Origin of the sequence: Photorhabdus namnaonensis, from assembly GCF_001684335.1 — a bacterium.
Taxonomy (GTDB): Bacteria; Pseudomonadota; Gammaproteobacteria; order Enterobacterales; family Enterobacteriaceae; genus Photorhabdus; species Photorhabdus namnaonensis.
The window spans coordinates 57,672-170,438 of the sequence record NZ_LOIC01000082.1; the positions used below are offsets into that span (position 1 = coordinate 57,672).

98 protein-coding genes and 1 pseudogene (1 of these 99 cut by a window edge) are annotated in these 112,767 nt (G+C 41.3%); 45 read left to right on the forward strand and 54 right to left on the reverse strand.

Annotation, left to right across the window (positions count from 1 at the left end; all coding sequences use genetic code 11):
• Positions 1 to 599 carry the 3' portion of an adenosine deaminase gene (gene add, locus Phpb_RS16960; RefSeq protein WP_065391376.1) on the forward strand. Its footprint begins 391 nt before the window's first position, so only the last 599 of its 990 coding nucleotides appear in the window; its start codon lies off the left edge, out of view; it ends in the stop codon at positions 597 to 599.
• A 324-nt stretch (positions 600 to 923) separates the two neighbouring features.
• Positions 924 to 1,604 carry a Crp/Fnr family transcriptional regulator gene (locus Phpb_RS16965; RefSeq protein WP_240492595.1) on the forward strand — a complete coding sequence of 227 codons (681 nt, stop codon included), beginning with the start codon at positions 924 to 926 and terminating at the stop codon, positions 1,602 to 1,604.
• Positions 1,605 to 1,685: 81 nt separating this feature from the next.
• Here Phpb_RS16965 and asnB read toward each other — a convergent pair whose 3' ends face one another.
• The 4 genes from asnB to Phpb_RS16985 are packed head-to-tail and all read right to left on the reverse strand — an operon-like array spanning position 1,686 to position 6,391.
• The gene (asnB, locus tag Phpb_RS16970; protein WP_065391378.1) at positions 1,686 to 3,218 is read right to left on the reverse strand and encodes an asparagine synthase (glutamine-hydrolyzing); all 1,533 of its coding nucleotides are present in this window, start codon (positions 3,216 to 3,218) and stop codon (positions 1,686 to 1,688) included.
• Positions 3,219 to 3,253: 35 nt separating this feature from the next.
• Positions 3,254 to 4,609 carry a 3-phosphoshikimate 1-carboxyvinyltransferase gene (gene aroA, locus Phpb_RS16975; protein WP_065391379.1) on the reverse strand — a complete coding sequence of 452 codons (1,356 nt, stop codon included), beginning with the start codon at positions 4,607 to 4,609 and terminating at the stop codon, positions 3,254 to 3,256.
• A gap of 28 nt (positions 4,610 to 4,637) precedes the next feature.
• Positions 4,638 to 5,942: a 3-phosphoshikimate 1-carboxyvinyltransferase gene (locus Phpb_RS16980; protein WP_065391380.1), complete on the reverse strand. Its 1,305-nt coding sequence runs from the start codon at positions 5,940 to 5,942 to the stop codon at positions 4,638 to 4,640.
• A 50-nt stretch (positions 5,943 to 5,992) separates the two neighbouring features.
• The gene (locus tag Phpb_RS16985) at positions 5,993 to 6,391 is read right to left on the reverse strand and encodes a RidA family protein (RefSeq protein WP_036805111.1); all 399 of its coding nucleotides are present in this window, start codon (positions 6,389 to 6,391) and stop codon (positions 5,993 to 5,995) included.
• A 451-nt stretch (positions 6,392 to 6,842) separates the two neighbouring features.
• Between Phpb_RS16985 and Phpb_RS16990 the strand changes: the two genes are divergently transcribed.
• Positions 6,843 to 8,117 (forward strand): ATP-grasp domain-containing protein, encoded by a 1,275-nt coding sequence (locus Phpb_RS16990; protein ID WP_065391381.1) that lies wholly within the window; start codon positions 6,843 to 6,845, stop codon positions 8,115 to 8,117.
• A gap of 15 nt (positions 8,118 to 8,132) precedes the next feature.
• Positions 8,133 to 8,978 carry a DMT family transporter gene (locus Phpb_RS16995; protein ID WP_065391382.1) on the forward strand — a complete coding sequence of 282 codons (846 nt, stop codon included), beginning with the start codon at positions 8,133 to 8,135 and terminating at the stop codon, positions 8,976 to 8,978.
• Positions 8,979 to 9,228: 250 nt separating this feature from the next.
• Here the strand turns inward: Phpb_RS16995 and ppx are convergent, their stop codons facing one another.
• From ppx to purM, 5 genes are all read right to left on the reverse strand, one after another.
• The gene (gene ppx / locus Phpb_RS17000) at positions 9,229 to 10,761 is read right to left on the reverse strand and encodes an exopolyphosphatase (protein ID WP_065391383.1); all 1,533 of its coding nucleotides are present in this window, start codon (positions 10,759 to 10,761) and stop codon (positions 9,229 to 9,231) included.
• Positions 10,762 to 10,764: 3 nt separating this feature from the next.
• Positions 10,765 to 12,834, reverse strand: coding sequence for a polyphosphate kinase 1 (gene ppk1, locus Phpb_RS17005; RefSeq protein WP_036805124.1), 2,070 nt, complete (start codon positions 12,832 to 12,834; stop codon positions 10,765 to 10,767).
• A 63-nt stretch (positions 12,835 to 12,897) separates the two neighbouring features.
• Positions 12,898 to 13,467 carry a spermidine N1-acetyltransferase gene (gene speG / locus Phpb_RS17010; RefSeq protein WP_065391557.1) on the reverse strand — a complete coding sequence of 190 codons (570 nt, stop codon included), beginning with the start codon at positions 13,465 to 13,467 and terminating at the stop codon, positions 12,898 to 12,900.
• 126 nt (positions 13,468 to 13,593) lie between these two features.
• The gene (gene purN, locus Phpb_RS17015) at positions 13,594 to 14,232 is read right to left on the reverse strand and encodes a phosphoribosylglycinamide formyltransferase (protein WP_065391384.1); all 639 of its coding nucleotides are present in this window, start codon (positions 14,230 to 14,232) and stop codon (positions 13,594 to 13,596) included.
• A complete protein-coding gene (gene purM / locus Phpb_RS17020) occupies positions 14,229 to 15,269 on the reverse strand; it encodes a phosphoribosylformylglycinamidine cyclo-ligase (protein ID WP_065391385.1) in 1,041 nt (346 codons plus the stop codon). The genes purN and purM overlap by 4 nt, the downstream gene beginning before the upstream one ends.
• A gap of 225 nt (positions 15,270 to 15,494) precedes the next feature.
• On the opposite strand from purM, the gene upp reads away from it, so the two are divergent.
• Together upp and uraA are read left to right on the forward strand one after the other, a co-directional pair.
• Positions 15,495 to 16,121: a uracil phosphoribosyltransferase gene (gene upp / locus Phpb_RS17025; protein ID WP_036805138.1), complete on the forward strand. Its 627-nt coding sequence runs from the start codon at positions 15,495 to 15,497 to the stop codon at positions 16,119 to 16,121.
• A 68-nt stretch (positions 16,122 to 16,189) separates the two neighbouring features.
• Positions 16,190 to 17,482 carry a uracil permease gene (gene uraA / locus Phpb_RS17030; RefSeq protein WP_065391386.1) on the forward strand — a complete coding sequence of 431 codons (1,293 nt, stop codon included), beginning with the start codon at positions 16,190 to 16,192 and terminating at the stop codon, positions 17,480 to 17,482.
• A 185-nt stretch (positions 17,483 to 17,667) separates the two neighbouring features.
• On the opposite strand, the gene Phpb_RS26110 is transcribed toward uraA, so the two are convergent.
• The 6 genes from Phpb_RS26110 to Phpb_RS17060 form a co-directional block, all read right to left on the reverse strand.
• The gene (locus Phpb_RS26110; RefSeq protein ID WP_160297038.1) at positions 17,668 to 17,838 is read right to left on the reverse strand and encodes a hypothetical protein; all 171 of its coding nucleotides are present in this window, start codon (positions 17,836 to 17,838) and stop codon (positions 17,668 to 17,670) included.
• A complete protein-coding gene (locus tag Phpb_RS17035) occupies positions 17,822 to 18,190 on the reverse strand; it encodes a hypothetical protein (protein WP_065391387.1) in 369 nt (122 codons plus the stop codon). The genes Phpb_RS26110 and Phpb_RS17035 overlap by 17 nt, the downstream gene beginning before the upstream one ends.
• Before the next feature lie 443 nt (positions 18,191 to 18,633).
• A complete protein-coding gene (locus Phpb_RS17045) occupies positions 18,634 to 19,941 on the reverse strand; it encodes a 6-phospho-beta-glucosidase (protein ID WP_065391389.1) in 1,308 nt (435 codons plus the stop codon).
• Positions 19,938 to 20,285, reverse strand: a complete 348-nt coding sequence (locus Phpb_RS17050; protein WP_205634797.1) for a PTS lactose/cellobiose transporter subunit IIA — start codon at positions 20,283 to 20,285, stop codon at positions 19,938 to 19,940. The genes Phpb_RS17045 and Phpb_RS17050 overlap by 4 nt, the downstream gene beginning before the upstream one ends.
• Before the next feature lie 18 nt (positions 20,286 to 20,303).
• The gene (locus tag Phpb_RS17055) at positions 20,304 to 21,632 is read right to left on the reverse strand and encodes a PTS sugar transporter subunit IIC (RefSeq protein WP_065391390.1); all 1,329 of its coding nucleotides are present in this window, start codon (positions 21,630 to 21,632) and stop codon (positions 20,304 to 20,306) included.
• 29 nt (positions 21,633 to 21,661) lie between these two features.
• Positions 21,662 to 21,967, reverse strand: a complete 306-nt coding sequence (locus Phpb_RS17060; RefSeq protein WP_065391391.1) for a PTS sugar transporter subunit IIB — start codon at positions 21,965 to 21,967, stop codon at positions 21,662 to 21,664.
• Between the two features lie 490 nt (positions 21,968 to 22,457).
• Between Phpb_RS17060 and hda the strand changes: the two genes are divergently transcribed.
• Entirely contained in the window at positions 22,458 to 23,165 is a 708-nt protein-coding gene (hda, locus tag Phpb_RS17065) for a DnaA inactivator Hda (protein WP_011146972.1), read from the forward strand.
• Positions 23,166 to 23,204: 39 nt separating this feature from the next.
• On the opposite strand, the gene arsC is transcribed toward hda, so the two are convergent.
• Entirely contained in the window at positions 23,205 to 23,561 is a 357-nt protein-coding gene (arsC, locus tag Phpb_RS17070; protein WP_065391392.1) for an arsenate reductase (glutaredoxin), read from the reverse strand.
• Between the two features lie 9 nt (positions 23,562 to 23,570).
• Positions 23,571 to 25,034: a beta-barrel assembly-enhancing protease gene (bepA, locus tag Phpb_RS17075; protein ID WP_065391393.1), complete on the reverse strand. Its 1,464-nt coding sequence runs from the start codon at positions 25,032 to 25,034 to the stop codon at positions 23,571 to 23,573.
• A gap of 136 nt (positions 25,035 to 25,170) precedes the next feature.
• On the opposite strand from bepA, the gene Phpb_RS17080 reads away from it, so the two are divergent.
• Positions 25,171 to 26,250 (forward strand): AI-2E family transporter, encoded by a 1,080-nt coding sequence (locus tag Phpb_RS17080; protein WP_065391394.1) that lies wholly within the window; start codon positions 25,171 to 25,173, stop codon positions 26,248 to 26,250.
• Between the two features lie 126 nt (positions 26,251 to 26,376).
• Here the strand turns inward: Phpb_RS17080 and bcp are convergent, their stop codons facing one another.
• Together bcp and Phpb_RS17090 are read right to left on the reverse strand one after the other, a co-directional pair.
• Positions 26,377 to 26,847 carry a thioredoxin-dependent thiol peroxidase gene (bcp, locus tag Phpb_RS17085; protein ID WP_065391395.1) on the reverse strand — a complete coding sequence of 157 codons (471 nt, stop codon included), beginning with the start codon at positions 26,845 to 26,847 and terminating at the stop codon, positions 26,377 to 26,379.
• A 26-nt stretch (positions 26,848 to 26,873) separates the two neighbouring features.
• Positions 26,874 to 27,419: a glycine cleavage system transcriptional repressor gene (locus Phpb_RS17090; RefSeq protein ID WP_065391396.1), complete on the reverse strand. Its 546-nt coding sequence runs from the start codon at positions 27,417 to 27,419 to the stop codon at positions 26,874 to 26,876.
• A 272-nt stretch (positions 27,420 to 27,691) separates the two neighbouring features.
• On the opposite strand from Phpb_RS17090, the gene dapA reads away from it, so the two are divergent.
• From dapA to Phpb_RS17130, 9 genes are all read left to right on the forward strand, one after another.
• A complete protein-coding gene (dapA, locus tag Phpb_RS17095; RefSeq protein WP_065391397.1) occupies positions 27,692 to 28,591 on the forward strand; it encodes a 4-hydroxy-tetrahydrodipicolinate synthase in 900 nt (299 codons plus the stop codon).
• 16 nt (positions 28,592 to 28,607) lie between these two features.
• Positions 28,608 to 29,657 carry an outer membrane protein assembly factor BamC gene (gene bamC, locus Phpb_RS17100; RefSeq protein WP_065391398.1) on the forward strand — a complete coding sequence of 350 codons (1,050 nt, stop codon included), beginning with the start codon at positions 28,608 to 28,610 and terminating at the stop codon, positions 29,655 to 29,657.
• Between the two features lie 504 nt (positions 29,658 to 30,161).
• Positions 30,162 to 31,142 carry a glycosyltransferase family 2 protein gene (locus Phpb_RS17105; protein WP_065391399.1) on the forward strand — a complete coding sequence of 327 codons (981 nt, stop codon included), beginning with the start codon at positions 30,162 to 30,164 and terminating at the stop codon, positions 31,140 to 31,142.
• 300 nt (positions 31,143 to 31,442) lie between these two features.
• Positions 31,443 to 32,156, forward strand: a complete 714-nt coding sequence (gene purC / locus Phpb_RS17110) for a phosphoribosylaminoimidazolesuccinocarboxamide synthase (protein ID WP_065391400.1) — start codon at positions 31,443 to 31,445, stop codon at positions 32,154 to 32,156.
• A 622-nt stretch (positions 32,157 to 32,778) separates the two neighbouring features.
• Positions 32,779 to 34,494 (forward strand): ABC transporter ATP-binding protein, encoded by a 1,716-nt coding sequence (locus Phpb_RS17115; protein WP_240492596.1) that lies wholly within the window; start codon positions 32,779 to 32,781, stop codon positions 34,492 to 34,494.
• The gene (locus Phpb_RS17120) at positions 34,491 to 36,137 is read left to right on the forward strand and encodes an ATP-binding cassette domain-containing protein (RefSeq protein WP_065391402.1); all 1,647 of its coding nucleotides are present in this window, start codon (positions 34,491 to 34,493) and stop codon (positions 36,135 to 36,137) included. The genes Phpb_RS17115 and Phpb_RS17120 overlap by 4 nt, the downstream gene beginning before the upstream one ends.
• 176 nt (positions 36,138 to 36,313) lie before the next feature.
• Positions 36,314 to 36,514, forward strand: a complete 201-nt coding sequence (locus tag Phpb_RS17125; RefSeq protein WP_065391403.1) for a hypothetical protein — start codon at positions 36,314 to 36,316, stop codon at positions 36,512 to 36,514.
• Entirely contained in the window at positions 36,507 to 36,662 is a 156-nt protein-coding gene (locus tag Phpb_RS26115; RefSeq protein WP_165603314.1) for a hypothetical protein, read from the forward strand. The genes Phpb_RS17125 and Phpb_RS26115 overlap by 8 nt, the downstream gene beginning before the upstream one ends.
• Positions 36,663 to 36,767: 105 nt before the next feature.
• Entirely contained in the window at positions 36,768 to 37,940 is a 1,173-nt protein-coding gene (locus Phpb_RS17130; RefSeq protein WP_065391404.1) for an alpha/beta hydrolase family protein, read from the forward strand.
• Between the two features lie 11 nt (positions 37,941 to 37,951).
• Here Phpb_RS17130 and Phpb_RS17135 read toward each other — a convergent pair whose 3' ends face one another.
• The 9 genes from Phpb_RS17135 to Phpb_RS17175 all read right to left on the reverse strand — a co-directional run bounded on the left by Phpb_RS17135 (position 37,952) and on the right by Phpb_RS17175 (position 49,783).
• Positions 37,952 to 38,182: a phosphopantetheine-binding protein gene (locus Phpb_RS17135; protein WP_065391405.1), complete on the reverse strand. Its 231-nt coding sequence runs from the start codon at positions 38,180 to 38,182 to the stop codon at positions 37,952 to 37,954.
• Positions 38,183 to 38,216: 34 nt separating this feature from the next.
• On the reverse strand, positions 38,217 to 39,440 hold the full coding sequence (locus tag Phpb_RS17140) for an ABC transporter permease (protein WP_065391560.1): 1,224 nt from the start codon (positions 39,438 to 39,440) through the stop codon (positions 38,217 to 38,219).
• A gap of 2 nt (positions 39,441 to 39,442) precedes the next feature.
• Positions 39,443 to 40,108, reverse strand: a complete 666-nt coding sequence (locus Phpb_RS17145) for an ABC transporter ATP-binding protein (protein WP_065391406.1) — start codon at positions 40,106 to 40,108, stop codon at positions 39,443 to 39,445.
• Positions 40,092 to 41,249, reverse strand: a complete 1,158-nt coding sequence (locus Phpb_RS17150) for an efflux RND transporter periplasmic adaptor subunit (RefSeq protein ID WP_065391559.1) — start codon at positions 41,247 to 41,249, stop codon at positions 40,092 to 40,094. Before Phpb_RS17150 ends, Phpb_RS17145 begins: the two co-directional genes overlap by 17 nt.
• A 24-nt stretch (positions 41,250 to 41,273) precedes the next feature.
• Positions 41,274 to 45,665 (reverse strand): condensation domain-containing protein, encoded by a 4,392-nt coding sequence (locus tag Phpb_RS17155; protein ID WP_065391407.1) that lies wholly within the window; start codon positions 45,663 to 45,665, stop codon positions 41,274 to 41,276.
• A gap of 17 nt (positions 45,666 to 45,682) precedes the next feature.
• Entirely contained in the window at positions 45,683 to 46,177 is a 495-nt protein-coding gene (locus Phpb_RS17160) for a hypothetical protein (RefSeq protein ID WP_065391408.1), read from the reverse strand.
• Complete coding sequence (locus tag Phpb_RS17165) at positions 46,174 to 47,184, reverse strand: hypothetical protein (protein WP_065391409.1); 1,011 nt, start codon at positions 47,182 to 47,184, stop codon at positions 46,174 to 46,176. The genes Phpb_RS17160 and Phpb_RS17165 overlap by 4 nt, the downstream gene beginning before the upstream one ends.
• Before the next feature lie 525 nt (positions 47,185 to 47,709).
• Positions 47,710 to 48,714 (reverse strand): hypothetical protein, encoded by a 1,005-nt coding sequence (locus Phpb_RS17170; protein WP_065391410.1) that lies wholly within the window; start codon positions 48,712 to 48,714, stop codon positions 47,710 to 47,712.
• Positions 48,715 to 48,718: 4 nt separating this feature from the next.
• Positions 48,719 to 49,783 carry a radical SAM protein gene (locus tag Phpb_RS17175; protein WP_065391411.1) on the reverse strand — a complete coding sequence of 355 codons (1,065 nt, stop codon included), beginning with the start codon at positions 49,781 to 49,783 and terminating at the stop codon, positions 48,719 to 48,721.
• A 402-nt stretch (positions 49,784 to 50,185) separates the two neighbouring features.
• Here Phpb_RS17175 and Phpb_RS17180 point away from each other — a divergent pair, with 402 nt between their 5' ends.
• The 5 genes and pseudogenes from Phpb_RS17180 (at position 50,186) to Phpb_RS17200 (ending at position 55,857) form a co-directional block, all read left to right on the forward strand.
• Positions 50,186 to 51,820 (forward strand): (2,3-dihydroxybenzoyl)adenylate synthase, encoded by a 1,635-nt coding sequence (locus Phpb_RS17180; RefSeq protein ID WP_065391412.1) that lies wholly within the window; start codon positions 50,186 to 50,188, stop codon positions 51,818 to 51,820.
• Positions 51,821 to 51,842: 22 nt separating this feature from the next.
• Positions 51,843 to 52,463, forward strand: a pseudogene (locus Phpb_RS17185) (isochorismatase family protein); the annotation flags it as partial.
• A gap of 70 nt (positions 52,464 to 52,533) precedes the next feature.
• Entirely contained in the window at positions 52,534 to 53,304 is a 771-nt protein-coding gene (gene dhbA / locus Phpb_RS17190) for a 2,3-dihydro-2,3-dihydroxybenzoate dehydrogenase (protein WP_065391414.1), read from the forward strand.
• Between the two features lie 103 nt (positions 53,305 to 53,407).
• Positions 53,408 to 53,860 carry a DUF441 domain-containing protein gene (locus Phpb_RS17195; protein WP_011146947.1) on the forward strand — a complete coding sequence of 151 codons (453 nt, stop codon included), beginning with the start codon at positions 53,408 to 53,410 and terminating at the stop codon, positions 53,858 to 53,860.
• A gap of 5 nt (positions 53,861 to 53,865) precedes the next feature.
• Positions 53,866 to 55,857, forward strand: coding sequence for a tRNA(Met) cytidine acetyltransferase TmcA (locus Phpb_RS17200; protein WP_065391415.1), 1,992 nt, complete (start codon positions 53,866 to 53,868; stop codon positions 55,855 to 55,857).
• A gap of 7 nt (positions 55,858 to 55,864) precedes the next feature.
• Here the strand turns inward: Phpb_RS17200 and Phpb_RS17205 are convergent, their stop codons facing one another.
• From Phpb_RS17205 to Phpb_RS17225, 5 genes are all read right to left on the reverse strand, one after another.
• Complete coding sequence (locus Phpb_RS17205; RefSeq protein ID WP_036779759.1) at positions 55,865 to 56,053, reverse strand: YpfN family protein; 189 nt, start codon at positions 56,051 to 56,053, stop codon at positions 55,865 to 55,867.
• Complete coding sequence (locus Phpb_RS17210) at positions 56,053 to 56,730, reverse strand: M15 family metallopeptidase (protein ID WP_065391416.1); 678 nt, start codon at positions 56,728 to 56,730, stop codon at positions 56,053 to 56,055. Before Phpb_RS17210 ends, Phpb_RS17205 begins: the two co-directional genes overlap by 1 nt.
• On the reverse strand, positions 56,727 to 57,854 hold the full coding sequence (gene dapE, locus Phpb_RS17215) for a succinyl-diaminopimelate desuccinylase (protein ID WP_065391417.1): 1,128 nt from the start codon (positions 57,852 to 57,854) through the stop codon (positions 56,727 to 56,729). Before dapE ends, Phpb_RS17210 begins: the two co-directional genes overlap by 4 nt.
• Before the next feature lies 1 nt (position 57,855).
• The gene (locus Phpb_RS17220) at positions 57,856 to 58,239 is read right to left on the reverse strand and encodes an ArsC family reductase (RefSeq protein WP_046394792.1); all 384 of its coding nucleotides are present in this window, start codon (positions 58,237 to 58,239) and stop codon (positions 57,856 to 57,858) included.
• A 212-nt stretch (positions 58,240 to 58,451) separates the two neighbouring features.
• The gene (locus Phpb_RS17225; RefSeq protein ID WP_065391418.1) at positions 58,452 to 59,087 is read right to left on the reverse strand and encodes a response regulator; all 636 of its coding nucleotides are present in this window, start codon (positions 59,085 to 59,087) and stop codon (positions 58,452 to 58,454) included.
• A 589-nt stretch (positions 59,088 to 59,676) separates the two neighbouring features.
• On the opposite strand from Phpb_RS17225, the gene maeB reads away from it, so the two are divergent.
• The 5 genes from maeB (at position 59,677) to Phpb_RS17250 (ending at position 68,606) form a co-directional block, all read left to right on the forward strand.
• Positions 59,677 to 61,956, forward strand: coding sequence for an NADP-dependent oxaloacetate-decarboxylating malate dehydrogenase (maeB, locus tag Phpb_RS17230; protein ID WP_065391419.1), 2,280 nt, complete (start codon positions 59,677 to 59,679; stop codon positions 61,954 to 61,956).
• A gap of 101 nt (positions 61,957 to 62,057) precedes the next feature.
• Entirely contained in the window at positions 62,058 to 62,933 is an 876-nt protein-coding gene (locus Phpb_RS17235) for a ChaN family lipoprotein (protein ID WP_065391561.1), read from the forward strand.
• Positions 62,934 to 63,210: 277 nt separating this feature from the next.
• Positions 63,211 to 64,011, forward strand: a complete 801-nt coding sequence (locus Phpb_RS17240) for an energy transducer TonB (protein ID WP_065391420.1) — start codon at positions 63,211 to 63,213, stop codon at positions 64,009 to 64,011.
• A 131-nt stretch (positions 64,012 to 64,142) separates the two neighbouring features.
• The gene (locus Phpb_RS17245) at positions 64,143 to 66,200 is read left to right on the forward strand and encodes a S9 family peptidase (RefSeq protein ID WP_065391562.1); all 2,058 of its coding nucleotides are present in this window, start codon (positions 64,143 to 64,145) and stop codon (positions 66,198 to 66,200) included.
• Positions 66,201 to 66,329: 129 nt separating this feature from the next.
• A complete protein-coding gene (locus tag Phpb_RS17250) occupies positions 66,330 to 68,606 on the forward strand; it encodes a TonB-dependent receptor domain-containing protein (RefSeq protein WP_082302624.1) in 2,277 nt (758 codons plus the stop codon).
• 31 nt (positions 68,607 to 68,637) lie between these two features.
• Here the strand turns inward: Phpb_RS17250 and xseA are convergent, their stop codons facing one another.
• On the reverse strand, positions 68,638 to 70,011 hold the full coding sequence (gene xseA, locus Phpb_RS17255) for an exodeoxyribonuclease VII large subunit (RefSeq protein WP_065391422.1): 1,374 nt from the start codon (positions 70,009 to 70,011) through the stop codon (positions 68,638 to 68,640).
• Positions 70,012 to 70,183: 172 nt separating this feature from the next.
• Here xseA and guaB point away from each other — a divergent pair, with 172 nt between their 5' ends.
• The 3 genes from guaB (at position 70,184) to Phpb_RS17270 (ending at position 75,635) form a co-directional block, all read left to right on the forward strand.
• Positions 70,184 to 71,650: an IMP dehydrogenase gene (gene guaB, locus Phpb_RS17260; RefSeq protein WP_065391563.1), complete on the forward strand. Its 1,467-nt coding sequence runs from the start codon at positions 70,184 to 70,186 to the stop codon at positions 71,648 to 71,650.
• A 73-nt stretch (positions 71,651 to 71,723) separates the two neighbouring features.
• Positions 71,724 to 73,301 carry a glutamine-hydrolyzing GMP synthase gene (guaA, locus tag Phpb_RS17265; protein WP_065391423.1) on the forward strand — a complete coding sequence of 526 codons (1,578 nt, stop codon included), beginning with the start codon at positions 71,724 to 71,726 and terminating at the stop codon, positions 73,299 to 73,301.
• Positions 73,302 to 73,688: 387 nt separating this feature from the next.
• Positions 73,689 to 75,635, forward strand: a complete 1,947-nt coding sequence (locus Phpb_RS17270) for a tetratricopeptide repeat protein (protein WP_082302625.1) — start codon at positions 73,689 to 73,691, stop codon at positions 75,633 to 75,635.
• Positions 75,636 to 75,994: 359 nt separating this feature from the next.
• Here Phpb_RS17270 and Phpb_RS17275 read toward each other — a convergent pair whose 3' ends face one another.
• From Phpb_RS17275 to Phpb_RS17285, 3 genes are all read right to left on the reverse strand, one after another.
• Positions 75,995 to 76,255 (reverse strand): helix-turn-helix domain-containing protein, encoded by a 261-nt coding sequence (locus tag Phpb_RS17275; protein ID WP_065391425.1) that lies wholly within the window; start codon positions 76,253 to 76,255, stop codon positions 75,995 to 75,997.
• A gap of 348 nt (positions 76,256 to 76,603) precedes the next feature.
• Positions 76,604 to 76,996 (reverse strand): DUF2335 domain-containing protein, encoded by a 393-nt coding sequence (locus Phpb_RS17280; protein ID WP_065391426.1) that lies wholly within the window; start codon positions 76,994 to 76,996, stop codon positions 76,604 to 76,606.
• Complete coding sequence (locus tag Phpb_RS17285) at positions 76,956 to 77,207, reverse strand: hypothetical protein (protein WP_240492597.1); 252 nt, start codon at positions 77,205 to 77,207, stop codon at positions 76,956 to 76,958. The genes Phpb_RS17280 and Phpb_RS17285 overlap by 41 nt, the downstream gene beginning before the upstream one ends.
• 279 nt (positions 77,208 to 77,486) lie before the next feature.
• Here Phpb_RS17285 and rlmA point away from each other — a divergent pair, with 279 nt between their 5' ends.
• Positions 77,487 to 78,305: a 23S rRNA (guanine(745)-N(1))-methyltransferase gene (rlmA, locus tag Phpb_RS17290; RefSeq protein WP_065391427.1), complete on the forward strand. Its 819-nt coding sequence runs from the start codon at positions 77,487 to 77,489 to the stop codon at positions 78,303 to 78,305.
• Between the two features lie 64 nt (positions 78,306 to 78,369).
• Here the strand turns inward: rlmA and mntP are convergent, their stop codons facing one another.
• The 8 genes from mntP to pabB form a co-directional block, all read right to left on the reverse strand.
• Positions 78,370 to 78,951 carry a manganese efflux pump MntP gene (mntP, locus tag Phpb_RS17295; protein WP_065391428.1) on the reverse strand — a complete coding sequence of 194 codons (582 nt, stop codon included), beginning with the start codon at positions 78,949 to 78,951 and terminating at the stop codon, positions 78,370 to 78,372.
• Positions 78,952 to 79,377: 426 nt separating this feature from the next.
• On the reverse strand, positions 79,378 to 79,836 hold the full coding sequence (locus Phpb_RS17300; RefSeq protein WP_065391429.1) for a DUF986 family protein: 459 nt from the start codon (positions 79,834 to 79,836) through the stop codon (positions 79,378 to 79,380).
• Positions 79,837 to 79,902: 66 nt separating this feature from the next.
• Positions 79,903 to 80,769 (reverse strand): PTS mannose transporter subunit IID, encoded by an 867-nt coding sequence (locus tag Phpb_RS17305; protein ID WP_065391430.1) that lies wholly within the window; start codon positions 80,767 to 80,769, stop codon positions 79,903 to 79,905.
• A 13-nt stretch (positions 80,770 to 80,782) separates the two neighbouring features.
• Entirely contained in the window at positions 80,783 to 81,583 is an 801-nt protein-coding gene (locus Phpb_RS17310; RefSeq protein ID WP_036781969.1) for a PTS mannose/fructose/sorbose transporter subunit IIC, read from the reverse strand.
• Between the two features lie 75 nt (positions 81,584 to 81,658).
• The gene (gene manX, locus Phpb_RS17315) at positions 81,659 to 82,642 is read right to left on the reverse strand and encodes a PTS mannose transporter subunit IIAB (protein ID WP_065391431.1); all 984 of its coding nucleotides are present in this window, start codon (positions 82,640 to 82,642) and stop codon (positions 81,659 to 81,661) included.
• A 622-nt stretch (positions 82,643 to 83,264) separates the two neighbouring features.
• On the reverse strand, positions 83,265 to 84,629 hold the full coding sequence (locus Phpb_RS17320) for an L-serine ammonia-lyase (protein ID WP_065391432.1): 1,365 nt from the start codon (positions 84,627 to 84,629) through the stop codon (positions 83,265 to 83,267).
• Positions 84,630 to 84,788: 159 nt separating this feature from the next.
• Entirely contained in the window at positions 84,789 to 85,352 is a 564-nt protein-coding gene (locus tag Phpb_RS17325) for a CoA pyrophosphatase (protein ID WP_065391433.1), read from the reverse strand.
• Complete coding sequence (gene pabB, locus Phpb_RS17330) at positions 85,349 to 86,719, reverse strand: aminodeoxychorismate synthase component 1 (RefSeq protein WP_065391434.1); 1,371 nt, start codon at positions 86,717 to 86,719, stop codon at positions 85,349 to 85,351. Before pabB ends, Phpb_RS17325 begins: the two co-directional genes overlap by 4 nt.
• Positions 86,720 to 86,858: 139 nt before the next feature.
• On the opposite strand from pabB, the gene Phpb_RS17335 reads away from it, so the two are divergent.
• From Phpb_RS17335 to pip, 3 genes are all read left to right on the forward strand, one after another.
• Entirely contained in the window at positions 86,859 to 87,038 is a 180-nt protein-coding gene (locus tag Phpb_RS17335) for a YoaH family protein (RefSeq protein ID WP_036781980.1), read from the forward strand.
• 107 nt (positions 87,039 to 87,145) lie between these two features.
• Positions 87,146 to 87,520: a protein YebF gene (yebF, locus tag Phpb_RS17340; protein WP_065391435.1), complete on the forward strand. Its 375-nt coding sequence runs from the start codon at positions 87,146 to 87,148 to the stop codon at positions 87,518 to 87,520.
• A 73-nt stretch (positions 87,521 to 87,593) separates the two neighbouring features.
• Complete coding sequence (gene pip / locus Phpb_RS17345) at positions 87,594 to 88,547, forward strand: prolyl aminopeptidase (protein WP_040153326.1); 954 nt, start codon at positions 87,594 to 87,596, stop codon at positions 88,545 to 88,547.
• Positions 88,548 to 88,596: 49 nt separating this feature from the next.
• On the opposite strand, the gene Phpb_RS17350 is transcribed toward pip, so the two are convergent.
• Positions 88,597 to 88,827 carry a DNA polymerase III subunit theta gene (locus Phpb_RS17350; RefSeq protein ID WP_065391436.1) on the reverse strand — a complete coding sequence of 77 codons (231 nt, stop codon included), beginning with the start codon at positions 88,825 to 88,827 and terminating at the stop codon, positions 88,597 to 88,599.
• 318 nt (positions 88,828 to 89,145) lie between these two features.
• Between Phpb_RS17350 and ftnA the strand changes: the two genes are divergently transcribed.
• The 4 genes from ftnA (at position 89,146) to Phpb_RS17370 (ending at position 91,620) form a co-directional block, all read left to right on the forward strand.
• A complete protein-coding gene (gene ftnA, locus Phpb_RS17355; RefSeq protein ID WP_036782010.1) occupies positions 89,146 to 89,649 on the forward strand; it encodes a non-heme ferritin in 504 nt (167 codons plus the stop codon).
• 194 nt (positions 89,650 to 89,843) lie between these two features.
• Complete coding sequence (gene yobA / locus Phpb_RS17360; RefSeq protein WP_065391437.1) at positions 89,844 to 90,230, forward strand: CopC domain-containing protein YobA; 387 nt, start codon at positions 89,844 to 89,846, stop codon at positions 90,228 to 90,230.
• Between the two features lie 2 nt (positions 90,231 to 90,232).
• The gene (gene copD, locus Phpb_RS17365) at positions 90,233 to 91,126 is read left to right on the forward strand and encodes a copper homeostasis membrane protein CopD (RefSeq protein WP_065391438.1); all 894 of its coding nucleotides are present in this window, start codon (positions 90,233 to 90,235) and stop codon (positions 91,124 to 91,126) included.
• A gap of 152 nt (positions 91,127 to 91,278) precedes the next feature.
• Positions 91,279 to 91,620 carry a YebY family protein gene (locus Phpb_RS17370; protein ID WP_065391439.1) on the forward strand — a complete coding sequence of 114 codons (342 nt, stop codon included), beginning with the start codon at positions 91,279 to 91,281 and terminating at the stop codon, positions 91,618 to 91,620.
• A gap of 227 nt (positions 91,621 to 91,847) precedes the next feature.
• On the opposite strand, the gene Phpb_RS17375 is transcribed toward Phpb_RS17370, so the two are convergent.
• Positions 91,848 to 92,090, reverse strand: coding sequence for a DUF1480 family protein (locus tag Phpb_RS17375; RefSeq protein WP_036781993.1), 243 nt, complete (start codon positions 92,088 to 92,090; stop codon positions 91,848 to 91,850).
• Between the two features lie 664 nt (positions 92,091 to 92,754).
• Here Phpb_RS17375 and Phpb_RS17380 point away from each other — a divergent pair.
• From Phpb_RS17380 to htpX, 4 genes are all read left to right on the forward strand, one after another.
• Positions 92,755 to 93,252 carry a GAF domain-containing protein gene (locus tag Phpb_RS17380; protein WP_065391440.1) on the forward strand — a complete coding sequence of 166 codons (498 nt, stop codon included), beginning with the start codon at positions 92,755 to 92,757 and terminating at the stop codon, positions 93,250 to 93,252.
• A 95-nt stretch (positions 93,253 to 93,347) separates the two neighbouring features.
• The gene (proQ, locus tag Phpb_RS17385; protein WP_046397544.1) at positions 93,348 to 94,055 is read left to right on the forward strand and encodes an RNA chaperone ProQ; all 708 of its coding nucleotides are present in this window, start codon (positions 93,348 to 93,350) and stop codon (positions 94,053 to 94,055) included.
• Positions 94,056 to 94,074: 19 nt separating this feature from the next.
• Entirely contained in the window at positions 94,075 to 96,126 is a 2,052-nt protein-coding gene (gene prc / locus Phpb_RS17390; RefSeq protein ID WP_065391441.1) for a carboxy terminal-processing peptidase, read from the forward strand.
• A gap of 350 nt (positions 96,127 to 96,476) precedes the next feature.
• The gene (gene htpX, locus Phpb_RS17395; protein ID WP_065391442.1) at positions 96,477 to 97,364 is read left to right on the forward strand and encodes a protease HtpX; all 888 of its coding nucleotides are present in this window, start codon (positions 96,477 to 96,479) and stop codon (positions 97,362 to 97,364) included.
• Between the two features lie 80 nt (positions 97,365 to 97,444).
• Here the strand turns inward: htpX and Phpb_RS17400 are convergent, their stop codons facing one another.
• Both Phpb_RS17400 and Phpb_RS17405 read right to left on the reverse strand, forming a co-directional pair.
• The gene (locus tag Phpb_RS17400; protein WP_065391443.1) at positions 97,445 to 98,836 is read right to left on the reverse strand and encodes an L-cystine transporter; all 1,392 of its coding nucleotides are present in this window, start codon (positions 98,834 to 98,836) and stop codon (positions 97,445 to 97,447) included.
• A gap of 187 nt (positions 98,837 to 99,023) precedes the next feature.
• A complete protein-coding gene (locus tag Phpb_RS17405) occupies positions 99,024 to 99,572 on the reverse strand; it encodes a metal-dependent hydrolase (protein WP_065391444.1) in 549 nt (182 codons plus the stop codon).
• Positions 99,573 to 99,995: 423 nt separating this feature from the next.
• Between Phpb_RS17405 and Phpb_RS17410 the strand changes: the two genes are divergently transcribed.
• Positions 99,996 to 100,538, forward strand: coding sequence for a YniB family protein (locus Phpb_RS17410; RefSeq protein ID WP_065391445.1), 543 nt, complete (start codon positions 99,996 to 99,998; stop codon positions 100,536 to 100,538).
• Positions 100,539 to 100,595: 57 nt separating this feature from the next.
• On the opposite strand, the gene Phpb_RS17415 is transcribed toward Phpb_RS17410, so the two are convergent.
• The 5 genes from Phpb_RS17415 to Phpb_RS17435 all read right to left on the reverse strand — a co-directional run bounded on the left by Phpb_RS17415 (position 100,596) and on the right by Phpb_RS17435 (position 105,150).
• Complete coding sequence (locus Phpb_RS17415) at positions 100,596 to 101,462, reverse strand: fructosamine kinase family protein (protein WP_065391446.1); 867 nt, start codon at positions 101,460 to 101,462, stop codon at positions 100,596 to 100,598.
• Positions 101,463 to 101,580: 118 nt separating this feature from the next.
• Entirely contained in the window at positions 101,581 to 102,432 is an 852-nt protein-coding gene (locus Phpb_RS17420) for a metal ABC transporter permease (protein WP_205634802.1), read from the reverse strand.
• Positions 102,433 to 102,464: 32 nt separating this feature from the next.
• Positions 102,465 to 103,340 carry a metal ABC transporter permease gene (locus tag Phpb_RS17425; RefSeq protein WP_065391448.1) on the reverse strand — a complete coding sequence of 292 codons (876 nt, stop codon included), beginning with the start codon at positions 103,338 to 103,340 and terminating at the stop codon, positions 102,465 to 102,467.
• Positions 103,337 to 104,233, reverse strand: coding sequence for a manganese/iron ABC transporter ATP-binding protein (locus Phpb_RS17430; protein ID WP_065391449.1), 897 nt, complete (start codon positions 104,231 to 104,233; stop codon positions 103,337 to 103,339). The genes Phpb_RS17425 and Phpb_RS17430 overlap by 4 nt, the downstream gene beginning before the upstream one ends.
• Positions 104,230 to 105,150 (reverse strand): metal ABC transporter substrate-binding protein, encoded by a 921-nt coding sequence (locus tag Phpb_RS17435; RefSeq protein ID WP_065391450.1) that lies wholly within the window; start codon positions 105,148 to 105,150, stop codon positions 104,230 to 104,232. The genes Phpb_RS17430 and Phpb_RS17435 overlap by 4 nt, the downstream gene beginning before the upstream one ends.
• Before the next feature lie 222 nt (positions 105,151 to 105,372).
• Between Phpb_RS17435 and Phpb_RS17440 the strand changes: the two genes are divergently transcribed.
• A complete protein-coding gene (locus Phpb_RS17440; protein WP_065391451.1) occupies positions 105,373 to 106,044 on the forward strand; it encodes a transglycosylase SLT domain-containing protein in 672 nt (223 codons plus the stop codon).
• Positions 106,045 to 106,946: 902 nt separating this feature from the next.
• The coding region (locus tag Phpb_RS26370; protein WP_205634799.1) for a non-ribosomal peptide synthetase at positions 106,947 to 112,767 on the forward strand (5,821 nt) is incomplete at its 3' end.

The following is a 112,767-nucleotide window of genomic DNA, read 5'->3' on the forward strand; positions in this document are numbered from 1 at the left end:
TATTGTGTACATTGCGGCATTTTTCAGAAGATCAAAGTTTGAGAACTGCATATCTAGTCAATGAATATGTTAAATATGGTGTTGTTGCTCTTGATCTTGCTGCCGATGAGGCAAGATATTCACTCAATGCGCATTTGAAGGCGTTTAGAATGGTGTTGGAAAATGGTGGAAATGTTATTGCGCATGCAGGTGAAGCGAAAGGGGCTGAGAGTGTGCGTGAGACTATTAATAAATTAAATATCTCTCGTATAGGACATGGCGTCAGGAGCATTGAAGATCGAGATGTTATTGATCTTATTATAGAAAGAAATATACATTTAGAAATATGTCCTACATGTAATATTGTTTGCGATATTTATGATATCTATGAAAATCATCCAGTTAATCTTTTAAAAGAGATTGGTGTCAATATTGGGATTAATACGGATGCCCGGACAGTTGCAAATATAACTTTATGTGAAGAATATTTGAGGATTAATCGATATTTTGGTTGGCAATATAGTGATTTTTTTGAAACAAATTTGAATGCATTACAGGCTTCCTTTTGTAGTAATGAACTGAGAAGTCGATTGGAAAAGGAAATAGTGAGATTATCATAGTGAAAAATTTTATTTTATTCATCTTTATGTACAATTGAAAAAGTTTATATTAAATCTGTAATCTGTAATCTGTAATCTGTAATCTGTAATCTGTAAATATCTTAGTGGGGAAATTTATGGAGAATAAATGGAAAGATCGGAAATATTTAAATATACTTAGTTATATACCCTATGGATTTCAAGTTGCATCGCGACGGCAAGGGAGCGAATCCCCGGAAGCATAGATAACTATGTGACCGGGGTGAGTGAACGCAGCCAACAAAGAGGCAGCTTGAAAGATAACGGGTATAATGTGATTTAAGATATAGTGGGTTAAATATGTGTGTGGATAAACAGAGGAAGCTGAAAAATTATATTGATAAATATCATCTTGATAGTATTTTCCCATTAGAGTTTATGCAAAAATTAGATTTGGTTGATGTTAAGAAAAATACTTATCTTACACATCAGTCATCGAATTTTACTCATCTCTATATTTTGGTTGAGGGGAAACTTAAGGTTGAATTTTATAATGTTAATGGCAAATTCTTTGTTTTTGCCTTTGCTACTCCTCTTTTTCTTATTGGAGATTTAGAACTTTTTCATTCCCAAGAGAATAACATAATTAATACTATTTTTGCTCAGGAGCAGTCAGTACTTCTATCAATACCGTTAGAGACGGTGAAAACATTTGGCTTAACGGCTCCTGGATTTCTTGAATTTGTTTGTAAACAACTCAGTAATAAGCTTTTCGAGTCTTTTTTGTTTCGGTCGGGAGTATTTTTGACTGTTGAGGATAAATTAAAGCGATTTCTTTATTATAATTCGGAAAGAAATGGATTTGTACAGATATTAGAGAGAAGGGAAGACTTAGCATCTATTTTAGGTGTTTCAGTTAGGCAATTAAATAGGGCTATTAAGAGTTTGAATGAGAAAGGAATCATTATGTCAAAGAATAAGAGAGTTGAAATTATTGATTATGATTTTTTAAAAAAGGATATTGAATTCCAGTTTGATGTTAAGTGATGTAAATAAGAAATCCTATTTTCTCAAATAGCTGCATTGTTAGCAGGATAAACAATGCAGCATATCAACACAATGGCGAAATTATGATATGAAATTAAAGTAACCAGATTCTGAAAAATCTTTACCAGATTCTTTGAAACGTTCCTTTGGTAGTGGGTAGCCTAAAGAGAGATATTTTTCAGCGAAATAGAGAGCGCTTTGGTTGGTTAAGCCGATAGTATTAAGGTTGTCAACAACGCTCTTTGGTAGATCGCATTTAATATCTTTAATGTAATCTATGATAGTATTTTTTACCCCACTGCCATCTGGCATTCTTATTTTTGGTCTGTCAATGATATATTCGGGTATTTTTCCTCTGAATGCTTCACGTAAGATATGTTTTTCTACCCCGTTATTGAGTTTGTAAGAGAAATCCAGACTTAAAACATAAGGAACCAGTGCTGAATCCATAAAGGGAACTCGTGCTTCAACCGTATTTCTCATGCTTGCCCGATCGACTCTTTGTAAATCAGTTCTATGAAGATTATTTAATCGATATAGGGAGAGATAATGGGGATCGGGATATGTCTTAAATAGATCGTAGCCAGCAAAAATTTCATCACTGCCTTCTCCACATAGCGCGATTTTAAAGCCGAGGCGGTTAGCGATATAATAACCAAAGTGAGCAATATTCGAATCAATTGCATCAATTTGTTCGAAAAACTCACCATAATAGATAGCATCTTGGATGTTATTAATTAATTCTTCCTGAGTAAAGGTATAGATAATGTGCTTTATCTTATTCTCAGAACAATATCTTTGGGCAATTTCAATATCTTTTGAGCCGGGTAATCCAAATGAAATTGCTGTAACATCGTGGTGATATTTGTGTGCAAGATAGAGCACAATGGTGCTGTCTATACCGCCGCTAAACATAATTGATATTGGCAGATCTGTATCAACCCTCTTTTTGACCGCATTATCTAAAAGTGAATAGACTTTTTCTTTTGCCTGTTCGAAATTATCATTGCTTGCGAAAATATTTGTGTCGTAGCTAATATATTTTTCATTGGTAAAGCCGTCGAAAATTGAACCGGGTTCAACGGGTTTAATTTCTGAATTGAATTCGATCAATGATTTTATTTCTGATGCTACATACCAGTTACCCTCTTTTTGTGTGTAATAGAGTGGTTTTATTCCGACATGATCTCTTCCTAATAAGAATTTATTATTTTTATTATCAAATAGAATAAAGCTAAACATTCCATCTAATTTTTTAATAAATGACTTGCCATAGCAAATGTAGGCAATTAGGGCAACTTCTGCGTCGCCGCCATTTTTAAATTGATAGCCTTGTTTAATTAATTCATTTCGAAGAGACTTATAATTATAAATTTGACCATTTAGAACAAGATGAAGATCATGTTCCTGATTCGATATGGGTTGATAGGCTGAATCACGTTCGACAATAGCAAGTCTGTTGGTTGCGATTGCAAAATTATTTCTGACAACCTTTTCATTAAACCGAGATGAATCACCTCGATGTGCTATTTTTAACATTATAGTATGTAGCTTATTCTCAATATCATCAATAAGCCTGTTTTCTGTATTAAAAATACCACCAATTCCACACATAGTGAATTCCTTTGGTTAAGAGTTATCAATGATATTTAAACGTCTTCTGGTATAGGGCCAGAATATTTTAATTCATTCACGTTGGCGCCTAATGTGGATATTTCGGCGAAATATTCTGGATAGGTTTGACCAACATGATATGGCTCACTAATAATGAGAGGTTCGTCACAATGTAAACCTATTGTTGTGAGCGCCATGATTAATCCATGATCGTAATGACCATCAACAATAACACCGCCTTTATATCCATATGGATTACCATAAATCATTAATTGATCTAGTTTCTCTTCTGATCTAATTCCTATTTTGTCTAATTCTCGCCGAAAATCGGAAATTCTATCTGATTCTTTATAGCGAATATGTTCAATGTTATAGAAAACGCTTTTACCATCGGCAAACGCGGCTAATGCAGCAAGTGCAGGTACCGCATCTGGCGCCAGTGAACCATCGAAATCTTGCGCTTTTAGGCAGCCGTCAGAGCGAATATTGAGACAATCTTCTTTGATAAAGCTGATTTTCGTTCCACTGTTAATTAAATAATCCACCACCGCGCCGTTACCTAATTCCTCCTCAAAGAAACCGTTTAGAGTGACGTCAGAATTCAGTGAGGCGCAAAGTGCAAGGATCGCTGCCGTGCTAGCGGGATCAGCGCCGACGCTAAATTCTGATGGGATAAATCGACTTTTTCCTGTGGTAAAGAAATTGCGGAATTTATCGTCATATTCAATATTGATGCCGGCTTTGCGCAAATTATTAATTGTCGTGTGAACCATCGATGGCGCGGTAATTGTATCAGTGACTTTTATTTGCAGATCTCGTTCACTGATAGCACCTAAGTAAAGTAGTCCACTCAGGAATTGGGAGCTTTTTCTGCATGAAATCTCAGTGTAATTACCGATGTTTCTATTTGATTTCATGCTTATTGGTAAAAGTGAATCTGGCCCAACGGCGGTACACTGAATATTGAGTAATTTGAGTGCGTTGACCATTTCTGATTGTGAACGTGTACCTAGGGAGTGACGGTACTCTGTAATAAATTCAGTATCAGGTAAATAACCGGATACACCCATTAAGAGTCGTAATACAACGCCAGAATTACCTGGATTAAAGATGATTTTTTTATCAATTTTTCTGATATCTATGCCTTTTACAGTTGTCCCTGTAATATCATTATTGAATGATGCTCCTAAACGGGAACAGTTTAATTTCATTGCTGTTGTATTGTTCCCTGATGCCATGTTATTTATTTTACTTGTACCTTCCGTTAATGATGCAGTCAGAATGGCGCGAGTTGAAGAACTTTTTGAGGCAGGTAAAGTTATTGAACCATTTATTGATTTGGTTTTATTGATTTCGATAAATGGCGGATGATTATTACCATAATACTTCATATTTTTATCTCGCTTATTATACTGTTAGCTAACTTATTCTAGCCCCGAGAGAATTTAAGGATTGGATAAATCCAGGAAAACCATCATCTAATTTATGTATATGATTAACTGTTGTTGGTTCTCTTGCTCCTAGCGATGCAATAATATTGGATGCGCAAATCCGATGATCATAGTAGCTGAATATTTCAACGCCTCCATTTAATGGTCCGTTACCGTTAATCCTTATTTTGTTGAAAGCCCCGGTATCATTAAAAATTAAATAACTTTTTCCTCCCATCATGCGTATGTTTTCGTTGATAATAAATGCACGTTGGCATTTATGATTATTTATAGCATTAAGACCGGAAAATGTGATATCTCCATTACCATTAATCGCCGCCGCGATGATATTAGTGGCAACGGAAGGGAGTTCATTTAAATGGATTTCATCTTTAATGGCGTTATATTCCCCCTCCAGGCTGATATTAAGTTCATTCTTAATTGGATTATAGTTTAAATTCATACCAAATTTTTTATATATGTCGAATAGTACTCTTTCGTTAATGGTATTCCCCAGATAATAACTTTTTATGGTGACTTTGCTTGGTCGGTTAATACTTAATATTGATGAAGCAATGTAGCTTAGTGATGTGAAATCCGAAGGGATATTAATAGTAATATCTTTTGATTGATATTCAGTTGAAATAAATGTACTGCCTATGCGGGTGATTTTGCTCCCCAGTAACGCCATCATGTTAATTGTTATATCGACGTATCCATTCTTAATTTCACCATTGTTGTTAATGATAAGACTTTTTCCTTTAATAAATGGTGAAACAAGAAGAGAGAATGATAGGAATTGAGTGCTTTTATTGAAGTTTAATGGTGACTGTGATGGATAGATTCTCCTGGAAACCATGACGATATTTTCTTTTTGCTTTTCTGCAAATACATTTAGATATGAAAAAAATGATTCATCATACAGGCTTTCTCTGTTAAACAATGAATCATTGCATTTTATATAAACTTCTTTTTCCGTCAGTGAGGCTAACGCGACACTGATTCTAAATAACATACCAGAGCCATTAGCATTAATAATCCCATTACAATGATATATTGGACGTGCTCCTTTCAATATGATGTGATTTTTACCTCTGTCCAGAATTTGCAAACCAAACTGTTGTAAAGCAATAAGGAGATCTTCTGTTTCGGTACACCACGATATATTATTTACGGTAGTTGTTTCTTCATTCAATAGTGCTAATAGTAGCGCTCTTTGGATATGAGGCTTAGATAATGGTATGACTATTTCCCCATTAAGAGTGGAGCCGGGGAGCACGCTAATTTTATTCATGCCAAGCCTCCAGGTAGATCAATTACCATTGGTATTATTCTTTAATTTAACTATTTGCTGTCGATAGCAATAGTTGTAATTTCTACGTAATGTTCTGGTTTCACCATTGATTTAACGGCAATAGTGGTATTGACCGGACGTATATCGCCAAATTTCTCATTAAATGCTCGACAATAATCATCAAAATGTTGGAAATCTGTTAAATGTGTTACTGTGCTAACAACATCAGTCAGTTCTGCACCAAGTTCTTTTAAATATTTCTCAATTTTTTCTATGATAAATAGAGTTTGCTCGTAAGCATTTTCCCCCATAACATTTCCATCACCATCTGAGGCGACACATCCTGCAATAAAGATTTGATTGCCAACTCTTTTTCCTCTCGAATATCCCATTTTATTTTCCCACGGGGAGGGGCTGAATACTGTTTTTCTAACTTCATGAGATGACATAAATACTCCTATAAATGAAAATATATAAGAAGAAGATTTGGGAATAATAAATTAATTTAAACAATTTATTCTATTAACTAAAAAATATCCGTAAATCAATGTAGTATTAATAAAAGTATATAAATTCTGATATGTCAAATAAAACTAATTATTAAAATGGAATAATTTTTTGTTTTTTTATTAAAAAAATGAATAAATATTTTCTCTTGACAGCAAAGTTATTTTTTATAGAAAAATTTCTATTATTATTGAATTGGTTATGTATTAAAGACTTGAATCTGGCTATGTTCTGGCTATTCTTGTATTTGAAAGTCACCTTAGTTAGAACTATACATGATGATTAGGTTGTCTTAATTTTGATGAAAATTTTATTTATTAATAAAAATAGATAATTTAAAGAGTGAATAAAATGGGTATAAAGTAATAATTGTTAACTGATGATGGGGTGGATATGGGCGTTTTTATTTTTATTGAAGCAAGACCAGTTGAGTGTTCAGCGATTGATTATATTAGAAATTTAGGATTTTCTCCTGTATTGTTTACTTCGATGGAATCAATGAATAAAGGATTATATGATGATTTGAAGAAGGAATTATTCGATAATATTTATTATTTAAATACGAGAAGTAGTGTAGATATCATTAATTTAATTAAAGATAACAACATTCCTGTTGTAGCGATCTTGGGCTGCTATGATGATTTTATGATTGTAGCGTCTGAAGTGGCGTTAGAATTCGGTTTGCCTCATTCGGATATAGATGGTTTGAGGAACGCATTTAGTAAGAAGAATGTTAGAGATATCCTGGCACAGCACGGTTATGAACAACCTGCCTACGAGGTTTTTCCTTATAATAATATGCCAGAAAATCCTAAAGTTCCTTTCCCATTTGTTATTAAACCACTTCGTGATGCTGGGGCTTATGGAGTATCGCTTTGTAAGTCTCAAGATGATTACCGCCATGTGATTTCAGAAATTTCATCTAATGGCACGATGTCGATGCTCGGTGAAGTTAATGAGGAGTTCTTGATAGAAGAATTCTTGCAAGGAAATTTTTATGGAGCGGAATTAATTTATAATAATAATGCATGGCATGTAATTGGTATCAATAGAATTTTCGTTTCTCCTAATGATGACCTGTGTATGATAGGTTTATCTCATCCTGCTGAGCTATCTGAACTTGAGTTTACAATAGCTTGTAAGCTTGTTAAAGAGTGGGTAGCCGTTTTGGGATTACGAGGTGGGGCAATAAATGTAGAATTTATTTATACCTCTAGCGGACCAGTATTAGTTGAAATTAATTTACGTATAGCGGGTGCCAGAGCCGCTCAACAGATCTTCATGACCTCTGGAATTAATATGGTCAAATACTTAGTCGATTTTGTTTGTGGTATCGAGAGTTCTATATCACCGGAGTCAGAAATAGTTTATCCATTTGTTGCTGATGCATTTGTTTTTTATCGTGATGAGGGGATGGTAAATGATATCGGGGTAGATACTGATATCCCTTATTTTATTTCCGCTGGGTTTAAAAAAACGCCTTTTACTATTTCACCTAAAAATAAAAGTTCGTCCAAAAATAGAAGTTCGTTTAAAAATAAAAGTTCATCGAAAAATAAGAATTTTGGTTCTATTGTTGGTTATGTTCTGGCTTATGGTGATAGCTGCGAGGAAGCGATGGAGAATGCGACACGTATTGCTAACAGTGTTCGGTTAACAACAAATTAATAAGAGATCATCATTATGGCTATCCTGATGGGGTTGATTTCAGCATTGTGCTGGGGAAGTACTGATTTTCTGGCAGGGCAAGTGGCAAGAAAAGTTGGCGTTGCTAAATCTTTATTCTACAGCCAGCTATTTGGTTTTTTTGTTTTATCGTTGCTGCTGTTTTTTTATTTTGAGATGTCGTTTGTTAATGCAAACTTCTTGCAACTGACTATATGTGTTGTTGCTTCGGTTTGCAATTTAATGGCAATGGTGTTTCTGCTTAAAGCGTTATCGATCGGCAAAGCCTCTATTGTCGCGCCGATTGTTTCGCTTTATGGGGCCGTTACCACGATTTTGTCATTGATAAATGGGAAACCAATGACCGCTTTGGTTTTGTTTAGTCTATTTATTTGTGTTGTTGGCGCTTGTCTAACCAGTATACCGAAATCAAAAGATGGACAACGAGAATCATCCGGTTCAATTTTCTTCGCGCTTTTATCTTCATTAATGTTTGGTTTAGGCTTCTGGCTGCAAGGGGAATTTGCTGTTAAAGATCTGGGTGTTATCAATGCATTATGGGTTTATTATTTAACCGCTGTGATTCTTTTGTTCCTCACGTTGTTAAAAAAAAGGAATTTATCATTACCGCCGATTTCAATTATCGCTCTGGTTTTTTCAATTAGTTTTTTTAGTTTGATAGGGTTTGCTTCATTAGCTTACGGTTCTGCTACGGGACATGTCGCCGTTGTTACCGTTCTGAGTTCATTGGCAAGTGGCGTCACCGCTTTATTAGGCTTTTTTATTCGCGGAGAACGGTTGAGCCGAATTCAGTGGATGGGCATTGTGGTAATAATTGTGGGTGTTATTCTTTTGAAATTATGACGTTTATGATAGTTTGTTTCCCCGAATTCTTCGGGGAAACAGTGAAGTAATTACATTGATTTAGGTGCTAGCTTAATTATTTCATTTGATGATTTTCACTTTTCTCTATTATGACCTTCTTATTTTGCTGATGATGATCTAATGCCGCTATGGATGAGTAAATGAAACGGCCAAATAAAATCAGAAAGCTGATAAGTAAAACCAATTTAATTATCTGAGATCGCTTCTTTTTTTTCATAGTTTGAAATCGCTATATTGATTCCTCGGCTATTTCTAATTGCCAACCTGTAACGTTATGCCAGTAACCTTGCTCTTTTTCCAGATCAAGCTGCATCAGCGTGTTTTCTGATAAATAATTATAAGGCAGGTAGAGCGCCCAATGACCATCATCAGTAATTAGTCTGAGTGATTCAGGGGTAGTTGTGGATTGACGTTGATTATTGAGTAACGTTGCCAGACGTAGGATTTGAATTAATGGCAGATACTGCTTTTTCTTGAATAAATTGAATCTTGGCAAATCATCCAGTTTTATTGTTTTGCGATGACAGCGAACCAAGGTTGCCAACAGTAATTGTTGTTCCTGATTAAAGCCGGGTAAGTTGGTATTTTGTAGAATGTAGGCAGAGTGTCGTTGTAATCCGCTTAAGTTAATACTTAATCCAACTTCATGTAACATTGCAGCCCAGTGTAAAATCGTTTCGAGTTGAGGTTGCGCCAGTTTGGGGTTCTGGATTGCCCACTGTTGGTAAAGTGTTTCAGTCGTATTAAGTACACGCTTTGCCTGCTCTCTGTCGATATTATAGTGTTCAGCCAGGCTTCTTGCGGTTCTCTGGCGAATATCTTGATGACGGAAACGGCCTTCCATTTCATATAAAACGCCTTCACGTAGCGCACCATCTGAGAGTTGTAACGCTTTTATATGCAGAGTATCGAATATACCGCATAAGATAGCTAAACCAGGAATAAAAAAGTGTTTACGATCATCCGATAGCCCGGGTAAGTCGAAGGTTTTTAATTTCTTGAATTTGAGTATTTCTTTGACCAACATCTCCAGTCGTTCAGGGGTGATTAATCCGTCCTTTTCTCCCATTGCGACCAGTACTTCGTAAACCGCTTTAATTGTCCCGGATGCCCCCAGCGCTGAATTCCAACCCGTGATGCGGTATTGCCATGAGAGATTTTCTAGTTTTTGTGCGGCTTCAAGCCGCGCTCGGCGGAATTTTTCTGCGCTAATTTCGTCATCGGGAAAAAATTGGTGGGCGAAACTAATGCATCCCATTCGGCGGCTTTCTACTAATAATGGTTCAAAATTTTCACCAATCACCAGTTCAGTGGAGCCGCCGCCAATATCAATCACCAGTTTACGGTCTTTTTCTGGTTGCGTATGTTCCACTCCCATATAGATTAGACGGGCTTCTTCATGGCCGGAAATAATTTCAATCGGGTAGGGGATAACGTCTTTAGCGCGTTCAATAAATTCTTTTGCATTACTGGCTTCACGTAGGCTGTGAGTGCCCACCAGACAAACATTATCAGCAGGAAAGCTTTGTAATCGTTCAGCAAATAGAGCCAGACAGGCGAGACCGCGCTCCATCGCTTCTTCGCTTAATTGGCTGTTGTGGTCAAGGCCGTCGGCGAGATGGACGCGTTGTTTTAAGCGGCCCAGGATCTGAAATGCGCCGTTAACAATTCGTGCGATAATCATATGAAAACTGTTTGAACCCAGATCAATAGCCGCAATTTCTATTGGTCTGGGTGTTGGCTTGTCGTGTGTTAGCGGCATAAATTAAGCTCTTGGTTCAGGTTGTTCGAGGGCTTTTATATAGTCATAAATAGCCAGTTGCGCCCGGATTTTCCGCTTATTTCCTCGTGGCACATAACTATTGCTCAGTTCTTTATCAACGTAACGGGCTTTAACCGTATCATTGAATTGTAATTCGAGAATATCCAATACCCGTTGTTTTAATTGTGGATCAAGTAGGCAAACCGCAACTTCAATTCGGTAGTCGATATTACGGGTCATCCAATCGGCAGACGACAGAAAGACTTTTTCATCTCCGTCATTAGTGAATACGTAAACCCGATCATGCTCGAGGAAACGGTCAACGATACTGATGATCTGAATATTTTCGCTAAACCCTGGCTGATTGGGCACTAGTGAACACATACCACGTATCAGCAGACGTATTTTTACCCCCGCTTCGGAAGCGTCGTATAAGCGGTCCACCAGTTCTTTATCAACCAGATTATTAATCTTTAACGTAATGCCTGCGGGTTTATTTGCTTTGGCGTTGGCGATTTCCTGTGAAATAAGCTGGTTGAGCATCGCGCGGGAATTTTGCGGCGAGACCATCAGGTTTTCAAATTTAACTGGACGGTAGGGATTTTCAATGAAGTTGAATACTCGACGTACTTCGTTAGTAATTTGTGGATTGGCTGTCAGCAAGGAGTAGTCGGTGTAGAGGCGAGCGGTTTTTTCATTAAAATTACCCGTACCAATATGAGCATAGCGAACAATTTCTTCGCCTTCCAGACGGGAAATAAGGAACAGCTTTGCGTGAATTTTTAGTCCCGGTGCTGAGAAAATAACATGTACACCCGCTTCGGTTAGCCGTTTGGCCCAATGAATATTGGCTTCTTCATCAAATCGGGCCTGTAATTCAACCACGACGGTCACTTTTTTACCGTTATGGGCAGCGTGGATCATGGAATCAATAATGCGGGAGTCTTTCGCTACCCGATAAATATTGATCTTGATGGAAAGTACACTTGGGTCGAAAGAAGCCTGACGTAATAATTCCAACACATGTTCAAAGGTGTGATAGGGATAATAGAGCAGCACATCTTGTTCACGAATCGCATCAAAACCATTGCGGAAATTATCAAACCAGGTGTGTCGTAATCTCGGCAAAGGTTTATTGAGTAGATTTCTCTTCCCTTCATTGGGGAATTTAATGAAATCTTTAAAATTGTGATAACGTCCGCCAGCAATCACCGAGTCATCGTTTGACAGACCAAGTTTGCTACGCAGTAATTCCACCATTTCATCTGGCATTTCTCGCTGGTAAACGAATCTTACCGGTTCCGCTGTCAGCCGTTGTTTCAGCGTGGATGACATCAGTTCGAGCAAGCTTGATTCCATCTCTGTGGCTAGATCATATTCAGAATCACGGGTCATTTTCATTGAGTAGGCGTTCAGTGAATCATAATCGAAAAAGCCTTTGAAAATTTCATCAAGACAATAACGCATAATATTATCTAGCAGGATCATTGACTTGCGGCGATGCGGCATTTCAGGCGGCAAGTTAACAAAACGTGGCACCTTATCTGACGGAATTTCCAATAGTGCATATTGAATATTCTGTCCGTGGACAATTTCAACGGCCAGATAAGTGTAGTCATCTTTCAGAAATTCAACCAGGTTGGTTTCTGGATTGATTAAGATTGGCGTAGTGTGTGGCCGCAGATGTTGACGAAAATATTGACGTAACCAGATTTGTTGATTGGGTGAAATTTGTCGTTCATTGATTAGAAAAATTTGATTACGAGCGATTTCTAATAGCAATTCATTATAGAGTACATCAAATTCTTGATCGGTTTTAGCCACTTTAGCTTGAATTTTTTTCAGTACATTTCGAGCGCTGGTGGCCGATCCTCGTTCTTCATTAATTAATATCCGCCGTTTTACATCAGCAAAACGGACTTTGTAAAATTCATCCAGATTATTGGAGTAAATACCAAGGAACCGCATCCGTTCTATTAATGGATTGCTCTTATCCGCCGCTTCTTGAAGCACACGTTCGTTGAATGATAACCAACTAAGTTCTTTCTCGGTATAGAGCCTGTCTTGGGACATTGTTACTCCAGGTGTTAAGGTAAAAGTATTAAAACTTTGAATACGACAGGGCGTCGTTTGTCGCTATATTTCTGTCTGTAATTGCTGACTCATTTTTTCATCTTCCTTGGATACAAAATATTGATGTTGGAAAACGCACATGCGAATGGCTGTGTGGTAACGACCATTCATAAAGAATTCGTCTATTAATTCGCCTTCAGTATAGAAACCTAGCTTATTATAGATGTGAATGGCCTTGGCGTTCTCTTTATCAACAATCAGGTAGAGTTTATACAGATTAAGGACGGAAAATGCATATTCCATTGCCAGTTTTGCCGCTTTGGTTGCATGACCTTGGCCTTGATGTGCAGGAGCGATAATAATCTGAAATTCTGACCGGCGGTGGATATAGTCGATTTCGACTAATTCAACTAAACCCACTTTGGCGTCAGAGCTTTCGATAATAAACCGGCGCTCGCTCTGGTCGTGAATATGTTTGTCATAGAGATCGCATAGTTCAACGAAAGCTTCATAAGGTTCTTCGAACCAGTAACGCATAACGCTGGCATTGTTATCTAATTGATGGACGAAAGGCAGATCTTCCCGCTCAAGGGGGCGTAACCTAACAGGTGGGGTATGAGAACCACCAGACATTTGACACCTCAGTGTTTTTAGTAAAAAAGGAGCATAATTAATAATAGTTCGCAGTGCCGGGTATGCTACCACAGCACTGTAATTAGCCGTTAATGCCGTTAATATACCCATTAGGGTATAAGTAAATTATTCTGCGGCATAGCCTTCTGGAGGGAGAATCTTTCCATCCAGATACGCTTTGCCATTAACCATACTTAGGCGCTCTTCGATAAACCAGTTGATAACTAACGGATAGATGTCGTGCTCCTGAGTCTGAACCCGTTTAACAACCTCATTTTCCTGATCACCGGCAAAAATAGGAACTTTAGCTTGCAGGATCACCGGACCGCCATCCAGTTCTTCTGTTACAAAATGGACGGAAGTACCGTGCTCTGTATCACCATTTTCTATCGCTTTGCGGTGAGTATGCAGGCTAGGATATTTGGGCAACAGAGAAGGGTGAATGTTTAATAGGCGGCCAAGATAGTGTTGCACGAAATCTGGCGTCAGAATACGCATATAACCAGCAAGGACCACTAAGTCTGGTTGATATTGATCAATGGCATGTTTCAACGCTTCATCATAAGCCGGACGATCTGCATAGTCTTTCGGGCTAACAACATGAGCGGGAATATCCGCCTGTTTAGCGCGTAACAGACCGTAAGCATTTGCTGTATTACTGAATACCGCGCAAACTTGCCCATGAATTCTGTTCTGCTGGCAGGCGTCAATCACCGCCTGGAGATTGCTGCCGCTGCCAGAGATGAGTACAACGATATTTTTCATTTAATAATGACCTGTTGTTCACCCTCTTGCAGTGTCGCGATAGAGCCGATACGCCAAGCTTTCTCACCGGCGGCAGTGAGCAATTCAATAGCCTGTTCAACGGCTGTTGGTGGTAATGCAATTACCATCCCGACACCACAGTTGAATGTGCGGTACATTTCATGGCGGCTAACATTGCCTGTCTGTTGCAGCCAATTAAATATGGCCGGCCACTGCCAACTGGATTCGTTAATCTGTGCCTGGGTATTTTCAGGTAGAACACGCGGAATATTTTCCCAGAAACCGCCGCCGGTTAGATGAGCAATAGCGTGAACATCAACGTGTTCGATTAAGGATAAAAGGGATTTCACATAAATTTTTGTCGGGGCGAGCAGGTGATCTGCCAGTGATTTACCTTCAAGCTCGGTTGCTTCTGGATCGGTGTTGCTGACGGCCAGAATTTTGCGTATCAGAGAATAGCCGTTTGAGTGAGGGCCGCTGGCGGCAAGGGCAATCAAGGCATCACCCGCTTGAACCTTACTGCCATCAATGATTTCTGATTTTTCAACCACACCGACGCAGAAGCCGGCGACATCATAATCTTCGCCGTGGTACATCCCCGGCATTTCCGCAGTTTCTCCACCAACCAGGGCACAGCCGGATAATTGACAGCCTTCCGCGATACCGGTGATAACGCTGGCGGCAGTATCAACATCCAGTTTTCCGGTTGCATAGTAATCGAGGAAAAATAGGGGTTCCGCGCCTTGAACAACCAGGTCATTAACGCACATTGCAACTAAGTCAATGCCGATAGTGTCATGGCGTTTGAGATCCATTGCCAGACGTAACTTGGTGCCGACGCCATCAGTACCAGAAACCAGAATGGGTTCGCGGTATTTTTGTGGTAATGCGCATAAAGCGCCAAACCCGCCTAAACCACCCATAACTTCCGGGCGACGGGTCTGTTTTACAACACCTTTAATACGGTTGACTAAGGCATTACCGGCGTCGATATCGACACCGGCGTCTTTATAACTGAGAGAGGTTTTGTTGGTCACTCGAAGCCCCCAAGGCGGTTGCGTTTGATAAATTAAGACAGAATAGTAACAATTCTAACAGTCTAAGCAAACGTTTGCGAGACTCTTGTTTAGGATCAAAATTCTCGCAAGTAGGGCTATGTTTGATGAAAATCAACGGATTGGTAGTGGTGTTATGGTTAAAAGAGGGTATAATCTCGCGGTTTTTTTGTCTGCTGGCGACATGACATACAGTAGGAGAAGTCCATGAAGATCGTTGAGGTGAATCACCCACTTGTTAAACATAAACTCGGTCTGATGCGAGCGAATGATATCAGCACCAAACGCTTTCGTGAACTGGCCGCAGAAGTTGGAAGCCTTCTGACTTATGAAGCAACTGCTGATTTAGAAACTGAAAAAGTCACTATTGATGGCTGGTGTGGTCCGGTGGCAGTTGAGCAGATTAAAGGTAAAAAAATAACTGTCGTACCTATTCTGCGTGCGGGGTTGGGGATGATGGATGGTGTATTGGAGAATGTTCCCAGTGCCCGGATCAGCGTCGTAGGGGTTTATCGTAATGAAGAAACCTTAGAACCTGTCCCTTATTTCCAGAAATTGGCCTCCAATATTGATGAACGTATGGCTCTGGTGGTTGACCCTATGTTGGCAACCGGCGGCTCTATGATTGCAACTATCGATTTACTGAAAAAAGCCGGCTGCCAGTCGATTAAAGTTCTGGTTTTGGTGGCCGCTCCTGAAGGTATTGCTGCGTTGGAAAAAGCCCATCCTGATGTGGAACTGTATACAGCTTCTATTGATGAGAGACTCAATGAACAGGGATACATTGTGCCTGGCCTGGGGGATGCAGGTGATAAGATATTTGGTACGAAATAATAAGTTAGCCGACTTTTGAGTCGGCTTTTTTTTGGTTCTAACGCAAGAAGATTAAGAGGATAAAGAAAATGACCCGTCGTACGATTGGTGTAGATGAGCGGCCTCCTTTTTTACAGACCATTCCACTCAGTCTCCAACATCTTTTTGCTATGTTTGGTGCGACGGTATTGGTGCCGATTTTGTTTAAAGTCAACCCGGCGACAATTTTGCTGTTTAACGGTATCGGTACATTGTTGTATCTGGTGATTTGTAAGGGAAAGGTTCCGGCGTATTTGGGATCGAGTTTCGCTTTTATTTCACCGGTCTTATTGCTGTTGCCACTGGGATATGAATTAGCCTTGGGTGGCTTTATTATATGCGGCGTGCTGTTTTGTCTGGTTTCACTGATTGTCAAAGTGGCGGGGAGAAGTTGGATTAACGCGTTGTTTCCACCTGCGGCAATGGGGGCGATTGTGGCTGTTATCGGTCTGGAACTTGCTGGTGTTGCGGCTGATATGGCGGGTTTGCGTCCGGTGGAAGGCGCCGGTGTTGATCCAACAACATTGACAATTTCTCTGGTAACGCTGGCGGTAACTGTCCTTGGTTCAGTGATGTTCCGTGGATTTCTGGCTATTATCCCGATTCTCATTGGCGTATTGGTAGGTTATGCGTTGGCGTTCTTGATGGGGGTGGTTGACCTGACGCTAATACGTGAAGCGCCGTGGTTTGCATTGCCAACTTTTTATACCCCACGTTTTGAGTGGTTTGCCATTATGACTATTTTGCCCGCGGCGCTGGTTGTGATAGCGGAGCATGTTGGTCATTTAGTTGTGACGGCGAATATTGTGAAGAAGGATTTGTTAAAAGAGCCGGGGTTGCATCGTTCTATGTTTGCAAATGGTTTATCAACTGTAATTTCCGGTTTCTTTGGTTCAACGCCGAATACGACTTATGGTGAAAATATTGGTGTCATGGCAATTACCAAAGTGTACAGTACCTGGGTTATTGGCGGTGCTGCGATACTGGCGATTTTGCTCTCCTGCGTCGGTAAATTGGCGGCGGCAATTCAGGCCGTACCGGTTCCAGTCATGGGCGGTGTCTCGCTGCTGCTTTATGGGGTTATTGGTGCGTCAGGTATTCGGGTGTTGATTGATTCCAAGGTGGATTACAACAAAGCACAAAATCTTATCCTGACTTCCGTGATTCTTATCATCGGTGTCAGTGGGGCAAAAATTAATATCGGTGTCGTTGAACTTAAAGGCATGGCGTTGGCAACGATTGTAGGTATTGGTATGAGTTTGATTTTCCGTCTGGTTACTGTTTTCCGTCCCGAAGAACGATATATTGAATCTTCCGTTGAATCTGTTAATCGGAATCATTAACTGAAGCAATAAATTCGATTCATTACCCCCGCTTTGAATGATTTAATCAGGGAAGAGCGGGGATGATGGTTATCATTTTATCTGTAAGGGAGATTTGATGCGAAATTAAGTAAGCCATAAAGTATCAGCATGTTTAGGCGTAACATTCAGTAATAAAAAAGGAGCGAAAAGCTCCCTTCAAGTGTTTATCGGACTACGTACCAGTTTCGTTTTTCATTGAGATACTGAACAGTACCCTCTCTTTCGGATTTTTTTAGGGCGCTGTAAGCGGCTCTCATACGTTCCGCTTTTTTAGCTACCGCTTTTTCGAGTTCAAGCTTTTCTTTTTCAGCTTGTTCGTTATGTATGTATGACATAACCCCTCCCGTTTGGATCTAACTTATCTATTATGGTAAAGCCGTTTTGTGTCACAAATCGATTAATATATCGTTTATAGACCCTGTTCAGGCGCTCATCCGCAGCAAGCAAAATGTACCCGCTAGGGCTGACCGCATTATAGTGCTCATTAATCAGCCTTTCAACTGCGTACATAATCCCTATCATCTGATTATGGTTATTTGTAGGACACCTCTCAAATAGCGTGTTATTGTCTAAATTGTTTTTTGCATCAAATGAGACTTCAAAAAAATTGTTTAGATCGAAGCTGTAATTTTCAGGTAAAACGACAGAAGGATCTCCCTTTGAAATAATCTCCATTATCCCCGTCATCTTTCAAGTTGCCTCTTTGTTGGCTGCACTCGCTCACCCCGGTCACATAGTTTGCTATGCTCCCGGGGATTCACTCCCTTGCCGCCGCGATGCACCTTGAAATCCATAGGGTATATAATCAAGGTATATTCCACGCCAGACACCTCAAAATCTGAGATATGTGCTTCACCATATCCGAGATTCTCTATTTTAAAGGGCATAGATTTTCCTAAAATTTCAACGTATTGAAACTTTATATTCCAATGTTCTTCAATCAATTGATTTCAGCGCAGTATAATACAGAATCTCTTGTTCAAGCTTAATGTGAAAGATAAATGCGTGCGGCGCCGCAAAAAAAGAGGTTACAAAGTCAGTTAGCGATATCTGTTAGTTAGAAGTAACAGGTATCGCTTATAATTTTATGCTTGTTCTGATTTCAAATTAATTAATCAGGTACCGCTTATTCATTGAAATTGCGGTAGATAATCACAGTTTATTGTTAATACGTCATTCAACAGTGGTGAAGCAATGTCTACATCGGCAACCAGTGGGTTGGTGATCAGTGCCAATAGTGCGGCGTGGCGGTCGCCATGAACTGCTGCTTTGATCGTTAAGCGTTCATAGGTTTTTATCTGTTGTGTCAGAGGATACATACTGTCAGGCAGGCGGCCGAATGTCAGCGGGCGGGCGCCTTCTGCATTAATAATACAATTGGTTTCAATGACGGCATCATCCGGCAAACCCCGAATAGCTCCGTGGTTTGTGGTATTGACTACCAATTGGCTATCGAGATTGTTATGAATGGCGCAAATCAGATCCAGTGCAACCTCAGAATAGAATGAACCACCGCGGAAACTGAGTTGCTCAGGCTTGTGATCAAGTTCTGGATCAGCGTACAGTTCGAATAGTTTCTGTTCTACTTTCATCACTTGTTCTGCCCGGGTGCCTTGTGCGACAGCGGCTTTGTGCTCTTCTTGTAACATATTGCGGGTTTGGTAGAAGTAGCGGTGATAAGGGCAAGGGATTGCGCCTAGTGCCTTAAGGAGTGGCGGAGGCCAGGGCGCTTCTTGAATATTATTCATGGTTAAGACTGCACCATTGCATAGCATATCAAGTACCTGTTGAGTTTTATCCTGACCAGCAACCAGTACTTGATGTACCCAGACCATATGATTCAGCCCGGCAAAGTGTAACTGCACGTCCTGATAAGGGCGTTGTAGCATATTAGCTATCATGTGATGCATTGTGACCGGGACATTACATAGGCCAATGATTTTTGCTTTGCTATAGCGGGAAATTGCTTCGGTAACGATCCCTGCTGGATTGGTGAAGTTAATAATCCATGCGTCCGGTGCAAGTTGTTCAACTTTATGGGCAATATCCAGCAAAATGGGGATGGTGCGTAGTGCTTTGGCAAAGCCGCCTACGCCGGTGGTTTCCTGACCGATCAAGCCATATTTTAGCCCCAGACGCTCGTCCGCGGCGCGAGCCGGAAGCTGGCCGACACGCAATTGAGTTAAAATAAAACTGGCGCCGCGAATGGCGTTATCTGGTGTGAAATGGACGCTGACAATAACGTGTTCCATGCCATGACGAGCTAACATACGGCGAGTAAGCGCGGCGATAATTCCTACTTTCTGTTTTCCACTGTCAATGTCAACTAATGCCAGCTCGGATAGTGGAATGTTTTTTTGGTGTTGAATAAGCCCTTCGACTAATTCAGCTGTGTAGCTGCTACCGCCGCCAATAACGGCTATTTTGATTCGTTTCATACCTTTTCCTCTTCATCTTGTGATGGTATTCGGCGATAGAGTTCAATCATATCGCTGGCAAGATCTTGAATAACCATTGCGTTCATTAAATGATCCTGCGCATGAACAGTGATGAGATTGACAGGTAATTTACCGCAGCCTTCATCCAATCCGATGAGGGTGGTTTGAATCGTGTGTGCTTCTTTGATTGCCTGTTGGGATTCAGTCATCAGTGTTTGTGCCGTTTGAAAGTCGCCGTTTCTGGCATGTTGTAATGCCATTAGGGCATGACTGCGTGCGCTTCCGGCATGAACCAGTAGTTCTACAATAGTTTTTTCTAAATCAATGGTTTGTCCTAAATCCATGTGTAAATTCTCCGAAAATTAGGGTTGGGATTGAGTTTCTACACCGGTGGATGCTGTGTTTTCTCGCTGTTTATTTTCTTCGTTGACCAACTGTTTTTCATAAATTTTGAAGAAGGGATACCAGATAAAGAGGTCGATTATCATTAGTATGAACACGAGCACAGCCGCACGATAATCCCAGGCGGCGGAAATCATTGCGCCGAATGGCGCTGGCGCAGTCCAGGGGGAAAGGGCGACCATTTTATGCACTAGGCCAAGATGCAGAGTGCTGTAGGACAATACTGCATTGACCAATGGCACAACCAGTAGTGGAATGAATAAGGTTGGATTCATCACAATGGGTGAGCCAAACAGTAGTGGCTCGTTAATATTGAACATGGACGGAACCACGCTCAGTTTTCCGATAGTACGCAAATGTATAGAACGGCTGCGCAGATAAAGGAACGCCAGAACCAGTGTGGAACCAGAGCCGCCAATACAGATATAAAACGACCAGTAAGGGTCAGTAAAAATTTGTGTTGTAGCTATATCTTGAGCCATTAGTGTTGCATTAGTAGCAATATTTGCCATAAAAATAGGAGCCATCAAACCAGTGACAATGTTGGCGCCATGAATACCGGCAAACCACAGCAGGTTGGCAATGAGTAACGCTAATATAATGGCGGGTAGAGTATCCCCAACGGAAATGAGGGGGTGGAATATTTGCATTATGGCTGCGGGAATAAGTAGATTGAATTCACTCTGTAATAGCAAGCTGGCAGGATAAACTGTCAACAAGATGCCTATGACTGGGTACAAAAGTTCAAAAGAACGGGCAATTGCTGGCGGCACTTGTGTTGGCATTCGGATGGTAATGTTATATTTTTTTAGCAAACGAGTTAGTTCAACTGACCAGATAGCGCAAATTAATGCGGTAAATACACCCGTGCCGCCGAGGAAATCGAGTGCTATTTTGTTTTCTATCTGTGGTGCGGCGGCTAGCAAAAACGCCATTAGTGATAGTAAAGCAGAAGTTAGCCCATCCAAACCGTAAGATTTAGCTAAACTGTAGGCGGTGCCGACCGAAACAAAGACACTCATTAATCCCATAGTCATAAAGTAAGGCATAGTGATGGTGACCCAGTGAGTTTTGGCAAAGGACAACCAGGCTTGGCCGAATGAGGATGCAGTCTGTAAATCGAAGGGTGGGTTTGCCACAATTAACATCATGCTGCCGATGATCAAAAATGGCATGGCTGAGATAAAGCCGTCACGCATTGCAATAATATGCCGTTGGTTACCGATTCGCCCGGCAATCGGGATAATATAGCTTTCTAAGACGCGCGTAAAAGAGGTGTAGAGACTCATGAGGGGACTCCGCGTGGTGGTGAAATGGCTTATTCCAACAGGCTTAATGCTTTATCGAGAACCTTATCGCCACGAAGAGTGCCATAGTCCGTCATGTCAATAACGTCGATTGGTTTGCCGTGTGGTTTGGCGATAGCGGAAAGATGGGCCAATTGATACCTCACCTGTGGGCCGAGTAGAACAACGTCAGCGTCGGCTATCAGGTGTTCTAATTCAGCCGTGGGGGCAGCTTTGATCTCAATGTCCAATCCCCGTTTTATCACTTCTGCTTGCATGCGTTGTACCAACATGCTGGTGGACATACCGGCCGCACAACACAATAGGATTTTTTTCATTGCTTAGTCTCCAGTTTGTTATATTGTTTCTTATGGGATAAGTGGTTAATGAAAGCTTTCACCTTTTATTAAGACTAGCAATTTATGTTAAATATGTTGCGATTTTGTTCGCATATTAATCAAGAATAGTTTAAGGAATAGAGACAGAATGTGATCTGCATTTATAAGGAGCTATTACATTGATCTTTGCTAAGAATGAATAAAACTCACTATCTGATGGCTTTTTCTTAAATAATATAGCTCTTAAATAACATGATTCTTAAATAACATAGGACTAAAAACTTAAATTTTCCTGTTCTTACATGCGGAATATTTTATAGGAGTTTGCAGTCCGTTCTGTGCTATGACGAAATATTATGCGCTTCTGGGGCTGAAATGGATTTAACTTATTGAATCCTAAAAATAGTTTTTTTATTCTTTACCTATACAGTTCATTTACAACTATTTTCTGTGATAAACTTGTTGGCGTTTATTACCAGCTCTGTTTGAGGTGCTTCTGAACACACCATCGCAGCTTTCGTTACCTTTGTATCTTCCCGATGATGAAACTTTTGCCAGTTTCTTTCCGGGGGAAAATGCCACCCTGTTAGCTGCAATCAAATTGGCCATTAATCAGCCGCATGGCAGCTATATTTATTTTTGGTCCCGTGACAGTGGGGGCCGAAGTCATTTGCTGCATGCCGCCTGTGCTGAGTTGTCCCTGAAAGATGAAGCTGTGGGTTATGTTCCGCTGGATAAACGTGCCTATTTTATCCCTGAGGTGCTTGATGGCATGGAACATTTATCACTGGTTTGTATCGATAATATTGAGAGTATTGCTGGTGATGAAGAGTGGGAAATGGCGATTTTCAATCTTTATAATCGCATTCTGGAGATTGGTCGCACTTGTTTGCTTATTAGCGGCGATCGTCCACCTCGCCAGATTAATCTTAAGTTACCTGATTTGGCTTCTCGTCTGGATTGGGGGCAAATTTATAAATTACAACCGCTTTCCGATGATGAGAAATTACAAGCTTTGCAATTGCGAGCGAAGTTACGCGGCTTTGAATTGCCAGAAGATGTAGGGCGCTTTTTACTGAAAAGATTGGACAGAGAAATGCGGACTCTGTTTATGGCGTTGAATCAGTTAGATCACGCTTCGATAGTTGCCCAGCGCAAGCTGACGATTCCATTTGTGAAGGATATTTTGCACCTTTGAAGATGATGGTGGCGTCACCATCATCATGTCTATTCTTAATCAATCAAGAATTTCTTTTACTTTTTCCGGTGGGCGCCCAAGTCTAGCTTTATCACCGCAAACGACGATTGGGCGTTCAATCAGTTTAGGATTGGCAATCATCGCTTTCAGTAAATCATGCTGAGTGAGTTTTTCATCAGCCAGATTCAACTCCTTGTAGAGATCTTCTTTTGTTCTCATCAATTGGCGTGCGTCATGGAAACCAAGCTGTTCTAGCAGAACGGATAATTGCTCTACAGTGAGAGGAGCCTCCAGATAGAAAATAATCTGTGGTTTAATTCCCTGTTCTTCAATAAGAGCCAAAGTTTCACGGCTTTTGGAGCAGCGGGGATTATGATAAATCGTCACCTGTTGCATGAGAATTCCTTAACGTTTGTATTGACTGTAACGCTGTTGTAGCTGGCGTAATTGATCGATACGAGCATCATAACGTGCTTGATCGTAACTGCCTAATTTTACGAGTGCGCTGGCACTACTGAGATACTTGATGGCATTGTCAAATTGACCGCGAAGTGCCATTTCTTCAGCATACGCTGATAGTTCTTCATGGCGTTTGCCTTGTTTGGCGGCGGCTTCGGCCATCAGGCGCCAACCGTTTGGATCATCTGGGTTATTGAATGTATAGCGATGGAGCAGCTTTAAAGCTTGTTGATATTGTTTTGCGTGAATAAACGCATTAGCGAGATTAATTTGTAATATCAAATTGTCCTTTTGTTTTTGCAAGGCGTTCTGTAACCGGGTGATAGCTTGAGCAATTCGGTTCTGTTCAATGTCGATATCAGTCATTGTGTCAATAAACCAGACATTATCCGGCTGTTTTGCTAATAGTGGTTCCAGAATAGCCCGTGCCTCAGTGTATTTTTTATCTTGAGAAAGCAAGATTGCCCGGCCATAAGCGGCGGCAAGTTGCTCTTTAGCGGTGCCTTTACGGTAATTTTCTAAAATTTGCTCAAGATAGCCGCGTTGCTCTGTGGTATACATGCCCATAACCCGGACTCTGGCGAACAGAAAATCTTGAGATTGTGGAATGTTCTGGGCCGGATATTGATTAGCACGGTTACGCGCATCAGCAAGACGGCTGTCAGGTAACGGGTGAGTGAGTAACATTTCCGGCGGCTTAGAACTGTAACGGGTTTGATCTACCATGATCTGCATAAAAGCCGGCATCCCTTGAGGATCAAAGCCAGCTTTACGTAATGTCTGCATGCCAATGCGATCAGCTTCTTGTTCGTTGGATTGAGTAAAACTGATCATGCCTTGTTGTACACCGGCAAGAGTACCACTGAGGGCTGCCATTCCCGCTTGCGGGTTAGCCATTAGCAAAAGGATGGAACCCAACGTGCCTGCCCAGGCTAGCGGTGCTGTGCGCTGCTGATCTTCCATCATTCGTGCCAGGTGGCGTTGAGTGACGTGAGAAATTTCGTGAGCCATTACGGAGGCAAGCTCGCTTTCATTACGGCTATAACGAAAAAGGGCGGCATGGAGTACCACATTACCGCCAAAAAAAGCGTAAGCGTTGATATTCGGGTTATCAATCAGATAGAAATGGAAAGGCGTTTTAACCGAGTCCGCATGAGCCACTAGCCTTTGTCCAATGGCGTTAATATATTGTGTCAACAATGGGTCATAAATCAGCGGAGCGCTGTCACGCATCTGGCGAACGTAGAAATCTCCCATTGCCAGTTCCTGATTGATGCTCAGGACTGAACCTGCCGTGGTGCCGATATCCGGCAATGAATCTTCAATAGAGGCGCCAAGAACAGGGAGACTTGTGAGCAATAATGTACTGATTAATATTGCTGTCAGAGATTGATTAGACATTATTTTCATAAAACAAAAGTGCTCTCATTTGGCCATCGTCTTAGATAATGCGTGTATGATAAACAAGGGTACCTTAAAATTAATCAATTAGTACAATTTTTAAGAAAAATAGAAATATGAATATTGCTATCAAGGAGCCTGGTCAATGCTGGATATGATTATACAGTGGTATCGCCGTCGGTTTACTGATCCGCAAGTTATTGCGTTATTTATCATCCTTTTAGCAGGGTTTTGCATTATTTATTTCTTACATGGCATTTTAGCGCCTTTGCTGGTAGCGATTGTTCTTGCCTACTTGCTGGAATGGCCAACTGCTAAACTGGAAAGATTGGGATGTTCGCGCACAGTGGCTGTTTGTATTGTGCTGATTATTTTTTCCGGTATTAGTTTGTTGGTTATCTTTATTGTCGCGCCAACCGCATGGCAGCAGGGGATTAATCTGTTGTCAGATATACCCAATATGCTTAATCGGTTTAATGAATATGCCCAAACATTACCGGCTCGTTATCCGGTTTTGGTTGATGCTGGCATCATTGATATGATGGCTGAAAATCTGCGTAGCAAAATTTCAACGGCTGGGGAATCTGTGGTGAAGTTTTCGGTGGCTTCATTGATTGGTTTATTAACGCTGGCTATCTATCTGATTCTTGTGCCGCTGATGGCCTTTTTCTTGCTAAAAGATAAAACCCAGATGCTGCAAGCATTGCAACGGGTCCTGCCACGTAACCGCATTTTGGCCGGACAGGTCTGGCGCGAGGTGAATCAACAAATCACTAACTATATTCGGGGTAAAGTCACCGAGATGGCGATCGTTGGTATTTGTACCTATGCGGTGTTTGCATTTCTTGGATTGGATTATTCGTTACTGCTTTCTGTTTTGGTTGGGCTGTCAGTATTAATTCCTTATGTGGGGGCGCTGATTGTCACGATTCCTGTTGTACTGGTTGCTCTATTTCAATGGGGAGTCGGGACAGATTTCTGGACTTTGATTATTGCTTATCTGGTCGTTCAGGGGCTAGATGGTAATTTGCTGGTGCCGATTTTATTCTCCGAAGCTGTAAATTTGCATCCTCTGGTAATCATTCTTTCGGTGATTACTTTCGGAGGTTTGTGGGGATTCTGGGGGATATTTTTTGCTATTCCGTTGGCGACGCTAATTAAGGCGGTGATTCATGCATGGCCGGAAGAGATAGTTATAACAGAAAACGATGAAATAAAAGAGTAAATCTATTTTTAATGATACTGGTACCCGTATTTAGAGGAAGCACGGGGAGGGAATATCCCTCCCGTACTTGCCCCAAGCATCTTAAGATGTTAAATGAGCGTGATTAAATTTTGAATCATTTTCTATTTAAGGATGCTGTTTCAGATAATCCACCACCACTTGGTGATGATCACTGGTCTTAAATTTATCAAAAACGTGCTCAATATTGCCGTTGGCATCGATCAAGAAACTGATACGATGGATACCATCATAGGTTTTTCCCATAAACTGTTTCTCGCCCCAGACACCAAACTGTTCAGCAACTTGATGATCCTCATCGGACAACAATGTGAAGTTCAGCATTTCTTTCTCCACAAAGCGTGACAATTTACTTGGGGTATCTGTGCTGATGCCTAGCACTTCAACACCGGATGCCTTTAATGCATCCATTTCATCGCGCAGACCACAGGCTTGTACAGTACAACCAGGAGTCATTGCTTTAGGATAAAAATAGACTAAAACACGCTGACCTTCGAAATCAGATAAATTGATTGTTTCTCCATCTTGGTCAGGAAGGCTGAACTGAGGGGCCTTATCACCGGCTTTCAATGGGTTCATCCCGTATTCTCCGTTTAATCTTTCAACTAAAGTGGTTCAAGAATACTAATACTGCCTTGTGCGTTTAGATCTGTACATAACTTATTAAACGCCTGCTTAATAATTATGCCGTCGTCCTCTAATAGGCTATGGGCGGTAATCTGGATCTGCAACCGAGCAGGGATATCGCCTTCTGGCGGCTGTGTTTTTGATACCAGTTCAGCAATATTAAAATCCTGTGTGGTAAACAGATTGGTAAACTGCTCGACAATACCGGGTGAATCATCAACATCAACCTTAACGGAAACCGTGGAAGGAAATGTTATATGGGCATCGCACTTTGTGCGTTTCATGACGATAAGAAGATCGAGCTCGGCTCCTTTCTGTGGCAGTGAAGATTCAATCATTGTGATAGCGTTCCAGCTACCGGAAAGCAGCATAATGAAGGTGAATTCCTCACCAAACATGGCTAAGCGGCTGTCTTCAATGTTACAACCACACTCACTCACAAGACGAGTAATGGTATTGACGATACCAGGACGGTCAGCGCCTAAAGCGGTTATAACGAGAAAATGTTGTTCTGATTGTGGCAAAGTCACTTTTCCTTCTCTGCTATGGTTTCGCTAAGGTAAACATAAAAAGGCTATACTGCCAAGGCCAATTGCACCAAAGTTGTTCTATTGTGTTCCTAATATTGTGTTCCCATTCACTGATATTGAATTTCAATAAATAACTTTAATTATCACTTCTTTTTAATGGAGGTTATCTGGTATTAACAAAATTCATTGAAATTCCGTGTTAAATAGTTTCCTTCTGGATGACTAAAAAGTACCATTGAGTTCTTGTTTGTATAGGGGGTAATGTAATGTCTAGCGGGAGATTTGAATTTACAGGTAGCATTGTTGCGCTGGTAACACCAATGGATGCAAATGGTCAGGTTGATAAGGCCAGTTTGAAAAAGTTAATCGATTACCATGTTGCTAGTGGGACATCAGCGATAGTCTCGGTAGGGACAACCGGAGAATCAGCCACATTGAGTCATGATGAGCACGGTGATGTTGTTTTGACAACCGTAGAATTGGCTGATGGGCGTATTCCGGTTATTGCCGGAACAGGTGCAAATGCGACTGCTGAGGCAATATCCCTAACGAAACGTTTTGAAAACAGTGGCGTTGTTGGTTGCCTAACGGTAACGCCTTATTATAATAAGCCGTCGCAAGAAGGTTTATATCAGCATTTTAAAACGATTGCTGAAAATACGGATTTACCACAAATTCTATATAATGTGCCTTCTCGTACTGGGTGTGATCTGTTGCCGTCAACTGTAGCGCGTTTGGCGAAAATTAAAAATATTGTCGCAATTAAAGAAGCTACAGGGAACTTAAATCGTGTCAGTCAAATCCAAGAATTGGTTAATGATGATAGTTTCATCTTATTGAGTGGTGATGATGCAAGTGGGTTGGATTTTATCCAGCTTGGTGGCAAAGGGGTTATTTCTGTTACTGCAAATATTGCAGCGCCTGATGTTGCTAAGTTTTGTGAATTGGCATTAAACGGCCAGTTTGCAGAAGCGCGTAAGGTAAATAATCGCCTGATGGATTTACATCGTCAGCTATTTGTTGAACCTAATCCGATTCCAGTTAAATGGGGATGTTACAAATTGGGTTTGATTGCTGATGACACCATGCGTTTGCCGATGACGCCATTGACAGACGCAGGAAAAGTCTCAGTTGAAAAAGCCTTGAAAACGGCCGGATTACTGTAAAATTTAGGGAATTTTAATGGCAATATTGTTGCAAAAATCGAAGGTGATAAAGGTTGCTGGTATGTCACTTGTCGTGTTACTGGCAGCCTGTTCTAATGACCAGAGCTATAAGCGCCAAATTAATGATGATGACACATATCTCGAAACACCTCCCCTGAAAGCGTTGAAAGTTCCTGCGGGTATGGTACTGCCATTGCAGAATGGTGAATATGATATTCCAGCAATAGCCTCTAAAGGGCAGGTTGGGAAAGCGCTTGATATTCGCCCGCCATCTCAAACATTAGCCCTGTTGGGTGGTTCCCGTACTGAAAACAGTGCAAAGAGCAGTAAATTGCTACTTGAAAGCACTCCTGAGAATAGCCATTTGTGGTCACAGATCAACAATGTTCTGTTGAAAAAAGGTTACCAAGTTAGCCAACGCGATGATGCTAGCCAGACATTGACAACTGATTGGATCGGTTGGCAGCGTGCAGATGAAAATGTTCCCTATCAGACTCGTCATCGTATTAGTGTTGCACGCCAGAGCTATCAGATTGAATTATCCGTTACTAATGAAGGGCTGAGACAAGGTGATAAACAGGTCTCTGATCCTATTGAAATCCAGCGTTATAACTCACTGATGCTCAATGAATTAATTGAAGGTGTGAACCAGCAGCGCGAACGTATTAGCGATGATGCTGTGGCGCGTAATCTAGGTCCATTGGATGTACAGAGTGGCGGTGATACATCTGGATTACCTCAGATAATTGTTCGTGCGCCATATAATATTGTCTGGGATAGATTACCGGCAGCACTGGAAAAAGTAGGTATGAAAGTGGGTAGCCGCAGTCGTTCAACAGGTTCTATTACTGTAACTTATAAAAGCCTCAGTTCATCTGGCTGGAAATCAATGGGTGTTAATGAACCATCCATTAGTGAAGGTGATTACAAATTACAGGTTGGTGATTTGAATAACCGGAGCAGTTTACAGTTTATTAGTGATAAAGGTAAACCGTTGACCCAATCACAAAATGATGAATTAGTTGCAGCGTTGAAGGCCGCTTTTAGCCAGACAACGGGATTATAAGCCTAATAAAGGGGTGAAAGTCCTTAAGATGATTGACAAAACGCTGGCTGTTTATTAGCTAGCGTTTTGGTTTTTATATAAAAAACGAGTTTGGCGCGAGATTAAGAAGACCACCAACGCAATTTTTCCTCGAATCCTCGATAGTCAATTTTGAATCTATCTGTAACTGCCTAATACTGGTTGCTAATATACAAAAGATAGACTAGATCTGACAGCCATCATATTACTGAAAGCTTAAAATCCCGTCATCAAAATGATTGGGTCTCCTTTCTCCACTGACAGAACTAAGAATGGGTCAATTCTGTCAAGCAAAGTCTTTTAATCTGTGATACTGAACTGTCGATGAGATCAATAAGACTGATCGAATCAAATTATTTCATTGTCAAAACATCTGTACTATTGGGGGAATTGATAGATATCCTAAGAAATGAACCAAATTAATATGATTCAATGGAAGCTCGTGGTAAATTAGATTATCATAAATAACCAGCCGATTATACTATTATGAACAGTAATATATTAGTTTCGATTATTATCCCTGCCTTTAATGTCGAAGGTGTGATAGAGGATGCTATTAATAGTGTTTTAAATCAGACATATAGAAACATTGAGATCATCATTGTCAATGATGGATCAACGGATGGAACAATAGACATTCTTGATCAATTGTCTCAACAACATCCTAATATTATGGTTTTTTCTCAGGAAAACAGAGGAATTTCCGCAGCAAGAAACGTTGGTTTAAGTCAGGCTAAAGGCGATTATGTCACCTTTTTAGATAGTGATGACACTTTTGAATCTTCGTTTATCGAATCAGTATTACGGAAAAATAGTGAGACGAAAAGTGACATTACTTTTTGTTTATTCAAGGAAGTTTATCCAGGAGAAAAAGAAATTTATTCTAAAGATTATTGCGATTTAAATAAGTTGGCATTTAATCTTTTGAATTTTAATTATTTTGGTATTTGTTGCATGTTAATTAAACGTAATTTTTTGCTAGAAAATAAAATTTTGTTCGATGAAAATTTAATTGTAGGAGAAGATATTTTATTCATTTTGTTATGTATTTGTAAGGCGAAATTCTCTTACACGCCAGAATATCTTTATAATTACTTTTACAGAAATGACTCAATAATGAATAAAAAGTGGGGTGTAAAGAATTATATGGATGAAATCCAGGCTTGGGATAAGATTAATCAAGATATGGATATAAAATACCATAAAGAAGATCGCGTAGCCTTGATGAAAAAGATTAAATCAAAAGCCCTGAGTTTGAAAATTCAAATAATGTGGAAAATGTTAGCCTCCAAAAGGTTTGATGAACTTTCTTCTTTTTTATCTGATTTCTCTTATCAGAAACAAGATGCTGAATTTATTCGGAAGAGAAATAAGCTCTTATTTAGGCTACAAATAATTAATTCTAAAAACAAAATAATTTGGCTGCTGGCTAATTTATTTTTAACTAAAGAAAAAGATCGAATTTGATTCTTAAGTCGTTATGAAGATAATTTAAATGGTCTGAATAAACAGGTCATCTCATGTTTTAGGTAACATTTTGTGAAGCTAATCTTACTGGGGGATCTTGGGGGGACAGTTTCTCACAGGTTGTTAACTTGCTTTGAGAGCGATAGAAGGGCGGTTTTTTAGCATGAAAGTGAGTTGTTTTTTTATACTAATCCGGTAACGATAGAAAAAATCGACCTTTTGGGCAGGATTTTGTCAGCAATCTGTTTTATTATTTATCTATGGTATTTATACAATAGTAATATCTCTGGAGTATATAAAATGCAAAAAAAAGCTGAGTTGTATCGTGGAAAGGCAAAAACGGTGTACACCACGGATGATCCTGATTTACTCGTGCTGGAGTTCCGTAATGATACATCGGCATTGGATGGCGAACGTATTGAACAGTTTGATCGTAAAGGGATGGTGAACAATAAATTTAACCATTTCATTATGAGCAAATTGGCGGAAGCAGGGATTCCGACGCAAATGGAACGGCTGTTATCGGACACTGAGGTATTAGTTAAAAAGCTGGATATGGTGCCGGTTGAATGTGTTATTCGTAATCGGGCCGCGGGTTCATTGGTCAGACGCCTTGGTGTTGAAGAAGGTTTGGTATTGAATCCTCCTCTGTTCGATCTGTTTCTGAAAAATGACGCTAAGCACGATCCAATGGTGAATGAATCTTATTGTGAAACTTTTGGTTGGGTTAGCAAAGAATATCTGGCTGAAATGAAAGAGTTGAGCTACAAGGCCAATGAAGTATTGAGCAAATTGTTTGATGACGCGGGTTTGATTCTGGTTGACTTTAAATTGGAATTCGGTTTATTCAAAGGGCGGATAGTTCTGGGAGATGAATTCTCTCCTGATGGCAGCCGTTTGTGGGATAAAGAGACGTTGAATAAAATGGATAAAGATCGTTTCCGCCAAAGCCTTGGTGGCCTGATTGAAGCGTATGAGGAAGTCGCGCGCCGTATCGGTGTTATTTTGGACTAATTACGCAAACGATTACTTGGGCCGCAAGGCCCTTTTTACTGGCTCAAGTGATGTTGGTTGTGACTTTTTCATTGGTCTTTCATAACCAAATATTATCCGACAAGTGAGTAGTTAATATGAATTAATCCAATTATAGAATAGACTACCGCTTGGTAAGAAATAATTTGCTTAAATTACGAACAAATTAAGACGCGTTAATATTGGATAGGAATTCATTTATATAGTTGCTGTATATTTGTAAAAATCATTATAATTCATTGGAATTATTGCTATTTCTTACTCCATTTATGATTCATTGTTCGGAATAAGTTATTTGTTATTCATGTTGATGATATATTTGCCAATTAGGTTGTTAAATAACCTAAAAAAGGTGTTGACATTGTAGAATAAGGCGTAAATTTTATTTTTCGGCTATTTTCTTGTGATAGCGTTTATAAACATTTCAATCAGATCGTGATAAACGCGGGTATTTTGCGATAATTACATTTTGCTAAATTTGGACCCGATCTTACTGTTGCGATCGATCTGGTATTAATAACCTCGATGTTGGCTGCATACACTGATATTGCAAATAACATCGCCAATTTTAATGAGGTGCCATAACCTAAAGATGAAAAGCGTGATGTCAAAGAAGTTAACTGTATGGCGGATATTGCTACAGAGCGCCATACCATTTAAGGGGACAGTTCTATGTGCGTTTTTGGCCTTAGCCGTTACATTATCGTGCGATCTAAGCGGTCCTTATATTATTAGGAATTACGTTGATAAGGCGACATCAGGGACGACTGTTGATCAACTTATCATGTTGGCAATCATTTATGTTTTTATTGCGTCGATTGGTGTTATCGGTAGTCTGGTCTCCAGTTACATGAGCACCAAGGCCGGTTGGGGTATTGCTGATACCATTAGATATAAGCTCTTTCACCATGTGATGACAGTTTTACCTGTATTGGAAATAGAGCGGCGATCACAGGGGGAGTTGCTGGAAAATATCGAAGGTAACGCTGATATTATAGGAAAAACAATTTCTAAAGCAGGCTTCAAGGCCATTGCTAATTTAGCGCTGACATTAGGGACATTGATAATTATATTCAGTGTCATGCCTCAGGCAGGTATTGCCATCGCAATCGTCGTCATATTGGTGGCGTATGTATTGATTCAGTTAACCAGACTTTCTGTCCGTCGTTGGTTAATTGCGCGAAATGAAAAAGCTCGAATCTTTGGTTTTGTTGGTGATTCATTACATGCAATGGATGATTTGCAGCCATTGTCGCAGGCGCATTGGCCAGCCATCGCATTTCGAAAGATGTTGTCAATATTGCTTAAATTTGAACGCAGCGCTTATATTGGCGGCCGGGCTTTTTGGCCAATTACTCAACTTTTCTTTGCTCTCTGTTTCGGTATAGGCTTTGGTTTTGGGCTTCAATTGCTTGGCGAGAACAGCTTAAGTATCGGTACATTAACGATGGTTTATCTCTACGTTGATAAGCTTCGTGAACCGGTGGAGGAGATGTCGTCAGAGATAGAGCTGATACAGAAATTATTTGCTGCTTTATCACTTGCGGCAACAATGTTAAATCAAGGTACGTCAAGTAAATCATCAGATAATTTGTTGCCTGATGGTCCTCTCTCTATTCATTTCGATAATGTTGATTTCAGCTATAACGGAGAAGAAACGCAGGTTTTGCATGGCGTTAATTTTTACGTCGCTCCGGGGAGCAAAATTGGCATTATTGGTAGAACGGGAGCGGGGAAAAGTACCATTCTTAATTTGATGTGTGGATTTGCGCGACCTGATTCAGGAAGAGTGACCATTGGCAATGTCGATGTTTCAACGATTAAACCTGAAGAGTTTGCGAAAAAGATTGCTGTTTTAAGTCAGCGTTCTCATCTGTTTTCCGCAACATTGCGGGAAAATTTAACGCTTTTCAGTAATGAAATAGCTGATGATCAAATTTGGGAGGTACTCCAAGAATTAGACGCGCTTGAATGGGTTAGGGCGTTACCTAATGGTCTTGATACACAGGTTGGCGTTAATGGTCAGACGCTATCGGCAGGGGAGATTCAAATGATAGCGGGCGCCAGAGTGATGTTGCAGCATTGCTCGTTGGTGATCATTGATGAAGGCACTTCTCAACTTGATCCCCGAACGGAAGAGAGCTGGCTGAAATTACTTGAAAAGTTAAGCCGCGATTGCACAGTAGTGATGGTTGCACATCGCCTTCATACGCTTTCGGTCGTTGATGAAATTATCATTATCGATGATGGGCGGATTCAACAACGAATCCCTGAAACAGAAATCGCAATGTTAACGAGTAATCATGGGCTCATGGTATGACTATATCCAATGTATCAACTAAACTTAAAATGTTACCGGCCTTGATTGAGCTGATAAAAAAGTTTGCTCCTCTCTATTTCATTACCATGTTTGTGTGGACATTGATGCATGGTTTTCCTCTGTTGATTGGTTACCAAATCAGCAAATTACTCGATAGAGCGATGAATGAGCCAACTAACCCTGTCGTCTGGTGGTTGCTGGCCTCTGCGATTGCGACTATGGTCTTGCGATCACTATTTCTATTCTTGGGATTAACCTTTGATTTTACGTTGATTTTTAAGGTCAGTGCTTACCTGAAAGAGCGAGTTTTGTGGGGAGTGAGCCATTGTTCCCATAATCAGAGACAGGCTTTTTCTCAAGGCGATATTCTGAACCGTATTCGTGATGATAGTGATGAAATTGCGGAATTTCTGAGTTGGACCTCTGATTTTATTTACCGTGCATTACTTTTAATTATCGCATTAGTTGTACTTATCAACACTGACATAATAACCACACTTGCTCTTATGCCTATGATTGTGGGCCTTTGGGTCGGGGCGATACTTAAACGCAAGGTAGGGAATTTACAGAAGAGCAAACGTCAATCGCAAGGGGACATTGCCGGCAAGATTACTGATGTCTTAACGGGGATACGCGACTTGCGCCTTGGCAACAAAATGGAGGGGCAGATTGAGCGGTTATCGCAGAAATTTGTCAATCGACGTGCGATTCAAGCCAAACATCAGGTATTTACTGACCTTCTTTCTGGGCTGTTCAAAAATATTGTCATACTTGGGACGTCGGCTGTTTTACTGATAGTAAGTAAACGGATCGTTGATGGCAGTTTTACTGTCGGGAATCTAGCATTATTTTTGACCTATATCGGCTGGATCAGTGAACAGATACTTTTCTTTGGTCGGTCAGTCGCCTATTACAAAAATGCTGATGTGTGTTATAGCCGAATCAGGCAGTTTCTGGCAAATAGTAAAAAAGAAACCAAGGAATATGGGCAAGATGAAATCCTACATAAGCTAAGTGTTAATCATCTAGCTTACTCAAAAACTCAGCCTCCTGTTTCGTTTGAGGCAACGGCTAATCAGGTTATTGGCATTGTCGGTGATATTGGTTCGGGTAAAACCACCTTTTTGCGTTACCTGATTGGTCTGGAAAAATCCAGTTCCGGCAGTGTACTTTGGAATAACAGAGAGGTTCTGGGCAATGAAAACTGGTGGCGGAATCCACGTATCGGATATGCCAGACAGAAAGCGGGTTTTTTTGGTGGAACTGTAAGGCAAAACCTCGCGTTGGGTGATAAGGATATCGATGATGATGTCATGGTGCGGGCGCTGGAGGCGGTAGGTTTGACGCCCGGATCATATGAATTGCCAGAAGGACTTGATACCGTCATTAACTCTGGCAGTGCCGGTCAATTATCTGGCGGCCAGCGTCAACGTTTGGCATTGGCCCGGATGTTATGTCGTCCTGCTGACGTTTATATTGTTGATAACTGCGATTCGTCATTAGATACAGATACGGCCCGTCGTTTATGGACTGTTTTACCTGAACACTGGCCTGGTTTGTGGATTGTTGTCTCGCATAATGCCGATCTTCTCGCTAAGGCTGATCATATTGTGATGGTTCAACGGCAGAAGAAATTAGCATAATTTACTTGATATCCACTCTTGGCTAAGTCGCTAGGAGTGGGTGTCAATAATGAAACCTGAATCAGATCTGCATGATTACTTTGTGACTGTTACTGCGGTTAATGTGTGGATATTTGCAATAGGGTTGAGTTGGTAGTTCACTCTGCTATATTGTGAATATGAAAAGAGAGGTTGTTATGGTAAAAATTGCTGATTATCCACAAATGAAAAATTGTGCTTGGTATTTGGCTGAGGATACTGAGCTAACTGATCGTGATGCGCTTGTATTTTATGAACGCAATTGGAAATATATCGAAGAAGATAAGTTTGAACCGAAAGAGCGTCAGTTGATTGAACGACTCATCCATGAACAGGGGCATGGCTTTTTGAATGTCTAATTTTCGTCTTAAGCATCATAATCGTGCTTTCCTTCAGGAAAAGGTTGATATCGCACGCCAATCTGTAAAAGAGGGTAATGGTGTTGAACATCGCGACGTAAAAGCGATTTTTGCGGCTCGAAGAGAACAGGTTAAGGCTCGTAAGTGAACGTGATTTGGACACCTCAGGCGCTATCGATTGGTTTATGAGGACTATCTGGATTTTATTTAGTATATACATCGCGGTTGTGGCCGCAAGAAGTTGAGTAATTGCATGCTTATTAAGAACTTAATTGCCACATTGGAAGGTGAAATACAGATATTAATAACCACATTGCTTAATGAGCAATGGGAAGCAGCCAGGGAATTAATGCATGAATCATTGCGTATGGCGGCTGATGATTTGGCTTTAACTGTATTAGCAGACAGTCTGTATAATTCAGATATCGATATTATTTACCAACAGCAAGGTGCTTGTCATCTGCGGTTAAATACTCTCAATGGAAAGTTCAATCTTTATATTGGGATTAAAGATCGGCAAATTGATTCTCTCACGTTATCTCGATGCCCAATACCTGACGCGTATGCAAAACAGGGTATTTTTATCGAAAAAACGTTAAAGACGTTTGGTCTTAGAGATGTCCCGGATGGTTTGGTATGTTTGCCATCACCACATAATGTCAAAGCACTTGTTTTATTGCTTGCGGGTTCTGGTCCGCATTCGATGGATTATGATGTTGGGCCTAATCCACTGTTTCGTATGTTGGCACATGAATTAAGTCAATATGGAATTGCGAGTGTACGTTTTGACAAACGTTATTACCGTATACGGCAGCGAAATATGGACCCTGAGGTTGTCGATCTCAATACGGAAATTGTTGACGATGCTTGTAATATTCTGACCGGTTTAATGGGACATATTGAATTTCACGATATGCCAGTATTTCTGGTTGGGCACAGTTTCGGCGGATATGTCAGTCCATTAATTGCAAAGAGCTTACAGCAAAAATCGGGTTTAAATGTTACGGGTATTGCGATGTTGGCGGCGCCTTTCCGTAATTTACTCCGGGTGATTTTATCCCAATTACCCAGTGGGAAAGAGCAAGATACAGTATCTCTTGAGAGCTTTTTGTCAGTGCCGGAGAGTTATCTCAAACAGATTGAGAATTATCATGCATTTGACTGCTTAAACAGCTTGCCTGCAATGCCGTTATTTTTTGCCCAGGGGGATCAGGATTTTCAGATTTTGCATAATGTTGATTTCACGATGTGGAAAACGGCACTGAAAAATAATAGGAAGGCAGAGTTTAAACTCTACACTGGATTGAATCATATTTTATTGCCCGCAATGGGGTGCGATGGTGGAGAGGATTATCTGCAACCAGGTCAGATCCCGGTGCAGGTAATTGCAGATTTGGCTGCGTGGATCATCCACCATTCGTCGTGAAATAGACAGCGCTATTCATCTTTTGCGAGCAGTTTGATCCAATCGTTGATTGTCGGCCAGCGGGCTAAATCTGCAAAGTTGATTGGATACCCCGCATCATTTAGCCGATCAACCAGCATCAGCATTTTTACCGAATCGAAACCGATATCAAAAAGATTTTCATCCTCCGGTATGGTCTCTACTTCCGGGTGAAGCGCTCTGATTTCTCGATGTAAAATTTCATGGATAAGCTGATTTTTCATTGTGTCTCCAAAAAGTTTGATGAAACAAAACAAGTTACAATTCTTTAATACCTTCGATTGGCGTTGATGCGGCTGCGCGATGTGATGGATATACACCAAATACTACGGTAATAAAGCAGGCCGCGAGGGAAGCGAGTAAAAAGGAATAGAAAGAGAAACCCACCGCGATATCAAATAGTAATAAAATTCTGAAACCGATAAATGAGAATAACAATCCTAATAGTGTTCCCAATAGTGAAATCAAAAATGCTTCGGTAAGAAACTGGTAAAAAATATCGGAATAACTTGCTCCTACGGCAAGCCGTATACCAATCTCTCTTCTACGTTCTCTGACACTGATGAGAATGGTATTCATGACACTGACACCCGCGACAAAGAGGGTCACTGATGATATTGACAGTAGGAAAAGGTTAATTTTTGATTGGGTTTCATGCAACGTTTTCAACAATTCCGTGGTATTACGTATCTCATAGCTTTGTTGATGTTTAAACCGTGACAACCGTTGTTCAACAGCGTATTTAACCGGTTCAATGTGAGAGGCGTCTTTGGCTTTCAACACCATACCATTAGGCGGTGTATGGCCGAACAGCCGTACCAAATAGCTGTTGCTTGGCAAAAACGCGGCATCATCGACACCGGCATCCATGCCTTCGCCTTTCTGTGTCAAGATACCGATAACTTGCATTGAGATATCATTGATTTTGACGCTCTGCTCGAATGCGGTTTCTTTTTGTGGAAAAAGTCGTTCGGCCAGAGATGCTCCCAAAACAACGACATTTGCCAGAGCCGCATCGTCTTGTGGTGTGTAAAAGCGCCCACGATCAATCATCAGATGACGAATAATCGCGATATCCGCATTGGCGCCAATCAATTGAACATCAGTGGAGCCTTGTGGAGAAACTATTGTTCCTGGCGCGGTGTAAAACAGGGTGCTGTGGCTAATATGGGGATGACCCGCAAGTGACGTTATATCCTCTTGCGTCAAATAATTATTATGTGAATCGAAAGCGCCATTTTCTTGCCCTTTGTATTTTACTGAAATGATATTACTTCCCATTGAAGAAACCATCTTAACAATATGATGCTTGGTTTCTGTGCCAATTGCTTGCATGATCACAATCGAAGCTACCCCGATGGCAATGCATAATAGGGTCAAGAAGACTCGTGTTTTATGAGCGGTAAGAGAGCGTGCCGCCATTTTGAGGTTGAACAGGATAACGGTTAAATACGCATTGAATTTTAAGGTTATTTTACTCATGCTCATTGAGTCACCAAACAACCATTATCCAGATACAGCTTGTGTTTGGCATATTCGGCGACAGCTTGATCATGTGTTACCAGGATGATACCGCACCCATTATGATGTAATTCAGTAAAAAGCCGCATGAGATTGGTCGCATTAGTGGTATCTAACGCGCCGGTAGGTTCATCGGCAATAATAAACTTTGGACTGTTAATCAAAGCGCGAGCGACAGCAACCCGTTGCTGTTCTCCCCCTGATAAATGACGCGGGTATTTATTTAATAAATTGTTAAGTTGGAGGCGATCAATTAAGTAACGGAAATGTTCTTTGTCATAATCGAAGTTTCTTTTTAAATAATACATGGGCATCAAGATATTTTCATCAATGCGGTAGTTTTCCAACAAATTATAATTCTGAAAGACAAAGCCAAAATATTTTCGCCGTAAAAACGCCAATGAGTGAATCTTTTGCTGAGTCACCGTAAGATCGTTAATAAGATATTCACCCGTACTGGCGATATCCAAAAGCCCGATGATATTCAATAAGGTACTTTTCCCTGAACCGGAGCGACCAAGAATAGCGACATAATCGTTCTGGTTTATGGTTAAGCAAATATCTTTCAGGACAGGATGCCGTTTATTCTCATTGCCATAGGTTTTGCAGATATTATTTAGCGTTATCATTGTGACTACCCCTAAAGTTATCTTGTTTAGAAAGTACAACGATCTGCTCGTTATTCTGCAATCCGCTGACAACAACTGAACGTCTTCCGTTATTATGGCCGATCAGTAATTTTCTTACTACGATATTTCCATCTTTCATCTCACGTAAAAAATAGGTAGTTAGATTATCATTCAAAGGTTGATACCGTTTATTATTCAGTATGTCACTGGGAATAGTCACTACGCCGGTACTTTCGTGGGTCACAATAGTGACATCCGCACTCATACTGGGTTTAAGCAGGAAATTATTATTAGGGACATCAAATAGCACCGTATAATAGACGGCATTATTAATGAGATCGGGTTTATACATAATCTTCTTAACATTACCGTGCCATATATGCTGATTTGCCCCATAGATCTTAAAGGAGGCTTTTTGCCCCGTCACAATTTGATTAATATCCGCTTCGGAAACTTTTGCATAAACCGTCATATTTTTGAGGTCGGCAATTTGCATAAGAACCGGAGTCTGTTGATTGACATTCAGCGTCTGCCCCGGATCAACATGGATTGCGGTCACCACCCCGGCAATAGGTGAATAGATTTGAGTATAACTGAGACTGACTTCTTCGCTATGCAGAATATGTTCATTTTGCCTGATATCTGCTTTGAGGCTTTCAATTCTTGCCTGACTTTTTTTGACGCCGAAAGCCGCTTCATCCAGTAATTGCTGGCTGGTTGCGGAGTGCAGGTTAAGTTGTCTTTGGCGCTTTTCAGTAATAACCAGAAGCTGGTAAGCGTATTGTTCCTCCTGCAACATGGCTCGCAATTTTTCTAGCCGCGCTCGGCTGGCCTCAACTTTAGTACGATAAAAAGTGTCATCAATGCTGGCGACCAGTTTACCTGCTTCAACGATATCTCCGACTTCAACATATAATTTGGTTAGCTGGCCTGAGATTTGGCTACCAACATTGACCTGTCTGGTTGGTTGTATAACACCGGCGGCACTCACCGTAGTAATAACGTCACCTAATGTTCCGGTGACAATTTGTTCTGCCATAACCGCAGATGTCTCTTTTTGGCGAAAGTTGTTATAAAGCACGGCAAGAAAAACGATCATGACGATGGTGATAACAACCCATTTCTTTTTTTTAACCAGCACAATCAGCATCCATTTTAATACTTGTTATCGTTCCGTATCGCCAGGCATCAGGTCATGCTGAGTGCCCATGCAATCCAATAAATCAATCAAAAATAGCCCCATATCACTGATGATATCTTCTGAGAAAATATCATCATCGTAGAGCCATTCCAGCCCTATTCCGGTTGGCAAATTGATCAGTTCGAGCGCAATATCTCCTTTAGGTTTGAGTCCCTTGATTTTTTCCTTGGTACAACGGGTTTCACCAAGATATAAACTGGTTTCAAATCCTATTTGAGAAGAAAAATAGTAGATAACTTCCGGCAATTGCATACCGTGGTGGTGGTGAAGGTGTTGTTTTAAATACGCTAGTGAGATATTGGAATGAGTATTCGCGTCTGCCAGAAAATCGCGGACATACCGGGATACGTTAATCAGCGAAGTTTCCGCAGTAACGTAGGGCAGCAGTAGTGTTGTCGCGAAGCTACCAACACTGTCAAACGATATGGGAGGAACGCGGTTGGCGCAAGGAATACCGACGATAATCTCATCTTTATTGAGTAATGAATTAATGGTCATCAGAAATGCGCCAATCACAATATGTTCCAGAGTCACCGCATATTTTTTTTGCATGCTGGATAGCGCGGTAATTAATTGAGGAGATAACGGCATTGAATAACGTCGGCCCCGGCTCCTCTGATGAGCTTCTGATGTATCATTGCGCTGTCCGACAGCCGAAAGTACATTGAATAATTTTTCTGTCCAAAAATTTAATGTTTCATCCGACATGCGCTGATTGATGACATTAATACCTGTTTTCGTAGCGGCTTCAATTTTTGGTACATTATCGGCGTAAGCGGAAGATAATTTTTGCAGCACATGAGCAATCGACATCCCGTCACAAAATGCATGGTGGAAATTTAATAAAAGGTAGTGTTCATGCTCTGCTATTTTTAATAATTTAAAATATACCGGTGGATTATCTTGCAATGCCATCGGCTTGAATGCCATATCATTTAATATTTTGCGTAATGAAATCTCAATATTGATGCCGGTAGCATGAGTTAAATCAATATATTCGAAAGGCAGATTCTCTTCGGCAGCAGGTGAGAAGGTTAAAGAGAGTTGCCCATCTGTTATGGTGACTCGTTGGCAGAGGGCAGGAAAATATTGCATGATATACAGCAAAGCGTAACGTAATTTCGTTAAATCAATCTCGCCAGCCAGATGATAATATAGCGGGATATTATGAGCGCCGGAACGATTAGAGATAGTATCGATAATCCAATAATATTGGTCGTGTTGTTCTGTCAGGCAAGTGCTATTTTTATCGGTTAAAACCGGTATTTGCCCTTGTTGAATGATAGATTGTAATAGATAACCTAATCTTGGGGCGTGATAGAAATCTTCCAAGTGGAGAGAACAATTAAAGCGTTGCTGGATCTTATTAATTAACAATAATGCTTTAAGAGAAGTGCCGCCTGCGTCAAAGAAATTAGTCTCTTCATTAATAACGCTATCACTATCGCCAAAAACTTCCCGCCATAAAGTAAAAAATATTTCTCGTTTTTCCCCTTTAATCTGCGAAATATTGTCTTCTTTATTCAACTCCGACACTGAAGCAACATCGTTGGATGCTGCTAATTCGACAATAAAAGGTACCTGCAATTTTGGATAACATCCACGCAAGAATGAGACGATTTCGTGACGCGTGATTGAGTAGGAACCATCAGGTATAAATATATTAATATATTGGTACCCAGTTTCATTTTCTTTTATCGTTAAATGAATGTCATCAATATTAATTGCCGTTGTAAGTAATCTTTGCATTTCATCCAGATCAACACGTTTCCCGTCAATTTTACGCTCTTTATCCAGGCGGCCAATGAAATTTAAATTCCCTTGGTTATCGTAAAATCCACGGTCTCCGGTTAAATAATAGATTTCTCCATCGTTCAACTGTAAGAATTTACGTAAAGTTGACTGATTATCGTTAATATATCCGGTACAGATAGAATCGCCACGAATGCATATTTCTCCACTACTGCCACTAATGATTTTATCAGTTCCATATTCCCGAATAACGATAGTGCTATTTGCTAGTGCTTTACCAATGATATTGCCGGGTTGAAATTTATCATCTATGTTGTGACAGCTAGCTACAACGCAACATTCTGTTGGGCCGTAAGAATTAATCAGGGAAATACCACATCCTACTTTTTCCAACCAATGATGAATGGCTTTATCCATTGCCAGATCGCCACCGATAATTGTCATTCTAATCGAAGGGGCGAGTTGTTTAATGGCTGCATGTAGGAAAAAGACAATTTGATGCCAATAATTGGTAGGAAAGTTAACTATAGTGACTGATTGTGCGTGGCAAAATGAAAATAGTGTCTCCAGTTCAACGATCATATTATCGTTAGCAATCGCCAATGTAGCGCCTTGATAAAAACAGCCAAACACCTCTTCAATATAAGCATCAAAAACCGGGGTGCTGAAATTGAGAATAACGTCATCTTGTTTAATACCATACTGCGCTGTCATCGCAGCTAAATAGGCATAAAGCCCCTTAAACGTTATTGGTACTGCTTTCGGTGCGCCAGTAGTGCCTGAGGTAAAAAAGATATAGGCTTCGTCTTCTTGAGTCGCGGGACGTTTTATATCATTCCCCAGGAATATTTCAGAAGGGCGAGTTTCTATATCTTCAATAAAGAGAAGATGCGTATTATTAATACCGTTTACTTTTTCATGATAGCGCCGGGCAGTAATTAATAAAGAAACATTCAGGCCATCTAATATGCTGTTAATTTCCTTTTGACTGAATGTCATATTGATTGGCACAAAACATAATCCCGCAGTATGGATTGATAATATAGATAATAATGACTCTATCCCTCTGGGTAATAATACAGCTACCCTTCGGTTTTGTAGCGGGCAGGATAGTAGTAGTTGGCTGAAAGTTAATAATTTGTGGTAAAGTTCGCGGTAATTGAGGCGATGCACACTGCTTATTTCTGCTTGATCCCCATAAATGACGGATTTTTTATCCGGCGATATTTCAACGATTTGTGCTATTCTGGCAAGAATACTCTCTTTGAACGGCTGATAAGCGACAATATTTTCTGAATTCCACAGGATAGAGGTAATATTGTCCATTGGTTCAATTTCTTTATATTTTTTCCAATATGTCTCGACCGTTTCATTAATATTTTCTGCAATAATGCTATAAATACGTAAATAATCGTCGATCAGAACATCAGCGGCAAAATGACTGTACAATCGGCTCCCCACATCCAATTCAACTAATGCTGATTTCTCATTAGGAGAAAACCGGATGTTAATACCATAATTATTGACTGCGCCGGAAGTCATACAACCGCGAATAGCGCGATTATCTTTCATGAGATCATGTTCAAGCTCATGCAGCAAATTAACATAAGGAGCGGCAGTGAATTGATCTGCTCGACTGATTGCCTCATCGTTTAAATCGTTTATATCAATACGGCTATGCTTGCTATGCAGACTCATTTGCGATTGCATTGCTACAAGGATCTGTTTTATTGTTGCCTGCGGAGTTAAAGAAACCATCAGAGGTAACGTGTTCATTGCCGGGCGATAATAACAGTATTCTCCTTTGTCGCGTCGGTTAGAGAAAGGTAAATTGATGATACTTGTTGATAAGCGACCTTGTTTGCTCATTTGCAGACATAAAGCCAGGATCATCATGAATTTATCATTAAAGGTAAAACTACCGTTGTTTGCAGTGAGCGGCCGGCTTACCTTAATTGCTTTTGAAGGAAATAGGCGTTTACGGGCGTAATCCTCTAATTTAGGCAGTTGGTTGAGGTAATTATTCCAATACTCTTTATTGTTGGCATAATGCGCGTTTGCTTTATATTTAACATCGTTAAGGTAAGCTTGATAGGTAAAAACAGGCGCTGATGTTGGGTGGAATGTTTGCCGTTCATAGCAAGACAAAACATCGTGAATCAACTGACCTATGCCCCAATAATCTGTGGCGATATGGTGAGCGATAATTCCCCAAAAACAGCACCCAACATCATTAAAGTAAAGATAATGCCTTATCGTCACCCCCTTTTCAGGCGCTAGCGGCTGAGTTGTTCTCTTTGCAAAATCAGCTTTTGCCGCTGGTTCTACTGCGGGATCTGACAGTTTTATTGGTATAACTTCGACCGGCGTAGCGCTTTTTTCCTGAAAAATATTGTGTTCGGCAATACGGTAACGTAAGGAAAAACCATCATTGAATTGATGAATGGTAATAATGGCCTGCTTCAATTTTGCCAGGCTAATATTATCACTGAAGCTGACGAATTCACCGACATTGAAGACAGATTTATCGTCAGCAACAGTATTAGCGATAGCTAAGCGGAGCTGTGTATAATTCAACGGCCAATGATTGTCACGGTATTCCATTATTTTGTGGCTCCACGCTATATTTTATCTTGCAACTCGCCTTTTATTTTTTCAAAAACAGATTCATCTATGCATAACCCAATATTACCTTCTGAGTTAAAGCAAATCAGAGGGCGTTTGCTTACACGTAGAATGAAATATTTATTTTTTCCCTTGTGATAGTATCCAGACGAATAATGGATGATATGTATACCATTACTGCGACTAAAATCTTCCAGGGAAACGCCTTCTTCCCGGCGCAATGAGGAGATAACCCATTCGTGTGAATATACCCCGGACTTCATCAATAATTTTTCTTCCTTGACCACGGCTTTATTTGATAACAGTTGATAGCCTACAAATAAGGCAATGATGACAAAGAGAGTCGTCGCGATACTTGCCGCCAGCTTATTGGGATTATTGTTACTGAGCCAGTATGGTACAGGTAGAAAAACTAAAGCGATCAGGACGAGCATAGCGACATTCATTAATATGACTTTGAAGTCTGGATTTAATCCCACGATATTATTCATGCTGCTGCCATTCCTAAAGATAATTCGGTAAAGAGATGAATCACTTCTTTGCGTTCTTCACGTGTTGCGGGCAGATTGATATAACCACACTTTTGCGCTGCAAACAGGCAAGCGGTGATCTCCCTTCTGACAGCTTCTTTGACCAGTGTATCGACCATTTCTTGGTTGTTATAGAGTCTGGCAAGATGAAGAGAAGCCGTGCCGGTTGAAAGGTCGCTATGATCAATTTTGGGTAAATAATTTGCCATACATACAGTAACCGCTGTTTGTACCGCCAGGCTTAAGTAGGCTACTACGTTAACTGCCGCCGCCGCATTCACTGCTGCGACAACTCGGGTGCCGACAGCCACGTTGACCGCAGCGACGACATTGGCCCCTACCGCAAGGCGAGCAATCTCAATATTGGTGTCATCTTCACGGTTTAAGGGTTCCAGAATTTCCTTCAGCCGGATAAGAGGAGGAGTGTTTGTATCTTGGAGCTGATAGGATTCGATGTTTTCTTTAAAATGTGCGAACAGGCTGGCGTCTTGATTGAGATGGTGATTGATTCGGCTTCTCAGACTTGAGCCCCTTTCGTTTAAACCATAGGTTTTTAGGTGGGAAAAGAGCGCTTCATAGTCGTTGGTTTTTACCGCATTCATTAAGTCTTTATCATAAGTGATAAATAGCAGTAATTCCTCCGCGGAGCCGGGGCTAACGACATCTTTGTCTATGCCAAATTCAGCCAACACTTTTTCCGGTGACTCCCGATATTCTAATGCCAAATTGGGCTGCTGTTGCAGGGTTTCCCAGAATCGGTTATAGGTGATAATCTCTTCCCAGACTTCAACCGGAAGTTTGGCGTTTGACATTGACAACCTTAGCTTATTTTCTTCAACCTCTCCCGGAGAGAGTAATGAGCGTGGCACGCCAAAGAGGCGGTTACTATCAGTGCGAGCGTTAACGGTGGGTATAACACTGCCAATAGCCGCGCCGGCAGCCACGCCAATAAATGTACGTCTTTTCATAATTCATTCCTTTATAAGTTAACGGAATTCTTTTTTTATTGAGCGTTATATAAGATAAGATGTAACCTTTCCTTATTAAGTTTCTTCATTACTGAAATAATTATCTAATTGATATTTCTTACCTGCGATATTCATTGTAAGTATATATTATAGTGACTATAACAGGATTTGAGTATCGTTCCTGATACTCAATGGAAAAACATTCAATAAGAAAACATAGAATAATTTGCCCTCCGTTAGATTAAAGGTCAGACGATACTAACTATTGGCTGGATGGTGACATTTTGCAATAGCTTAGTGGATTAAATTTATATTTTGAGCGTTTAGACTAAATGTATTTAGCGACAAAAGGCACTTATTTAGAGTCCGATCACAAAATAGTAAATAAAAATATTCCTAAAGAAGAATAAGACCTTTCCTTGATTACCACCTCATTCAATAAAAATTTCCTAGCCGAAAAAGAGTTATTTTGGTGATATTCGTTAGTAATAACGTTAAAGTTTCGATTCAATCTTGTTGTATTTTTCATGTTGTCATCGTTTTTAAGGACAATTCAGTAAGAAGCTGCATGACTTCTTTGCGCTCTTCACGGGTCGTCGGCAAATTAATATAACCACATTTTTGTGCGGCAAACAGACAAGCAGTGATTTCTCTCTCGATTGTTTCTTTGACCAGTGTATCTACCATTTCTTGGTTATTATAGATTCTGGCAAGATGAATGGAGGCAGTATTGGCGGAAATCTCATTATAATTAATTTGAGGCTGATACTGCGCCACGCATTTTCCAGAGACCGAGACCGCTGTCAATATCAGGACATGTGCTATCACACTGGTTGTTGTTGATACATTGACGGTAGTAGAGGTGTGTGCGGTAACTACGGCCGCCATGTTAATGGTGGCTACGACACTTGCTCCTACCGCAAGATTAGTATCGTCTCCGTTGTTCAAAGGCTCCAAAATTTCTTTTAACCTGAGAAGAGGGGGAATATCTGACTCTTTGAACTTATCTGGTGCAATGTGTTCTTTAAAATGCGCGATCAGATTGGCATCTTGATTAAGGTAGTGATTAATTCGGCTTCTCAGGCTTGATTTCCTTCTATTTAAGCCGTAGCTCTTTAGCCGGGAAAATAATTCTTCATAGTCGTTGGTTTTTACCGCATGCATTAACTCTTTGTCATAAGTGATGAATAACAGTAATTCCTCTGCGGAACCGGGGCTAATAATCTCTTTATCTATACCAAATTCATCCAACACTTTTTCCGGTGATTCTCGATATGATAATGCCAAAGCCGGTTGCTGTTTTATCGTTTCCCAAAATCGGTTGTAGGTAATAAGCTCTTCCCAAACTTCAATGGGGAGTTTGGCGTTTGACATTGACAACCGCAGCCTATTTTCTTCGACTCCTCCCGGAGAGAGTAGTGAACGTGGTACGCCGAAGAGACGGTTACTGTCAGAGCGGGCGTTAACAGTGGGTATGATACTGCCAACGGCGGCTCCCGCCGCTACGCCAATAAATGTACGTCGTTTCATCAAGTTATTCCTCAGTTAAGTTAACCGCATTTTTCTCTGCTGAGTAGTAGATGAGATCCAGTCTTTCTTTAGCATTAAATTTCTTCATCACGGGAATGATTTCTTTGTGGTAATTATCTAACAGATTCCGGCGTGTTCCTTCGTCTTTATGTAAATGAGCACAGGCTTGGCAGGGATGAACGATTTTTTCCAGATTAATGTTGCTATCCAGTGGGCGATATTTTTTTAGGATCTTGTATGGTCCTTCTGTTCTTAACCATACTTTCATAAAGTCTTCTTCCTGACCTTTAAAAAGTTGAGATACATCGCTTCCTTGCAAACGACCAAGTTTCATTTCGGGAATATGCTCTAATGTCAGCCCACAACAAGCGGAAATTTCACCGTGTGGTGTTAGTACAATATTTTCAAAGACCTGATCGCACCCTTTTGCCAATTGCTGATCCCGGTTTGGCACATCTTTTCGTTCTTCACTGGTGTCATAGAACGGCATCCAGGTATTTCGTTGTAAATTAATCTTGTTTTGTTCTTTCAGGCGTTTAATGACTGGGTTCTGTGTGATTTGCGTCGCGATGGCGGAATCAGCGGTATCCTGTTCTACGGTAATCAGTGTTGTAATATTTTGTTCAGCTAATGCTTCTGCCGCTGTAACTACACTGTCAAGAGGAATCCATTCACTGTGATCTTTCCCGGTGCTGATGTTTATTTCTGTGATGCCGGCAGCTATTAAATCTTGGGCGATTTTTTGCGCTTTCTCTCTATTTTTTCCCCAATAACCATTAGTCACGCAACGGGTCAATAAGCCATGATCTGAGGCAAAGCGAATAGCTTCAATCAGATCTTTACCCAGTAGGAAACATTCACCACCACTGAAAACGATGAGCTTTAGCCCCGGAAAATTCGCTTTTGAGTGTGTAATAAATTGTTTGATTTCATCCAGGCTTAAACGTGCTTTTACCGAGGGATTACATTCAAAACAACATTCTTTGCAAGCTGCATTGCAAGTATATGTTGTGATCACAGTGGCAGTATTCGGATATTGCTCCCAATACCCGGGAGGAAAGCATGACATAATCTACCCCTTTTAAATTAAAGGTTATACGCTACTAACTATTAGCAGTATGAGTTTATTTTGCAATATATTTAGTCATATAAATTTGTATTTTGAGCGCTTGCACTAATTACCTATCCCAATAGGGCTATTTTATTTGCCATTTTGAACCTGGGCAGTGCTCAAAATCCTCACGTACTACGTGTACGCTCCGGTTTTTCCGCGCTGTCCGTGTTCAAACTGTCTCCAACAATTACGCCTATTTGGATAGGCTGTAAGTATGACTTGTTATGAAATGTATTTATTTAGAGGCGGCTCACAAAATAAGGATCGAAATATTTCTGGTTAAGGATAAAGTAAATATGTATAAACAGTCGTTGACGATTGTTCAAGGTATTGAATATTCATATAAGGAATAAAATCATGTCTATTGAATTTACACATTGGCCGGTTGAATTAGCAGAACGTTATCGTGAAAAGGGTTATTGGCTTGGAAAACCCTTAACTGACATACTTTATAAACAATGTCAGATACAACCTGAAGCTATTGCTATTATCTGTGGTGATCGTAAATTTAGTTATCATCAACTTGATCAACAATCCTCTGCATTAGCCACAAATCTCACTTTAGCGGGAATAAAGCGAGGTGATACTGCTATCGTACAATTACCGAATATAGCTGAATTTTATATTACGTTTTTTGCGCTCCTAAAAATGGGAGTAGTACCTATTAATGCATTATTTAGCCATAATAAACTGGAGTTACTTTCTTATGCACAGCAAATTGATCCAAGTTTGATTGTACTTTCGTCAGAGCATTCACTTTTGCAGAATAGTGATTTCCTAGAGCAATTAAAAACAGATTGCCCACGGCTGAGAAATATCGTCATTGATGGTCGGAAAATACAATATACCAATGAGTTATATACTAATGAATTAAAGCCGTGGTTAGAGTCAACAGATTTATCTTTGAATTTTGAAGCGACATGTTCGGATGAGGTCGCTTTTTTTCAACTGTCAGGTGGGAGCACAGGAACACCTAAATTAATTCCAAGGACGCATGACGATTACTATTATAGCGTTAGACGCAGTGTTGAAATTTGTGAGTTGACACAACAAACTCGTTATCTTTGTGCTTTGCCGGCGCAACATAATTATCCGTTGAGTTCTCCGGGGGCGCTTGGCGTATTTTACGCTGGCGGTTGTGTCATATTAGCGACAGATCCTGGGTCTGCGACCTGCTTTCCTCTAATACGTGAATATCAAGTCACAATGACCTCGCTGGTGCCATCGGCCGTCGCATTATGGATTCAGGCGATTAGAAAATACGAATATTCACTGGAAAGTCTTCAACTATTACAAGTCAGTGGAGCAAAGTTAAGTGAAAGTGTGGCGCGAGTGATACCGAAACTTTTTTCATGTAAGTTGCAACAGATTTTTGGTATGGCCGAAGGGTTAGTATGTTATACCCGGCTTAATGACGATGATGAACGTATATTTACCACTCAGGGGTGTCCAATGAGTGAAGATGATGAGGTGAGTATCGTCGATGATAACGGCAATATACAAGCGCCAGGTTCGACGGGTATGTTAATCGTTCGTGGGCCATATACATTCCGGGGATATTATAAAAGCCCGAAGCACAATTCGAAGGTATTCGACAAAGAAGGTTTTTATTATTGCGGTGATTTAGCTTATATGACTAAAGAGGGTTATGTATGTATTGTCGGACGTGAGAAAGATCAAATCAATCGCGGTGGTGAAAAAATTGCTGCGGAAGAAATTGAATCTTTGCTACTCAAACATGAAGGTGTTATCCATAGTGCTCTAGTTGCGATGCCTGATCCTTTGTTGGGGGAAAAAAGTTGTGCTTTTATCGTGGCGGCTGATCCGAATATAACCGGGTTGCAACTGCGGAAATATTTAAGGGGGTTAGGAATTGCTGAGTATAAATTGCCTGATCGCTTTGAGATGATTGATGTTATGCCTGTTACACCGGTTGGCAAGATTAATAAACTATTATTAAGAAAACTCATTCGAGATAAATTAGAAAATTAATTAATGATATGAAGGTATTGAAATGACCATTCCATCATTGAAAAATTATAAGCTACCTCAGCCGAAAGATTTTCCAGGCAATAAAGCCTCCTGGTTATTCGAGCCCCATAAAGCAATTTTGCTTATTCATGATATGCAGGACTATTTCTTGCAATTTTTCGGTAATAATAGTCCTTTAGTTAATAAATTAATTGAAAATATTCATTTGTTGAAACTATTTTGTAAAGAAAAAGAGATTCCCATTATATATACAGCGCAACCTAAAGTACAAAGTGATGAAGAGCGCGCATTACTTAATGATATATGGGGAGCTGGCTTAAATAGAACACCTCATTTACAGAATATCAACCATGCTTTAGCCCCTAATAGCGATGATATTGTGATAGTTAAGTGGCGTTATAGTGCATTTCAACGTTCTTCGCTGGAAAAAAATATAAAAGAGTTAGGGAGAGATCAATTAATTATTTGCGGAGTGTACGGACATATTGGTTGCATGATTACTGCGGTTGACGCATTCATGAGAGATATAAAGCCTTTTTTAGTGGGTGATGCGATAGCGGATTTTACGCTGGAAGATCACTTTATGGCTTTAAAATATGTTGCTGAAAAATCAGGAATGGTTATGAGTACTAAAGAAATAATTTCATCAGTAAATTCTGATAAATAGAATTTATAAAAAGTGAGTAATAAATCGCTATCAAAGAAGAAATAATATGCAAAATAAACAAAATTTACAGATGGATTTTAGCCGTAAAACCGTCTGGGTAACGGGAGCGGCACGTGGCATTGGTGAACAAATTGCCCGTGATTTTACCGCGCTTGGTGCTAATGTAATAGGTTTCGATCGCGTATTTGAGCAAGATAATTTGCCTTATCAATGTATACAACTCGATATTAGTGATCCAGAAAAGGTCGAAATGATTTGTTCCCAACAACTGTCTATCTCAGCCAAATTAGATATTTTGGTTAATGCTGCCGGTATATTGCAATTGGGAAATATTGATGAGCTAAATATAAGTGACTGGCATCGTTGTATTAATGTCAATGCTTCAGGGGCTTTTTATCTATTTCATACTGTGGTTCCCCATTTTAAACGTCAGCGCAGTGGCGCTATTATCAGCATTAGCTCTAATGCGGCACATGTTCCACGTATGCGAATGGCGGCTTATTGTGCATCAAAATCAGCACTGACAAGTTTAACGCATTGTGTTGGGTTAGAACTCGCGCCGTTTGGTGTACGTTGTAATGTTGTATCGCCGGGTTCGACGGATACGCCTATGCAGCGTTCCATGTGGAAAACTGATGATGATGAAAAAAATACGATTAACGGGTATCCTGAGCAATATAAATTGGGTATTCCCCTGGGTAAGATTGCAAACGTTAATGAAATTTCACATACCGTACTCTTCTTGTCTTCTGATTTGGCAAGCCATATAACGCTACAGGATATTGTGGTTGATGGTGGTGCGACGTTAGCTTGTTAATTGTTTGAATTAATACGAAAATACCCGTTGTTTCTGTAATATAAGGAAAAATTGCCCTAGCCTAAACAGGATTAGGCTGTTGTGTTATAGGGTATTGAAATCTATGAGTCATCTCGATCCTACTTTACTGGTGCTGCTCGTGTTGGCAGCACTGGGCATCATCAGCCACAACATGACCGTCACGCTTGCGATGTTGCTCTTGCTGGTTATCCGCATAACGCCACTGAATCATTTTTTCCCGTGGGTGGAAAAATATGGGTTGACCATCGGTGTACTTATTTTGACTGTGGGAGTCATGGCGCCTATCGCCAGTGGAAAAATTACGGTACAGGCTGTCCTTAACTCGTTTATGAATTGGAAATCGTTACTGGCGATAGTGATAGGTGTATTAGTGTCATGGTTAGGGAGTCGGGGTGTTTCACTCATGTCTAATCAGCCATCGACAGTCGCGGGTTTGCTGGTGGGAACGGTATTAGGCGTTGCCCTGTTTAAAGGTGTTCCTGTGGGGCCGCTGATTGCCGCGGGGATTTTGTCATTGTTGATTGGTAAATCATAGCCGTTATGTTGTCAGAACTGAGTGTGATACAGACGGAAATGCAGCAGCAGGGATTACGTCGTTTGCTGGTATTGAGTGGGGATTATCATTGGTGCTATTTACAGGCTAATGAGTTACAGCGGAGATTTACTGGTGATTGGTTATGGATCTCTTATCGTGAACAGAATGCTGTGTCGCCAGAAAAGGCGGTCAGTTTATTAGGCCAGGAATATCTGCACGGAATATTTGACGCTACCGAAGGTTTTAATGCGGAAGCTCTGGCGATATTAGCAGGCACATTGAAAGCTGGAAGTTGGTTGGTGATGATGGTTCCATTTTGGCGCCAATGGCGTTATCAACCAGATAAGGATAGCGCACGTTGGAACGAACAGTTAGATGCTATGCCAACGCCGCATTTTGTTCAGCATATTCAGCAGCAAATTGTTAGCGATTCTCAAGTTTTGCTCTGGCTGCAAAATGATCCCTTATGCATCCCTGAATTTCTACAGTACAGCGCGTGGCAACTGCCTGATGGCAACCCAACTGTCAGCCAACATGCCATTTTGGTTCGACTTTTGCGGGCAAATCGGGGGGTATGGGTCATTACTGCGCCAAGAGGGCGAGGTAAATCGACACTTGCTGGTATGTTAATGCAGCAATGGCAGGGAAATTGCTGGCTAACCGCACCAGCGAAGGCGACAACCGAAGTTATCAGGCGCTATGCGGGGGACAAGGGAAAATTCTGGGCCGTAGATAGTTTGCTCAAATATTGTAGACAAAATAACGTATCAGATATTGATTGGTTGCTTATCGATGAAGCCGCTGCCATTCCAATGCCGCAATTGTCTGAGTTGATCAGCTATTTTCCCCGAATATTATTGACCACAACTGTACAGGGATATGAAGGTACCGGGCGCGGATTTTTACTTAAATTTTGTGTTGGGATTCCTGATAGCCATGTTTTGAACCTGACGGCTCCTGTGCGTTGGGCGGAAAATGATCCGCTGGAAAACTGGTTGGAAAACGCTTTACTGTTTGAGGATGCCATTCCTGTCAATAATTCTGATCAGGCGATCAGTTATCACGTTTATCATCAGCAACAATGGATTAAACAGCCTGAATTGCTGAGGCAATTTTACGGCATATTGACCAGTGCTCACTACAAAACTTCACCTTTGGATTTACGGCGTTTACTTGATGCGAAAGGGATGCAATTTGTCGCCGCTCTTAGAAATAATGCCTTGATGGGGGCTTTATGGATGGTTGAAGAAGGTGGGTTGTCGCCTGAACTGGCACATGAAATATGGGCAGGCAGGCGTCGTCCAAGGGGAAATCTGGTTGCGCAATCGTTAGCTGCCCATAGTGGTTTACCACAGGCGGCGGTTTTGAAATCTCAACGCATCAGCCGGGTTGCTGTACAGGTTAATAATCGCAGACAGGGTATTGCTCAGGGAATGATCGCGTATCAACGGGAGAGGGCGGAAAAACAAGGCGTGGATTTTATTTCTGTCAGCTTTGGCTATACCGCAGAGCTATGGGCATTGTGGCGGAAATGTGGCTTCCAATTAGTGCGAATGGGAACTCATTTGGAAGCCAGCAGTGGTTGTTATACCGCAATGGCTATTTTTCCTCTGAGTGAACAGGGGATTGTTCTGGGGATTCAAGCTCATCAACAGCTTGCTCGTGATGCACATTGGCTAGAATCCCAGATTGGATTTAGCTTGCCTGTTGATTATCAGACTGACCATCATCTTAATCGGCATGATTGGCAGGAACTATCAGGTTTTGCATTTGCTCACCGGCCGCTTTCCGCTTCATTGCCCGCCTTGCAACGCTTGTTGCTGAACAGTGATTTGCCGTTGATTGCGCTGAGAAATCATCTCCAGCAAGAAATGAGCGTTGAGCAATGTGTCTCTGTATTGAGGTTGAGTGGCTACAAAGCATTAGTGCAACTCTGGCGGCGAGAAACCGCACAGGCGCTGTTAAGTCTCGATGAGAAACTTGCCAGAGACTGGTAAGAGGGGACTACGGTTTTTTCTGTGGCCAATCATCTTCATCATCCCACTTGTTATTGAGATCCCGATGAGGAGGCAGTTCCGGTTTGTTGTCCAGAAATTTTTTCACATCCAGGCGGCGTAACTCTTTAATGGCATTGAGAAGAACGCCAACCAATAAAATTAAAATAATCCACCAATAATCAGCTAACCATTGCATTAGGTTATCTCCTGCTCAACGTGGAGGTAATTTTCAAATATATAAGGTAAGTTAGCAGATAACCAGTCAATGCCTGCGATGTCATGGTGCTGCCATACATCCAGTAACATTTGTGGAGTCAGCAATTTTTCCAATTGTTTGGCTAATGGTTGGTAGCTGATATGCCACGGCTCATAAGCGATGCCGCTATTATGACCGACAAAGGGACGGTAAAAACCGAAATGGGCCATATTCTCGGTTAACCAATGAGTTAATGGTTCGAAATAACCGCCATTTTCATATTCCCAAGGTTCGAGTAATAACTTCTGGTTATCCGGCAGCATCGTTGGATCATAAATATCCAGCTCTGTTCCCCAGTGATGGCGGCTGCCACCGGGCAGGGCAGACCAACGAAGAATTGCCTTACAGCGTTCTCCTTCTGATAACTGGGTGATATCCATTGGTTGGCTATTTTCATCCAACACCGGGCGTTCACCACGAAATTTTCCATTCCAGATAGCTTGCTGACGTTGAAAATCACGGAATGTGCTGGCAGGTTGCAGATTAATTCCGGCCTTTTCAGCGGCTTGTCGCATGGCAAGAAAAGCATTGGCGGCTTCTGGTTGTAATCGGTGATTGCCAAAGAGGGAAATCAAGTGACCAGTAGCCAGGCCGGTTAACATATTTGTGGTGATCACTGGATTAGCTGCTCCATCACGCGTTGATAAATCCGGCTGAGTTGTTGCAGATCGGCGGCGCTAACGGATTCATTAACTTTATGAATTGTTGAGTTGAGTGGCCCCAGTTCGACAACTTGAGCGCCCATCTGGGCGATAAATCGGCCATCGGAGGTACCGCCACTGGTAGATAATTCAGGTTGGTAGCCGCAATACTGGTCTATTGCCTGTATGACAGCATTGACTAACTCACCTTTGGCTGTCAGAAAGGGCTGGCCTGCCAGTATCCACTCAATCGTGTAATTCAGGTGGTGATTTTTTAGGATAGTTTCAACTTGTTCACGAATTTGGCTATCAGTCAGTTCTGTACTGAAACGGAAATTAAATTGAACTTGCACATTTCCAGGGATCACATTATGGCTGCCTGTTCCTGCGTGAATATTGGCAATTTGCATACTAGTCGCCGGGAAAAATTCGTTTCCTTCATCCCAGTGTGTATTGACCAGTGTCTGTAAAGCGGGAAGGACACGGTGGATTGGGTTATCAGCTAAATGCGGATAGGCAACGTGGCCTTGAATACCGTGGACGGTGAGATTCGCAGTAAGGGAACCGCGACGGCCATTTTTCACCATATCGCCAAGGCGATGCTGGCTAGAAGGCTCGCCGATCAGGCAATAATCTAATCGTTCATTGCGGGACATCAACGCTTCAACCACTTTAACGGTGCCGTGGGTGGCTTTTGCTTCCTCGTCTGAAGTAATAAGGAAGGCCAGACGACCATTATGGTTGGGGTGGGCGGCAATAAAACGTTCAGCAGCGACAATCATAGCCGCTAATGAGCCTTTCATATCTGCCGCTCCCCGGCCATATAACATGCCATTGCGGATAGTTGGCTCAAATGGGGGATATTCCCATTGAGATTCATCGCCCGCCGGGACGACATCAGTGTGTCCGGCAAAGGCTAACGTCGGGCCTGTGCCGCGATAGGCCCAAAAATTGTTTGTATCGCCAAAGGGCATCCGTTCAACGGTAAAGCCAATTGCTTGCAAGTGGGCGATTATAATATCTTGGCAACCTCTATCGTCCGGGCTGACAGAGGGTTGCTTGATGAGTTGTTGTGCAAGTTCAATTACAGGACAAGTCATTTCAGAGTGCCTCAGCAAAAAATTGCTGATATTCATCCACTTTATAACCTAATAGGCAATCACCTTTTGCAGAAATTAATAGTGGACGTTTGATAATAGCGGGTTGCTCCAACATCAACGCTTTTGCCGCGTCAGCATTATTAATTGTCGCTCGTTGTTGATCGGTCAGTTTACGCCAGGTTGTACCTCGGGTGTTAATCAATGATTCCCAACCAAGTTTGTCAATAAATGACTGCAAAAGTGTCGCGCTTAATCCATCAACACGATAATCATGAAACAGGTAAGTAATTTTCTGCTCTTCCAGCCAACGACGGGCTTTCTTTATCGTGTCACAATTCTTAATCCCATAGAGAGTAAAAGCGGGTTGAGAAGATTTATCCAACATCATTTAACAGATCCTTAAAGAAAATTTAAATACTTAAGCATAATGCTGGAAAATGCGAGTTTTATCCAGATGATATCCTGATTTTTATTACCGGGAGATACCAAGACAGGGGACTCAATTTTGCTGGCTTGTTTCATAAGGGATATTTGCTACATAATAACGATAAGAGCCGATCCTCGGTAATAAGCTCAAGGAACGGCTCGGGGGAAGTATTAGGCTACTCCGTTTTTCCTATGTTGCAAATACATGATTGTCGCAGCCAGGCGGGAACGTACATTCAGTTTTTTTAATAAGTTTCTGATGTGTACCTTCACTGTCTCTTCAGAAATAAATAGGACATCAGCAACTTCCTTATTAGTCATGCCACTGGAAACTTCTTTTAATACATCTAACTCACGTTTAGTCAATTCAGATAAAGGATCAACATGTTTATGACGGTTAGCGAGATGTTGGTATATTCTTTCGCTAAATACAGTTTGTCCACGAGCAGCGTGGCGAATACTGCTTAATAACGAATCTAAATCGCTATCTTTAAGTAAGTAACCATTGGCTCCAGCGTCAATAGCGGCGTAAACATCATTTCGATCATCTGAAACGGATAATACCAGTACATAGGAATTGATCCCTTTTCTACGGATAGATTTAATTGTGTCCACGCCTGAAAGACCATTCATATTGAGATCTATCATAATGACATCAGGTTTCAGCTTGCATGCAATATTTATTGCTTCTTCACCATTGTCAGCTTCCGCTGTCACGGTAAGTGCTCGATCGAGCTCTACAATCTGTTTCAAGCCATGGCGAATGAGAGGGTGGTCATCAACTATCATCACTGAATGGTTATACATTTTCCTTCTCCCTTAATAAGTAAAGCCACGAAACGCAGACTTTGAATTTGATTAAAAGGCAGTAATGAATGGGTCTGCCATAAATTAAATTGCTATGAAAAAATTTTACCAAAACCGATTGATTTACAGAATTGATAGCTCTGTAAGTCCAGAAAGCACATCCTGATATAAAAATATAAATAGCGCAAATTAGTTTGATAAGTAAAAAAAGAAGATGAGTAATTTTCACAAAAAATACATAACTTCCTTCCTTAAAATAATGTTAAAAATCAATAAATTAAATTTGTGATTATTAGATTTGTTTTCTTTTATAAAATTTATTTTAATTGAATTTATATTGAGAGTTTTTTCATGTGATAATTATTTTAGTTATTATAACTTCAATGATATTATATAAATGGTAATGTTTCTTTCTTTATTTTCCTATATAAAGTAGGGGTATGAGGGTAAATTGGGTAGTGTTTTTTATGAGCGAAAAAGTGCTACTTTATTGATAAGGCGCTGTCAATGTTATGATTTGACACACAGTACCGATTATACTGCTCCTGCTCTTACTCCAGATTGTAGATTGTATATAAAGGATCCGACGATGGATGAAAAATTAAAACAGAGTGCATTGGATTTTCACCAGTTTCCACAACCAGGGAAAATCACGATTACTCCAACTAAGCCTCTGACAACTCAGCGAGATTTAGCTTTAGCTTATTCACCAGGTGTTGCTGCGCCTTGCCTGGAAATTGCAGAAGATCCATTAGCTGCTTACAAATATACGGCGCGTGGCAATCTTGTGGCTGTGATATCTAATGGTAGTGCGGTCTTAGGATTGGGGAATATTGGCGCACTGGCAGGTAAGCCAGTGATGGAAGGAAAAGGTGTCCTGTTTAAAAAATTCTCAGGTATTGATGTATTTGATATTGAAGTCGATGAGTCTGATCCTGATAAATTGATTGATATCATTGCGGCGCTGGAGCCGACATTTGGGGGAATTAACCTCGAAGATATTAAAGCACCGGAGTGTTTCTATATTGAGAAAAAACTTCGGGAAAAAATGAACATTCCGGTATTCCATGATGACCAGCATGGCACAGCGATAATTTGTACCGCTGCTGTTTTGAATGGCTTGCGGATTATGAAAAAAGAGATTTCAGCGGTTCGCTTAGTTGTTTCTGGCGCCGGTGCTGCCTCAATTGCCTGTATGAACTTGCTGGTCGCGCTTGGGTTGCAACGCAAGAATATTGTGGTATGCGATTCTAAAGGGGTGATTTATCGCGGTCGCGATAAAAATATGGAAGAGACTAAAGCTGCTTATGCGATTGAAGACAATGGCAGCCGCACATTAGGTGATGTTATCCCAGGCGCGGATATTTTCCTCGGATGTTCCGGCCCGGGCGTGTTGACTCAGGACATGGTGAAAACGATGGCCAAAGATCCACTCATCATGGCATTAGCAAACCCTGAACCGGAAATTTTGCCGCCATTGGCGAAACAAGTTCGCCCTGATGCCATCATTTGTACCGGCCGTTCTGATTATCCGAATCAGGTTAATAATGTGCTCTGTTTCCCGTTTATTTTCCGTGGCGCGCTGGATGTTGGCGCAACAACCATTAACGAGGAGATGAAGCTTGCTTGTGTTCATGCGATTGCTGATTTAGCGCTGGCGGAACAGAGCGAAGAAGTGGCTTCCGCTTATGATGATCAGGATCTGTTTTTTGGTCCAGAATATATTATTCCTAAACCATTTGATCCGCGTCTGATTGTGAAAATTGCCCCGGCAGTTGCCAAAGCGGCAATGGATTCCGGCGTGGCAACCCGTCCGATTAAAGACTTTGGCGCGTATATCGAGAAACTGAATGAGTTTGTCTATAAAACAAACTTGTTTATGAAACCTATTTTTTCTCAGGCTAAGAAAGCGAAAAAGCGTATCGTTTTGGCCGAAGGGGAAGAAGTACGTGTATTGCATGCGACTCAGGAATTGATCTCTCTTGGGCTGGCTTACCCGATTCTAATTGGTCGCCCTAGTGTTATCGAAATGCGTATTCAGAAACTGGGATTGCATATTGAAGCGGGTAAAGATTTTGAAGTCGTTAATAATGAGAATGATCCGCGCTTCAAAAAATACTGGCAGGAATACCATAATATTATGAAACGTCGAGGTGTTTCTGCTGAACAAGCTCGCCGGGCGGTTATTGGTAATCCAACCCTGATTGGGGCGATTATGGTATTGCGTGGTGAAGCTGATGGTCTGATTTGCGGCACCGTTGGCAGTTACAGTGAACATTACGATGTCGTGAGAAATGTATTTGGTTTCCGTGATGGGGTTCATACTGCCGGTGCGATGAATGCGCTGATGTTGCCAAGCGGTAATACGTTTATTGCGGATACTTATGTCAATAATGATCCAACGCCTGAGCAATTGGCCGAGATTACCCTTATGGCGGCAGAAACTATCCGCCGTTTCGGTATCGAACCAAAAGTTGCGCTGCTTTCTCATTCAAGTTTTGGCTCCACAGATTGCCTCTCAGCACAGAAGATGCGCCAGACGCTGGAGTTGGTGAATAAAATGTCGCCTTCACTCGAAATTGATGGTGAAATGCACGGTGACGCTGCGTTGGTTGAAAGTATTCGCCGTGACATCATGCCTGATAGCCCATTGAAAGGGGCTGCCAATCTGTTAATTATGCCGAATATGGAATCTGCCCGTATCAGTTACAACTTGCTACGTGTCACCAGTTCTGAAGGCGTTACCGTTGGTCCAGTTCTGATGGGGGTCTCCAAACCGGTACACATTCTGACGCCAATCTCTTCTGTACGCCGTATCGTTAATATGGTCGCTCTGGCGGCGGTTGAAGCGCAAACTCATCCGCTGTAACACCTATTGCCCCTGTTCCCTATACGGACAGGGGCTGTTTGTTGTAAACGATTCTTATTATCTATATGATGCGCAAAACATTAATATGGATAATGGACATGATGAAATTTCTCACGACTGTAAAATCTTTTCTGATTATCTGTGGTTTACTGATCTTATCTGGATGTGTATCTGTACATCAAAAACCAACTCTCCAAACGCTTTCATCGGAACTGACTCAACAAGGGGCTATTATCGATCTTAAAACAGGTCACGCTCTGACCCCTGATGAATTGCTCAATCGACTGGCGCCACATCAGCGGATAGTGGTGGGTGAAAAACATGATAATCCCTATCATCATCAGATAGAGCTTTGGCTGGTTCAGCAACTTCCGCTCAAAAGAGAGCAGGGTTCGGTTCTGTTAGAGATGATTAACCCTGATCAGCAGCAAAAAGTGAATAAAGTTAAGAGTTGGTTGCAAACTAAGCCTATTGTACGTGAAAGCCGCATCAAAGAGCTTCTTGCATGGCAAAAGGGATGGCCGTGGGAATTGTATGGCGGATTGGTCATGGAGCTGATATCTCAGCCTTATCCGTTGCTGTCTGCAAACTTGGATCGCAGTGAAATTAAAGCGGCTTACAGTAACCCTCCGCTCCTCCAGGGGAGTATTTCTGTTGCTGAAAATGTTAAAGCGCAGATTAAAGCGGTGATTGAAGATGTCCACGGTGGTGAAATAACGGAACAACAGTTATCTGCCATGACAACTATTCAGCAAATGCGGGATCGCAGAATGGCGGAACAGTTACTTAAAGCGCCGGTTCCCGCCACACTGATTGCGGGTGGATATCATGCAACGAAAGTAATGGGTGTTCCTCTGCATGTTAAAGAGCTATCGCCCCAAGAGGACCTTGTTGTGTTGATCATAGCCGAAAAAAGCAATGTACTGGATGACCAATATGCTGATTATGTCTGGTATACACCAGTAAAGAAACCATAGATATTTTAAACAAATATCCCCGTTATCTTTCAAGTTGTCTCTTTGTTGGCTGCACTCGCTCACCCCGGTCACATAGTTAGCTATGCTCCCGGGGATTCACTCCTTTGCCGTCGCGATACATCTTGAAATCCATAGGGTATAGTGGTCTTTTCCCTTATATAAAGGGCTTTGGCACAAGGATGTGCTCAAGTTAACGATACATGTAAAAATAATTTTCATTGGTATATGAAATTAATTATCATTACCAAATGATAATTAAAATGATGCGCTATAACTTATGTTGACGCTGACACACCCGGCTTTTCAAACGGGTCATTTTAAAAAAGGACTCGTTTCCGCTATTGCTGCTCACCTCATTTTGGCGGGCTGGATTATCTACCAGCCAGAAGACATTGCCGTTGATGAACTGATGCCACCGCCGGCGGTGATGATGGAGCTTTCATTATTGACAGAAGCGACGCATCAGGTACACAAACAACCTATTGGTATTGAACAGCAACTTTCTGTTGCCAGCCGACAGCAGGAAAGTGAGGTTAATGAGATTAAAACGCCTGAGCTTATGAAAGATGAACAGGCGCAGATTCTGGTACATAAACCTAAAAAACAGGAAAAGCGCCATGAAGAGCTTAAAAAGACGCCACTGGTGAAGCGCCAGCAGGTAGAAGAACAAGAGAGTGAAAAATCTCAAAATAATGCGGCTATGGCAAGCAGTACGGCCACTTCGACTAATCTGACTTCGCGGGTTGCCGCTGCTTATGACAGTGATTCAAAAGCGGTTGCGGACGCAGACGCGTTATGGCGAGCGGAAGTTATCGGGCATTTAAATCGGTATAAACGTTATCCAGAGGATGCACAGAGAAGAAACCGCACCGGTCGGCCTACAGTCAGATTCACGATTGATAAACAGGGCTATGTTACTCACAGTGACTTAGTTCGTCGTTCTGGAACCCATTCTTTAGACAGGGAAGCGAAGCAAGTTCTGGCAAGGGCGCAGCCGTTGCCAGCTCCCCCCGATACCGTTTTAAACGGTAATGAAATTACGATAGAACTTCCAATTGATTTTAGTTTAGTTAATTAATACTTTTGAAAGACTTAAGGACAGCATATATGTTAAGGCAGCAAGCGCGGTTTGCCCTGAAAACTAAAGGGCTGTTATTGATATTTTTATTGAGCGGTTGGTTGAATTCCGCCGCCGCAGAGGAAGAAATTATGCCGCTAAAGGCGATGAAGCAACCACACCATATAACTATTCACGGTGATACTCGTATAGATGATTATTACTGGATGCGGGATGATACTCGTGAGGATAAAAAAGTCATTGATTATCTGACAGCCGAAAATAAATATACCGAACAGGTGTTAAAACCCGGTGAATCATTGCGGGATACGTTATACGAAGAGATGGTTGGCAGGATGAAGCAGGATGATCAATCAGTACCCTATACTTATAATGGGTATATTTATCGGACAACCTATGAAACTGGCAAAGATTTCCCGATTTATCAGCGTAAACCTGTTGATGGCTCATCAGATTGGCAGGTGCTGGTCGATGGTAATGAGAGAGCCAAAGGGCATGAATATTATCAATTGAGTAATTTTGCGATTACTCCGGATAATAAACGTATCGCGATTGCTGAAGACACGCAAGGGCGCCGCAATTATCAGATCTCTTTTAAAGATATTGCTGACAAACAGTGGAATAACGATGTAATAAACAATACTTCTGGTAATATTGTTTGGGCGAATGATAACAATACGTTGTTTTATGTGCGCAAGCATTCACAAACGTTATTGCCATATCAGGTATTTCGTCATCAATATGGTACCAATACCAGCGAAGATCAGAAGATATATCAGGAAGAAGATGAGCGTTTTTATTTAAGCATGTCTAAAAGCACTTCCCGTGATTATATTATGTTATCGATAACCAGTAATTCGACTTCTGAATACTTGTTGATTGACGCAAATAAGCCACAAGCTGAACTTCAACTCTTTTCTCCTCGTCAAGAAGGCCGAGAGTATTATATTGACCATTTCCGCGATCATTTCTACATCCGTTCAAATCATGAGAATGAAACTTATGGACTTTATCAGACGGCCGCCATCAATACACCGTGGAAAATAGTCATTGCTCCGCAGCAGGATAGTGATCTTGAAGATTTCGATCTGTTTAATGACTGGTTAGTCGTACAGGAACGAACAAAAGGATTACCGACAATTCGTCAAATTAATTGGCAGACACAGCAAGAAAAACAGATTAAGTTCGATGATCCAAGTTATATGGCATGGATTGACTACAACCCTGAACCTAATACTGATTTTGTCCGTTATGGTTATTCATCCATGACGACACCAAGTTCAACATTCCAGTGGAATATGAAAACAGGTGAGCGGGAATTATTGAAGCAGCAGGAAGTAAAAGGTTTTGATAAACATCAGTATGAGAGCGAGCGTATTTGGGTGAAGGCTCGTGATGGCGTTGAAGTGCCGGTATCTCTGGTGTATCGCAAGTCCCTATTTAAAAAAGGCCATAATCCAATACTGATTTATGGATATGGGGCTTATGGTATCAGCATGGACCCTTCTTTTAGTTCACCACGATTGAGTTTATTAGATCGGGGCTTTGTTTACGCCTTGGTGCATGTACGTGGTGGCGGTGAATTGGGTAAAAAATGGTATTTGCAAGGTAAAGTCGAAAATAAAATGAATAGTTTTAATGACTTTATCGATGTGACTAAAGCACTGATTGCTCAGAAATATGGTGACAGTAAACGTGTTTATGCGATGGGAGGGAGTGCTGGTGGTTTGCTGATGGGCGCTGTGATTAATCAGGCACCGGAATTATATCGCGGGGTGGTTGCTCAAGTTCCATTTGTCGATGCCGTAACAACCATGCTTGATCCTTCTATTCCTCTGACAGTTGGAGAATATGAGGAGTGGGGTAACCCTGAAAATAAAGAGGATTATTTCCGAATTAAATCATATAGTCCGTATGACAATATAAAACACCAACGTTATCCAAATCTATTGGTGACGAGTGGGTTTTATGATTCCCAAGTGCAATATTGGGAACCGACTAAATGGGTGGCAAAATTACGGGATATGAAGGAAGGTAACTCTATTCTGTTATTAGAAACCAATATGAGCGCCGGGCATGGTGGTAAGTCAGGTCGATTTAATCGATTAAAAGATACTGCAATGGATTACAGTTTTATTTTGATGCTGGATGATGCTAAAAAGTATTTTCCGCAATTAAAAGATAACTGAAATAAATTATAAATAATATAAATTTGTTATTCGAAGCACTGATAATAATTTATCAGTGCTAAATATTCTTATTCTCTAAAAACTGATGTGTGAGCAAATATTGATTTATATGCATTTAGGATAATTGAAATGAAAATAATGACAAAGATAGCAGGGGCCGGTGTGGTTTTAATTGGGCTTCAAGGATTTGCTTATGGTGAGGAAAAGCAAGAGAGAAAATCAGATAAGGTAATGAAATTCAGTAGCCTTAAGGTTTCTGGTTCACAGGATGACGCCGAAGTGCGGGCAATGGAAAGGCCCGGTTCTTACAGTTCTAAAGGTGAAGATACTAAACTTCAATCAGTGGATAGCATATTACGTAGTATGCCAGGGACCTATACGCAAATAGATCCAGGACAGGGAACGGTGAGTGTGAATATTCGTGGATTAAGTGGATTTGGTCGAGTGAATATGATGGTTGATGGTGTTAGCCAGAGTTTTTATGGTACATCTCCGACGAGTCCAGCTCATGGTACTACTTATAACCAATTCGGTACAATCATTGATCCTAATTTTATTGTAGGAATTGATGTCAATCGTGGTCAATCTGATGGTTCAGGTAGTGTTAATGCATTAGCGGGTAGCGCTAATTTTCGCACCATTGGTGTAGATGATGTGATATTCGCAGGGAATTCATTGGGAGTACGCACGAAAACAGCTTATGGAAATAATGGTGTTGGTTATAATGGTATGATAGCAGTTGCGGGTAAAACACCTGCTTTCAGTTCTGAAGGTTCAATAGGTGCTATGTTGGCTGTCAGCGGGCATTCAATTGATGCACATTATAAGAATGGCGACGGAGTATTAAGCGATGAGTTTGTTACAGATAAATCGTTTAAACAAAAACCCAATTCGCAATTAATGAAAATAAAAATTGAACCAAATGAATTTCATGATATGGAGATAAGTGGTCGTAACTATCATAATAAATTCACCCGCCGTCATATTGATAGTCGGGATATTTATTTAAAATACAATTACACGCCATTTAGTGAATGGGTTGATATAAAGTTACTGGTCAGCAACAGTGAGAGTAGTCAACGCTATGAAGGTGATTCACTTTTTAAGTTGCTAAATAGCAACGCCAAAAATAAGTCAGATGCAATAGATATCAGTAATATTAGTCGCTTCGACTATGGAGATACAAATTTTGAGTTAACACTTGGCAGTAAGTTGATGGAAACCGAATATAGTAGGACAACGAATAGTGTTTATTCTGGTCAGGGTAAAGATGAAAAAGAAAAGGAAAAATATAAAAAGACAGATAGTGAAGTAAAAGAAAATAATGTTTTCGCGCCAAGTGGAAAGCAAGATATTGCCAGTATTTATGGTGGATTGAAAATAAGTCGTGGAATTTATCAGGCAGATATTACGTTTAATTATATGGATTACAGTGTCAAAGGTTATAAACCAGCTTGTGATCTACGGATTCCTTGTTTTCCTCAGGGAGCAACCGAATTAGATTTGAAAGAACATGGGTTTAACCCAGGAGTTTTATTATCAGCAGAGATTATTCCTGAGTTCCAACCATTCGTTAGTTATGCCCGTTCAATGAGAGCGCCAAATATTCAAGAGACTTTCTATAGCAATGAAGGTGGTGGATCTATGAATCCATTTCTGAAAGGAGAGTCATCAGACACTTATCAAATTGGCTTTAACAGTTTCCGCCCTGATTTAATTGTAAAGGGGGATATTTTTCGCCTGAAAGCTGCTTGGTATCACACTAAAGTAAAAAATTATATTCTCAGTGATATCTGGCTTATATGTGGCAATAGGAAAACATGTAAAGCTGATAGTTCGACAGATTACAATGAAGTCGATCCTAACATCAAAATGTATATCTACCATAATAGCTTGACTCCGGTAAAAATACGCGGATATGAAATTGCTGCTGATTATGATGCTGGCATATTTTATAGCAAATTGGCTTATAGTTGGCAAAAAACGCGTCAGCCAACCTCTGCTGCTACAGCGCATTTTGGTGCAGAGCCATTGTCACAATTACCTGATAGATTTATGACGTTGGATACCGGTATTCGTTTATTTAATGAGAAACTTCGTGTTGGTGCGATTGTTAAATATACAGGTGATTCTCATAGACTGGACCCAGATCAATATAATTTTGATGACGAGGGAAGGGTTATACAGCAAAAAGAACCTAAAATACCAACGATAGTCGATCTTTATAGCGACTATCAGATAAATCATAATGTGTTGTTGAAATTTTCAGTACAGAACTTGGCAAACAAAAATTATTCTGAAGCGCTTAATCGTGCAAACTCTTCTCCATTAATGACTGAGCAAACTTCGGCTATGCAAACCGCTCGGGGCCGGACCTATATTGCCGGTGCAGAAATCCGTTTCTGACATAGGAAAAATAAGTGGCAAAGGAAGGCCGCTATTTCAGATTTGCAGATCGTTTTTTCCGTTCCTTCTTGATTTTCAATACTTCACTTTCAATCCAGCCATCTTGTAAACGGGTTTTCAGAACATCACCAACATGTACCTGTTTGGTTTGTTTCAATAATTTTCCATCCGATGTTTGATTAATGCTGTAACCACGGGCCAGTGTCGCCAGAGGGCTAACGGCTTCCATCCGTGAACAGGAAATGGCAAATTTTTCTCTGGAACGACTAATTTGCCTTTCAATCGCTTGCCTTAGCCGAAAATTTTGTTGTTGAATCTGTTGGCTATATTGGTGGATTTGTGAGCTAGGTTCAACGTACCAGAGCCGTTGCTGTAATTTCTCATAAGTCAGGCTGCTTTGCTTTAAGTGCCGTTGCAAACTGTCAGTGAGTCGCTGACGTAAATTAGTCAGTAGATTTTGCTGACGTGCTAGTCGTAAATGAGGATGTTGCTGCTGTAAACGATGAGATACCAGACTGAAAGCACGCTGTTTCTGGGCAAAGAAGTAATCCATTGCCATTTCCAGCTGTTGTTGCTGCGACTGAATGTGACGTAACAATTCGAGCTGATTACGGCTGACTAACTCAGCCGCCGCTGATGGTGTCGGTGCGCGTAAATCTGCTACAAAGTCAGCAATGGTAACATCTGTTTCATGACCGACTGCACTGACTATCGGAATATCACTGTGAAAAATGGCTCTGGCGACGTGTTCGTCGTTGAAACTCCATAAGTCTTCTAAAGAGCCACCTCCGCGTCCGACAATCAGTACATCACATTCCTGCCGTTCATTGGCTAATTCAATCGCTCGGATAATCTGTAACGGTGCTTCTGTTCCCTGAACCGCTGTCGGATAAATGATGATGGGCAGTGATGGATCACGGCGCTTTAAAATATTCAAAATATCATGCAGGGCTGCGCCACTGGTTGAAGTAATGACACCAAGCTGTTGAGCCGGGGATGGCAATGGTTTTTTATGGCTTTGGTCAAATAACCCTTCTGTACTGAGTTTTTGTTTCAATAGTTCAAACTGTTGTTGTAACAGACCATCACCGGCGGGTTGCATACTTTCAACAATAAGCTGATAGTCCCCTCTTGGCTCATAAAGCGTAATTGCCGCATGAACCAAAACTTGCTGACCATTTTGCGGCCTGAATGTTACCCGTTGATTGCTATTGCGAAACATCGCCGCTCGCACTTGGGCACGTTCATCTTTTAGCGTGAAATACCAGTGCCCGGAGGAGGGCTGAGAAAAATTGGATATTTCAGCGCTTAGCCAAATTCTGCCCATTTCCATTTCAAGCAGTTGCCGAACCGTCTGATTGAGACGGCTGACGGAAAAAATTCCTGTGTTAAAAGATAGTGACATATGAGAAAGATCAAATTTCAAAACAATAACTTAATGCGCTGATACTAACCTGCATGGTGAAGTAAGCAAGAAATTTTTTAATAAAATGCTGGAGGCAACCGATTACGTTCTGTATAATGCCGCGGCAATATTTTATCCCTTAAATTTTCAGCAGCTTGGTGAGATATTGCTTATGTTACGAATTAAAAAAGAAGCTTTAACCTTTGATGATGTTCTGTTAGTTCCTGCCCACTCTACTGTTCTACCTAACACTGCTGACCTGTCTACTCAACTGACCTCCACCATTCGTCTAAAAGTTCCAATGTTGTCTGCCGCTATGGATACTGTCACTGAATCCGGTTTGGCTATCGCATTGGCTCAAGAAGGCGGCATGGGTTTCATCCATAAAAATATGTCTATTGAGCGTCAGGCAGAAGAAGTTAGCCGAGTCAAAAAACATGAGAGTGGTGTTGTGACAGATCCAGTCACTGTGGCACCTGAAACAACGCTGCGTGAAGTTAAAGAATTGACAGAACGTAATGGTTTTGCGGGTTATCCGGTTGTCACTGGAGGAAATGAGTTGGTTGGTATTATTACTGGCCGTGATGTCCGTTTCGTTACCGATTTGGATCAGCCTGTTACTGCGGTAATGACGCCTAAAGAGCGTCTGGTGACAGTAAAAGAAGCTGAAGCCCGTGAAGTTGTGTTGCAGAAAATGCATGAAAAACGTGTTGAGAAAGCGTTGGTAGTTGATGAAAATTTCCATCTGCTTGGCATGATCACAGTTAAAGATTTTCAGAAAGCAGAACGTAAACCGAACGCCTGTAAGGATGAGCGTGGCCGTTTACGTGTTGGCGCCGCGGTTGGCGCCGGTGCTGGTAATGAAGCGCGTATTGATGCCTTGGTTGCCGCTGGTGTCGATGTTTTGCTCATTGACTCATCGCATGGTCATTCTGAAGGGGTACTGCAACGTATTCGTGAAACCCGCGCTAAATACCCCGATCTACAAATTATTGGCGGTAACGTGGCGACTGGGAAAGGTGCTAAAGCGTTGGTAGAGGCGGGCGTCAATGCGGTTAAAGTCGGTATTGGTCCCGGTTCTATCTGTACTACCCGTATTGTTACCGGTGTAGGCGTGCCGCAAATTACCGCTATCTCTGATGCGGTTGAAGCGTTGGAAGGCACCGGTATTCCGGTTATTGCTGACGGTGGTATTCGTTTCTCCGGCGATATTGCCAAAGCCATCGCCGCGGGAGCGTCGTGTGTTATGGTCGGCTCTATGCTGGCAGGAACAGAAGAGTCACCGGGAGAAATCGAGCTATACCAAGGACGTTCATTTAAATCTTACCGTGGCATGGGATCATTAGGGGCGATGTCTAAAGGCTCTTCTGATCGATATTTCCAAACTGATAATGCCGCGGACAAGCTGGTACCGGAAGGTATTGAAGGCCGTGTTGCCTATAAAGGTTTGCTGAAAAACATTGTTCATCAGCAAATGGGGGGCTTGCGTTCCTGCATGGGGCTGACCGGTTGTGCAACTATTGATGAATTGAGAACCAAAGCAGAATTTGTTCGCATTAGTGGTGCTGGCATTCAGGAAAGTCACGTTCACGATGTCACCATTATCAAAGAGTCTCCAAACTACCGGTTAGGTTTGTAATCCATATTTATTGTGGCCCGCACAAGGGCCGCTTATCTTTATTTGTTACTTGTTTTTTTGGAATTCACCGCACATGACAACTAATATCCATCAGCACCGCATTCTTATCCTTGATTTTGGTTCGCAATACACTCAATTGATTGCTCGCCGTATCCGTGAAATCGGGGTTTATTGTGAACTTTGGGCATGGGATGTCACTGAAGAGCAAATCCGCGAATTCAACCCAAGCGGTATTATTCTTTCCGGTGGCCCGGAAAGTACCACAGCACAAGGAAGTCCACGGGCACCTGAATATGTTTTTAACGCGGGCGTTCCGATTCTGGGCGTTTGCTATGGTATGCAAACGATGTCAGTACAATTCGGTGGTCAGGTAGAAGATTCTACTGAACGTGAATTTGGTTATGCTCAGGTTGAGATTAAAGCGGAAAGCGCATTATTCCGTGGAATTCAAGATTCATCAAATGAGCAAGGTAAACCATTATTGGATGTATGGATGAGTCACGGTGATAAAGTTACTGCAATTCCTAAAGACTTTATCATCATCGCCAGCACTGATACTTGCCCATTTGCCATTATAGCGAATGAAGAAAAACGTTTTTATGGCGTGCAATTCCACCCGGAAGTCACCCATACCCATCAGGGACAGCGTATATTGGAACGTTTTGTACTGGATATATGCCAATGTGAAGCGCTGTGGACGCCTGCTTCTATTATCGAAGATACCGTTGTACGCCTGCGTGAACAGGTTGGTGAAGATCACGTTATTCTGGGGCTGTCCGGTGGTGTTGATTCCTCTGTCACCGCATTGTTACTGCATCGTGCAATTGGTGATCGCCTGACCTGTGTATTTGTTGATAACGGTTTGTTGCGTTTGAATGAAGCTGATCAAGTGATGGAAATGTTTGCCGGCAAATTTGGGCTGAATATCATTCATGTTCCGGCAGAAGATCGCTTCCTTACCGCACTGGCTGGCATCCATGATCCGGAAGAGAAACGTAAAACGATTGGCCGTGTGTTTATTGAAGTCTTTGATGAAGAGGCGAGTAAGCAGACTCAGGTTAAATGGCTGGCACAAGGCACTATTTACCCAGATGTTATCGAATCAGCGGCATCTGCGACCGGCAAAGCTCACGTTATCAAATCTCATCATAACGTAGGTGGTTTGCCGGAAGAGATGAAATTGGGTCTGGTGGAACCGCTGAAAGAGCTGTTTAAAGATGAAGTGCGCAAGATTGGTTTGGAATTGGGATTGCCTTATGACATGTTGAACCGTCATCCATTCCCAGGCCCAGGTTTGGGCGTTCGTGTACTGGGTGAAGTGAAGAAAGAGTACTGCGATCTGCTACGGCAGGCTGATGCTATTTTCATCGAAGAGCTGCACAAAGCTGATTTGTACAATAAAGTCAGCCAGGCGTTTACCGTATTCTTGCCGGTTCGCTCCGTGGGCGTAATGGGGGATGGTCGTAAATATGACTGGGTTGTTTCGTTACGGGCAGTAGAAACGATTGATTTTATGACCGCACATTGGGCGCATTTACCATACGATTTCCTAGGCCGGGTTTCTAACCGGATCATCAATGAAGTCAATGGGATATCAAGAGTTGTCTATGATGTCAGCGGTAAACCACCTGCGACTATTGAGTGGGAGTAAAAATTTAGCTTCCATAAGCCTCTGATAAAGTCTATCAAACCCAGTTAATTCAATGGATTAACTGGGTTTTTTAGTTCATATTGAGTCCAAACGATTTCATAGAGAGGCAGTAATTTTTACCGTTCAATCTAAGCGGCAAAAATACAAGGGGAATGAGGATGCTGGCGGACACGAAACTGAAATCATTAAAGCCAAAAGATAAAATCTATAAAGTGGGTAAAAGAATTTATACGTTGTTTCGTATCGATTGTCTGATATTCCCAGCCAGGTATTTAGCCCAGATTCTGGTGGTATATTTTGGAAGGTGAAGTATAATATTATAGCTCTTTTATTCACTTGTGTATCTTATGATAAAGCATTAGAATAATTTATATTTTAGATGATTTTATGATGAATTATTTAGACGATCTTCCAAAGCATAATAAAGCAAGTAAATCAGAAATTGCAGCTATCGAAGCTGTTGAAAATGCAATTAACCAAGCTGATTTATTTGAATTACAAAGTAAAGATATGCATGATTATGGAACTGATGCTCAATTAGAACTTAAGCATAATAGCTCCATGACGAATATTCGAATTTATACTCAAGTTAAAGGCACGGAAAAAAAAGAGAATGCAGATGGATCGATTAGTATTAGTGTTAACCGCACAAATATAAATTACTTATATCGCCAAAGAAATTCTTTATATCTTTGTTATCACTTAAATAGCAAAAGGTTATTGGTTTGTTCTGTGGATGATGTTATAAGAGAATACGAGCGTATAGGAAAAAATTGGCATTCTCAAAAACAAATCACTATAAATTTTCACCAATTATTTGATAATGATTTCCAAAAAAAACTACATCAATTAATTTTATCAAAAAATAATAATATATTATCTCAACATCACCGATGGAATACTGTTGAACTACAAGAAGTAACGCAATTATTGCAACAGTCTGTACCTTCTATAGACATTCCTTATAATTATACTCAAGCTAGTCAACTATTAACTCATTTCTATAATAATGAACGAGACGATATAATATCTTATTATTTTGATGAGTTTTTTGCTGTTTTAGGTAAATCGCCCCAAATTATTCAATATGCTTATATGGCAGAAATTAACTTGGGTATTAATGGGGTTCCTATGAAAGAAGAAAGAATTCGTGCGGGAATTGATATATTTAATAAACTTATAGATAATGGGAAGTATCATAAAGGTGATATGTTATATTGCATTGGAAATGCATGGGCAGCTATTAATGATACTCAAGCAGCAAAATCTTCTTACTTATTAGCCTTAGAGCATTTAAACGAATCCCAAGTAAAAGATACTAAAGCAATGTGCTATAAAAATTTGGGGGCAGTTTATGATCAACTAGGTGAAATTGATAATGCTCGTGATGCTTATGAGAAAGCACTTAAAAACTATCCGTGTTTAAAAGAAGCACATTTATCATTAGGAATATGGCACTATAAATATAATAACGATTTCGTTGCGGCATTAAAATATTTAGACAAGGTTATGGGTTTTTCTCCGGTTAAACAAGCTACTGTACATGGATGGAAAATAGCTGTTTTTTTTGAATTGAAAGATAATATAAATGCATTCCGTGAAATTAATACTTTGCTAGGACAAACAGATCACAATGAGTGGATCTTACCTTGGTGTGCAAAAAATGTTAGTCAGTTTGGAGGAAAAGATATTGAATCGGTTAAAAAATCCTCTGAGTTTTGGCTATATTATCTATCAAAAGATTCCTCACACATTGGTGCTGAAATAGAATATCTCTTATGCCAATCATTTATTCAATTTGAAAAACAAAATACTGATATTGATTATACTGAATTTAAAAATAGAATGCTAAGTATCCTTAAACATGAATCGAATGAGCAACAAGCGTTTATTTTGGATAGGATAGGTCATTGGGCACAAGATGAAGAATTATGGGAAGAAGCTGAGCAATATTTTAGGAAAGCTTATGAACTAGAACCTCAAGGTCATTATGGTTATTGCTTAGGTGTTGTTTTAAACAACTTAAAACGTTATGCAGAAGCTTTACCTTTATTACTCTTACAGGCACAAGAATATCAACCAGATGCACAAAGTTGGTATCAGGTTGCGGAAGCTTATAATGGCATGGGAGACATTGAAAATACAATTACTTCTCTTCAGAAAACATTAGAATTAGATCCTGATTTTGAAATAGCTTGGATTAATTTAGGAGGAGTATTTTTAAATAATGGTGAGTTAATAAAAGCTAAACAAATTTTTGACATTGCAATAAAAAAATTCCCTGGAAATGAAAATATTAAAATTCTTGTGCAAAGATATCCTTTTTGGAATTAATCAATATATTTTTATATTTAACTTTTCACGGTATTTTAAGCGGTATAAGTTTAATTAATTTTCATTGAAAAATAATTCAATGCAACGATTGAGTGGGAGATCACAGGGTCTATAGACATTCGTTGAAGCCTAAAAATACCAATAAAACTAAAATGTTTTTTGGTGTTTTTATCTATGGAATGTACTGAACTATATTCGCCTGCTGGGTATAATTGAGATTAGATTGAAGAGGTTTTAACTCATGAGTAGCATGTGTTCATAGCGGCTTATTAACAAAGTTGAATGCGTTAAATAGAAAAGCAACTGCTATTGAGCTGGTTAACAAATTGATTGAAGAATATAAAGAATAAACTCGATATTTACTTTAGCTTATTGTTAAAACTTGGTTTTTTCAGCTTTATTTTGTCTAGAATCTGGACTGGATTTAATGACAACAAACGAGACATGTGCACAAATTCCACGACATCCAGTCTTCTTTCACCATTTTCAACTTTGGTTATAAATGATTGAGGACGGCTAAATGCTTGTGCCAATTTTTCCTGTGTAATGCCTTTTTCCAAGCGCGTTTCGCGTAATAATCGGATAACATGCTGATATTCTTCTGAATAAATCGATTTCATTCGTTTTGCCTTAATGAAGAATCCTAAGATAGAATATCTCTCATTTGTAAGAATATTCAAAATAAGAAAAAAGAAACTTTACTGGTTATTTATTAAAAACTCAGGTTTGTGGTCTTTATGGCGATGATAAGAGTATACGAAATAAAGATATTAACAGGTTTTACAACTAGCTAGCAGTTAGGAGGAGCAATATGATGAATGTTTTGCCCTGACCTATACCCGTTATCTTTCAAGTTGCCTCTTTATTGGCTGCACTCTCTCACCCCGGTCACATCGTTATCTATGCTCCCGAGGATTCGCTCCCTTGCCGTCGCGATGTATCTTGAAATCCATAGGGTATATATTTATTCATTTTATAAATGGTTGCGGATTTCTATTTAAAACATAAATAATCAGAATCGTTGTTACAGTGCCGCTTCCGATAATTCCTGCTAACCAATTATGCCCGTTTAAACCTAAGATTAAAGCGACAAACAGAGAGGTAAAAGTGAGTAATAATCCATAACTTTGTCCCCTTATAATTTTTCTTACCATTTGCTCTAAGGCGACTTTTTCCATCTCGTGTCTATGCTTCTGTTGTTGTTCGATCAGAGTTAGAAATCGGTCAGCAGCTCCTTTGGAGTGTTGTTCATAAAGTGTTAATATCTCTGAATCAAGCAATTGATAATATAATAGATTGATATCACCCTGATTAGATTGCTTAGCTATTTTCGGATGTTTTCCGGTGACTATTTTTCTCATATATCGTCTCTTTCCCTGTAGATAATATAATTTCATCATTGAATTGCTTTAATACAGCGGCAAAGTCCGCACGGACTTTATCCAGATCATCGGCTAAAGTATCAACGTCACTTTTCTGTGGGATAAAATCCAAATAGTTTGTATTGGGCATAATATCGAATTTCGGTGAAATTGATCTTAATTTATGAAAATATTGTATGAAAATGTTCATTCTATTACCTGCATTATTAGTTGTTTATATTAGTTAAATAATTTATTAGCAATGATGTTTTCTTAAGTTTTGATTGAAGAATCATACCTGATAAATAGATTTATGCCATAGAAATATTGCGAGCCGTTTCAAAAAAAGGACTGAAAATAATGGAATATAATTTCATTCAAGATAATGATTAGTTGTTTATATAGAATTATTAATTAACATGATTTACGACGATAAGTATCAGAATATGCTATAGTGCCGGCTGGTTTTCGCTGATATTTTTGGAATCTTATGTCTTACCAATGTCCCTTATGTCATCAATCTTTATTGCTCATTCGACAGCAATGGTTCTGTGAGAATAATCATCAGTTTGATTGTGCTAAAGAAGGGTATGTTAATCTGATGCCCGTTCAGCATAAAAGGTCCAAGGAACCGGGGGATAGCCCGGAGATGATGCAGTCAAGAAGAGCATTTTTGGATTCAGGGCATTATCAACCATTACAACAACGGGTTTCGGAATTACTGGAAAAGTATCTGCCAGAAAATGCAGAGAGTTTGTTGGATATAGGATGCGGTGAAGGTTATTACACCGCTGCGGTTGAAGCGCAATTAAGCAAGAGACGTAATCTTAAAATCTATGGGTTAGATGTTGCTAAGATCGCGGTTCGTTATGGCGCTAAACGCTATCCTGTCGTTAACTTTTGTGTTGCGTCGAGCCATCGTTTGCCATTTGCCGATAAATCGCTTGCCGGGGTATTAAGGATTTACGCGCCTTGCAAAGCGGAAGAGTTGGCAAGGGTGGTTAAGCCACAGGGAGTTGTTTTGACAGTTACTCCTGGTCCTCGCCATCTTTATCAGCTCAAAGAGTTGATTTATCAAAATATTCATCTTCATCCATTGAAAGCAGAATCGTTGGAAGGATTTGAATTGATAATCGATGAATCGTTATCTTATCCAATGAAATTAGATGGCATACAAGCGTATCATTTATTACAGATGACACCATTTGCCTGGCGAGCAACAGAATATGTGAAAAAAGGATTGGCAGATAGAGCGTTGTTTGAATGTGAAACTGATTTTATACTGCGGGTCTATCAACGCCTTGAATGATCAAGATTTCAGCCCAAAATATAGCGTTTAACAGATAAATATTTTGGGCTGGTGGTTGGCGGCGTTATTTAGCGTACATAAATAATTCTAGATGTTCAAATAAGATATTGAAGCCAATTGCAATCAGAATTAGCCCACCAATAAGTTCAGCGCGTTTGCCTATCAATGGGCCAATATAACGGCCAATTAACATACCCAATGTTGCCATAATCATTGTCATCATTCCGATAGCCATCGCAGTATGTACGATATTGACTTCAAGGAGCGCAAGCCCAATACCAATTGCCATTGCATCCAGACTGGTGGCAATGGCTGTTGTTATCAAGACTATTGAGTTATTGCAGCAGGGTGGTTCACACTTTTTTTCCTGTTTTACTTTAAAACTCTCTGTAATCATTCTACAACCTAGAATAAATAACAGAGTGAAGGCAATCCAGTGATCCCATTCTGTAATGTACTGGCTGGCATAAAGCCCTAGAGACCAGCCAATCAGTGGGGTACAGCCTTCTACCAAACCAAATATTAAACCCGTACGGATTGCTTCACGAAATTGTGGTTTATGTAGTGCGGCTCCTTTACAAATTGCAGCCGCAAAGGCATCCATTGAAAGCGCTAAAGCCAGGATAAGGGTTGCGTACATATTCATTAATATAGCCTCGGTCGGGTGTTTCCATATACATATAACCCATCCCCAACCAATGATGGTGCTATATGCAATGGTCTTGCCAACCGAATTAATCGCTATCTGATTAGACTATTTTATTTGCTATTTTTAGCAACAATAATGCCTGTTAAGATAGCAATAAGGCTACCCGCACCACGTTTATTTTGTAACGAGCGTGTTGATACGGGCTTTTCAGAGAAATTAACTAAATCGTTTCTCTGAAACAGGCTACTCCCCATGACAATTCAAAAGATAGCACAATAATTTAAAAAGGGAAAATAATATTATTTTTAGGGTTAATTCATGGTGTTGATAATAATTATCATTATCTACTTTATAGGAAAAATAAAAGTCAGCATGAGGCTGACTGTTTATTATTTATTTTTTTTATTCATTATTGTTTCTTATCTATCTGTTTTCGATGAGAAATTTATAAATTCTTTCTAAATCATCAATTTGACTGACTGATATATATAATTTCTTGTTTTCTAAACCAATAACCAGGATGCCATCTTCAGATAAATTCATGGTTTTTATCCGACTATAGGAAATAAAGGTGTTTGTATAGAAGAAACCGTTATTTTTAAACAATAATTTAGGCGAGCGTATATAGGCAACATGAATGGTCACCAGGATAGTAAACAGCAATAAATATGTGGTTAAACGGCTACCATAGGTGGTAATATTGTTATAAACAACAATAAGTATAAGGATAATAAAGATCAGCGCATCAATTTTGTGTTTTCTTTTTAGCTTTATTTGTAAATAAGTTTTCCCTCTCAGCAAATTAACCACGAATTCATCATAAACAGCAAAAGCTAGCATTAGTACGATTAAACCAGCTAATACTATATCATTAAGGCTCATTCCTTATCCCTGTATTGTTATGAAAAAGAAAAGATGGGGAGGAGTTCCTCCCCGAATGATATTGTTCTAGAGACCAAGGAAACCAAATCTGGCGCCAATAATCCCCAGAATAAAGAAGCCAATAATGATCCATAGGGCATTGACTTTATGCCGTAATAACCACATACAGGCAAATGTCAGTAAAAGGGGTACCAGGCCCGGCATCAACTGATCGAGGATATTCTGAACCGTGGTTATTGTCGTTTCACCCGTCTGTTGGTTAGGAATTTCTGATACAACCAACGGGATATTGACTTTCGTCCATTTATTAACTAACGCCCCCATGACAAATAGACCAAGGATTGACGCTCCTTCCGTCATTTTTTGCAGGAAGCCGCCACCCATATCTTGAACGATATTTATCCCTTTCTTATAACCATAGGAGATACCTGAATAGAGAACCAATAGACGTACCAGGTTGAATAAGAAGAAGAACAAGACAGGCCCAAGCCAGCTACCGCTCATTGCGAGGCCAGCACCCAAAGCAGCAAATACTGGGCGGGCTGTTCCCCAGAAAATAGGGTCGCCAACACCGGCCAATGGCCCCATCAAACCAACCTTGATACCGTTGATTGCACCATCATCAATGGTTGCACCGTTAGCACGCTGTTCTTCCATTGCCATAGTGACACCCAGTACAGGCGCAACGACATAAGGGTGAGTGTTAAAGAATTCAAGGTGGCGTTTGAGTGCTTGTTTACGCTCATCGGTATTTTCTGGATATAAACGACGAAGAGCCGGCACCATAGAGAAGCAGAAGCCCAGGGCCTGCATACGTTCAAAGTTCCATGAACCTTGAAACACATTAGAACGAAGAAATACACCGCGGATATCGCTGGGCGTCAGTTTTTTCTGGTGTGCTGTCTGAGCAGCCGCTTTTGTTGTATCTAACATGTTGCTCATCCTTTTAATCTAATTCGTTATCAAGATCGTTATTGGTGTGTCCAGGGGCGGCAACTACCTGAGATTTGTTATATTTAGGGCTTAACTGAATGTACAGCACGGCCATAACAATACCAATAATGCCTAATGCAACTAGGTTAAATTCAGTGAATGCCGCTGTGACGAAGCCGAGGTAGAAGAAAGGCATTAGGTAGCCGGCACGCATCATGTTGATAACCATTGCATAACCCACAACGACGATCATTCCCCCTGCGATGTTCAAGCCATCTGTTACCACTTTTGGAATAGAGGCAAGTAACTGCTGGACTTCGTTGGTGCCAACCGATAGTGCGACGATCAGGGCAGGGATGGCGATACGCATAGCCTGGAGCAGTAATGCGGATAGATGGATGAAGCTAATCGCACGCAGGCTGCCACGTTCTGCTGCGTTGTCAGCCGCATGCTGGAAGGCGACTGTGATGGTACGTACAATGATAGTCAGAACTTGTCCTGCCGCGGCTAGCGGAATGGCCAAGGCGATACCTTCACCGATATCACGACCACCAGCAATGACCAGAATCGTTGAGATGATTGATGCTAAGGCCGCATCCGGGGCAATTGCGGCACCGATATTCATCCAGCCAAGGGCGATCATCTCTAGCGTACCACCGATAATAATACCGGTTGTCATATCACCAAGAATGATCCCGATTAAAGTGCAGGCCACGAGTGGGCGATGGAATTGAAATTCATCAAGAATGGAATCCATTCCGACTATACAAGCTACGATGAATATCAATGTAATTTGAACAACGGTAATTTCCATTGTTTGTCTCCTGTAACCAAATTAAATTTGGTAAGAAATTTTTATCATTGAGTAATTTTTGTCATTGAGTAATAGTTAAATTGCTCTGATCTGGTTTTCGTTTTTAACCTTCTGGAGTAGATCCATCATTTGTAGACGGCTGTCACTGGCAACTTTACGGGCTTCAAGCTCAATACCTCGTTCATCTAGTTTTTTGAAGGCTTCAATATCGGTTTCATCAACGGATATTGCGTTGTTAACTTGTGTTTTTCCCTGACGGAAAGCCATTCCTCCGATGTTGACAGATGTGATATCGACACCATCCTCGACTAAACGCAAAACATCTGTTGGGTTTGTAAACAGCAGCATGACACGTTCATTGGCATATTTCGGGTTGTTATAAACGCGGACACATTTTGCGACATCAACAACATGAGCACTGATCCCCGGCGGAGCAACTTGTTTTAGCAAGGTGGCACGGACCGTATCAGCGGCAACTTCATCGCTGACGACAATGATCCGCTTAACATTGGTTTCTTTTGTCCAGCGAGTAGCGACCTGACCATGAATGAGGCGGTCATCAATTCGAGCCAATGCGATTTTCATATGACCACCGGCTGATGGTGCGAATGATGGCGCCGCGACCGACGCTACAGGCTTGGCGGGTTCAGTTTTTTGAGGTTCTTCTGTTTTCAGGGCCCGGATGCCTTCTTTCCCTGTTTCCAGAGCAACAGAAACCAGTTCTGCCAGAGATGGGCCATCATCTCGACACATAAAGGTTTCAACCAACATTGGAACGTTAACGCCGGTGATGATCTCATAATTCTCTTTATTTACGGCGATACGGCTAGCCGCGTTGAATGGACTTCCTCCCCATGTATCGACAAGAAACAGTACACCTTGCTCTGTATTAAGCGTTTCGAGTTTACTGTTGTATTTTTCAAATAAGGTATCGGCATTTTCACCAGGCACGAAGTCAATGTAAGAAACATTTTCTTGCTCTCCAATTAACATCTCTGCGGTACGAAGCAGTTGTTCAGCCGCAGCCCCGTGTGTGCCAATCATAATGGCTATACTCACTTGTTTTCCCCTCTGTTAACAATATATACCCGTCATCTTTCAAGTTGCTTCTTTGTTGGCTGCGCTCACTCACCCCGGTCACAGAGTTATCTATGCTCCCGGGGATTCGCTCCCTTGCCGTCGCGATGCATCTCGGAATCCATAGGGTATCAACGTAGGATTATTACAAAGTTACTGCAATAATTTTGATGAATCATTCCCCCAATAAAAATTTTATTTGTATGAATAGTGACCTTTTATCAATATGATACCTAAATATTTGACTTGATTTAGACTTTATCTCTTATTGACTAAAAAAATCGGCTGTTAGATTAACATTAGAAATACCGGAGGAAAATTGCTGTCAGTCAGAAAAAATGAAATAGATAAAAATGTTAACCACAAAACAATTTAATAAGCTAAAAATTGTAAAATTAATTTATAATTATCTGTAATTTGTTTATTGTTAGATTTTTATTCTGTTTACGGTAACATCTTATTAGTTCAAAATTGAAAATATATTCATCTTTTTAGATCAAAAGATGATCATTTTAAGTTTTGGCTAAAAAATATCCCTACCATATGGTAAGGATATTTTCATTACAGAAGCATTTGTTGATTAAAAAACAGGTTATTTATTTGATTAATCACACTGAACTTTAATTGCCAAACCACCACGGGATGTTTCACGATATTTAGCGTTCATGTCTTTACCTGTTTCGTACATGGTTTCAATAACTTTATCGAGGGAAACACGCGGTTCACTGGTACGGCGCAAAGCCATGCGTGCAGCGTTGATTGCTTTTACTGACGCGATGGCGTTTCGTTCGATACAAGGAACTTGTACCTGGCCTGCTACCGGGTCACAGGTAAGGCCGAGGTTATGTTCCATGCCGATTTCAGCCGCAACACAGACTTGCTCAGCGCTGCCGCCAAGCAGTTCAGCAAGGCCGGCTGCTGCCATTGAACAGGCAACACCCACTTCCCCTTGGCAGCCCACTTCAGCTCCAGATATTGATGCATTCATTTTATAGAGAATGCCGATAGCGCCGGAAGCGAGGAAATAGCGGATATAGAGCTCTGGCGTTACAGGTTCAATGCAGTGGTTGTAATAAGCGAGTACGGCAGGAACAATGCCACAAGCGCCGTTGGTTGGTGCGGTAACAACACGCCCACCCGCCGCATTTTCTTCATTGACTGCCAGGGCGAACATGTTCACTAAATCCACAACATTCATTGGATCATTGGACAGATTGTTTGATGAGGTCAGCATGCGATGTAGCGCCGCTGCCCGGCGTGGTACACGCAGTGGGCCAGGTAAAACCCCTTCCGTGTTCAAACCGCGCTCAATACAAGCCTGCATGGTATCCCAGACATCGGTAAAATAGGCATTAATTTCTTCTTTGCTGTGGAGATCCAACTCATTTTTCATCATTAAACCGGAAATAGATAACCCAGTTTTATTACAATTCATCAGTAATTCTTTTGCTGAATTGAATGGATATGAAACGGGTTTGGTATCCTGGGAAGGTTTACCAAAGTGTTCTTCATCAACAATAAAACCACCACCAATTGAGTAGTAGGTTTTGCTATAAACTTTTTTGTCCCCCGCGAATGCGTGAATTTGCATGCCGTTTTCATGTAATGACAAGTTATCACTACGGAAAACCATGCCGCTATCACGTGGGAAATCGACTTCATGTAAACCGTTGGCTAGCTTAATACGCTGTGTTTGCTCTACATCACGAATAAAACCGGGGATCGAATCAATATCAACGGTAGCGGGTAAATTCCCAGCCAGACCCATGATAATAGCGATATCCGTATGGTGACCCTTGCCGGTTAATGAGAGTGAGCCGTAAACATCGACGGCTACACGCGTGATAGAAGGCATTAATCCCTGGTTTACCAGATCGTCGACAAACTGTTTGCCGGCTTTCATCGGGCCAACCGTATGAGAGCTAGATGGACCAATACCGACCTTAAACATGTCGAAAACGCTAATCACGCCAGACTCCTTAAAAAAGATAGAGATATAGTTATATATATTGGGGCACGCTACTTTACTGTGATTTAGTAGTGTTGATAAGGGAGTTTACAGTTTTTTTTGAATTATGATAGCAATAGTGGTAAAAGCGGGCAAAAAAAGCACAAATTAGTTATCCTTTCAAACCTGAACTTGTTGAGCTAATTGATGCATTATCGTTGCTGTCAGCCCCCAAATGAGGTGTCCTTGGTACCAGTAAAAATAGATACGATTCTGCTGACCGCGACGGTTAATATCAAGATAATGATAACTCGAAAGTGAAAGCGCTTCTGATAGAGGCACTTCGAATATTTTGGCAACTTCTTCCGGGTTGCTGTGGAGGGATAATCCGGGGGGCAATAATCCGACAATAGGTGTCACCAGATAGCCACTGATGCTATTTAAAGGAGCGAGTTGTCCCAGAACCTGAACTTTCTGATGAGGTATGTCAACTTCTTCTTCCGCTTCCCGTAGCGCTGTCGCGATTATTGATTTATCTTTAGGATCAGCAACCCCTCCTGGAAAAGCGACTTGACCGGCATGTGATCGTAAAGTGGCGGAGCGCCGGGTTAATAATAGTGTTGGTTTCGGTTTGCAGATGATGGGTAATAACACCGCGGCATGGCGGTTGTTATCTAAAAGCCGTTTAGGTGGTGGTGGAAGTTGTAACTGAAATCTGTTGACGAAATCAGACAGCGATATCATATGACTTTTATTTTCCCTAGTTGTGGCAAAATACAATTCAACTTATCAAATGTTTCCTGATACTCTTTTTCGGCAATGCTGTCGGCGACGATCCCGCCACCAGCCCAACAATATATTTTTTCTTTCTCAGTTAAGAGGGTACGAATGGTGATATTGCTATCCATTGTACCACAGAAACTAATATAACCAATTGAGCCACAATATCCATGTCGGCGGTGAGGTTCAAGTTCTTCTATTATCTCCATCGCTCTGATTTTAGGCGCTCCGGTAATAGAACCTCCGGGAAAACAGGCACGTAATAGATCTGTGGCATGTTGTTCATTTGGCAGTGTTGCAGTGATTGTGCTAACCAGATGATGAACGGCAGGGAATTGTTCAACCACAAATAATTCAGGAACTTTAACTGACCCAGGTGTGGCTACCCGGCCAATATCATTCCGCAATAAATCGACGATCATCAAATTTTCAGCTTGGTCTTTTTTTGAAGCTGCTAATTTTTCAGCTTGCAGGGCGTCCTTTTCTGTATCACCTAAGCGCGGTAATGTTCCCTTGATAGGGCGAGTTTGAATTTGTTTATTTTCCAAGAGCAAAAAACGTTCGGGAGAGACACTGATAACGCTGTTTTCCGGTAAACGAATAAAGGCTGAAAAAGGTGCGCGGTTGCTCTCATTAAGTTTTATGAATGCTTGCCATTCATCTCCTTGGTAATCGGCGCAAAATCGTTGTGCCAGGTTAACTTGATAACAATCGCCACTTAACAGATAGTGATGAATGCGGTTAATTTTCTCATTATATTGTTTGGCGCTCATATTTGACTGCCATTCACTGGTCAACGTAAAAGTTGCTTTTGGTGAAGTTTGGTGAGATGTAAGCCAGTTCAGGCGCGTATCAACATCACTGTAACTGAATAAAACCACCTCTTTTTTATGATGATCAACAATCAGTGCCCAGTCATAAATACCTACTGCCATATCCGGAAATGAGAGATCATTTTTGGCCTGTGACGGTAATTCTTCAATATAACGCCCTAGATCATATCCCCATAAACCGAGCGCACCGCCCTGAAATGGCAAATCAGGATCAAGTTTTGCTGTGATATTTAATTTCTTTAGTTGTTTTTTTAGCAGGTGAAAGGGATCTTCCGCAGTAATATAGCTATCACCATCTTCGTTTATTTCAGTCGATTTATGATGACTGAGCAGTGTTATCCGTGGTTCTGCAACCATAATATCAAACCGGTTATGGGGGTGGTCGGCAGAACCAGAATGGAGCAGCATTGCCCAAGGTTGGTTTGAAATCGGCGCGAAATAGTTGATGGCAGCGTCTGGTTGATAAGGTAATTGCCGTTTTTGTAGTGAAATACTCATTATGATGTTGGTTTAGCAGTTGTAACGCAAAAGTTAGTCTTGATTTTAATCCCTACAGATTAACATAGAAATCCATTCCTTACTTGAGTTAAAAATCGCTATACTCCTCGGCATAGATCACTTTATAGAGGTTATTATCATGTTTTCGGATATGCCAACTTTATCCCATCAGGAACAGCAACTAGCAGTGGAAAAAATTCAGCAATTGATGGTTGAAGGAATGAGCAGTGGGGAAGCGATTGCGTTGGTTGCTCAAGAAATTCGTGAACAGCATCGAGGAAAAGAACAGGTGAATGTCGTGTTTGATGATGAAAAATGAACATAATTAAATTATTTATTTAACAATAATCACACATTTGTTTTACCTGACATGCTAGGTTAGCTCCATATTTAATCTCTTACTTTGAGATATTAACGGGAGGTAGTATGAAAGCATGTCATATCATTAACAGAGTTGGCCTATCGGGGGCTGCACTTTTGTTCACTGTTTCATCCACAGTATCTGCTGTATCGGAGAACAAACGTGTTGATAAATTTATTTCTTGCGATAATTTAACTAAATCGCAAATTGCCGCTCAAGTAAAGCGTGATTTTCTGCAAAACCGCATTAACCATTGGTTAGAAGATAGGAAGCAGTTAGGAACTTCTAAACCAGTGGTGTGGATAAAGGCGGAAAATATTACTGGTGATAAAGATATATTAAAAATTCCGCTAACTGTTCGTGGTTCTAAGCGTGACAAAGATTACCGTGTTGTCGTTGATTGTCAGCAAAATACGATTAGCTATAGCGAATTGAAATAACATTTTCTGCTAGTTATCTCTACCCGTCGTTAGACGGATACCAGGTTTGGTGTTAGTCAGTAAAGGAAATGTTATGTCAGAATTGAGAAAATTATATCCGGTTTGTGAAGCTTATCGTTCGGGTTATTTGGATACAGGCGATGGGCATCAAATTTATTGGGAATTGTGTGGTAATCCTGTAGGTAAGCCTGCTGTGTTTATTCATGGCGGGCCGGGAGGTGGAATTGCCTCTTATCACCGTCGGTTATTCGACCTGAAGAAATATCATGTCATGCTATTCGATCAGCGTGGTTGTGGGCGTTCAAAACCTCATGCCAGTTTGGAAAATAATACCACTTGGCATTTAGTTGAAGATATTGAGCGTTTACGTCAATTGATGGGGGTGGAAAAATGGCTGGTATTTGGTGGCTCGTGGGGTTCAACTTTATCTTTAGTTTATGCCCAGACTCATCCTCAACGCGTTTCTGAATTAATTCTTCGGGGAATTTTCTTGCTGAGACCACAAGAGTTGCACTGGTATTATCAGGATGGCGCTTCTAATTTCTTCCCTGACAAATGGCAACGCACAGTATCTATTTTATCGGAGGAAGAACGAAAGGATGTGATCGGAGCATATAATAAGCGGCTGACCAGTGATGACCTTCGTGTGCAATTAGAAGCCGCTCGTCTTTGGAGTTTGTGGGAAGGGGAGACGGTGACATTGCTTCCTTCAAATAGTGTGGAGTGTTTTGCAGAAGATGAGTTTGCTTTGGCATTTGCTCGGATTGAGAACCACTATTTTATCAATGAAGGTTTTATGAATGAGGAGCAGCAACTGTTGAATAATATTGACGTTATACGGGATATTCCGGCAGTTATCATTCATGGCCGATATGATATGGCTTGCCGGGTGCAAAATGCTTGGGATTTAGCGCAGGCATGGCCGGAGGCGGAATTACATATTATTGAAGGAGCAGGGCATTCATTTGATGAGCCGGGTATTTTACATCAGCTTATTAGTGCGACAGATAGGTTTGCCGATCAGTGATTGGATATAGCCACCGGTTATCCGGTGGTTACCCATTTTTATTGGATTATCAGCGGCCTTTGGGTTCGTAGGGTAAACGGGAAAATTGTTTGGATAATTGGCGATAATACACTAAACGTTGTTGAAAATATTGCCGTAGATATTCGGGTTGCTCTTGTTCAACGGTATCAGGCAGTACTGGCATATTGTAACGCTCCTTAAAAGCTACGCCGGAGGCTGCCAAATCAACATTCACTTTATCCATGTTCTCTGTGGAAAGTTCGGCCAGATTATGTTTCATAAGTGTCTTTCTCATTCATACCAAAGTGATAAAACTAATCTAGAAGAGTTTTTCTGGCAAGGTCTGAATTGATTATTTTATAAATATAAATAATATTCATTATCATTAAATATAGAAATTCCTTGATGAAGATTATTTTGTAAATGTAATTCATTTTCATTTAAATATATTAAATGAGATTCATTTTCATTTTATTTATCAGGAAATATATTTATATTTCAATATGATATGTATATTTAATTTATTTTCTCTTATTGGGTTTTATTATTCTAATTTAATTGGCATAATATAGGTGAATTAATGACTGGAGTATCTATTATGTTAAACCGAGAAATGATTGATAAATTAAATGAGCAGATGAATCTGGAGTTCTATTCTGCGAATTTATATCTACAAATGAGTGCATGGTGCGGTGAACAAGGATTACCTGGCGCTGCTGCGTTTTTTAAATCACACTCCCAGGAAGAAATGCAGCATATGCATCGTTTGTTTGATTATCTGAGTGATACAGGTGCAATGCCACGTTTGGGGCAAATTGATGCGCCTTCCGCCGATTATGAATCTATAACCCATGTACTCAATAGAACTTATGAACACGAGAAGTTTATTACTGCCGAAATTAATAAACTTGCTCATTTGGCGATAACCACGCAGGATTATTCTACTTTTAACTTTCTGCAATGGTATGTAGCGGAACAGCATGAAGAAGAGAAATTGTTTAAATCTATCCTTGATAAATTAGGTATGGTTGGCGAGGATGGTAAAGCACTTTTCCTATTGGATAAGGATCTGAAAGGTCTGGCTGCTGCAAATCCTGTCTAATGAAATGGAATTAATTAGCCGCAGTAGTCGCAATAACTTTAGGTATTTAAAGTCAATGCTGCGGTTTTCCTTTATTTTTGCGCGATAGTTCACAAGACGAAATTCTCATTGTAAGTTATCGCAGATAAGATAACTCTTTTGATATAAAATGATGACGATTTATAGAGATTCATTTGAAAATTAAGAGGTTATTGATGACCATTAACACAATCCGCTCTTTTTGCCGAAAGTTATCTGCTTTAATTGTTCTTTTTGTTGGCATATCTTGCCAGCAAGCTTTGGCCCATGCGCACTTAACAGAACAAATTCCGGCAGAAGATACTACCGTAGAAAATACGCCGCAGGTAATCACGCTAAGCTTTTCAGAAGGTATTGAACTGAATTTTAGTAAAGTAAAAGTGACTGGCCCGGAAAATAAATCCATTAAAACCGGAAAATTGAAGCTTGATCCGGCAACTAATACAAAACTGATTCTTCCTATCGAAGATAAACTAACGACAGGGAGATATGATGTGAACTGGAGCGTGGTCTCTGTTGATGGGCATAAGACTAAAGGTGTCTATAGCTTTACAGTGAAGTAATTATGTCTCTGGCGGCGCTGTATATTCTTTGTCGCTTCACCCATTTTGTGGCAGTTATGTTAATGTTTGGCTTTAGCGTATTTACTGCCATCCTGGTTCCTGAGCGTTTATCTGTTCTGATTGATGCACGCCTTCGTTTAGGGGTAATTATCAGTACCGTTGTGACATTAATAACAACAATTGGATGGTTGGCAATTCAAGCGGGAATAATGGGTGATGGCTGGCAGGATATTTATAATCTAGAAATCTGGTTGGCAGTACTGGGAACAACTTTTGGTAAAGTTTGGCAATGGCAAATACTGATTTCCATAGTTGCTACGGGGCTTTTGTTTATCAGTAAACAAAAAGCCAGAAATATTCTGATGTTAATCAGTTCTACGGTTTTACTCTCCTGCCATGCCTTTATAGGCCATTCGGTAATGCATGGTGGGATGACAGGCGTTTTTTCTCAGGTCAATCAGGTAATTCACTTAGTGAGTGTTGGGTATTGGTTTGGTGGATTATGGCCCTTTTTGTTATGTCTGCAATTTTTACGGATACAAAATGAATTGGCTATGGGGTTGGATAAACAGATCATGGTTTCTATGATGCGTTTTTCCACGTATGGGCACGTTGCTGTAACTTTGATTATTATAACGGGTATCATAAGCAGCTTAATTTTGCTGCCGAACTGGCCGAAATATAGCGGCAGTGAATATCAATCCATGCTATGGCTGAAGATAGCATTAGTGGCGGGCATGGTGATGCTAGCATTAATTAACCGCTATATCCTGGTTCCCAAACTGAAACAACCTGGCCGTTATCAGTTGTTGATTATCAATAGTTGGATTGAAATTATCCTCGGAGCATTGGTTTTATTATGTGTTGCTGTTTTTGCCACTTATCAACCAGTTTGATTTTCTTAAGTAATTATCTGTCTCGATAGGTGCTATTGGTGTAGTCTATTCTTGGTACTAAATATATAGTGAATATGGAAAAAGCTGGAGTGTACAGATAGTGTGTGAAAAGATCCACTTCGCTCGCTTTTATATCTACATTGGTAACTATTATGAAACGTTTACTCTTATTACTTTCCTTGTTTTGTCTCTCATTTCAAAATGTTGCTGCACCGATTAAAACGGTAAGTAAGCTACAATTTGGTGATAAATGGGCATTTACACGGGAAGAGGTGATGTTGGATTGCCGGGCAAATAAGGCTCTGTTTGTGATTAACCCAAGTACGTTAGTGCAATACCCATTGAATGATATAGCTACAGAGATGATGAAGGTAGGGAAAGTGAATGCTAAATCTTTGGATATTATTTTATTGGATGATAGCAAGAATCCAACTCAAAAAATGAGTATAAAGCCATTCCAACAAGCAGCTTTAGCATTGTGCGATAAAAAATAATGTCATTGAGTAAGCGATAGCGTCTATATTTGGCTTAATGGAAGATGTTGTTTTTGATTATTTATTATCCAAAAAGTTGGTAAAATGCAAGTATGTCAGCTACGCTTTAAGTTGTAAGTTGTTTTTCGTCTCAATGACACTTTTAGCGCACGGCTCTTAAGAGCCATTTTCCCTAGGCCGAGTAGAGGAGTCAACTCGGCCTTTTTTTGTCACAAGTTTTGTGGACATCAGACCACCCTCATAACCCATGCATGTCTTTGTCTATCATAATGCTTTCTGTAGAGAAGAATGTGTTTATCGTTTAATAAGGCGGGAATACTGGTGTGTTCATCCCATCCATCCAACTGCATACAGAGTTCGCGGTCGGAATTACAGGGAATGCTGATGGTGATATCATCCTCTTCAGAAGGTGAAGAGAGAATAGCATCATCAATTTCGTAGCTGGAAATTCTTAATATTGTCTGGTTCATGATCGCTCCTTAACTTTTAGATAACAGGTAAGACCAGTGTGGCCATCATTGAGGATAGATCAAATAGCTGAGATTTCCAGTAATAATATTTTCTATGTTGGATAATCGGTAGATGATATTGCTGTTATAATTATCTGTTCTAAAACTTACTATCGTCATATTGCTTTTTTTATCTTTGTCATTCTTTGACCTTTTATACATTCAGTAGGAAATATTTATTTGGTGTGGTAGTAAGGAGTAAAAGTGTTAGTGATGGTGTAGTAAATGCAATAATTCTACGGATAAATTGTTTGAATGTTTTGTTTTTTACTACACAACCAGTCAATTCTCAAATGAAAGAGGCTAATGAGCGACACTGCTATCAGATAATTGATCTTTATAATTGTGGAAAAGTTCAATTTAATTTTATTGTATGGGAACCTGGAGGTGCTGACAGTGAATCATATTCATACTGGTTGCGCCTCTGATAATGTTTTGGTAAGTAGTGTGATATCTCACAAGCTTTTGCAAGTATTCAATAAATATATTAAAGGATATCTTATTAAAGATAGTAAAGAATTTACGTCAGTGTGACAGACTGTTAACCTTATTGTTATGGGCATTTGATATTTTTTTGATATAAAAATAGAGATGCGTTTTGTGAATTTCATCGGATAGGTCAATTATGAATAAAAATGAGTTCTATCGGGAGCTTACGGGGGACTTAAAAGCTCTGTTGTCTGGTGAGTATGACTTAATAGCAACGCTGGCTAATGCCGGTGCATTGTTGTATGAACGCTTGCATGATGTTAACTGGGTTGGCTTTTACCTGATTGATGGCGATACGTTGGTGTTAGGGCCATTTCAGGGAAAAGTTGCTTGTGTCAGAATACCTGTTGGCAAGGGGGTATGCGGAACGGCTGTATTAGAAAAGCGCATCCAGCGTGTTGATGATGTTCATGCGTTCCCAGGCCATATCGCCTGTGATGCCGCTAGTAACGCTGAAATTGTGTTGCCGTTGATCGTAAGCGATAGAATCATCGGTGTATTGGATATTGATAGTACGGTCTTTAATAGGTTCGACGAGAAAGACGAATTTGGCTTACAAACCCTTATTGATGGGCTTTGTGCTCATTTAGAACAGTGCGTTATGCCTAAATATGTTGAATTGAATGTAACTTAACATATGGATAACGTGGCATTTATCAGCAACGCTATTATAATGACGCCAGTTCATGCCTATGCTGGTTGGCAAAACCGTTGTAATCAGGAAATTTCATGGAAAATCAACCTAAGTTGAATAGTAGTAAAGAGATTATTGCATTTTTAGCTGAGCGTTTCCCGCTCTGTTTCGTAGCAGAAGGTGAAGCTCGTCCTTTAAAGATCGGTATTTTTCAAGATATCGTTGAACGTATTCAGGACGAAGAGTGTTTAAGTAAAACACAACTGCGCTCCGCCTTACGTCTGTACACATCAAGTTGGCGCTATTTGTATGGTGTTAAAGAAGGTGCACAGCGTGTTGACCTTGATGGTAATTCATGCGGTGAACTGGAAGCGGAACACATTGAGCACGCTCTCCAGCAACTGACTGAAGCCAAAGCACGGGTTCAGGCACAGCGTGCGGAGCAAAGAGCTAAGAAACGTGAAGCTGAAAATGCGGCGGCTGGTGAAAAAAATGAACGGCCCGCAGCCAAGAAACCTGCACCTCGTCGCCGTGCTAACAATACTGAGGGGGAAAAACGGCAGCAACAGCCACGCCAACAAAAGCGTCCTCAGCAAGCACGTAAGCCAGTTGCTAAACCTGCTCAACCTTCACCTACTCAGATTATCGATGTTTCATCGCTGAAAATTGGTCAGGAAATTAAAGTAAGAGTGGGTAAGAGTTCAGTGGATGCTTCTGTGCTTGAGATCGCCAAAGATGGTGTACGAGTACAATTGCCTTCCGGTTTGGCAATGATTGTACGCGCAGAACATTTACAGTTCTGATACGGAGGCCAACCTGGGCATGAACAAATTCGTCAGACTGGCTTTTGTCTTAGGTGTTTCAATTTTTGGTACTTGTTATGCAAATACAAACAGTCCAGTGGCTGTTCCTGTTGGTATTGAACAACTACCTATATTGAAGCAGGAACCTCAGCATTCAACAGTGAGCGAGCGGGTAACATCCCGCTTCACTCGTTCTCATTATCGCCAATTTGATTTAAATGGTGATTTTTCGGCAAAAATATTTGATCGTTACCTCAATATACTGGATTACAGCCATAACATATTATTAGCGTCAGATATTGCTCAGTATGCCGATAAGAAAAAGTTGTTAGGCAAGGAATTGGAAAGTGGGAATCTGGAAATTCCATATGACTTGTTTAATTTGTTACAGAAACGTCGCTTTGAGCGTTATCAGTACGCTTTATCGCGTCTTGAACAGCCAATGAATTTTAATGGTAACGATACAATTGATGTTGATCGTTCCAAAGCCCCTTGGCCACAGAGTGTGGAAGAGCTAAATAAACTTTGGGATGCTAAAGTTAAGTATGATTGGCTCAACCTCAAGCTCAGTGGCAAAGAGGACAATAAAATCAAAGAGATGCTCACCAAACGTTATCAATCTGCGTTAAAACGTCTGACACAAAGTCAAAGTGAAGATGTTTTCCAATTGATTATGACTGCGTTTGCTCGTGAAATTGATCCTCATACCAATTATCTTTCACCACGCAATACTGAACAGTTTAACTCAGAAATGAGTCTTTCCCTGGAAGGGATTGGTGCTGTTTTGCAAATAGATGATGACTATACGGTTATAAATTCTTTGGTTGCTGGTGGACCTGCCGCCAAAAGCAAAGCATTAAACGTGGGCGATAAGATTATTGGTGTTGCTCAGTCAGGTAAGTCTATGGTGGATATTATCGGCTGGCGTCTGGATGATGTGGTTGCGCTGATTAAAGGTCCTAAAGGGAGTAAAGTACGGCTTGAGGTTATTTCTGATACCAAAGGAGCAAAACCACGTACTGTTACTTTAACTCGTGAACAGATCCGTTTGGAAGATCGGGCTGTGAAGATGTCAGTTAAGACAGTTGGTCAGGAAAAAGTGGGTGTTCTTGATATCCCCGGTTTTTATGTTGGTTTGACTGATAATGTTAAAACGCAATTACAAAAACTGATCAAACAGCATGTCAGCGCTATTGTCATTGATTTGCGTAGCAATGGTGGTGGTGCGCTGACAGAGGCGGTTTCTTTATCAGGCTTGTTTCTCCCAAGTGGCCCGATTGTCCAGGTTAGAGATAATAATGGAAAAATCCGTCAGGATTCTGATACCGATGAAGTGGTGTACTATAAAGGACCTTTGGTTGTTCTGGTAGACCATTTTAGTGCTTCCGCTTCTGAAATTTTTGCCGCGGCAATGCAGGATTATGGGCGAGCGTTGATTGTTGGTGAACCGACTTTTGGTAAAGGCACAGTTCAGCAATATCGTTCTTTGAGTCGTATTTACGATCAAATGATGCGTCCTGATTGGCCGTCACTGGGCTCTGTCCAATATACGATTCAGAAGTTCTATCGTGTCAATGGCGGTAGTACTCAGCGTAAAGGGGTTACTCCTGATATCGTAATGCCAACGGGGGTTGATCCGGCAGAAACGGGGGAAAGTTTCGAAGATAATGCTTTGCCTTGGGATAGCGTTCCGGCTGCCCGTTATACAGGGTCTAAAATTATTGCCGCGTTAGTTCCTCAGTTGAATACCGCTCACAATGCTCGTATTACAACTGATCCAGAGTTCAAGTATATCAATGAGGATATTACTCACTATAAGGCAATGAAAGAGCATAAAAATCTTGTTTCTTTGAACTACGCACAAAGAGAGAAAGAGAATAAGGAAGCGGATGCTCTGAAGTTGAATCGCATAAATGATCGCTTTAAACGCGAGGGTAAAAAACCGTTAACTTCACTGGATGATTTACCTAAAGATTATCAAGGGCCAGATCCCTATCTTGATGAGTCAGTGAAGATTGCACTTGATTTAGCGCATCAACCTGCTGAGAAAATGTTAGCTAAATCTAAGTAAAATAATGGGTTAAAGCCTGTCAATGATTAATGCCCAATACCGTTCGCTTGAGATGTTTTGAGTGAGCGGTATATTGGGTTTTCAATAAAATAATATGAACAGCCTTTTTAAGGTGTTCTTTCTTTTCAGAAAAGATGAATTATTTCACATTTTCTCAGCTTTACTAGGTGTTGGAGTATTTTGTTTAACCAATTGGTGTTAGGCTAATGCGGATTTTTTTATGATTTTGTAAAGTTGTGTTGATCTTATCGCTTCACAGGTTAAAAGCCTTGAATATAGCAAGAACAGCCTTATTTATAGAGTAGTTCTGAAAGTGCATTTATGATTATTAATAAAGGAAGCCGGTTTTTATGATGCGAATTGTTTTGTTCCTCCTCACTAACCTCGCTGTTATGTTGGTGTTCGGGATAATACTTTCTTTGACAGGAATTCAGAGGAGTAGTGTACAAGGTTTGATGATTATGGCTGGCCTGTTTGGTTTCGGGGGAGCATTTGTTTCCCTGTTGATGTCCAAATGGATGGCTCTGCGTTCTGTGGGTGGTCAGGTCATAGAACAGCCAGCAAATGAAGTTGAACATTGGTTAGTTGAAACTGTTCGTCGTCAAGCGGAACAGGTCAATATCGCCATGCCCCAGGTTGCGATTTATGCCGCGCCTGATATTAACGCATTCGCTACCGGAGCGCGTCGTAATGCTTCTCTGGTAGCTGTCAGCACCGGTCTGTTGGACAACATGAGTAGGGCGGAAGCAGAAGCTGTTATTGCTCATGAGATTAGTCATATTGCTAATGGTGATATGGTGACGATGACCTTGTTGCAAGGGATAGTAAATACTTTCGTTATCTTTATTTCTCGTCTGCTGGCTCAGGCGGTATCAAGTTTCCTGTCTGGCAACAGCGATGAGGAAGAGAGTAACCCTTCTGGTAATCCAATTGTTTACATGGTTGTTTCAATGGTGCTGGAAATAGTATTTGGTATTCTGGCGAGCATTATCACAATGTGGTTCTCACGTTACCGCGAGTTCCATGCAGATGCTGGTTCTGCCAAGTTGGTCGGCCGTGAGAAAATGATTGCTGCTTTACAGCGCCTGAAAACCAGTTATGAACCGCAGGAAGAAGGCAGTATGATGGCGTTCTGTATTAATGGTAAAGCAAAAACATTCAGTGAGCTGTTCATGTCTCACCCACCATTGGACAAACGTATTGAAGCGCTGCGTAGTGGACAATACCTGAATAAATAGCCCTGAAAAATAGTATTGTGAATAAAATAAAAAGCCGGGAAATCAAAACCCGGCTTTTTTACAATTTTTGAAGTCTTAAATTATAGCTGACTTAATTCAACCTGTTCTTCCTGATCGAAGATAGTTTTATCAGTTTGTCCCATCAGTTGGCTGGTAATAGTACCCGCGGTCATTGAGCCACTTACATTCAGTGCCGTACGGCCCATATCAATGAGAGGCTCGACAGAAATCAATAAAGCAATCAACGTCACAGGTAATCCCATTGCAGGTAAGACAATCAGTGCCGCAAACGTAGCACCGCCACCTACACCGGCGACGCCAGCAGAGCTAATAGTGACAATACCAACGAGTGTTGCAATCCACATCGGGTCAAGAGGATTTATGCCCACGGTTGGAGCAACCATTGCTGCTAACATGGCGGGATAAATCCCGGCACAGCCATTCTGACCAATTGTTGCTCCGAAAGAGGCTGAGAAACTGGCGATAGATTCTGGCACGCCAATACGGAGTGTCTGGGTTTCGACATTCAGTGGAATACTGGCCGCACTAGAACGGCTGGTGAATGCAAAGGTCAACACCGGCCAGGTTTTTTTGAAAAATCTAAGTGGATTGATGCCGATGAGAGAGAGCAGAAACCCGTGAACAACAAACACGAGTGCTAATGCAATGTAAGATGCGATAACAAAGGTTCCCAGTTTTGCAATTTCATGGATATTAGAGTTGGCGACAACTTTGGTCATCAGGGCCATAACACCGTACGGCGTTAAGCGCATAACCAGACGAACCAGTTTCATTACCCATGCTTGTATCGTATCGATAGCGACTAATATGCGCTCACCCCTCTCATGATCATCTTTTAACATTTGCAGGGCTGCGATACCTAAGAAGGTTGCAAAAATGACAACGCTGATAACAGAGGTTGGATTAGCGCCGGTTAAATCTGCAAATGGATTTTTAGGAATAAAAGATAAAATCAATTGTGGTACAGATAGATCAGAGACTTTGCTGACGTAGTTGTTTTCGATAGCAGACAGGCGGGTTGTTTCTTGAGGACCTTGAATCAGACCTTCAGCGGTTAGGCCAAACAGGTTGATAATCATGATACCGATAAGCGCTGCAATCATGGTAGTAAATAGCAACGCGCCAATAGTCAGAAAACTGATTTTTCCTAGAGAAGATGCTTTGTGTAATTTGGCAACCGCGCTCAAAATAGAGGCGAATACCAGAGGCATAATGACCATTTGTAGAAGCTGTATGTAACCATTACCTACAATGTTGAACCATGATATAGACTCCTTCACTATGGCATTATCAGAGCCATAAATTAATTGCAGCGCCAAACCAAAAATAATGCCAATGGCAAGGCCAGCAAAAACCTTTTTCGACAGGTTCCATTGCCGTGAACTGGCTTTTGACAATAGCAAAAGCAGTGCTACGAAGACGAGCACATTCGAAATGAGTGGTAAATTCATCCCCAAACTCCAGAATTCAATTTAGTTAAGTCATAAGTTGTATCGAATCGTGTAAGTTTGCAAACGAACACATTACAACAAGCAGTTGGAGAATATAGTATCAGCTTAAATTATTCTCATTTATAACTATATAGAATTTAATATAACAAATGTGACTTTTAAGATTGATTTTTAGTCAATTAGAACATTAGAAATAGAGATCTTTGATGCGATTGATATAAAAAAATATAGAGCATTCAATATGTTCTGGTAGAAAAACGGCAATGACAATTAATAGAGCAGAAATAAACCTTTCTGCTTTCTTGTTTCCTTGTTTGCCAAGCACAGGTAGACAGAAGCGTATTTTGATGGGCCATAATAACGGCACACCTGCGGGCGTTAGCATATCTGCAATCAGGTGGCTCAAATAGCCAACAATCATGGCATGGAAAAAATCAGTTGGGATTAGCCACTCTTCCGGTATTTTTAGCCAAAATAAAGTAATCCCTAATATAAGAGCGAGTAAGCTGTGAGTAAATCCTCTATGACCACAGAGTTTGGCAACGGGAATGGAGATAAATCTGAATAATCTACCCAAGGTTGAATTAGGGTGATCGATATCAGGTAACAAGGCAGTAAGCAGCACCCCTGGTAGCATATGCAGCCAGTCTCCATTAGCTATCTCTGGTGTTATTTCTAGTTTGCGTGCCAAGATAATGCTGGCGACTGAAAACAAAAGATGCCCTTCCGCGGTCATAAATTCCTCTGACTAATAACTGTCTATCCATACAGTTGGCGAAGTATAGAGGGTTTTACGTGGGTAAGATAGAGGGTGAAAAGCAAAAATATCTTATTTATTAATATATAACGTTAATATCTAATTAAATTTTTATTTGACAGAATAAGATATAAGCGCTGCGGCTGTTATGTGAACAATTGAGAAGCTGCCATCGATATCAAAAAATGGCCGCTTTTATTGGTAAATGAAAAGACATTTAGTATCTCTCTTTGGTCAGACAGTTAGCGAGAGCTGATTGTAACAACCTCAGTGAATGAAATCTTTTCCTGATTGGGAACATGGTGAGAAATCCTTAGTTAATTAAATATAAAGTTAAATTTGGTGATTGATGGGCTATGATTAGCCAAAAATAAAATCTGCTTATTGCTATGAGGGGTATCAATGACTTACCAAAAAGCCGGATACATCGCTATTATTAAGCGAGTTTTAGGTTGGATGATTTTTATTCCGGCACTTTTATCGACCATGGTTTCTGTGATCAATCTTGCCTGGTTGCATGGTATTAAAGGTGATGGTATCAACGCTGTTTTGGATGATTTGCTGAAAATGATGGCTGAAATGGTGCGTTTTAATACCCCATTTCTGGATTTCTTCTGGAAAAATTCGCCAACACCTGATCATCTGGCTGACTTTACCGGGTCAACACTTGGTTTCCTGATTATCTATTTTCTTATTTTTTTCGGCCTTGCTATGAATGCATCAGGTCAACGTATGTACAGGCAAGTAAAGTTTGTACGCGAAAATATTGAAGATCAGCTTATTATTGAAAAAGCTAAAGGCAATAATGGACTGACGAGAGAACAGATTGAATTAAAGATTAAACTTCCTCGTCATACACTGTTCAGTCAGATTTATATCTTATATATTTCACCGGTAATTATCGGTGCAATTTTTTATTTTCTATTGAAAATCTTAGGCTGGTAGATTCTCCGGTTGGCTATAGCTGCGGAATAAGGGTTTCGCAGCTTGATTACCTACTTATTAGCTACTTTCAATCAAAATATTATCAATAATATTCTGAGCCGCAATAAGATTATCACCACCAAACAGATTACACCGGTTAAGCAAATAATAGAGCTGATACACGGGTTGTCGTTCGATAAAGTTGGCAGGGAGTGGCCATACGCTCTGATAGCCATCAAAAATTTGCATCGGTAAATCAGGGTATAACGGTAACATAGCGAAATCACATTCACGATCTCCCCAATAACAGGCTGGGTCGAAGGCAACGGCTTGATCGTCTAACGAAGCACAATTAGCAGGCCAGAGATCGCCATGTAAAAGAGAGGGTTGTGGCTGATGGTGTTGAAGTTTGTTACTTATGGCTTGAACGATATTATCAATGTCGCCAAATATCATGTTTTTTTCCGCTGCGATTTGTAATTGCCAACCAATCCGTTTTTCCGCATAAAATTGGTGCCAACGTCGTTGCCAGCCATTGGGTTGTGGTGTCGTTGCCAGCATATTGTCAAAATCAAAACCGAATTGAGGTTGCTCACTCCATTGATGAAGTTTTGCCAGTTGTTGACCGAAGCAATAGGCACTGTGAGGGTCAAAAGATTTTAAAGGCAGAAATTCAAGCAAGAGAAAGCTATGGTCACGGGTATTGCCGATACCATAAACAGTTGGAACACGGATAGTCTGGCTGCGTGCCAAGAGTTCAAGTTGTTCTGATTCTGCTTTGAAGACAGGGAGCATTTCCCGCAGGTTTGATTTGACAAAAATTTGTCGTTTTCCATGTGTGATTCGCCAAGCTTGGTGGATGTCCCCTCCGGCTAACTCAGTTTTATCGTGAATTTCAGCAACACCGAAATGTTCGTTTAACAAACGATTTATTGCTTGCCACATGGTTCACCTCTCTACGTCATCAATTACTTTATGAACAATTATAGTCAGAGAAAATATATGATCAGGTAAAAAATATGATTAACAGGGTTATATCTCAAAACAGATATAACCCTTTTTGTTATTGGTTGGGTTCGTTAGAGATTTGTAGAGCAGCTTGATACGTTTTACGTTTAGACTTTGTTCTTACAAGTTTTATCTGACTGTAAGCCAGTGCCAGTGTAAAGAAGATTGCCTGAACAATAACAATGCATGGCCCCGTTGCGCCATCAATGTGGAAACTGATCAGAGTACCCAGGACACAGGAACAGACCGATGCAATGATAGCGACAATTAACATTCGGTCAAAACTGCGGCATAACATGAAAGCGATAATGCCTGGTGATATCAACATTGCAATAACCAAAATCATTCCCACTGCTTGCAGGGAAGCGACGATGGTCATGGACAGCAGGCAAAGCAAACCATAATGTAAAAGCTTAACAGGTAATCCCACAACGCGTGCTTGGTTCGGATCGAAGCAGTAAAGCATAAAGTCTTTGCGCTTTAGCAGTACCACCGCCATAGTGATGCCGGTAATCCATAATGTTTGGTTCAACTCATCTTTAGTGATCCCTAGTATATTTCCGAACAGAATATGAGTGAGATGTTGGTCGGTATCCATACGGGCAAAAAGAACTAAACCAAAGGCAAACATACCTGAAAAGACAATTCCCATGACAGTATCTTCTTTTATCCGGCTATGTTCTTTCAGATATCCCGTTGCAACAGCACAAAAAATACCGGAAAGAAATGCGCCAATAGCCAGTGGTATACCGGCAGCGAAAGCCAGCACAATACCTGGTAATACAGCGTGAGAAATGGCGTCTCCCATTAACGACCAGCCTTTAAGAACCAGATAGCAAGAGAGCATTGCACATACCGCACCTGTTACAATCGCGGCGAATATCGCTCGTTGCATAAATGGAAACATAAACGGCTCAGTGAGAAACTGTATTAACTCATTCACGGTTGTGTCTCCTGAGCCAATGCTGAGGATTCTTTTTTGGCGCGTATACGTGAAGCGAATAGTCCATGTTTTGGCGCAAAGAAGAATGCCAGTAGGAAAATAACGGTTTGTAGTGTGACAATGACACCACCAGTAGCGCCGTTAAGGAAGAAACTTAGGTAAGCCCCAAATGCACTGGTCAGAGAACCAATAGTAACGGCAATGATCAGCAGATGCTTAAAACGATCGGTTAATAAGTAAGCTGTTGCGCCTGGAGTGACTACCATTGCAATCACCAGAATAGCGCCGACAGTTTGTAAGGCTGCGACAGTACAAGCACTCAACAAAGTAAAAAAAATGATTTTCATCCGCAAGGGAGATAAGCCGATAGAGCGTGCGTGCGTTTCATCAAAAAAGACAACGAGCAAATCTTTCCAGATAAACATGAGTACGATAAATGAAATTGCGATAATGATTTCAACTTGGAGAACATCTTCATCAGCGATGCCAAGGATATTGCCGAAAATAATGGTTTGTACGTTAACGGAAGTAGGATTGAGAGAAACGATTAATAAGCCGGCTGCAAAGAAAGTGGAAAAAATGAACCCGATCACCGCATCTTCGCGTAAGCGAGTGATATGACGAACCAAAGTCATAGACAGAGCTGCCAGCATTCCGGTAAAAAAAGCACCCCCCGCATAAGGGAGACCCAGTGCGTAAGCACCAGCGACGCCAGGCACGACTGAGTGAGAAAGAGCATCTCCCATCAATGACCAGCCTTTTAGCATCAGGTAGGAGGAAAGGAAAGCACAGACGGCACCGACGATAGCACTAACCCAGATGGCTTTTACCATGTAATTGTAGTGAAAAGGTTGCAGCAAAAGTTCTGTCATGATTGGCGCTTCTCCTTATGCTGACTCTGCCGCGGCGGAACATGGTGATCATGACCATAAAATACGGCTGCGCGTTCATCATCAGTAATAACCGTCAAGGAGCGTGGGTCATCGTCGTCATGTAATTCCCGGCCGGATAGATTAATATGGCGAAGCACTCCACCAAAAGTCATCTCTAAATTTTTTTGGGTGAACGTTGTTTCTGTTGGGCCGCTTGCCAGAACAGTCCGGTTGATTAAGATAACGTGATCGCAGAATTCAGGCACGCTGCCAAGGTTATGTGTGGAAACCAGAACCAGATGGCCCTCATCACGTAAATCACATAGTAGGTCAATGATGGCATTTTCTGTTTTTACATCAACACCAGTGAAAGGTTCATCCAGTAATAGGACTTTGCCTTCCTGAGCTAGCGCTCTTGCAAGAAAAACCCGTTTTTTTTGTCCGCCTGAGAGCTCGCCAATCTGCCGGTTGCGTAGGGCTGTTAAGCCGACACGTTCAAGTGCTTTATCAACAGCTTGGTGATCTTTTTTACTTGGGATTCTCAGGAAGCCCATTTTCCCATAGCGACCCATCATAACGACATCAGAAACCAATACTGGAAAGTTCCAGTCGACTTCTTCTGTTTGAGGGACATATGCAATAATATTTTTCTTCAAAGCATTTTTGACTGGCATATCACTCAGAGTTACTTTTCCCTGAGATGGGCTTACCAGCCCCATGATGGTCTTAAACAGTGTGGATTTACCACTACCGTTAATGCCCACCAATGCACAGATAGTTCCACCGGTGATAGAAAAACTTGCATCATAAATAGCTGTGTGACCGTTATTATAAGTCACAGTGGCGTCATCGACGACTAAATGAGGACGTTCAAACAGCATATTGCTATTCATTGATTAAATCCTTTTGCGATTGTATCTACAGTTTTGTTCAGTAAATCAATATAAGTTGGTACTGGGCCGTCACTGCCGGAGAGTGAATCTACATAAAGAACGCCACCATAATGGGCATCTGTTTCTTTACTGACTTGTTTGGCTGGTTTATCTGAAATTGTACTTTCGCTAAATACAACTGGGATTTTGTTTGCCCTTACAGTATCAATGACATGACGAACTTGTTGTGGCGAACCCTGTTCTTCCGCATTAATCGGCCATAGATAAACTTCCTTGAATTGGTAATCTTTAGCTAAATAGCTAAAAGCCCCTTCACTAGTGACTAACCAACGTTGATCTTGTGGAATACGGGAAAGACGTTCTCGCAGTGGAGAATCCAATTGGGCGATTTTTTCAGCGTAGGCTTTAGCGTTCCTATTATAAATTTCTGCATTTTCAGGATCGTATTTCACAAATGCTTGGCGGATATTCTCGATATAGACCAAAGCATTTGTGGGTGACATCCAGGCGTGAGGATTAGGATTCCCGTTGTAAGGCCCTTCACGGATAGGGAGTGGTTCAATGCCGTCAGTAATAACAACGGCAGGTACATCTTTAAGGTTTTCAAAGAAGCGTTCAAACCAGCGCTCTAGATTTAGCCCATTCCAAAGGATCAAATCAGCATGTTGAGATTTTATAATATCTTTGGGGGTAGGTTGGTAATCATGGATTTCGGCGCCAGGTTTAGTAATTGATTCAACAATCGCCGCATCACCTGCTACGTTTTGTGCGATATCTTGGATGATAGTAAAGGTAGTGACGACTTTAAATTGTTTAGCGGCAGATGCCTGACGGCTAAATAAAATTATAGATAAGAGAATTAACATAATTCCCAGAACAGGAGGAGAAAGTAAAAGCAGAGAAAGTTTTTTCTTCATCAATTCAAACCTTACTTGTTATAAGTATATATATGATAACGATTATCAATATCATCTAAGTAAAGTCAAGATTATAAAATTTGGGAACAGCGATTGTTGCGATAGTTATTCCATATGAATATGAACACGAATACAGTGAAAAGTTAAGTAAAAATATTTTTAGATTGTAAACGAAATTGTATATGCTGCGCTTTAGTAAAATTTGATCCAGAGGATGATAGGGTGAAATTAAGACTGAGCTTTATGGCACTGATCGTGCTGTTAGTCGGTTGTGCTGAGAAAAATGTTCAGCAAACAAATGCGGGTAAACAGTCCGGTCAGCAACGTATGCTTAGTGGCAATACTGCTAACGCAGCTAGAATTTCTTCTTTCCCGCCAACGCCTTTTGACACATTTATTCAACAGGCATCCAATCGGTACGGCGTTGATGAAACGTTGATCAGAGCGATTATTCAAGTTGAATCCGGTTTTCGCCCTGATGCGGTCAGTAAATCGAATGCAATTGGTCTTATGCAGATTAAAGCATCGACAGCAGGGCGGGATGTGTATCGACAGAAGGGGCGTCTTGGTCAGCCGACAACTCGTGAGTTGAAAGATCCTAAAACTAATATCGATCTTGGCACTGCTTATATCAGTATTCTGAAAGAGCAACATCTGGCAGGTATTGATAACCCCGAGACCCTCTACTATGCCACTATTGTTGCCTACGTAAATGGTGCGGGCGCTCTTTTGCGTACTTTTAGTGTGGATCGTCAATTAGCCGTTAATAAAATAAACCGCATGACGCCGGATGAGTTTTATCAGTATGTTCAGGATAATCATCCAGCACCTCAGGCTCCACGCTATTTGTGGAAGGTAAAAAAGGCTTATCGTTCGTTAGTATTGGTAGATTGAGTTGCTGATAAAAATGACGATTCCATTTGCGACAGACTCGATTAGTCGGGGGGTTTACGGCGGTTTTTGCTAAATTTAACTGCGAAAGACTTCTCTTAATCTCTGTAGTGGATTCTGGAAAATAAAATTATCCCTCCTTTGGTACTAATTGTGGAGGAGGGGGCTTTAATATATGTGTTCACTGGTGTTTACAAGCTAAAAGGCATGAGACCTTATTTCAATTTACATCATGCGATGGTAAATATCGTTTGATATCCGATAATTCATATCTTATGTTTCTTATGATCAATACGGTATTCCACCAATGTTGATCTTATCTATATTACTATAAAATAATATATAGTTGGATTGATTTTAATTTGAAATTATCTCCTTATGATGCTGGAGATATTTAGTTTTAAATTTTTATATAGGATTATTATTATTAAATAAATTTAAATGAAATTAATTTTATCATAAACTTATTTTTTAAAGTGATTAAATATATGAAATTTACTTTAAAATGTTTAATGGGTTGTATTTGACATGGCATTTTACCTGCTCTTTTATTGAGGGGATGGCGTTATTTTTCAATAAATTATCTAATTTTTTTTCGTGTCAATAATAGAATTAAGCATCAATCAAAAGTGCTTATCCAAGAAATAAGGATGAAATAGAACATACATTTACGTTTCATAAGTGACCATTTCACGGTTTTAGGAAAGTTATCATCACAGAATTGCTAATAAATAAGTTATTCACATCCAGTTACAGAGAGAAAACATTGCTTGAGTATTTTAGTTGATGTTTAACGTACCCATTTTGATTCCGCCCAGGATAAGTGGGGAAAAATAAAAAAACACTTGTGATGATTGCTAAGAATGATAGTTGCCAAATATCTAACAGATTTATTGAGGTAGTAGATGAAAGATAGCATTACTAAAAAAGCGGAAAGTATCCTTAAAGCCGAACTTCTCTCTCAGACATCAGAAAATATAACCAATAACGTAAAGAATATACCTGCTCTGTCACGTAATTGCGTCGTGGTCGGGGGAACAACCCTTGCAGTATTCTGCGCCGAACAAATTCAGGCGGCCGGGCATACGATACAAGCAATACTGACTACCGATACCGTCCTGCAAACATGGGCTGCCCGGCAAGGGATTATTTGTGTGAACTCTGTTGAGGCATTACAAGCGCAAATTGCACAACATCCTGTGGACTGGCTGTTCTCCATCGTTAATCCGATTATCCTGCCTGTGTCGCTGATTGGGCAGATTCGCTGCGGTGCTTTTAATTATCACAATAGTCCCTTGCCACGTTATGCGGGAAGTCATGCCACTTCTTGGGCACTGTTAGCGCGGGAGACACATTACGCCATTTCGTGGCATTGTATTGAGGCGGGGGTGGACACTGGTGATATAGCGGTGCAATGGCCGGTATCTATTAAGGAACACGATAATGCATTTTCATTGAATCTGAAATGCTATCAGGCAGCTCAGGAAGGGTTTATCAAATTGCTTCGGGATCTTGAGCAGGAAAAGTTGGTGACTTATCCGCAGGATCTGACACAACGAAGTTTTTATGCTCAGTCTCGTCGTCCCGATAGTGGGGGGTATCTGTGTTGGCAGCAGTCGGGTGAGGTACTTTCAGCTTTAGTACGGGCATTAGATTTTGGCGAAAATTATTTAAATCCACTGGGTTGCCCGAAACTGTTGCTGAAATGGGGCACAGTGCGAATTTCTTGGCTTCAACGGCTGAATCACTATTCTGGAGGGGCACCCGGTACGTTGATTGCTGTAGAGGAGGATGCCTGGCAGGTAACAACCGGAAGTGAGGATGTTAGGATCGGAGGGTTTGCCACACTTGAAGGTAAATTACTTTCCGCCGGGGAACTTGCTGATATATCAGAACTTGGACTAGGCAAGCAGTTGCCTCTGCTTTCTTCACAACAGACTCAGAATGTAAAAGATATCCTCCAGGCATTGGCACCTAGTGAATCATTCTGGCGTGAACGTCTTGCCTCTTTTCTGCCGCTCCAATTACCTTTCGAAACTGCCGGGAAGTCAGCAGCACCGGAATGGGCATTAAGTGCCTGGCAATCTCCGCTATTAGAAAATGGTGAAAAAAGACCATTGCAGACACTGTTACAGACATTTGCTATCTATCTTGCGCGCTTGACTCATCAAACCGAATTCCAAATCGGCTGGTGTGTGGATAGGGTAAAAGATGAATCGGATGTGTTGTCTGTTTTGGCGCCAGTGGTGCCAATGATTGTTAAGGTGGAGTTTGATCAGCCGTGGTATGCGGTAGCGAACTGGATGGAGGATGAGCTTGTACGGCTGACGCAACATCGTACATTTTGTCGTGATCTCCTTTCCCGTTCTCCTTCACTGTGTGTTATCCCGGCATTAACAACAAGTTGCCCGTGGCGAGTTGCCGTTTCTTTCATGCCGGATGACAAACCGTGGCAGCAGAATGCATTAGGTGAATTGCTGACACTCCAGATAAATACTCAGGGTGGTTTTCGCTGGATTTACGATACAAACCGTTTGAGTACGGAAGTGGTTCAGCGGATGAGTGAACATTTACAGGTGTTGGCATTATCGGCAGAAGAACGGAATGACGTTCCCGTCTGGCAACTTAATTTGTTGCCTGAAGCTGAACGCACTCTGCTGCTGGAAACCTGGAACGCGACTGAAACGGTATATCCTGACCGGTTATGTATTCACCGGCTGTTTGAACAACAGGTGGAGAAAACCCCTGACGCTATAGCGCTGATGTATGAAGAACGCGTTCTCAACTATGCCGAATTAAATGCCCGTGCCAATCGGCTGGCGCATCAACTGATTACGTTGGGAGTCTCACCAGAGCAGCGGGTGGCAATTTGTGTCGCGAGTTCGCCGGCGCGGATAGTGGGGCTGCTGGCAGTACTGAAAGCCGGGGGTGCCTATGTACCGCTAGACCCGGCTTATCCGGGGGAACGGCTGGTTCATATTTTAACTGATGTTGCGCCAGCTATTGTACTGACAGATGATATTGGACGTGCCGCGTTAGGCGAAAACGTACTGGCTGCACTGACTGTGCTGGATCCGAATTCATTGCCCAACCACCCGGAGAGCAACCCGCAAGTACCGGAGTTAACCCCGCGCCATCTGGCGTATGTGATTTATACCTCCGGTTCGACCGGCATACCAAAGGGAGTGATGGTCGAACATCATGGGCTGGTTAACCTGATTCAGGAAAAAATCGTTCAGTTTGATATTCATCCGGGGAGCCGGATGTTGCAGTTTGCCTCATTTGGGTTTGATGCGAGTGTCTGGGAAACCCTGATGGCATTGTGCAGTGGGGCCACTCTGGCGATCCCGGCTGACATGATTCGTCAGGAACCTCTTTATCTCTGGCATTATCTGGAAGAACAGGTGATAACCCATGCTTGCTTGACCCCAGCCTTGCTCCGGGAGGGGGTCGATCTGCCGGTGATGACAATTAGACCGACGTTGATACTCGGTGGTGAGGCGCCGAGTGCAACACTGCTTCAGGCATTGAGTCGTCGGGCAACGGTGTTTAATGCGTATGGTCCAACGGAAATCACGGTGTGTGCGGCTACCTGGCGTTGTCCGTCAGACTACACTGGGGGCGTCATTGCGATTGGACGTCCGACAGCTAACACACAAGTTTATTTGCTGAATACTGACGGCCAGCCAGTGCCGTTAGGCGCGGTCGGTGAGTTGTATATTGGCGGTGTGGGGGTAGCGCGAGGCTATCTCAACCGCCCTGATTTGACAGCGGAACGTTTTCTGGCCGATCCGTTTAGTGGTGAACCCAATGCCCGTCTGTACCGGACCGGGGATTTAGCCCGCTACCTGCCGGATGGAAATCTGGAATTTCTGGGCCGTAATGACCAGCAGGTGAAAATCCGTGGTTTCCGTATTGAACCGGGGGAAATTGAAGCCCGATTGCTGGAACACCCGGCTGTGAACGAAGCACTGGTGCTGGCTCTGGGCGATGGTCAAAATAAACGGCTGGCGGCTTATGTGGCGGCAGAAGCAGATGACGGGCTAGTTAATAGCTTGCGTGCCTATCTGAGTGCCATTTTGCCGGATTATATGGTACCGGCGGCCTTTGTACGCTTGGATACCTTCCCGTTAACACTGAATGGCAAACTAGATCGACGGGCATTACCGGCACCGGGGGAAGATGCCTTTGCCCGTCAGATTTATGCCGCGCCGCAAGGGGAGATAGAAACTCTGCTAGCCGCTGCCTGGAGCGAGTTGTTAGGTATTGAGCAGGTCAGTCGGCACGACAGTTTCTTTGCTTTGGGTGGTCATTCGTTGTTGGCGGTACGAATGATTGAACGTCTGCGTAATGTGGGGTTAACACTGGCAGTACGTGATTTATTCCAATCCCCGGTGTTATCTGAATTTGCCCAAACAGTAGGGCAATCACAGGCGCTATTGGTGCTGGCGAATGTTATTACCCCGGCAACCTCGGCACTTACACCTGAAATGTTGCCGTTGATTGATCTGACTCAGACTGAGATTGACCATATTGTGGCTCAGGTACCGGGTGGGGTTGCCAATATTCAGGATATTTATGGTTTGTCACCGTTGCAGGACGGTATTCTGTTCCATCATCTGTTGGCGAATAAGGGTGACCCATATTTATTTGTTAGCCAGATGATCTTTGCTGACCGCGCCCTGTTGGACCGCTATTTAGTGGCAGTGCAACAGGTGGTTAACCGTCACGATATTCTGCGTACCGCCTTTGTTTGGCAAGGATTATCAGCGCCGGTTCAGGTGGTTTGGCGTCAGGCTCAATTATCAGTCACTGAACTGACACTAGACCCGATTGATGGGCCGGTCCGTGATCAGTTAGCTCAACATTTTGACTTACAACATTATCGCCTTGATTTGAACCAAGCACCCTTATTGCACTTTGCGGTAGCGCAGGAAGAGGACGGTCGTTGGAGCGTACTGCAATTGCTGCATCATCTGATTGGCGACCATACGACGCTGGAAGTGATGAATGGTGAAATTCAGGCTTATATTGCCGGGCAGGAAGGGAACTTACCTGTACCGATCCCTTTCCGCAATCTAGTGGCTCAGGCCCGATTGGGGATGAGTGAGGCTGAACATACCCGCTTCTTTACTGACATGTTGGCTGAGGTGGATGAACCAACGCTGCCATTCGAGTTGATGGAGGTTCATCGGGATGGTTCACGGGTGACGGAATCGTACCGGATGTTACCCACTGAGTTGAATGATCGCCTGCGCAGTCAGGCCCGGCGTCTGGGCGTCAGTTTGGCGACTTTGTGCCATTTGGCTTGGGCACAGGTGTTGTCACATACCAGCGGACAGACGAAAGTGGTGTTCGGTACCGTATTGTTTGGTCGGATGCAAGCGGGGCAAGGCGCTGACAGCGGTATGGGGCTGTTTATCAATACCTTGCCATTACGGCTGGATGTGGATGATACCCCGGTACAGGACAGTGTACAGGCAGCACATACTCGACTGGCGGAATTACTGGATCATGAACATGCGTCACTGGCATTGGCCCAGCGTTGTAGTAGTGTGCAGGGGGAACCCCCACTCTTTAGTGCTTTGTTGAACTATCGACATAATGATCAGTCGGCGATGCCAAATAAGGTAGTGCCAGGTATTGAATTCCTTGGTGCGCAGGAACGAACCAACTATCCGTTTGTGCTGTCAGTAGAGGACGGCGGTTCTACGTTGGGATTGACCGCTCAGGTGGTGCAGCCATTTGAATCAGAACGTGTATGCGGTTATATGCAACAGGCGCTGGAAAGTCTGGCAAAGGCCCTTGAACAGCGTCCGGAAACACCGGTACGAACACTGAATATCTTGCCGGCAGCGGAAAAAAAGCTGTTGCTGGAAACCTGGAATACAACCGAAACGTCGTATCCAGATCACGGTTGTATTCACCGACTATTCGAGCAATGGGCAGAGAAAAGTCCGGATGCCACAGCACTGGTGTATGAAGAACAGATCCTCAGCTATGCCGAGCTCAATGCCCGCGCCAACCGTCTGGCGCATCAACTGATAGCGTTGGGCGTTACACCGGACCAGCGGGTGGTGGTTTGCGTGTCACGTTCACCGGCAATGGTGGTGGGGGTATTAGCGGTGCTGAAAGCCGGGGGGGCCTATGTGCCGCTGGACCCGGTCTATACCGGTGAGCGCCTGGCACATATCCTGACCGATGCGGCCCCCGCTATTTTGCTGGCGGATAATGTCGGGCGTGATGCGCTGGGTGAGAGTACGCTGGCAGGGCTGACGGTACTTGACCCGAATAATCTGCCAGATCAGCCGGACAGTAACCCGCAAGTGCCGGCATTGACGGCACAGCATCTGGCCTATGTGATTTACACCTCGGGTTCGACCGGTACGCCGAAAGGAGTGATGGTGGAACATCGTCATATCCTGCGTTTGTTTGACGCGACTAAATTATGGTATCACTTTAACCGGCAAGATATTTGGTGCCTGTTCCATTCCATAGCGTTTGACTTCTCGGTGTGGGAATTATGGGGAGCGTTACGCTACGGCGCTAAACTGGTGCTGGTTCCGCACGCGATTGCCCGTTCACCTCAAGAGCTGCACCAATTCGTGTGTCAGCATGGTATCACGGTGTTGAATCAAACCCCCAGTGCTTTTAAAGCCTTTATTGCCAGTTATGTCGCCAATCCGTTACCGGACTGTTTGCGCTATATCATCTTTGGCGGGGAAG

Excerpts from the sequence above, each read along its gene's own strand:
- Phpb_RS17045 (WP_065391389.1), bottom strand. The coding sequence starts at position 19,941 with ATGAAACGAATCAAAATAGCCGTTATTGGCGGCGGTAGCAGCTACACA.
- Phpb_RS17350 (WP_065391436.1), bottom strand. The coding sequence starts at position 88,827 with ATGAAACATAATCTGGCCGAACTTTCCACAGAGAACATGGATAAAGTG.
- Phpb_RS17285 (WP_240492597.1), bottom strand. The coding sequence starts at position 77,207 with ATGAACATTTTCATACAATATTTTCATAAATTAAGATCAATTTCACCG.
- Phpb_RS17375 (WP_036781993.1), bottom strand. The coding sequence starts at position 92,090 with ATGAACCAGACAATATTAAGAATTTCCAGCTACGAAATTGATGATGCT.
- dapE (WP_065391417.1), bottom strand. The coding sequence starts at position 57,854 with ATGACTTGTCCTGTAATTGAACTTGCACAACAACTCATCAAGCAACCC.
- Phpb_RS17155 (WP_065391407.1), bottom strand. The coding sequence starts at position 45,665 with ATGGAATACCGTGACAATCATTGGCCGTTGAATTATACACAGCTCCGC.
- purC (WP_065391400.1), top strand. The coding sequence starts at position 31,443 with ATGCAAAAAAAAGCTGAGTTGTATCGTGGAAAGGCAAAAACGGTGTAC.
- Phpb_RS17245 (WP_065391562.1), top strand. The coding sequence starts at position 64,143 with ATGCCGCTAAAGGCGATGAAGCAACCACACCATATAACTATTCACGGT.
- Phpb_RS17410 (WP_065391445.1), top strand. The coding sequence starts at position 99,996 with ATGACTTACCAAAAAGCCGGATACATCGCTATTATTAAGCGAGTTTTA.
- pip (WP_040153326.1), top strand. The coding sequence starts at position 87,594 with ATGTCAGAATTGAGAAAATTATATCCGGTTTGTGAAGCTTATCGTTCG.
- Phpb_RS17430 (WP_065391449.1), bottom strand. The coding sequence starts at position 104,233 with ATGAATAGCAATATGCTGTTTGAACGTCCTCATTTAGTCGTCGATGAC.
- prc (WP_065391441.1), top strand. The coding sequence starts at position 94,075 with ATGAACAAATTCGTCAGACTGGCTTTTGTCTTAGGTGTTTCAATTTTT.
- purN (WP_065391384.1), bottom strand. The coding sequence starts at position 14,232 with ATGAAAAATATCGTTGTACTCATCTCTGGCAGCGGCAGCAATCTCCAG.
- Phpb_RS17400 (WP_065391443.1), bottom strand. The coding sequence starts at position 98,836 with ATGAATTTACCACTCATTTCGAATGTGCTCGTCTTCGTAGCACTGCTT.
- bcp (WP_065391395.1), bottom strand. The coding sequence starts at position 26,847 with ATGAACCCATTGAAAGCCGGTGATAAGGCCCCTCAGTTCAGCCTTCCT.
- Phpb_RS17080 (WP_065391394.1), top strand. The coding sequence starts at position 25,171 with ATGCTGGATATGATTATACAGTGGTATCGCCGTCGGTTTACTGATCCG.
- Phpb_RS17165 (WP_065391409.1), bottom strand. The coding sequence starts at position 47,184 with ATGAAAAGACGTACATTTATTGGCGTGGCTGCCGGCGCGGCTATTGGC.
- Phpb_RS17335 (WP_036781980.1), top strand. The coding sequence starts at position 86,859 with ATGTTTTCGGATATGCCAACTTTATCCCATCAGGAACAGCAACTAGCA.
- Phpb_RS16980 (WP_065391380.1), bottom strand. The coding sequence starts at position 5,942 with ATGAATAAAATTAGCGTGCTCCCCGGCTCCACTCTTAATGGGGAAATA.
- Phpb_RS17305 (WP_065391430.1), bottom strand. The coding sequence starts at position 80,769 with ATGTTAGATACAACAAAAGCGGCTGCTCAGACAGCACACCAGAAAAAA.
- proQ (WP_046397544.1), top strand. The coding sequence starts at position 93,348 with ATGGAAAATCAACCTAAGTTGAATAGTAGTAAAGAGATTATTGCATTT.
- asnB (WP_065391378.1), bottom strand. The coding sequence starts at position 3,218 with ATGTGTGGAATTGGTGGTATTTTTAATACAGAAAACAGGCTTATTGAT.
- Phpb_RS17435 (WP_065391450.1), bottom strand. The coding sequence starts at position 105,150 with ATGAAGAAAAAACTTTCTCTGCTTTTACTTTCTCCTCCTGTTCTGGGA.
- Phpb_RS17145 (WP_065391406.1), bottom strand. The coding sequence starts at position 40,108 with ATGATAACGCTAAATAATATCTGCAAAACCTATGGCAATGAGAATAAA.
- Phpb_RS17195 (WP_011146947.1), top strand. The coding sequence starts at position 53,408 with ATGAGTCATCTCGATCCTACTTTACTGGTGCTGCTCGTGTTGGCAGCA.
- yobA (WP_065391437.1), top strand. The coding sequence starts at position 89,844 with ATGACCATTAACACAATCCGCTCTTTTTGCCGAAAGTTATCTGCTTTA.
- maeB (WP_065391419.1), top strand. The coding sequence starts at position 59,677 with ATGGATGAAAAATTAAAACAGAGTGCATTGGATTTTCACCAGTTTCCA.
- Phpb_RS17325 (WP_065391433.1), bottom strand. The coding sequence starts at position 85,352 with ATGATATCGCTGTCTGATTTCGTCAACAGATTTCAGTTACAACTTCCA.
- Phpb_RS17175 (WP_065391411.1), bottom strand. The coding sequence starts at position 49,783 with ATGTCATGCTTTCCTCCCGGGTATTGGGAGCAATATCCGAATACTGCC.
- Phpb_RS17115 (WP_240492596.1), top strand. The coding sequence starts at position 32,779 with ATGTCAAAGAAGTTAACTGTATGGCGGATATTGCTACAGAGCGCCATA.
- Phpb_RS17225 (WP_065391418.1), bottom strand. The coding sequence starts at position 59,087 with ATGTATAACCATTCAGTGATGATAGTTGATGACCACCCTCTCATTCGC.
- pabB (WP_065391434.1), bottom strand. The coding sequence starts at position 86,719 with ATGAGTATTTCACTACAAAAACGGCAATTACCTTATCAACCAGACGCT.
- Phpb_RS17240 (WP_065391420.1), top strand. The coding sequence starts at position 63,211 with ATGTTGACGCTGACACACCCGGCTTTTCAAACGGGTCATTTTAAAAAA.
- Phpb_RS26115 (WP_165603314.1), top strand. The coding sequence starts at position 36,507 with ATGTCTAATTTTCGTCTTAAGCATCATAATCGTGCTTTCCTTCAGGAA.
- xseA (WP_065391422.1), bottom strand. The coding sequence starts at position 70,011 with ATGTCACTATCTTTTAACACAGGAATTTTTTCCGTCAGCCGTCTCAAT.
- dhbA (WP_065391414.1), top strand. The coding sequence starts at position 52,534 with ATGCAAAATAAACAAAATTTACAGATGGATTTTAGCCGTAAAACCGTC.
- Phpb_RS17270 (WP_082302625.1), top strand. The coding sequence starts at position 73,689 with ATGATGAATTATTTAGACGATCTTCCAAAGCATAATAAAGCAAGTAAA.
- bamC (WP_065391398.1), top strand. The coding sequence starts at position 28,608 with ATGGCAATATTGTTGCAAAAATCGAAGGTGATAAAGGTTGCTGGTATG.
- Phpb_RS17220 (WP_046394792.1), bottom strand. The coding sequence starts at position 58,239 with ATGTTGGATAAATCTTCTCAACCCGCTTTTACTCTCTATGGGATTAAG.
- Phpb_RS17105 (WP_065391399.1), top strand. The coding sequence starts at position 30,162 with ATGAACAGTAATATATTAGTTTCGATTATTATCCCTGCCTTTAATGTC.
- Phpb_RS17120 (WP_065391402.1), top strand. The coding sequence starts at position 34,491 with ATGACTATATCCAATGTATCAACTAAACTTAAAATGTTACCGGCCTTG.
- Phpb_RS17370 (WP_065391439.1), top strand. The coding sequence starts at position 91,279 with ATGAAACGTTTACTCTTATTACTTTCCTTGTTTTGTCTCTCATTTCAA.
- Phpb_RS17050 (WP_205634797.1), bottom strand. The coding sequence starts at position 20,285 with ATGGATTTAGGACAAACCATTGATTTAGAAAAAACTATTGTAGAACTA.
- Phpb_RS17250 (WP_082302624.1), top strand. The coding sequence starts at position 66,330 with ATGAAAATAATGACAAAGATAGCAGGGGCCGGTGTGGTTTTAATTGGG.
- Phpb_RS17035 (WP_065391387.1), bottom strand. The coding sequence starts at position 18,190 with ATGACGGGGATAATGGAGATTATTTCAAAGGGAGATCCTTCTGTCGTT.
- Phpb_RS17310 (WP_036781969.1), bottom strand. The coding sequence starts at position 81,583 with ATGGAAATTACCGTTGTTCAAATTACATTGATATTCATCGTAGCTTGT.
- Phpb_RS17170 (WP_065391410.1), bottom strand. The coding sequence starts at position 48,714 with ATGAAACGACGTACATTTATTGGCGTAGCGGCGGGAGCCGCCGTTGGC.
- Phpb_RS16995 (WP_065391382.1), top strand. The coding sequence starts at position 8,133 with ATGGCTATCCTGATGGGGTTGATTTCAGCATTGTGCTGGGGAAGTACT.
- Phpb_RS17125 (WP_065391403.1), top strand. The coding sequence starts at position 36,314 with ATGGTAAAAATTGCTGATTATCCACAAATGAAAAATTGTGCTTGGTAT.
- yebF (WP_065391435.1), top strand. The coding sequence starts at position 87,146 with ATGAAAGCATGTCATATCATTAACAGAGTTGGCCTATCGGGGGCTGCA.
- ppk1 (WP_036805124.1), bottom strand. The coding sequence starts at position 12,834 with ATGTCCCAAGACAGGCTCTATACCGAGAAAGAACTTAGTTGGTTATCA.
- Phpb_RS17160 (WP_065391408.1), bottom strand. The coding sequence starts at position 46,177 with ATGAATAATATCGTGGGATTAAATCCAGACTTCAAAGTCATATTAATG.
- Phpb_RS17380 (WP_065391440.1), top strand. The coding sequence starts at position 92,755 with ATGAATAAAAATGAGTTCTATCGGGAGCTTACGGGGGACTTAAAAGCT.
- Phpb_RS17135 (WP_065391405.1), bottom strand. The coding sequence starts at position 38,182 with ATGAAAAATCAGCTTATCCATGAAATTTTACATCGAGAAATCAGAGCG.
- Phpb_RS17200 (WP_065391415.1), top strand. The coding sequence starts at position 53,866 with ATGTTGTCAGAACTGAGTGTGATACAGACGGAAATGCAGCAGCAGGGA.
- Phpb_RS17275 (WP_065391425.1), bottom strand. The coding sequence starts at position 76,255 with ATGAAATCGATTTATTCAGAAGAATATCAGCATGTTATCCGATTATTA.
- copD (WP_065391438.1), top strand. The coding sequence starts at position 90,233 with ATGTCTCTGGCGGCGCTGTATATTCTTTGTCGCTTCACCCATTTTGTG.
- dapA (WP_065391397.1), top strand. The coding sequence starts at position 27,692 with ATGTCTAGCGGGAGATTTGAATTTACAGGTAGCATTGTTGCGCTGGTA.
- Phpb_RS17300 (WP_065391429.1), bottom strand. The coding sequence starts at position 79,836 with ATGAGCCTTAATGATATAGTATTAGCTGGTTTAATCGTACTAATGCTA.
- Phpb_RS16990 (WP_065391381.1), top strand. The coding sequence starts at position 6,843 with ATGGGCGTTTTTATTTTTATTGAAGCAAGACCAGTTGAGTGTTCAGCG.
- Phpb_RS17055 (WP_065391390.1), bottom strand. The coding sequence starts at position 21,632 with ATGAGTCTCTACACCTCTTTTACGCGCGTCTTAGAAAGCTATATTATC.
- aroA (WP_065391379.1), bottom strand. The coding sequence starts at position 4,609 with ATGAAGTATTATGGTAATAATCATCCGCCATTTATCGAAATCAATAAA.
- Phpb_RS17180 (WP_065391412.1), top strand. The coding sequence starts at position 50,186 with ATGTCTATTGAATTTACACATTGGCCGGTTGAATTAGCAGAACGTTAT.
- Phpb_RS16985 (WP_036805111.1), bottom strand. The coding sequence starts at position 6,391 with ATGTCATCTCATGAAGTTAGAAAAACAGTATTCAGCCCCTCCCCGTGG.
- bepA (WP_065391393.1), bottom strand. The coding sequence starts at position 25,034 with ATGAAAATAATGTCTAATCAATCTCTGACAGCAATATTAATCAGTACA.
- ppx (WP_065391383.1), bottom strand. The coding sequence starts at position 10,761 with ATGCCGCTAACACACGACAAGCCAACACCCAGACCAATAGAAATTGCG.
- Phpb_RS17205 (WP_036779759.1), bottom strand. The coding sequence starts at position 56,053 with ATGCAATGGTTAGCTGATTATTGGTGGATTATTTTAATTTTATTGGTT.
- Phpb_RS17060 (WP_065391391.1), bottom strand. The coding sequence starts at position 21,967 with ATGAAAAAAATCCTATTGTGTTGTGCGGCCGGTATGTCCACCAGCATG.
- speG (WP_065391557.1), bottom strand. The coding sequence starts at position 13,467 with ATGTCTGGTGGTTCTCATACCCCACCTGTTAGGTTACGCCCCCTTGAG.
- Phpb_RS26110 (WP_160297038.1), bottom strand. The coding sequence starts at position 17,838 with ATGTCATACATACATAACGAACAAGCTGAAAAAGAAAAGCTTGAACTC.
- Phpb_RS17425 (WP_065391448.1), bottom strand. The coding sequence starts at position 103,340 with ATGACAGAACTTTTGCTGCAACCTTTTCACTACAATTACATGGTAAAA.
- htpX (WP_065391442.1), top strand. The coding sequence starts at position 96,477 with ATGATGCGAATTGTTTTGTTCCTCCTCACTAACCTCGCTGTTATGTTG.
- ftnA (WP_036782010.1), top strand. The coding sequence starts at position 89,146 with ATGTTAAACCGAGAAATGATTGATAAATTAAATGAGCAGATGAATCTG.
- rlmA (WP_065391427.1), top strand. The coding sequence starts at position 77,487 with ATGTCTTACCAATGTCCCTTATGTCATCAATCTTTATTGCTCATTCGA.
- uraA (WP_065391386.1), top strand. The coding sequence starts at position 16,190 with ATGACCCGTCGTACGATTGGTGTAGATGAGCGGCCTCCTTTTTTACAG.
- Phpb_RS17130 (WP_065391404.1), top strand. The coding sequence starts at position 36,768 with ATGCTTATTAAGAACTTAATTGCCACATTGGAAGGTGAAATACAGATA.
- Phpb_RS17420 (WP_205634802.1), bottom strand. The coding sequence starts at position 102,432 with ATGTTTCCATTTATGCAACGAGCGATATTCGCCGCGATTGTAACAGGT.
- Phpb_RS17280 (WP_065391426.1), bottom strand. The coding sequence starts at position 76,996 with ATGAGAAAAATAGTCACCGGAAAACATCCGAAAATAGCTAAGCAATCT.
- guaB (WP_065391563.1), top strand. The coding sequence starts at position 70,184 with ATGTTACGAATTAAAAAAGAAGCTTTAACCTTTGATGATGTTCTGTTA.
- arsC (WP_065391392.1), bottom strand. The coding sequence starts at position 23,561 with ATGCAACAGGTGACGATTTATCATAATCCCCGCTGCTCCAAAAGCCGT.
- Phpb_RS17415 (WP_065391446.1), bottom strand. The coding sequence starts at position 101,462 with ATGTGGCAAGCAATAAATCGTTTGTTAAACGAACATTTCGGTGTTGCT.
- guaA (WP_065391423.1), top strand. The coding sequence starts at position 71,724 with ATGACAACTAATATCCATCAGCACCGCATTCTTATCCTTGATTTTGGT.
- upp (WP_036805138.1), top strand. The coding sequence starts at position 15,495 with ATGAAGATCGTTGAGGTGAATCACCCACTTGTTAAACATAAACTCGGT.
- Phpb_RS17140 (WP_065391560.1), bottom strand. The coding sequence starts at position 39,440 with ATGAGTAAAATAACCTTAAAATTCAATGCGTATTTAACCGTTATCCTG.
- Phpb_RS17405 (WP_065391444.1), bottom strand. The coding sequence starts at position 99,572 with ATGACCGCGGAAGGGCATCTTTTGTTTTCAGTCGCCAGCATTATCTTG.
- mntP (WP_065391428.1), bottom strand. The coding sequence starts at position 78,951 with ATGAATATGTACGCAACCCTTATCCTGGCTTTAGCGCTTTCAATGGAT.
- Phpb_RS17235 (WP_065391561.1), top strand. The coding sequence starts at position 62,058 with ATGAAATTTCTCACGACTGTAAAATCTTTTCTGATTATCTGTGGTTTA.